This window comes from Streptomyces sp. NPDC032091 (genome assembly GCF_055580265.1).
Window position 1 is genome coordinate 87,905 of record NZ_JBVILR010000005.1, and the last position, 111,703, is coordinate 199,607.

The 111,703-nt window shown below is 72.1% G+C and carries 100 protein-coding genes and 1 tRNA gene (1 of these 101 only partly in view); 43 read left to right on the plus strand and 58 right to left on the minus strand.

Annotated elements, in window-relative coordinates; all coding sequences use genetic code 11:
* Positions 1–1,324 precede the first annotated feature (1,324 nt).
* Positions 1,325–2,305: a 2,3,4,5-tetrahydropyridine-2,6-dicarboxylate N-succinyltransferase gene (gene dapD / locus ACZ5NJ_RS10825; RefSeq protein ID WP_468764398.1), complete on the minus strand. Its 981-nt coding sequence runs from the start codon at positions 2,303–2,305 to the stop codon at positions 1,325–1,327.
* Between the two features lie 9 nt (positions 2,306–2,314).
* Positions 2,315–3,685, minus strand: coding sequence for an MFS transporter (locus ACZ5NJ_RS10830; protein WP_468764592.1), 1,371 nt, complete (start codon positions 3,683–3,685; stop codon positions 2,315–2,317).
* Positions 3,686–3,781: 96 nt separating this feature from the next.
* On the opposite strand from ACZ5NJ_RS10830, the gene ACZ5NJ_RS10835 reads away from it, so the two are divergent.
* Positions 3,782–4,657 carry a winged helix-turn-helix transcriptional regulator gene (locus tag ACZ5NJ_RS10835; RefSeq protein ID WP_468764399.1) on the plus strand — a complete coding sequence of 292 codons (876 nt, stop codon included), beginning with the start codon at positions 3,782–3,784 and terminating at the stop codon, positions 4,655–4,657.
* An 85-nt stretch (positions 4,658–4,742) separates the two neighbouring features.
* Here the strand turns inward: ACZ5NJ_RS10835 and ACZ5NJ_RS10840 are convergent, their stop codons facing one another.
* Both ACZ5NJ_RS10840 and ACZ5NJ_RS10845 read right to left on the minus strand, forming a co-directional pair.
* Positions 4,743–5,282 carry a TetR/AcrR family transcriptional regulator gene (locus ACZ5NJ_RS10840; protein ID WP_468764400.1) on the minus strand — a complete coding sequence of 180 codons (540 nt, stop codon included), beginning with the start codon at positions 5,280–5,282 and terminating at the stop codon, positions 4,743–4,745.
* A complete protein-coding gene (locus ACZ5NJ_RS10845) occupies positions 5,282–5,605 on the minus strand; it encodes a DMT family transporter (protein ID WP_468764401.1) in 324 nt (107 codons plus the stop codon). Before ACZ5NJ_RS10845 ends, ACZ5NJ_RS10840 begins: the two co-directional genes overlap by 1 nt.
* Before the next feature lie 107 nt (positions 5,606–5,712).
* Here ACZ5NJ_RS10845 and ACZ5NJ_RS10850 point away from each other — a divergent pair, with 107 nt between their 5' ends.
* Positions 5,713–6,540, plus strand: coding sequence for a hypothetical protein (locus ACZ5NJ_RS10850; protein WP_468764402.1), 828 nt, complete (start codon positions 5,713–5,715; stop codon positions 6,538–6,540).
* A 13-nt stretch (positions 6,541–6,553) separates the two neighbouring features.
* Here the strand turns inward: ACZ5NJ_RS10850 and ACZ5NJ_RS10855 are convergent, their stop codons facing one another.
* The 9 genes from ACZ5NJ_RS10855 to ACZ5NJ_RS10895 form a co-directional block, all read right to left on the minus strand.
* Positions 6,554–7,861, minus strand: coding sequence for a DUF3616 domain-containing protein (locus ACZ5NJ_RS10855; protein WP_468764593.1), 1,308 nt, complete (start codon positions 7,859–7,861; stop codon positions 6,554–6,556).
* Between the two features lie 231 nt (positions 7,862–8,092).
* Positions 8,093–8,437, minus strand: a complete 345-nt coding sequence (locus ACZ5NJ_RS10860) for a metal-sulfur cluster assembly factor (protein WP_007263433.1) — start codon at positions 8,435–8,437, stop codon at positions 8,093–8,095.
* Positions 8,434–8,895 carry a Fe-S cluster assembly sulfur transfer protein SufU gene (gene sufU / locus ACZ5NJ_RS10865; protein ID WP_468764403.1) on the minus strand — a complete coding sequence of 154 codons (462 nt, stop codon included), beginning with the start codon at positions 8,893–8,895 and terminating at the stop codon, positions 8,434–8,436. Before sufU ends, ACZ5NJ_RS10860 begins: the two co-directional genes overlap by 4 nt.
* Before the next feature lie 25 nt (positions 8,896–8,920).
* Positions 8,921–10,177 carry a cysteine desulfurase gene (locus ACZ5NJ_RS10870; protein WP_468764404.1) on the minus strand — a complete coding sequence of 419 codons (1,257 nt, stop codon included), beginning with the start codon at positions 10,175–10,177 and terminating at the stop codon, positions 8,921–8,923.
* Positions 10,174–10,938, minus strand: coding sequence for a Fe-S cluster assembly ATPase SufC (gene sufC / locus ACZ5NJ_RS10875; RefSeq protein WP_030846240.1), 765 nt, complete (start codon positions 10,936–10,938; stop codon positions 10,174–10,176). Before sufC ends, ACZ5NJ_RS10870 begins: the two co-directional genes overlap by 4 nt.
* Before the next feature lie 7 nt (positions 10,939–10,945).
* Complete coding sequence (locus tag ACZ5NJ_RS10880) at positions 10,946–11,263, minus strand: bifunctional 3-phenylpropionate/cinnamic acid dioxygenase ferredoxin subunit (RefSeq protein WP_042820167.1); 318 nt, start codon at positions 11,261–11,263, stop codon at positions 10,946–10,948.
* The gene (gene sufD / locus ACZ5NJ_RS10885; RefSeq protein WP_468764405.1) at positions 11,263–12,441 is read right to left on the minus strand and encodes a Fe-S cluster assembly protein SufD; all 1,179 of its coding nucleotides are present in this window, start codon (positions 12,439–12,441) and stop codon (positions 11,263–11,265) included. The genes ACZ5NJ_RS10880 and sufD overlap by 1 nt, the downstream gene beginning before the upstream one ends.
* Before the next feature lie 67 nt (positions 12,442–12,508).
* Complete coding sequence (gene sufB / locus ACZ5NJ_RS10890; RefSeq protein WP_468764406.1) at positions 12,509–13,924, minus strand: Fe-S cluster assembly protein SufB; 1,416 nt, start codon at positions 13,922–13,924, stop codon at positions 12,509–12,511.
* Entirely contained in the window at positions 13,921–14,658 is a 738-nt protein-coding gene (locus ACZ5NJ_RS10895) for a helix-turn-helix transcriptional regulator (RefSeq protein WP_468764407.1), read from the minus strand. Before ACZ5NJ_RS10895 ends, sufB begins: the two co-directional genes overlap by 4 nt.
* Positions 14,659–14,885: 227 nt before the next feature.
* Between ACZ5NJ_RS10895 and ACZ5NJ_RS10900 the strand changes: the two genes are divergently transcribed.
* The 4 genes from ACZ5NJ_RS10900 (at position 14,886) to ACZ5NJ_RS10915 (ending at position 18,871) form a co-directional block, all read left to right on the plus strand.
* Entirely contained in the window at positions 14,886–15,812 is a 927-nt protein-coding gene (locus tag ACZ5NJ_RS10900) for an ABC transporter ATP-binding protein (protein WP_468764408.1), read from the plus strand.
* The gene (locus tag ACZ5NJ_RS10905) at positions 15,809–16,576 is read left to right on the plus strand and encodes an ABC transporter permease (RefSeq protein ID WP_468764409.1); all 768 of its coding nucleotides are present in this window, start codon (positions 15,809–15,811) and stop codon (positions 16,574–16,576) included. The genes ACZ5NJ_RS10900 and ACZ5NJ_RS10905 overlap by 4 nt, the downstream gene beginning before the upstream one ends.
* 164 nt (positions 16,577–16,740) lie before the next feature.
* Positions 16,741–17,877: a hypothetical protein gene (locus ACZ5NJ_RS10910; protein WP_468764410.1), complete on the plus strand. Its 1,137-nt coding sequence runs from the start codon at positions 16,741–16,743 to the stop codon at positions 17,875–17,877.
* Between the two features lie 4 nt (positions 17,878–17,881).
* Positions 17,882–18,871, plus strand: coding sequence for a COX15/CtaA family protein (locus tag ACZ5NJ_RS10915; protein WP_468764411.1), 990 nt, complete (start codon positions 17,882–17,884; stop codon positions 18,869–18,871).
* A 10-nt stretch (positions 18,872–18,881) separates the two neighbouring features.
* Here ACZ5NJ_RS10915 and ACZ5NJ_RS10920 read toward each other — a convergent pair whose 3' ends face one another.
* The 3 genes from ACZ5NJ_RS10920 to ACZ5NJ_RS10930 all read right to left on the minus strand — a co-directional run bounded on the left by ACZ5NJ_RS10920 (position 18,882) and on the right by ACZ5NJ_RS10930 (position 21,439).
* Positions 18,882–20,018, minus strand: coding sequence for an amidohydrolase family protein (locus ACZ5NJ_RS10920; protein WP_468764412.1), 1,137 nt, complete (start codon positions 20,016–20,018; stop codon positions 18,882–18,884).
* 95 nt (positions 20,019–20,113) lie between these two features.
* The gene (locus tag ACZ5NJ_RS10925) at positions 20,114–20,473 is read right to left on the minus strand and encodes a hypothetical protein (RefSeq protein ID WP_468764413.1); all 360 of its coding nucleotides are present in this window, start codon (positions 20,471–20,473) and stop codon (positions 20,114–20,116) included.
* 24 nt (positions 20,474–20,497) lie between these two features.
* Positions 20,498–21,439 (minus strand): heme o synthase, encoded by a 942-nt coding sequence (locus ACZ5NJ_RS10930; protein ID WP_468764414.1) that lies wholly within the window; start codon positions 21,437–21,439, stop codon positions 20,498–20,500.
* Between the two features lie 319 nt (positions 21,440–21,758).
* Between ACZ5NJ_RS10930 and tkt the strand changes: the two genes are divergently transcribed.
* The 5 genes from tkt (at position 21,759) to pgl (ending at position 28,675) form a co-directional block, all read left to right on the plus strand.
* Entirely contained in the window at positions 21,759–23,861 is a 2,103-nt protein-coding gene (gene tkt, locus ACZ5NJ_RS10935; RefSeq protein ID WP_468764415.1) for a transketolase, read from the plus strand.
* Between the two features lie 33 nt (positions 23,862–23,894).
* Positions 23,895–25,013, plus strand: a complete 1,119-nt coding sequence (gene tal / locus ACZ5NJ_RS10940) for a transaldolase (RefSeq protein ID WP_468764416.1) — start codon at positions 23,895–23,897, stop codon at positions 25,011–25,013.
* A 2-nt stretch (positions 25,014–25,015) separates the two neighbouring features.
* Positions 25,016–26,545: a glucose-6-phosphate dehydrogenase gene (zwf, locus tag ACZ5NJ_RS10945; protein WP_468764594.1), complete on the plus strand. Its 1,530-nt coding sequence runs from the start codon at positions 25,016–25,018 to the stop codon at positions 26,543–26,545.
* Positions 26,542–27,597, plus strand: a complete 1,056-nt coding sequence (opcA, locus tag ACZ5NJ_RS10950) for a glucose-6-phosphate dehydrogenase assembly protein OpcA (RefSeq protein ID WP_468764417.1) — start codon at positions 26,542–26,544, stop codon at positions 27,595–27,597. Before zwf ends, opcA begins: the two co-directional genes overlap by 4 nt.
* A 295-nt stretch (positions 27,598–27,892) precedes the next feature.
* Positions 27,893–28,675: a 6-phosphogluconolactonase gene (gene pgl / locus ACZ5NJ_RS10955; protein WP_468764418.1), complete on the plus strand. Its 783-nt coding sequence runs from the start codon at positions 27,893–27,895 to the stop codon at positions 28,673–28,675.
* Positions 28,676–28,743: 68 nt separating this feature from the next.
* On the opposite strand, the gene pgi is transcribed toward pgl, so the two are convergent.
* The 13 genes from pgi to ACZ5NJ_RS11020 all read right to left on the minus strand — a co-directional run bounded on the left by pgi (position 28,744) and on the right by ACZ5NJ_RS11020 (position 44,458).
* Complete coding sequence (gene pgi, locus ACZ5NJ_RS10960; protein WP_468764595.1) at positions 28,744–30,399, minus strand: glucose-6-phosphate isomerase; 1,656 nt, start codon at positions 30,397–30,399, stop codon at positions 28,744–28,746.
* Between the two features lie 161 nt (positions 30,400–30,560).
* Positions 30,561–30,896, minus strand: coding sequence for an RNA polymerase-binding protein RbpA (locus tag ACZ5NJ_RS10965; protein ID WP_007263454.1), 336 nt, complete (start codon positions 30,894–30,896; stop codon positions 30,561–30,563).
* 107 nt (positions 30,897–31,003) lie between these two features.
* Complete coding sequence (secG, locus tag ACZ5NJ_RS10970) at positions 31,004–31,237, minus strand: preprotein translocase subunit SecG (RefSeq protein WP_358893201.1); 234 nt, start codon at positions 31,235–31,237, stop codon at positions 31,004–31,006.
* A 121-nt stretch (positions 31,238–31,358) separates the two neighbouring features.
* Positions 31,359–32,147 (minus strand): triose-phosphate isomerase, encoded by a 789-nt coding sequence (gene tpiA / locus ACZ5NJ_RS10975; protein WP_468764419.1) that lies wholly within the window; start codon positions 32,145–32,147, stop codon positions 31,359–31,361.
* A gap of 6 nt (positions 32,148–32,153) precedes the next feature.
* The gene (locus ACZ5NJ_RS10980) at positions 32,154–33,368 is read right to left on the minus strand and encodes a phosphoglycerate kinase (RefSeq protein WP_468764420.1); all 1,215 of its coding nucleotides are present in this window, start codon (positions 33,366–33,368) and stop codon (positions 32,154–32,156) included.
* Between the two features lie 137 nt (positions 33,369–33,505).
* The gene (gap, locus tag ACZ5NJ_RS10985) at positions 33,506–34,513 is read right to left on the minus strand and encodes a type I glyceraldehyde-3-phosphate dehydrogenase (protein WP_468764421.1); all 1,008 of its coding nucleotides are present in this window, start codon (positions 34,511–34,513) and stop codon (positions 33,506–33,508) included.
* 232 nt (positions 34,514–34,745) lie between these two features.
* Positions 34,746–37,712 (minus strand): M14 family metallopeptidase, encoded by a 2,967-nt coding sequence (locus ACZ5NJ_RS10990; protein WP_468764422.1) that lies wholly within the window; start codon positions 37,710–37,712, stop codon positions 34,746–34,748.
* 166 nt (positions 37,713–37,878) lie between these two features.
* Positions 37,879–38,874, minus strand: coding sequence for a DNA-binding protein WhiA (whiA, locus tag ACZ5NJ_RS10995; protein WP_030237199.1), 996 nt, complete (start codon positions 38,872–38,874; stop codon positions 37,879–37,881).
* Positions 38,865–39,929, minus strand: coding sequence for a gluconeogenesis factor YvcK family protein (locus ACZ5NJ_RS11000; RefSeq protein WP_468764423.1), 1,065 nt, complete (start codon positions 39,927–39,929; stop codon positions 38,865–38,867). Before ACZ5NJ_RS11000 ends, whiA begins: the two co-directional genes overlap by 10 nt.
* Positions 39,926–40,873: an RNase adapter RapZ gene (gene rapZ, locus ACZ5NJ_RS11005; RefSeq protein ID WP_365152497.1), complete on the minus strand. Its 948-nt coding sequence runs from the start codon at positions 40,871–40,873 to the stop codon at positions 39,926–39,928. The genes ACZ5NJ_RS11000 and rapZ overlap by 4 nt, the downstream gene beginning before the upstream one ends.
* The gene (gene uvrC / locus ACZ5NJ_RS11010) at positions 40,870–42,870 is read right to left on the minus strand and encodes an excinuclease ABC subunit UvrC (RefSeq protein ID WP_468764424.1); all 2,001 of its coding nucleotides are present in this window, start codon (positions 42,868–42,870) and stop codon (positions 40,870–40,872) included. The genes rapZ and uvrC overlap by 4 nt, the downstream gene beginning before the upstream one ends.
* A 147-nt stretch (positions 42,871–43,017) precedes the next feature.
* Positions 43,018–43,827 (minus strand): hypothetical protein, encoded by an 810-nt coding sequence (locus tag ACZ5NJ_RS11015; RefSeq protein WP_468764425.1) that lies wholly within the window; start codon positions 43,825–43,827, stop codon positions 43,018–43,020.
* A gap of 4 nt (positions 43,828–43,831) precedes the next feature.
* Complete coding sequence (locus ACZ5NJ_RS11020) at positions 43,832–44,458, minus strand: papain-like cysteine protease family protein (RefSeq protein ID WP_468764426.1); 627 nt, start codon at positions 44,456–44,458, stop codon at positions 43,832–43,834.
* Between the two features lie 240 nt (positions 44,459–44,698).
* Between ACZ5NJ_RS11020 and ACZ5NJ_RS11025 the strand changes: the two genes are divergently transcribed.
* Positions 44,699–45,658, plus strand: coding sequence for a hypothetical protein (locus ACZ5NJ_RS11025; protein WP_468764427.1), 960 nt, complete (start codon positions 44,699–44,701; stop codon positions 45,656–45,658).
* A gap of 25 nt (positions 45,659–45,683) precedes the next feature.
* Here ACZ5NJ_RS11025 and ACZ5NJ_RS11030 read toward each other — a convergent pair whose 3' ends face one another.
* Positions 45,684–46,115, minus strand: coding sequence for a Rieske (2Fe-2S) protein (locus ACZ5NJ_RS11030; protein ID WP_468764428.1), 432 nt, complete (start codon positions 46,113–46,115; stop codon positions 45,684–45,686).
* A gap of 82 nt (positions 46,116–46,197) precedes the next feature.
* On the opposite strand from ACZ5NJ_RS11030, the gene ACZ5NJ_RS11035 reads away from it, so the two are divergent.
* A complete protein-coding gene (locus ACZ5NJ_RS11035; RefSeq protein ID WP_468764430.1) occupies positions 46,198–47,085 on the plus strand; it encodes a carbohydrate kinase family protein in 888 nt (295 codons plus the stop codon).
* Here ACZ5NJ_RS11035 and ACZ5NJ_RS11040 read toward each other — a convergent pair.
* The gene (locus ACZ5NJ_RS11040) at positions 47,075–47,713 is read right to left on the minus strand and encodes a TetR/AcrR family transcriptional regulator (RefSeq protein WP_468764431.1); all 639 of its coding nucleotides are present in this window, start codon (positions 47,711–47,713) and stop codon (positions 47,075–47,077) included. The genes ACZ5NJ_RS11035 and ACZ5NJ_RS11040 overlap by 11 nt on opposite strands.
* Before the next feature lie 65 nt (positions 47,714–47,778).
* Here ACZ5NJ_RS11040 and ACZ5NJ_RS11045 point away from each other — a divergent pair, with 65 nt between their 5' ends.
* A complete protein-coding gene (locus ACZ5NJ_RS11045; RefSeq protein ID WP_468764432.1) occupies positions 47,779–48,432 on the plus strand; it encodes an NAD(P)-dependent oxidoreductase in 654 nt (217 codons plus the stop codon).
* An 88-nt stretch (positions 48,433–48,520) separates the two neighbouring features.
* Here ACZ5NJ_RS11045 and uvrA read toward each other — a convergent pair whose 3' ends face one another.
* A complete protein-coding gene (gene uvrA / locus ACZ5NJ_RS11050; protein ID WP_468764433.1) occupies positions 48,521–51,493 on the minus strand; it encodes an excinuclease ABC subunit UvrA in 2,973 nt (990 codons plus the stop codon).
* A 189-nt stretch (positions 51,494–51,682) separates the two neighbouring features.
* Here uvrA and ACZ5NJ_RS11055 point away from each other — a divergent pair, with 189 nt between their 5' ends.
* The 3 genes from ACZ5NJ_RS11055 (at position 51,683) to ACZ5NJ_RS11065 (ending at position 54,526) form a co-directional block, all read left to right on the plus strand.
* On the plus strand, positions 51,683–52,378 hold the full coding sequence (locus ACZ5NJ_RS11055) for a maleylpyruvate isomerase family mycothiol-dependent enzyme (RefSeq protein ID WP_468764434.1): 696 nt from the start codon (positions 51,683–51,685) through the stop codon (positions 52,376–52,378).
* 9 nt (positions 52,379–52,387) lie between these two features.
* Positions 52,388–53,044 (plus strand): MBL fold metallo-hydrolase, encoded by a 657-nt coding sequence (locus tag ACZ5NJ_RS11060; RefSeq protein WP_468764435.1) that lies wholly within the window; start codon positions 52,388–52,390, stop codon positions 53,042–53,044.
* A gap of 180 nt (positions 53,045–53,224) precedes the next feature.
* Positions 53,225–54,526: an MFS transporter gene (locus ACZ5NJ_RS11065; protein WP_468764596.1), complete on the plus strand. Its 1,302-nt coding sequence runs from the start codon at positions 53,225–53,227 to the stop codon at positions 54,524–54,526.
* A gap of 15 nt (positions 54,527–54,541) precedes the next feature.
* On the opposite strand, the gene ACZ5NJ_RS11070 is transcribed toward ACZ5NJ_RS11065, so the two are convergent.
* The 4 genes from ACZ5NJ_RS11070 to uvrB all read right to left on the minus strand — a co-directional run bounded on the left by ACZ5NJ_RS11070 (position 54,542) and on the right by uvrB (position 60,628).
* Positions 54,542–55,528 (minus strand): TerC family protein, encoded by a 987-nt coding sequence (locus ACZ5NJ_RS11070; RefSeq protein ID WP_468764436.1) that lies wholly within the window; start codon positions 55,526–55,528, stop codon positions 54,542–54,544.
* Positions 55,529–55,766: 238 nt separating this feature from the next.
* A complete protein-coding gene (locus ACZ5NJ_RS11075) occupies positions 55,767–57,731 on the minus strand; it encodes a TerD family protein (protein WP_468764437.1) in 1,965 nt (654 codons plus the stop codon).
* A 71-nt stretch (positions 57,732–57,802) separates the two neighbouring features.
* Entirely contained in the window at positions 57,803–58,381 is a 579-nt protein-coding gene (locus ACZ5NJ_RS11080; protein ID WP_362066295.1) for a TerD family protein, read from the minus strand.
* Between the two features lie 78 nt (positions 58,382–58,459).
* On the minus strand, positions 58,460–60,628 hold the full coding sequence (uvrB, locus tag ACZ5NJ_RS11085) for an excinuclease ABC subunit UvrB (protein WP_468764438.1): 2,169 nt from the start codon (positions 60,626–60,628) through the stop codon (positions 58,460–58,462).
* A gap of 268 nt (positions 60,629–60,896) precedes the next feature.
* On the opposite strand from uvrB, the gene ACZ5NJ_RS11090 reads away from it, so the two are divergent.
* From ACZ5NJ_RS11090 to ACZ5NJ_RS11100, 3 genes are all read left to right on the plus strand, one after another.
* Complete coding sequence (locus ACZ5NJ_RS11090) at positions 60,897–61,799, plus strand: glycerophosphodiester phosphodiesterase (protein ID WP_468764439.1); 903 nt, start codon at positions 60,897–60,899, stop codon at positions 61,797–61,799.
* Positions 61,800–62,016: 217 nt separating this feature from the next.
* A complete protein-coding gene (locus tag ACZ5NJ_RS11095) occupies positions 62,017–62,580 on the plus strand; it encodes a methylated-DNA--[protein]-cysteine S-methyltransferase (RefSeq protein WP_468764440.1) in 564 nt (187 codons plus the stop codon).
* 211 nt (positions 62,581–62,791) lie between these two features.
* Positions 62,792–64,099, plus strand: a complete 1,308-nt coding sequence (locus ACZ5NJ_RS11100; protein WP_468764441.1) for an MFS transporter — start codon at positions 62,792–62,794, stop codon at positions 64,097–64,099.
* Positions 64,100–64,113: 14 nt separating this feature from the next.
* On the opposite strand, the gene ACZ5NJ_RS11105 is transcribed toward ACZ5NJ_RS11100, so the two are convergent.
* Complete coding sequence (locus tag ACZ5NJ_RS11105; RefSeq protein ID WP_468764442.1) at positions 64,114–64,488, minus strand: cupin domain-containing protein; 375 nt, start codon at positions 64,486–64,488, stop codon at positions 64,114–64,116.
* A gap of 160 nt (positions 64,489–64,648) precedes the next feature.
* Here ACZ5NJ_RS11105 and ACZ5NJ_RS11110 point away from each other — a divergent pair, with 160 nt between their 5' ends.
* Together ACZ5NJ_RS11110 and ACZ5NJ_RS11115 are read left to right on the plus strand one after the other, a co-directional pair.
* Positions 64,649–65,581: a pseudouridine-5'-phosphate glycosidase gene (locus ACZ5NJ_RS11110; RefSeq protein ID WP_468764443.1), complete on the plus strand. Its 933-nt coding sequence runs from the start codon at positions 64,649–64,651 to the stop codon at positions 65,579–65,581.
* A complete protein-coding gene (locus ACZ5NJ_RS11115; protein WP_468764444.1) occupies positions 65,578–66,492 on the plus strand; it encodes a carbohydrate kinase family protein in 915 nt (304 codons plus the stop codon). Before ACZ5NJ_RS11110 ends, ACZ5NJ_RS11115 begins: the two co-directional genes overlap by 4 nt.
* Here ACZ5NJ_RS11115 and ACZ5NJ_RS11120 read toward each other — a convergent pair.
* Positions 66,489–67,130 carry a nucleoside/nucleotide kinase family protein gene (locus ACZ5NJ_RS11120; protein WP_468764445.1) on the minus strand — a complete coding sequence of 214 codons (642 nt, stop codon included), beginning with the start codon at positions 67,128–67,130 and terminating at the stop codon, positions 66,489–66,491. The two genes, ACZ5NJ_RS11115 and ACZ5NJ_RS11120, sit on opposite strands and share 4 nt — an antisense overlap.
* Before the next feature lie 92 nt (positions 67,131–67,222).
* On the opposite strand from ACZ5NJ_RS11120, the gene ACZ5NJ_RS11125 reads away from it, so the two are divergent.
* Entirely contained in the window at positions 67,223–68,668 is a 1,446-nt protein-coding gene (locus ACZ5NJ_RS11125) for a WGR domain-containing protein (RefSeq protein ID WP_468764446.1), read from the plus strand.
* A 73-nt stretch (positions 68,669–68,741) separates the two neighbouring features.
* Here the strand turns inward: ACZ5NJ_RS11125 and ACZ5NJ_RS11130 are convergent, their stop codons facing one another.
* Positions 68,742–69,113, minus strand: a complete 372-nt coding sequence (locus ACZ5NJ_RS11130; protein ID WP_468764447.1) for a cupin domain-containing protein — start codon at positions 69,111–69,113, stop codon at positions 68,742–68,744.
* Positions 69,114–69,254: 141 nt separating this feature from the next.
* On the opposite strand from ACZ5NJ_RS11130, the gene ACZ5NJ_RS11135 reads away from it, so the two are divergent.
* Positions 69,255–69,917 (plus strand): DUF2293 domain-containing protein, encoded by a 663-nt coding sequence (locus ACZ5NJ_RS11135; protein WP_468764448.1) that lies wholly within the window; start codon positions 69,255–69,257, stop codon positions 69,915–69,917.
* Here the strand turns inward: ACZ5NJ_RS11135 and ACZ5NJ_RS11140 are convergent.
* Positions 69,910–70,596: a chaplin family protein gene (locus ACZ5NJ_RS11140; RefSeq protein ID WP_468764449.1), complete on the minus strand. Its 687-nt coding sequence runs from the start codon at positions 70,594–70,596 to the stop codon at positions 69,910–69,912. The genes ACZ5NJ_RS11135 and ACZ5NJ_RS11140 overlap by 8 nt on opposite strands.
* Positions 70,597–70,723: 127 nt before the next feature.
* On the opposite strand from ACZ5NJ_RS11140, the gene ACZ5NJ_RS11145 reads away from it, so the two are divergent.
* Positions 70,724–71,272, plus strand: a complete 549-nt coding sequence (locus ACZ5NJ_RS11145) for a hypothetical protein (RefSeq protein ID WP_468764450.1) — start codon at positions 70,724–70,726, stop codon at positions 71,270–71,272.
* Here the strand turns inward: ACZ5NJ_RS11145 and ACZ5NJ_RS11150 are convergent.
* Both ACZ5NJ_RS11150 and ACZ5NJ_RS11155 read right to left on the minus strand, forming a co-directional pair.
* Positions 71,253–72,458, minus strand: a complete 1,206-nt coding sequence (locus tag ACZ5NJ_RS11150; RefSeq protein ID WP_468764451.1) for an SWIM zinc finger family protein — start codon at positions 72,456–72,458, stop codon at positions 71,253–71,255. The genes ACZ5NJ_RS11145 and ACZ5NJ_RS11150 overlap by 20 nt on opposite strands.
* Positions 72,455–75,283 carry a DEAD/DEAH box helicase gene (locus tag ACZ5NJ_RS11155; protein ID WP_468764597.1) on the minus strand — a complete coding sequence of 943 codons (2,829 nt, stop codon included), beginning with the start codon at positions 75,281–75,283 and terminating at the stop codon, positions 72,455–72,457. Before ACZ5NJ_RS11155 ends, ACZ5NJ_RS11150 begins: the two co-directional genes overlap by 4 nt.
* 193 nt (positions 75,284–75,476) lie before the next feature.
* Between ACZ5NJ_RS11155 and ACZ5NJ_RS11160 the strand changes: the two genes are divergently transcribed.
* Positions 75,477–75,737 (plus strand): DUF6343 family protein, encoded by a 261-nt coding sequence (locus tag ACZ5NJ_RS11160; RefSeq protein ID WP_468764598.1) that lies wholly within the window; start codon positions 75,477–75,479, stop codon positions 75,735–75,737.
* Between the two features lie 40 nt (positions 75,738–75,777).
* Here ACZ5NJ_RS11160 and ACZ5NJ_RS11165 read toward each other — a convergent pair whose 3' ends face one another.
* The 4 genes from ACZ5NJ_RS11165 to rpsA form a co-directional block, all read right to left on the minus strand.
* Positions 75,778–76,170 (minus strand): tetratricopeptide repeat protein, encoded by a 393-nt coding sequence (locus ACZ5NJ_RS11165; protein WP_468764599.1) that lies wholly within the window; start codon positions 76,168–76,170, stop codon positions 75,778–75,780.
* A gap of 94 nt (positions 76,171–76,264) precedes the next feature.
* Positions 76,265–76,867: a dephospho-CoA kinase gene (gene coaE / locus ACZ5NJ_RS11170; protein WP_468764453.1), complete on the minus strand. Its 603-nt coding sequence runs from the start codon at positions 76,865–76,867 to the stop codon at positions 76,265–76,267.
* 56 nt (positions 76,868–76,923) lie between these two features.
* Entirely contained in the window at positions 76,924–77,862 is a 939-nt protein-coding gene (locus ACZ5NJ_RS11175; protein WP_468764455.1) for a PAC2 family protein, read from the minus strand.
* A gap of 166 nt (positions 77,863–78,028) precedes the next feature.
* Positions 78,029–79,543, minus strand: a complete 1,515-nt coding sequence (gene rpsA / locus ACZ5NJ_RS11180; RefSeq protein ID WP_468764456.1) for a 30S ribosomal protein S1 — start codon at positions 79,541–79,543, stop codon at positions 78,029–78,031.
* 371 nt (positions 79,544–79,914) lie between these two features.
* Between rpsA and ACZ5NJ_RS11185 the strand changes: the two genes are divergently transcribed.
* Positions 79,915–80,763: a class I SAM-dependent methyltransferase gene (locus ACZ5NJ_RS11185; protein WP_468764457.1), complete on the plus strand. Its 849-nt coding sequence runs from the start codon at positions 79,915–79,917 to the stop codon at positions 80,761–80,763.
* A gap of 4 nt (positions 80,764–80,767) precedes the next feature.
* Complete coding sequence (hrpB, locus tag ACZ5NJ_RS11190) at positions 80,768–83,329, plus strand: ATP-dependent helicase HrpB (RefSeq protein WP_468764458.1); 2,562 nt, start codon at positions 80,768–80,770, stop codon at positions 83,327–83,329.
* On the opposite strand, the gene pgfA is transcribed toward hrpB, so the two are convergent.
* From pgfA to ACZ5NJ_RS11205, 3 genes are read right to left on the minus strand one after another with little or no spacing between them, the layout of a single operon-like run.
* Positions 83,316–84,293, minus strand: coding sequence for a cell envelope lipid trafficking protein PgfA (pgfA, locus tag ACZ5NJ_RS11195; protein ID WP_468764459.1), 978 nt, complete (start codon positions 84,291–84,293; stop codon positions 83,316–83,318). The two genes, hrpB and pgfA, sit on opposite strands and share 14 nt — an antisense overlap.
* Before the next feature lie 12 nt (positions 84,294–84,305).
* Positions 84,306–84,449: an SPW_0924 family protein gene (locus tag ACZ5NJ_RS11200; RefSeq protein WP_468764460.1), complete on the minus strand. Its 144-nt coding sequence runs from the start codon at positions 84,447–84,449 to the stop codon at positions 84,306–84,308.
* A gap of 59 nt (positions 84,450–84,508) precedes the next feature.
* The gene (locus ACZ5NJ_RS11205) at positions 84,509–85,741 is read right to left on the minus strand and encodes a lytic transglycosylase domain-containing protein (RefSeq protein ID WP_468764461.1); all 1,233 of its coding nucleotides are present in this window, start codon (positions 85,739–85,741) and stop codon (positions 84,509–84,511) included.
* 156 nt (positions 85,742–85,897) lie between these two features.
* Here ACZ5NJ_RS11205 and ACZ5NJ_RS11210 point away from each other — a divergent pair, with 156 nt between their 5' ends.
* Positions 85,898–86,755 carry a DUF4184 family protein gene (locus ACZ5NJ_RS11210; protein ID WP_468764462.1) on the plus strand — a complete coding sequence of 286 codons (858 nt, stop codon included), beginning with the start codon at positions 85,898–85,900 and terminating at the stop codon, positions 86,753–86,755.
* A gap of 32 nt (positions 86,756–86,787) precedes the next feature.
* On the opposite strand, the gene polA is transcribed toward ACZ5NJ_RS11210, so the two are convergent.
* Entirely contained in the window at positions 86,788–89,508 is a 2,721-nt protein-coding gene (polA, locus tag ACZ5NJ_RS11215) for a DNA polymerase I (protein ID WP_468764463.1), read from the minus strand.
* Positions 89,509–89,611: 103 nt separating this feature from the next.
* Between polA and ACZ5NJ_RS11220 the strand changes: the two genes are divergently transcribed.
* The 8 genes from ACZ5NJ_RS11220 to ACZ5NJ_RS11255 all read left to right on the plus strand — a co-directional run bounded on the left by ACZ5NJ_RS11220 (position 89,612) and on the right by ACZ5NJ_RS11255 (position 99,247).
* Positions 89,612–91,882 (plus strand): FdhF/YdeP family oxidoreductase, encoded by a 2,271-nt coding sequence (locus tag ACZ5NJ_RS11220; RefSeq protein ID WP_468764464.1) that lies wholly within the window; start codon positions 89,612–89,614, stop codon positions 91,880–91,882.
* 54 nt (positions 91,883–91,936) lie between these two features.
* Complete coding sequence (locus ACZ5NJ_RS11225) at positions 91,937–92,401, plus strand: PaaI family thioesterase (protein WP_468764465.1); 465 nt, start codon at positions 91,937–91,939, stop codon at positions 92,399–92,401.
* Between the two features lie 142 nt (positions 92,402–92,543).
* The gene (locus ACZ5NJ_RS11230; RefSeq protein ID WP_468764466.1) at positions 92,544–93,185 is read left to right on the plus strand and encodes a Tat pathway signal sequence domain protein; all 642 of its coding nucleotides are present in this window, start codon (positions 92,544–92,546) and stop codon (positions 93,183–93,185) included.
* A gap of 299 nt (positions 93,186–93,484) precedes the next feature.
* The gene (locus ACZ5NJ_RS11235) at positions 93,485–94,717 is read left to right on the plus strand and encodes a branched-chain amino acid ABC transporter substrate-binding protein (RefSeq protein ID WP_468764467.1); all 1,233 of its coding nucleotides are present in this window, start codon (positions 93,485–93,487) and stop codon (positions 94,715–94,717) included.
* A gap of 95 nt (positions 94,718–94,812) precedes the next feature.
* The gene (locus ACZ5NJ_RS11240) at positions 94,813–95,742 is read left to right on the plus strand and encodes a branched-chain amino acid ABC transporter permease (RefSeq protein WP_468764468.1); all 930 of its coding nucleotides are present in this window, start codon (positions 94,813–94,815) and stop codon (positions 95,740–95,742) included.
* A 5-nt stretch (positions 95,743–95,747) separates the two neighbouring features.
* Entirely contained in the window at positions 95,748–97,559 is a 1,812-nt protein-coding gene (locus ACZ5NJ_RS11245) for a branched-chain amino acid ABC transporter permease (protein ID WP_468764469.1), read from the plus strand.
* 3 nt (positions 97,560–97,562) lie between these two features.
* Complete coding sequence (locus ACZ5NJ_RS11250) at positions 97,563–98,534, plus strand: ABC transporter ATP-binding protein (protein ID WP_468764470.1); 972 nt, start codon at positions 97,563–97,565, stop codon at positions 98,532–98,534.
* Entirely contained in the window at positions 98,531–99,247 is a 717-nt protein-coding gene (locus ACZ5NJ_RS11255) for an ABC transporter ATP-binding protein (RefSeq protein WP_468764471.1), read from the plus strand. Before ACZ5NJ_RS11250 ends, ACZ5NJ_RS11255 begins: the two co-directional genes overlap by 4 nt.
* A 69-nt stretch (positions 99,248–99,316) precedes the next feature.
* Here the strand turns inward: ACZ5NJ_RS11255 and ACZ5NJ_RS11260 are convergent, their stop codons facing one another.
* Positions 99,317–99,973: an ANTAR domain-containing response regulator gene (locus tag ACZ5NJ_RS11260; RefSeq protein WP_079425828.1), complete on the minus strand. Its 657-nt coding sequence runs from the start codon at positions 99,971–99,973 to the stop codon at positions 99,317–99,319.
* Positions 99,974–100,071: 98 nt separating this feature from the next.
* Between ACZ5NJ_RS11260 and ACZ5NJ_RS11265 the strand changes: the two genes are divergently transcribed.
* Together ACZ5NJ_RS11265 and ACZ5NJ_RS11270 are read left to right on the plus strand one after the other, a co-directional pair.
* Positions 100,072–100,146 (plus strand) — tRNA-Leu (locus ACZ5NJ_RS11265).
* A gap of 109 nt (positions 100,147–100,255) precedes the next feature.
* The gene (locus ACZ5NJ_RS11270) at positions 100,256–101,002 is read left to right on the plus strand and encodes a transcriptional regulator (RefSeq protein WP_468764472.1); all 747 of its coding nucleotides are present in this window, start codon (positions 100,256–100,258) and stop codon (positions 101,000–101,002) included.
* On the opposite strand, the gene ACZ5NJ_RS11275 is transcribed toward ACZ5NJ_RS11270, so the two are convergent.
* The 3 genes from ACZ5NJ_RS11275 to ACZ5NJ_RS11285 form a co-directional block, all read right to left on the minus strand.
* Complete coding sequence (locus tag ACZ5NJ_RS11275) at positions 100,971–101,483, minus strand: GNAT family N-acetyltransferase (RefSeq protein ID WP_468764473.1); 513 nt, start codon at positions 101,481–101,483, stop codon at positions 100,971–100,973. The two genes, ACZ5NJ_RS11270 and ACZ5NJ_RS11275, sit on opposite strands and share 32 nt — an antisense overlap.
* On the minus strand, positions 101,480–102,646 hold the full coding sequence (locus tag ACZ5NJ_RS11280) for an MFS transporter (RefSeq protein ID WP_468764474.1): 1,167 nt from the start codon (positions 102,644–102,646) through the stop codon (positions 101,480–101,482). The genes ACZ5NJ_RS11275 and ACZ5NJ_RS11280 overlap by 4 nt, the downstream gene beginning before the upstream one ends.
* Before the next feature lie 90 nt (positions 102,647–102,736).
* Positions 102,737–103,174, minus strand: a complete 438-nt coding sequence (locus ACZ5NJ_RS11285) for an Rrf2 family transcriptional regulator (protein WP_468764475.1) — start codon at positions 103,172–103,174, stop codon at positions 102,737–102,739.
* 105 nt (positions 103,175–103,279) lie between these two features.
* On the opposite strand from ACZ5NJ_RS11285, the gene ACZ5NJ_RS11290 reads away from it, so the two are divergent.
* Together ACZ5NJ_RS11290 and ACZ5NJ_RS11295 are read left to right on the plus strand one after the other, a co-directional pair.
* The gene (locus tag ACZ5NJ_RS11290) at positions 103,280–103,945 is read left to right on the plus strand and encodes a MerR family transcriptional regulator (RefSeq protein ID WP_468764476.1); all 666 of its coding nucleotides are present in this window, start codon (positions 103,280–103,282) and stop codon (positions 103,943–103,945) included.
* Between the two features lie 210 nt (positions 103,946–104,155).
* Complete coding sequence (locus ACZ5NJ_RS11295; protein ID WP_468764477.1) at positions 104,156–104,407, plus strand: EF-hand domain-containing protein; 252 nt, start codon at positions 104,156–104,158, stop codon at positions 104,405–104,407.
* Positions 104,408–104,491: 84 nt separating this feature from the next.
* On the opposite strand, the gene pyk is transcribed toward ACZ5NJ_RS11295, so the two are convergent.
* Positions 104,492–105,919 carry a pyruvate kinase gene (gene pyk, locus ACZ5NJ_RS11300; protein WP_468764478.1) on the minus strand — a complete coding sequence of 476 codons (1,428 nt, stop codon included), beginning with the start codon at positions 105,917–105,919 and terminating at the stop codon, positions 104,492–104,494.
* A 156-nt stretch (positions 105,920–106,075) separates the two neighbouring features.
* A complete protein-coding gene (locus ACZ5NJ_RS11305) occupies positions 106,076–106,795 on the minus strand; it encodes an SIMPL domain-containing protein (RefSeq protein WP_468764479.1) in 720 nt (239 codons plus the stop codon).
* 153 nt (positions 106,796–106,948) lie between these two features.
* Here ACZ5NJ_RS11305 and ACZ5NJ_RS11310 point away from each other — a divergent pair, with 153 nt between their 5' ends.
* The gene (locus ACZ5NJ_RS11310) at positions 106,949–108,769 is read left to right on the plus strand and encodes a bifunctional metallophosphatase/5'-nucleotidase (protein WP_468764480.1); all 1,821 of its coding nucleotides are present in this window, start codon (positions 106,949–106,951) and stop codon (positions 108,767–108,769) included.
* 133 nt (positions 108,770–108,902) lie between these two features.
* Entirely contained in the window at positions 108,903–110,210 is a 1,308-nt protein-coding gene (locus ACZ5NJ_RS11315; RefSeq protein ID WP_468764481.1) for a hypothetical protein, read from the plus strand.
* An 8-nt stretch (positions 110,211–110,218) separates the two neighbouring features.
* Here the strand turns inward: ACZ5NJ_RS11315 and ACZ5NJ_RS11320 are convergent, their stop codons facing one another.
* Both ACZ5NJ_RS11320 and ACZ5NJ_RS11325 read right to left on the minus strand, forming a co-directional pair.
* Positions 110,219–111,628, minus strand: coding sequence for a lysine N(6)-hydroxylase/L-ornithine N(5)-oxygenase family protein (locus ACZ5NJ_RS11320; protein ID WP_468764482.1), 1,410 nt, complete (start codon positions 111,626–111,628; stop codon positions 110,219–110,221).
* On the minus strand, positions 111,625–111,703 hold the 3' end of the coding sequence (locus ACZ5NJ_RS11325; RefSeq protein ID WP_468764600.1) for a pyridoxal phosphate-dependent decarboxylase family protein. It continues 1,295 nt past the right edge of the window; only the last 79 of its 1,374 coding nucleotides appear in the window; its start codon lies beyond the right edge, outside the window; its stop codon occupies positions 111,625–111,627. Before ACZ5NJ_RS11325 ends, ACZ5NJ_RS11320 begins: the two co-directional genes overlap by 4 nt.

Sequence of the window (111,703 nt, forward strand, 5' to 3'; positions counted from 1 at the left end):
CCTCCCTCCACCCCAAGCAGACCGAGCAAACATTTCCTTTTCCCCCCCCCCCCCCCCCCCCCCTTCCCCCCCCCCCCCCCCCCCCCCCCCCGCCCCCGCTCCACATACGTGTGGGTCGACGGCAGACGGGATGGGAGCGGGGCGGGAGCGGGGGCGAAGCAGGGGTCTGCTAGGGCCTTCTCAACGGCCAGGACCATCGCCTTCGGACTCTGCCGAATCGGTCTGACGCAACAGGGGCGGGCCAGGCGTTTCTTTCCTCGCGCGAGAAGTTGGCATAAACCCTCACATCATTGGGGCGTCGCGTCCTCAGCCAAATCGGACGCCCAATGATGATGCGGTCAAACGACGACCCCCCGAACATCCAATACGCTGCCTGCTCGTCCAAAGACGTCGCCTCCTCTTCGGCGAGATCGTAGTAGACCTCAGCAAGCCACTCGCCAGAGCGACGCACATCTCCGTACGTATACCCTCGATTCCAGTCCACGTACGGCTCAGACCCCATCCCCTGCCCCGACGCGATCTGATACGCATAGAAAGCAAGCATGGGCCGAGTCTCAAGCTCCGACCCAAACCCTTGCACTGCATGTTGGCAGCGACCTTCGAGGAACTCACGGACGAAGGTCGCACCCGACGCGGTCCACCCATCGAAGGATGCCGGACCTGAATCGCTTACGTAGTCAGCAAAATTGTCGAGGCTACCGAAAAGGCAGACAACAACTTTAGTCCCGTCCGACGCCTGCACTCTTGTAAACATCAACGAGCCGACCGGGATTCCTGCCGGGGACACGAATTGCCCAAACACGACATTACCGGCTCCAGCAACATAGAGAGCGGAGGAACCCCTGATTGGGTCACCCAGAATGCCACGCCCTAGAGTCTTTTGCACACGTCGAGCAAGCTGCTGCCGGCCTAATGGCCTGGCCTTCGGACTCCACGCCACCTCAGGTGTCATATCGAGAACGGAAGGAACGGTTACTGAAACCTCGCCCCTCGTCTCAACCCTCCCGTCAAGGAGCTCCGCAACCGCACGATCGGACCAATAGAGGTAGTTGTACTCTCCGCGCCGACTGCCCATCCCGACCTCGCCCCTTAGCTAGCCCAACATGACCCTGGCCAGATATTTCCAGGCAGGCACGCGCCGCGTATCCGAAACGGCGGATAGAGGTGCAGCTCCCGGCGCATACTCCAAACCAAGCGCCCTCCCGGGCCGTCTTAGGGCCGTGGGAGGGCGCTCGTTGGTGACCAACGTTGACAACTGGTGGCGGCTTAGCCGCTGGTCAGGGCGTTGGTCGGGTGCTCAGTCGCAGATGAGGGCGGTCGGGCGTCAGTTGTGGCTGTGCAGGACCTCGTTGAGGCCGCCCCAGTTCGCCTTGTACGGGCGGGCCTCGACGGCGCCGGTGACCGAGTTGCGGCGGAAGAGGATGTTGTCGGCGCCGGAGAGCTCCAGGGCCTTGACGATCTGGCCGTCCGGCAGGGTCACGCGGGTGCCGGCGGTGACGTAGAGGCCGGCCTCGACGACGCACTCGTTGCCCAGCGCGATGCCGATGCCCGCCTCGGCGCCGATCAGGGTGCGCTCGCCGATCGAGATGATCTGCTTGCCGCCGCCCGAGAGGGTGCCCATGGTGGACGCGCCGCCGCCGATGTCGGAGCCGTCGCCGACGACGACGCCCGCCGAGATGCGGCCCTCGACCATGGACGTGCCCAGGGTGCCGGCGTTGAAGTTGACGAAGCCCTCGTGCATGACGGTGGTGCCCTCGGCGAGGTGCGCGCCGAGGCGGACGCGGTCCGCGTCGGCGATGCGCACGCCCTTGGGGGCGACGTAGTCGGTCATGCGGGGGAACTTGTCGATCGAGGTGACCTGGAGGTGCAGGCCCTCCGCGCGGGCGTTCAGCCGGACGGTCTCGACCTGGTCGACGGCGACGGGGCCCAGCGAGGTCCAGGCGACGTTGGCGAGGAGGCCGAAGAGGCCGTCCAGGTTCTGGCCGTGCGGCTTGACCAGGCGGTGGCTGAGCAGGTGCAGGCGCAGGTACGCGTCGTGCGCGTCGAGCGGCTTGTCCTCCAGGGAGGCGATCACGGTGCGGACGGCTACGACCTCGACCCCGCGGCGCGGGTCCGGGCCGACCGCCTTGAGCACGGTCTCGCCCAGGAGCTCCGCGGCGCGCTCGGCGGAGAGGCGCTCGGTGCCGGCCGGGCCGGGCTCGGCGGAGAGCTCGGGGGCGGGGAACCAGGTGTCGAGGACGGTGCCGTCGGCGGTGAGGGTGGCAAGTCCGGCGGCGACGGCGCCGGTGGTACGCGTAGCAGTCATGCCCGAAACCTAACCGGCGACGGGCCGCGGCCGCGAACCGGTCTCATGTGCCGGGCGCGGCCCGTGCCGCCCCTCCCCCTCCCCGGAATGCTCCCCTCCGCCCCCGGAAGCCCCGGCCGGCGCCCCGGACGACTCCCCGGCCGGCGCCCCTGACGCGTCCCCGCTGCCGCAGCCCGGGCGCTCCCCGGAGCCCGCCGCGGCGGCGCGGCCCTGGCGCAGGGACAGCCGGATCAGGACCGCACCGGCCCCGGCGGCCAGCGCCGCGCACAGCGGCCACAGCAGCCAGGGCGCCGCCGCGTAGAGGGCGCCGCCGGCCGGCGGGGCGAGGACGGTCCCGCTGACCGAGACGCCCGCGTACAGGCTCTGGAACCGCCCGACGGCGTGCGCGGGGGCCTGGTCGGCGACGTACGCGGTGGCGGTGGTCTTGTAGAGGATCTCGCCGAGGCTGACGAACACCATCATGGCGACGGCGGTGGCCGCGCCCGCGCCCGCGAGCAGCGTCGCGTACCCGGCGCCGACCAGCACCAGCCCGGTGCCGGTGACGGCCAGCGGGGGCCGCGCGCGCAGGGCGACGGCGGCGGGCAGCTCCAGCAGCAGGATGACGGCCCCGTTGACGGCGATGACCAGCCCGAAGGCGCGGACGTCGAGCCCGTGGTCGGCGAGGAAGACCGGGAAGGTGAAGTACTGCTGGCGGTAGACCGTGTCCGCGACGAGGATCGCGCCGAGCAGCACCAGGACGCCGGGCCGGGCCCGCAGTTCCGCCCACACCCCGCCGCGGTCCCGACCCCCGTCCGGGGCCGCGGCGGGGGTGCGGGAGGCGCCGCGCGCCGGGACGACGCGGGCGGTCCAGAGGGCGAAGAACAGGGTGCCGAGGCCGTCCGCGAGGAAGAGCCAGTCGTACGAGAGCCCGGCCGCGATCAGGGCCCCGAGCGGCGGGCCGAGGGTGAAGCCGCCGTTGGACACGCACCGTACGACGGCGAAGGCCTGCCGGCGGGCGCCCTCGGGGACGGTGACGGCGACCAGGGCGGAGTTGGCCGCCCGCACCACCCCGTTCGCGTACTGGGCCAGCGGCAGCGCGGCGTACAGCAGGGGCGTCGTCAGCAGCGGCAGGGTCGTCAGGGCCAGCCCGCCGAGCGCGGAGGCGACGAGCAGGACCCGGCGGTGGCCGAAGCGGTCGCCGTACCAGCCGCCGGTGAAGTTCCCGGCGACCAGGCCGATGCCCCCGATGCCGGTGACCACGCCCGCCTGGGCGGCGCCGAGGCCGCGCGGTCCGGTCAGGTAGAGGAAGACGAAGACGAAGGTGAAGCTGACGACGGCGTTGACGAACACCCCCGCAGCCAGCAGCCACACAACCCGCGGTACGTCCTTGAACCCCTGCAGCACACCCGTGTCCCCCTTGTCGCGTCCGAGTGAGTTCCTTTTGGGAACGGACTATGTCAGCATGACAGCCTTGGGTCAACGGACAAAGGAGTTCCCATGGCCCAGCGCACGCACCTCGGCGACGCGGACTGCTCCATCGCCCAGGCCCTCGACGTGGTGGGCGACTGGTGGACGCTGCTGATCGTGCGGGACACCGCGCGCGGGCTGTACCGCTTCGAGGAACTCCAGCGGGAGCTGGGGGTGTCCCGGAAGGTGCTCGCCGAGCGGCTGAAGCTGCTGGTCGAGGCCGGGGTGCTGACGCGCGAGCCGTACCAGGAGCGCCCGGTGCGGCACGAGTACCGGCTGACCCCGCGCGGGCGGGGGCTGCTGCCGGTCCTGGTGGCCCTCCAGGACTGGGGCGACACCTGGGTCCTGGGAGAGGGAGAGATGACCGCGACGACGGAGGAGTCCTCGAAGGAGGCCGCACGGGTCCACGCGCTGCGCGGCACCCGGCTGCCGGAGCTGCTGCTGCCGGACCGGTTCGGCGAGCTCCGGGACCCGGTGGCGGACACGCCCTTCACCGTCCTGTACTGCTTCCCCGGCGCCTACGCCCGCGCCGAGTCCTACCCGCCCGGCTGGGGCGGGATCCCGGGGGCGAGGGGCTGCACGCTGGAGTCCTGCACCTTCCGCGACCAGCTGGCGGAGTTCACCGCGGCCGGCGCGACCGTGCACGGGGTCTCGACGCAGCGGCCGGACGAGCAGCGGGAGTTCGCGGAGCACGAGCGGCTGCGGTTTCCGCTGCTGTCGGACGCGGAGCTGGGGTTGGTCACGGCCCTGCGACTGCCGACGTTCCGCGCGGCGGGGGTGAGCCGGATCAGGCGGTTGACGCTGGTGCTGGACCGGGAGCGGGTGGTGCGGGAGGTGTTCTACCCGGTCCGGGACATCGAGGCGAGCGTGGCCGCTGCGCTGGCTGCGGTCCGGGCGGCGGGGTAGCCGGGGGCTGCGGGGGTCCCCCGGACGGAGTCCGGGGGAAGGCTGGGGGGGGGAGGGCGGGGGGCCTCGCCCCGCGCAGCGGCGGCTACGCCGGACGCAGGACGCGGGTCAGGACGTCCCGGACGTACGCGGCGTCGTACGGCGCGCCCGTCAGCAGCACCTGGAGGGTGATGCCGTCCATCACCGCCACCAGCGCCCGCGCCGTCACCGGATCGGTGTGGTCCGCCAGGGCCCCCGCCACGGCCTCGCACCACTCGGCGGCGACCTCCCGCAGCGCGGGCCGGCGCAGGGCCGCCAGGTACAGCTCGCACTCCAGCTCCGCCCGGCCCCGGTCGGCCCCCAGCCGCTCCCCCAGGAGCCGGGCCAGCGCCTCCGCCAGGTCCTCGCCCGGGCGCAGCACGAGCGCCGGCGGGTACGCCGCGTTCGCCTGCCGCAGGGCCGCGACCAGCAGGTCGTCCAAGGTCTTGAAGTGGTACGTCGTCGAGCCCAGCGGGACGTCCGCCTCCGCCGCCACGCTGCGGTGGCTCAGCCCGGCGATCCCCTTGGCCCCGACCACCCGGATCGCGGCGTCGATGATCCGCTGCCTGCGCCCGGGGTCGTACCGGCGCACCGGGGCGGCGGCCATCAGTGGGTCGCCCCGCCCAGGTTGAGCAGGACCACCCCGCCGATGACCAGCGCGATCCCGGCGATCTTCGCCGCGCTGGCGGTCTCGCCCATGAACACCATGCCGATCGCGGCGATGGCGGCGGTGCCGACCCCGGCCCAGATCGCGTACGCGGTGCCCACCGACATCGACTTGAGGGTCTGGGCGAGCAGGGTGAAGGCGATGACGTAGCCCAGCAGGGTGCCCAGGGAGGGCCACAGCCGGGTGAAGCCCTCGCTGTACTTCATCGCGGTGGTCCCGGCGACCTCGGCGGCTATGGCCATGGCAAGCAGTACGTAGGGCATGCGTACGACTGTACGCATCGATGCGTACACATGTACACACGCAGACCCCGGGACACCGGCGCGCATCGGAGCTACGGTGTCCCCACGCAGGGGACAGGGGGCCGCTCATGGCGATGCATCATGGGACCCATCCGGGCGGCGGCTGGCTGCCCCCGGGACGCCCCGGGCCCGGGGTCGTACCCCTGCGGCCGCTGGGCACCTCGGACATCCTCGGCGGCGCCCTCGCCGCCCTGCGCCGTTACGGCGGCACGCTGTGCGGCGCGCTGCTGCTGGGGCAGCTGATGGCGGGGCTGCTGGTCACCGCGGCGGCCGGCGCGGCCACGCTGGCCTCGCTCAGCCCGAGGTCGGGCAGCCGGGTCTTCGTCTGGACCCTGTTCCCGGCGGCGGGCCTGTTCCTGCTGTTCACCTGCGCCCTGGCCACCGCCCTGATCGCGGCCCTGCTGCGCCCCGCGGTGCTCGGCCGGCCCGTGACCGCGCCGGGCCTGCTGCTCGCCGCGCTGCCCCGCACCCCGGCGGTGCTCGGCGCCCAGCTGCTGGCCCTGCTGGCCGCGGCGGGGCCGCTCGTCGTGCTGCTCGCGCTGGGGGTGCCACCCCTGGCGGCGCTGCCCCTGCTCCCCGTCGCGCTCTGGCTCGGGGTGCTGTCCTCCCTCGCCCCGACCGCCGCCGGGTACGAGCGGCTCGGGCCGGTGGCGGCGCTGCGGCGCTCGGCGCACCTGGTGCGCGGCGCGTGGTGGCGGGCCCTGGCCGTGACCGCCCCGGCGGTGGTGTTCACCGGGGCGGCGGCGTACGGGCTGCTGCTGTGGCTCGGGCTGCCGGGGGCCCTGTCGGCGCTGGTGCTGCTGCCGGCGTTCCCGCAGCTGCCGGCCGGACTGCTCTACGTGGACCGGCGGATCCGCCGCGAGCACCTCGCCGAGGCCTTCGCGGCCGACGCCTGACCGGAGGGACGGCCTAGGACAGGGTGAACCAGGCGGCGCGGGACTTCTTGAACTCCGGGTGCGTGAGGTCCTTGGCCTCGATGCCGTCCCCGTAGAGGTCGGCCGAGCCGCTGTCGGTGATCAGCTGGACGCGCGCACCCGGTACCGACAGGTCGGGGACCTCGACGATGGCCTCCCAGCCGCCCGGGTCGGTGGTCGGCAGGTCGGCCCGCTTGACCGGGGCGTGGCCGGCGATCCCGTCCCACTGGTAGAGGGCGTAGGGGTCGGAGTTGTCGTCCGCCGCCCAGGAACCGGCCAGGATCAGGTACTGGTCCTGCGCGTTCTTGCGGATGTCGCGGACCGACAGCCCGCCCAGGTCCAGCTCGATCGCCGAACCGAACGTCGCCGCCGACCCGTTGGACAGGACCTTGTCGAAGTTGGTGACGGGGACCAGCAGCGCCTTGCCGCCGGGCACCACCGGGGCGAGCGGGGCGCGGAAGCCCACGTAGGCGGTGGTGGTGGAGCCGGGGGCGAACTCCAGGCCCTCCACGTTGAACCCGTCGATCTGCTTGGGCGCCTGGCCCGCCGCCGTGCCCGCCGCGAAGCCGTACCGGTCGCCCTGCGCCCGGTCCCAGGCGACGAGGTCCTCGCGCAGGTGCTTGTACGAGCGCCCGTACGCGAGCTGCGTGGCCGAGCCGGAGCCGCTGACGGTGGTGGTGAACACCGTGTTGCGGGGCGCCTTGTACGCGCCGTCCTTGTTGTTGCCGAGCGAGCCGGTCCAGTAGATCGTGTCGCCGATCCGGGCGGCGCCCTCGATGTCCACCTCCTTGGTGACCCCGAGCTGGGAGCTGAAGTCCCAGGTGCGCACGGGGGCGTCGGAGCGGGAACGGTCGTACAGGCGCAGCACGTTGTTCTCGTCGTCCGCGACCACGGTGAAGCCGCCGCCGACATCCACGGCGGCCGAGGAGTCCGAGGCGCCGCTGAAGTAGCGGGCGTCGGCCGGGTTCTGGACAGCGGCGGAGGCGGCGTAGGAGAGGGTCCTGGTGGCGGTCTTGCCGCCGAGCCCGGTGACCTTGATCGTCAGGGTGGTGTAGCCGCGGCCGTGCGCGGTGACGGCCAGCCGGCGCACGGCCTGGGTGCCGGTGACCGTGACGTCGCCGGTGCCGGCGACGGAGGTCTTGCTGGAGGCGGAGGCGCTGACGGTCAGAGCGGAGACGTCGGCGCCGCTCTGGCCGACGGTGACGTCGACGGTCTGGTCGCCGACCCCGTTCACCGAGCCCGACAGGTAGCCGGCGGACAGCGAGATGGTGGGGGTCCCGTAGGTGACCGCGTGCGCGGGCATGACCGTCGCGGCGACGATCAGCGCGGCGATGCCCGCGGCGCCCGCGATACCGAGCTGCTTCTTCAAGGTGGCGTCCTCTCCCTCACGGCGGCGTCACACCGTGACGGCCGTCGAGAACGATCGGCCATCCTGGCCAACTTCCGGTGCACACCGTCCGTCGGCCGGAAGAACCCCGAAGAACAGGGAGGGCCCCCGGCACGACCGTGCCGGGGGCCCTCGCGACCGCGCGGGTCAGACGTTGAAGCCGAGCGCGCGCAGCTGTTCACGGCCGTCGTCCGTGATCTTGTCCGGACCCCACGGCGGCATCCAGACCCAGTTGATGCGCAGTTCGTTGACGATGCCCTCCGTCGCCGACTTCGCCTGGTCCTCGATGACGTCCGTCAGCGGGCAGGCCGCCGAGGTCAGGGTCATGTCGAGGGTGGCGATGTTCGCGTCGTCGATGTGGATGCCGTAGATCAGGCCCAGGTTGACGACGTCGATGCCCAGCTCGGGGTCGACCACGTCGTAGAGGGCCTCGCGGACCTCCTCCTCGGTGGCCGGCTTGATCGACGCCTCGGGCGTCGCGTTCTCGGTCATGCCGTCTTCCTCTCCGCGTCGCCCAGTACCTGGGCGGTCGCGTCCTTCCACGCCATCCAGCTCAGCAGAGCACACTTCACGCGCGCCGGATACTTGGAGACGCCGGCGAACGCGACCGCGTCCTCCAGCACCTCCTCCATCGCCTCGTCCGGCTCGATCTTGCCCTTGGACTGCATCAGCTCCAGGAACACGGCCTGGATCTTCTGCGCCTCGGCCAGCTGCTTGCCGACCAGCAGCTCGTTCAGCACGGACGCGCTGGCCTGGCTGATGGAGCAGCCCTGGCCCTCGTAGGAGACGTCGGTGAGCGTCTCGCCGTCGTACTTCACGCGCAGCGTGATCTCGTCGCCGCACGTCGGGTTGACGTGGTGCACCTCGGCGTCACCGTCGCGCAGGCCACGCCCGTGCGGGTGCTTGTAGTGGTCCAGGATCAGTTCCTGGTACATCGAATCCAGCTTCACAGCGTCCTCGTCCTCATCGCCTTCGTCAGCCGAAGAAGTTCCGTACGTGCTCCAGCCCGTCGATCAGCGCGTCGACGTCGGCGGGAGAGGAGTACAGGTAGAAAGACGCCCGCGTGGTCGCCGGAATTCCGTAGCGCAGGCAGACCGGGCGCGCGCAGTGGTGTCCCACGCGGACCGCGATGCCCTGCTCGTCCAGGACCTGGCCCACGTCGTGCGGGTGGATGTCGCCGAGTACGAAGGAGATCGCGGCGCCGCGGTCCTCGGCCGTGGTGGGGCCGATGATCCGCAGGTCGGGCACCTCCTGGAGGCGCTTGACCGCGTACTCGGTGATCGCGTGCTCGTGCGCGGCGATCTTGTCCATGCCGATCGAGGTCAGGTAGTCCACGGCCGCGCCGAGGCCGACGGCCTGGGCGATCGGGGGCGTGCCCGCCTCGAACTTGTGGGGGGCCGGGGCGTACGTCGAGGCGTGCATCGAGACGGTCTCGATCATCTCGCCGCCGCCGAGGAACGGAGGCAGGTCCTCCAGGAGCTCCTGGCGGCCCCACAGGACGCCGATGCCGGTCGGGCCGCACATCTTGTGGCCGGTGAAGGCCACGAAGTCGGCGCCGAGCGCCTGCACGTCCAGCGGCATGTGCGGAGCGGCCTGCGAGGCGTCGATCAGCACCAGGGCGCCGACGTCCTGGGCACGCCGGACGATCGCCTCGACCGGGTTGACCGTGCCCAGGATGTTGGAGACCAGCGTGAAGGAGACGATCTTCGTCTTCTCCGTGATGACCTCTTCGAGGTTCGACAGGTCGAGCCGGCCGTCGTCGGTGAGGCCGAACCACTTCAGCTTCGCGCCGGTGCGCTGCGCGAGCAGCTGCCACGGGACGATGTTGGAGTGGTGCTCCATCTCCGTGATGGCGATCTCGGTCTCGCGGTCGACCCGGTAGGGCTCGTCCGCCCAGCCGAGCATGTTCGCGACCAGGTTGAGCGACTCCGAGGCGTTCTTGGTGAAGATCACCTCGTCGCGGCTCGGCGCGTTGATGAAGGCGGCGACCTTGTCGCGGGCGCCCTCGTACAGCGCCGTGGCCTCCTCGGCGAGCACGTGCACGCCGCGGTGGACGTTGGCGTTGTGCTGCTCGTAGTACTCGTTCAGCGCGTCGAGCACCTGGCGCGGCTTCTGCGAGGTCGCCGCGTTGTCCAGGTAAACGATCTTCTTCCCGTCGTGGACCACACGATCCAGCAGGGGGAAGTCCTTGCGGATCGCCTCGATGTCGAGGAGGCCAGGCAGCTGTGTCACGCGGTCGCGCCACCCTTCACGTACTTGTCGTAGCCCTCGTTCTCCAGCTGGTCGGCGAGCTCGGCGCCGCCGGACTCGGCGATGCGGCCGTTCGCGAACACGTGCACGAAGTCGGGCTTGATGTAGCGCAGGATGCGCGTGTAGTGGGTGATCAGCAGGGTGCCGACCTCGCCGGTCTCGCGGACGCGGTTGACGCCCTCGGAGACGATGCGCAGGGCGTCGACGTCCAGGCCGGAGTCGGTCTCGTCGAGGATCGCGATCTTCGGCTTGAGGAGCTCCAGCTGGAGGATCTCGTGGCGCTTCTTCTCACCGCCGGAGAAGCCCTCGTTGACGTTGCGCTCGGCGAAGGCCGGGTCCATCTGGAGCTGCTCCATGGCGGACTTGACCTCCTTCACCCACGTGCGCAGCTTGGGGGCCTCGCCGCGGATGGCGGTGGCGGAGGTGCGCAGGAAGTTGGAGACCGAGACGCCGGGGACCTCGACCGGGTACTGCATGGCGAGGAAGACGCCGGCGCGGGCGCGCTCGTCGACGGACATCTCCAGGACGTCCTCACCGTCGAGGGTCACGGTGCCACCGGTGATGGTGTACTTCGGGTGACCGGCGAGGGAGTACGCCAGGGTGGACTTGCCGGAGCCGTTCGGGCCCATGATGGCGTGCGTCTCACCCTGCTTGACCGTCAGGTCGACGCCCTTGAGGATCTCGCGGGCGCCGTTCTCGGCCTCGACGGAGACGTGCAGGTCGTGGATTTCAAGCGTTGCCATGGGTACCTCAGGACTCCTGGGTGAGGGAGACGAGCACGTCGTCCCCTTCGATCTTGACGGGGTAAACGGGGACGGGGCGCGTCGCGGGCAGACCGGAGGGCTTGCCGGTGCGCAGGTCGAAGGCCGACCCGTGCAGCCAGCACTCGATCATGCAGTCCTCGACCTCACCCTCCGAGAGCGAGACGTTCGCGTGCGAGCAGATGTCGTTGATCGCGAACACCTCCCCCTCGGTGGAGACGATGGACACCGGCGTGCCGTCGAGTTCCACCCGCTTGGGGGTGTTCTCCTCCAGCTCGCTCAGCGCGCAGGCCTTGACGTACGTCATCAGACGGCCGCCGCCAGCTCGGCCTCGATCTTCGCGATCAGGCGCTCCTCGATGTCCGCGACACCGATCTGCTGGACGAGCTCGGCGAAGAAGCCGCGCACGACCAGGCGGCGGGCCTCGTCGGCCGGGATGCCGCGGGCCTGGAGGTAGAAGAGCTGCTCGTCGTCGAAGCGGCCGGTCGCCGAGGCGTGACCGGCGCCGACGATCTCGCCCGTCTCGATCTCCAGGTTCGGCACCGAGTCGACGCGCGCGCCGTCCGTCAGGACGAGGTTGCGGTTCATCTCGTAGGTGTCGGTGCCCTCGGCGGACTTCTCGATGAGGACGTCGCCGATCCAGACCGCGTGGGCGTCCTGGCCCTGGAGCGCACCCTTGTAGACCACGTTGGACTTGCAGTGCGGGGCGTCGTGCGTGACCAGGAGGCGGTGCTCCTGGTGCTGGCCGGCGTCCGTGAAGTACAGGCCGAGCATCTCGGCCTCGCCGCCGGGGCCCGCGTAGGTGACGCGCGGGTGCAGGCGGACGAGGTCGCCGCCGAAGGTCACGACGACGGACTTGAAGCTCGCGTCGCGGCCGATGAGGGCGTTGTGCTGCGAGGTGTGGACCGCGGTGTCGTCCCAGTCCTGGACGGACACGAAGGTCACCTTGGCGCCGTCGCCGACGAGGACGTCGACGTTGGCGGCGCGCACGCCGTCACCGGTGTGGTCGATCACGATGATCGCCTCGGCGAACGGCTTGATGTCGAAGACGGTGTGCCCGAAGGTCGTGCCGCCCTCACCGTGCAGCGCGACCCGGATGGGCTCGGCCAGCACGGTCTCCTTGGGCACGGTGACGACCGTGGCCTTGGCGAACGAGGAGAAGGCCTGGGCCGCGACGCGGTCGACCGGGGTGCCGGCCTTGCCGATGCGCTCGTCGTCGCGCTCGACGGACTCGACCGTCACGCCCTCGGGGGCGTCGATCTGGGCCTTCATGGTTCCGTTGGCGACCGCGGTGCCGTCGTGCAGGCCCTTGAGGCGGGCGAGCGGGGTGAACCGCCACTCCTCCTCGCGGCCGTGCGGGACCGGGAAGTCGGCCACGTCGAAGGACGGGGGCGCACTCATCCGGGTGGCGACGGTGGACTCGGCGGCCACCGCGATCGCGCCGGCGGTGGTGGAGCCCGCCGGAATATTCTGAGCCTCAGCCATGGCTGTCGTTCTGCTCTCTTCCTACGTCAAGAAATGTGCTGCGGGTGGGATGGGCCGGACGGCGGTACTAGCCGACCGAACCCTCCATCTGCAGCTCGATCAGCCGGTTGAGCTCCAGCGCGTACTCCATCGGCAGCTCCTTGGCGATCGGCTCGACGAAGCCGCGCACGATCATCGCCATGGCCTCGAACTCGGTGAGGCCGCGCTGCATGAGGTAGAAGAGCTGGTCGTCGGAGACCTTGGAGACGGTGGCCTCGTGGCCCATCGTCACGTCGTCCTCGCGGACGTCGACGTAGGGGTAGGTGTCCGAGCGGGAGATGGTGTCGACCAGGAGCGCGTCGCACAGCACGTTGGACTTGGAGCCCGAAGCGCCCTCGCCGATCTCAACCAGACCGCGGTAGGAGGTGCGGCCGCCGCCCCGCGCCACCGACTTGGAGACGATGTTCGAGGAGGTGTTCGGCGCCATGTGGACCATCTTGGAGCCGGCGTCCTGGTGCTGGCCCTCGCCCGCGAAGGCGATGGACAGGGTCTCGCCCTTGGCGTGCTCGCCCATCAGGTAGACGGCCGGGTACTTCATGGTGACCTTGGAACCGATGTTGCCGTCGATCCACTCCATGGTCGCGCCCTCGTACGCCACGGCGCGCTTGGTGACCAGGTTGTAGACGTTGTTCGACCAGTTCTGGATGGTCGTGTAGCGGCAGCGGCCGCCCTTCTTGACGATGATCTCGACCACGGCGCTGTGCAGCGAGTCCGAGGAGTAGATCGGGGCGGTGCAGCCCTCGACGTAGTGGACGTAGGCGTCCTCGTCGACGATGATCAGCGTCCGCTCGAACTGGCCCATGTTCTCCGTGTTGATGCGGAAGTAGGCCTGGAGCGGGATGTCCACGTGGACACCCTTGGGGACGTAGATGAAGGAGCCGCCCGACCACACGGCGGTGTTCAGCGAGGCGAACTTGTTGTCGCCCACGGGGATGACCGTGCCGAAGTACTCCTGGAAGAGCTCCGGGTGCTCCTTGAGCGCGGTGTCGGTGTCGAGGAAGATGACGCCCTGCTGCTCCAGGTCCTCGCGGATCTGGTGGTAGACGACCTCGGACTCGTACTGGGCCGCGACACCGGCGACGAGGCGCTGCTTCTCCGCCTCGGGGATGCCGAGCTTGTCGTACGTGTTCTTGATGTCCTCCGGCAGGTCCTCCCAGGACTCGGCCTGCTTCTCGGTGGACCGGACGAAGTACTTGATGTTGTCGAAGTCGATGCCCGAGAGGTCCGAGCCCCACTTCGGCATGGGCTTCTTGCCGAACAGCTTGAGGCCCTTGAGGCGGAGGTTCAGCATCCACTCCGGCTCGGACTTCTTCGCCGAGATGTCGCGGACGACGTCCTCGGACAGACCCCGCTTGGCAGCGGCGCCGGCCGCGTCGGAGTCGGCCCAGCCGTATTCGTAGGTGCCCAGGCCATCGAGCTCAGGGTGAGCAGTCTCCGTGGTCATGCGGGGTTCCTCCCGGCCGTACTTGCAGATGCTGGTGTGTCGTGCTGTGCCGCGCTTCGCGGGATGAACGTGGTGCACACCCCGTCGCCGTGGGCGATCGTGGCGAGGCGCTGCACATGCGTCCCGAGCAGGCGGGAGAAGACCTCGGTCTCCGCCTCGCAGAGCTGCGGGAACTGCTCGGCGACGTGCGCGACCGGGCAGTGGTGCTGACAGAGCTGTTCACCGCTGTGCGGACCGGGAGCGCTCTTCGCCGTAGCAGCGTACCCGTCCGCGGTCAACGCCTTCGCGAGGGCCCCGGTGCGGTCCCCGGGCGCGGCCGCCTCGACGGCTTCCCGGTAGGACTCCGCCTGTGAGGCCATCCTCGCCCGAGCGAAGTCGGCGACGGCCGCCTCGCCCTTCTCCCCGCCGCCCACGGACTGCGCGATCCAGCGCAGGGCGTCCGCGGCGAGCGTGTCGTAGGACTGGTCGAAGGCGTCGCGCCCGCAGTCGGTCAGCGCGAACACCTTGGCGGGCCGACCCCGGGTGCGTGCGCCGTACACACGCTGCTCACGGGGTGCGACCACGTCGTCGGCGACGAGCGTGTCGAGGTGGCGGCGGACGGCGGCCTGGGTGAGGCCGAGACGCTGCGCGAGGTCGGCGACGGTGGAGGGGCCGTGGTCCAGGATGGACCGCGCGACCCGGTTGCGGGTCGACCGCTCCCCGGTCGCGAGCTCCCCCTGGGGGGCCTCGCTCATCCGTTCGCCGTATTTCACAACGCCATTGTTGCGTAATTACCGGAGCCCCGACAAGCCGTGACGGACGCCACTCCTGGTGTCCTCCATCACTAAGGGTTACCTAATCTCTCGACGGAGAGTGAGCGAAAGGCCCCGGCTCCACCGCCCTGGCCAGCGGCGATGTGCGGGAAGGGGGAACCTTCCCCCGGCGCCCGTGGACGCCCTTACCGCTCCGTAGACTCACCCGCATGAGCAACGACCCCGCCGTGGAGATCCGCGGACTGGTGAAACGGTACGGATCGAAGACGGCCGTCGACGGCCTGGACCTCACCGTCCCCGGGAGCGCGGTCACCGCGGTGCTCGGCCCCAACGGCGCGGGCAAGACCACCACGATCGAGACCTGCGAGGGCTATCGCCGCCCCGACGCCGGCACCGTCCGCGTCCTGGGCCTGGACCCGGTCGCCCAGGCGGAGGCCCTGCGTCCGCGGGTCGGCGTGATGCTCCAGTCCGGCGGGGTCTACTCCGGCGCCCGCGCCGTCGAGATGCTGCGGCACATGGCGAAGCTGTACGCCGACCCGCTGGACGTCGGCTCCCTGGTCGAGCGCCTCGGCCTCGGCGGCTGCGGCCGCACCCCCTACCGCAGGCTCTCCGGCGGCCAGCAGCAGCGGCTCTCCCTGGCGATGGCCGTCGTCGGCCGCCCCGAGCTGGTCTTCCTGGACGAGCCCACCGCGGGCCTCGATCCGCAGGCCCGCCGCGCGACCTGGGACCTCGTACGGGAGCTGCGCGCCGACGGGGTCTGCGTGGTCCTCACCACCCACCACATGGACGAGGCCGAGCAGCTCGCCGACGAGGTGGCCATCGTGGACGCCGGCAGGGTCATCACCCACGGCAGCCCCGAGCAGCTGTGCCGCGGCGGCGCCGAGAACACCCTGCGCTTCTCCGGCCGGCCCTCCCTCGACCTCGCCGCCCTGCTCAAGGCCCTGCCCGACGGCACCCAGGCCGCCGAGCTCACCCCGGGGTCGTACCGGGTGACCGGCGACGTGGACCCCCAGCTGCTGGCCACCGTCACCTCCTGGTGCGCCCAGCACGGGGTGATGCCCAGCAGCCTCACGGTGGAACGGCACACCCTCGAAGACGTCTTCCTCGAACTGACCGGTAAGGAGCTGCGCGCATGAGCGCCGGTACGTTCACCCCCCGGCCCGGGGCCGCGCCCGTCTCCCGGATGATCGGTGCGCAGACCGCGCTGGAGACCCGGATGCTGCTGCGCAACGGGGAGCAGCTGCTGCTGACGGTGATCATCCCGGCGCTGCTGCTGACCCTGTTCTCGCTGGTCGACGTCGTCGACACGGGCGCCGGGAAGTCCGTGGACTTCCTCGCGCCGGGCGTGCTCGCGCTCGCCGTGATGTCCACCGCCTTCACCGGCCAGGCCATCGCCACCGGCTTCGACCGCCGCTACGGGGTGCTCAAGCGGCTCGGGGCCTCGCCGCTGCCGCGCTGGGCGCTGATGGCCGCCAAGACCCTGTCGGTGCTGGTCACCGAGGTGCTCCAGATCGCCCTGCTGACGGTGATCGCCCTCGCGCTCGGCTGGTCCCCGCACGGGAACCCGCTCGCGGTGGCGGCCCTGGTGCTGCTGGGCACCGCCGCCTTCTCCGGGCTCGGTCTGCTGATGGCGGGCACCCTCAAGGCCGAGGTGACGCTGGCCGCCGCCAACCTGGTGTTCCTGCTGCTGCTGGTCGGCGGCGGGGTGATCGTGCCGTTGGAGAAGTTCCCCGGCCCGGTGCGGGACGTCCTCGGGCTGCTGCCCGTCTCGGCCCTGTCCGACGGGCTGCGCGCGGTGCTCGGGCACGGCGCCGCGCTGCCGTGGGGCGACGCGGCCGTGCTGGCCGCCTGGGCGGTGCTGGGGCTCGGCGCGGCGGCGAAGTGGTTCCGCTGGGAGTAGACCGACGCCGCTTTCCCCGCCCCGGTTCCGCCCGGACGGGGTGACGCGTCTCTCCGCCCCGCTCCCGGCGCGGCGGGAGTGAATCCCCGCCCCCGGGCGTTGGTCCGGCGGGAGGGCGACCACCTCCACGGAATGCGGATCGGCGACGCCGGGGGACGACGGGCATGGGGCAGCGAGAGGCCGTACTGCGGCTGGACGGGCAGTGGGCGCGGATCCGGTCGGGGGCCGCGCAGGCGGATCCCGGCGAGGCCGACCGGCTGCTCGGCGAACTGATCGGGGCGCTGCGCGAGCCCGCCCGGACCGACCCCGAGTGCGCCGCCCGGCTGGGGCTGCGCCTCGGCGACCTCGCCGCCCGCCGGTTCGCCGCCGGGGACCGCGCGGGGGCACTGGCCGCCATCGAGGAGGGCCTGCGCCACGCGCAGCAGGCCGCCGGACACGCGCCGGAGTACGCCCGCTGGTACGCCCGGGGCCTGATCAACCAGGGGGTGTGGCTGGCCTGGCCGCTGAGCGACGCGGCCCGGCTGCCCCGGCACCCGCTCGGCGAGGGCGCCGAGGAGGGGCCGGGCGCCATGGAACGGGCGGCCGGCGAGCGGGCCCGTGACCTGACCCGGGCCGCCGTCGAGGTCTGGGCCGGCCTCGACCAGCACGACCCCGTCAACCGGCGCGGCCTCGCGCAGGCCAAGGTGTTCCTCGGGGACCGCCTCGCCGAGCTGGGCTTCGCCGCCGACGCCGTGGCCTGGGCGGTGGACGCCGAGGGCGGGTTCCGCCGGCTGCTGCTGGCCTCCCCCGCGCCCGAGGAGGCCCGGGAGGCGGAGGAGGCCCTGGACCACATCGGCCGCCAGCTGGAGCTGCGGCTGCGCTACCTGTCGTTCGACTCCCTGGCCGGGCTGCGGGCGGACGGGCTGCTGCCCGAGCGGCTGCTGCCGCAGGCGGTGGTGGCCGCGCGGATCCAGGGCGTGCCCGAGGAGGCGGTCGCCGCCCGGCTGGGGCTGGACGCCGAGCAGGTCGCCACCATGCTGGAGGTCACCCCGTGGCGCGCGGTGTGGCGCGTCGAGGTGCGGGGCGCCGACGGGCTGTGGGCCGTGCAGCCCGCCCCCTGGCGGGGCTCCGCGGAGGTGCGGCAGCGGACGGCCGAGGACGTGGGGGCGGAGGTGGTCTGGGGGTTCATGGCGTCCCCGCAGTACCCGGGGGACGCCGCCCTGTGGCGGGTCCGGGTGTGGTGGCACGAGGAGGGCGACCCGGCCGGAGCCAGGTTCCGGCTGGTCGTCGGGCCCGACGCACCCGTACCCACCCCCTCGTGAAAGTTTGCACAAAGCGGCGCATACGATAGGGGCCGTGTTGAAGCCATTCGCATCCCTCGCCGACCGCTGGACCCCGTCATCCCGGATCGTCCGGCGCGCCGCGTCCGTCGCGCTCCTGATGAGCGTGGTCATCGTCGTCACCGGCGGCGCGGTGCGGCTGACCGGTTCCGGCCTCGGCTGCGACACCTGGCCCAAGTGCACGGACGACAGCCTGATCGTCACCGAGGCGCAGGGCTTCCACGGCGCGATCGAGTTCGGCAACCGGATGCTCACGTACGTGCTCTGCGCGGCGGTCGGCGGCGTGATCCTCACGGCCCGCGCCGCCAAGCCGTGGCGGCACTCGCTGACGAGGCTCGGCTGGACCCAGTTCGCCCTCGTCATGGGCAACGCCGTCCTCGGCGGCATCACCGTCCTGACGGGCCTGAACCCGTACAGCGTCGCGGGACACTTCCTGCTGGCCACCAGCCTGCTCACGGTCACCACCGTCACCTGGCAGCGCACCCGCGAAGGTGACGGCGCCCCCCGGCCCCGGGTCCCCGGTCCGGTGCGCAAGCTGTCCTGGGCGCTGGTCGCCACCACGCTGGTGCTGATCGCGGCGGGCACCGTGGTGACCGGTTCCGGGCCGCACGCCGGCGACAAGAGCGAGATCAAGCGGATGCCGTTCGACTGGGCGGCCACCGCCCACGTGCACGCGATCGCCGCCTGGCTGGTGTGCGCGCTGGGTGTGGCGATGTGGCTGGTGCTGCGGGTGGTCGACGCCCCCGCCGACACCCGGGCGCGCGCCCGCGACCTGCTGCTCGTCCTGCTCGCCCAGGGTGCCATCGGCTACATGCAGTTCTTCACCTCGCTGCCCGAGGCGCTGGTCGCCGCCCACATGCTCGGCTCCTGCCTGGTGTGGATCTCCGTACTCCGCCTGGCCCTGAGCCTGCGCGAGCGCTCCGACACCGCCGCCGGAGCCCCGGAGCCCGAGGACGCGCAGCTCTCGGCGGTCTGACGGCCGGCCCTCAGCCCCGTTCGTCCAGCCGGTAGACGCGGCGGGCGTTGCCCGCCGCGAGCATCCCCGCGACCCGGTCCGCGTCCCGCCGGGACCAGGCCCCGTCCGCCACCCAGCCCCCCAGCACCCGGCCCAGCGCCTCGCGGAACGCCAGGGCGCCGACCGCGTGCAGCTCGGGCAGGCCGCGGCCGCCGCTGGAGAACAGCAGCTTCCCGAAGGGCGCGAGCTCCAGCAGCTCGGCCAGGACCCCGGCGGCCCGCGCCCCCGTGCGTGCCAGCGCCGGCCCGAGATCGGCGTGGACGTGCGGGTGCGCCGCCGCGAGCCGCGCCGTGTCCCGGTGGTGCGGGTAGCCCCCGAGCAGGACGAGGCGCACCCCCGGGCCCTCCGTGGCCCGTACGAACCCGGCCAGCGGCCCGGGCCCCGCCGCTGCGGTGTGCAGCTGGAGCGGCAGCCCGGACGCCACCGCGCTCCACAGCAGGTGCCGCAGGAGGACGGGGTCCCGCAGCGGCCCTCCCCCGGCCCGGACCGGTCCTGCCCCGGTCCGTGGCGCCCCTCCGGCCGCCCGTGCGGCCAGCCACCGCCCGGCCGCGCCGCGCACCTCGCCGGGGCCGGGCGGCGCCGGCGCGGCGGCCAGGGCGGCCGCGTACCCGGCGTGGGGCCCGCAGGCGAAGGCGACCGCTCCGGCGGCGGCGTCGTGGACGGCTCCGGCGAGGCCGGCGAGGAAGGCGGAGACGGTCCCGGCGGCGTCGGCGGCCCCTTCGGCGAGGGCTTCCAGCCGGACGACCCCGAAGGCCTCCGCGTCGGCGGCGACGGCCAGCTCCTTGGGCCCGGTGAGCTCCCCGGGGGCTCCCGTGTCGACGAGGTACGCGCCCACCCCGGAGCCCCGCAGCAGCCGCCGCGCGCTCTCGGCGGCCCCCAGCTCGCGCCGCCGGGCCAGGTAGCGGGCGGGCGGGCAGTGCGGCTCCAGGCCGAGCAGGGGCGGGCACCACCGGCGCACGGCGAAGCCGGCCTGGGTGTCGAAGAAGGTGGTGCCGGCCGCGGGCGGGCCGGCGCCGTGGACCAGCCGGGCCTCGAAGGTGGCGAGCCCCAGCTCGGTACGGAGCACCCCGTGGCAGTGCTGGTCCACCAGGGGCGGCGTTTCGATCATCCGGTCATCCCGTTGCGGACGTGGGGAAGCGGCTTCCACACGTCCTAACGGGTGAGCGGGGGATGAAGTATTGCCCCGGTCGTTGACCGGGTGGTTCAGGCGGCGGGGTTGGCCGGGCCGCCGATCTGGATCCCGGCCATGCGGGTCCACTCGTACGGGCCCGTCTTCACGCGCGCGGCGAGCTCTCCGTCGAAGTCCTCGTGGAGGGTCAGCCCCGCCTGCTCGGCGGCGAGCTGCGCCACGGCGTACGTGGGGGCGACCAGGTCGCCCCAGCCGCCGTCGGTGCCCACGAGGACGATCCGGGTGCCGGCCTGGCCGATGTGTGCGAGCTGGCCCTCGGCGCCGCCGTGCTGCTTGGCGAACGCGCCGATCTGCCGGGCCAGCTTCGCCGCCGTACGGCTGTGCTTCCTGTCCGCGGCCTCTGCGGTCTGTGCGGTGTCTGCGGTCTCTGCCATGGACGGCATGCTACCGGCGAGTAATCAACGGAGGAAGGGATCCACGGCCACGGCCACGAAGAGCAGCGACACATAGGTGATCGACCAGTGGAACAGCCGCATCTCCTTGAGCTTCGCGCCCGTGACCCCGGCCTTGGCCCGTGCGCTCAGCGCGTGCGCCTCCCACAGCCACCAGCCGCCCGCCAGCAGCGCGACGGAGGTGTAGAACCAGCCGGTGTACCCCAGCGGGGTGAGCAGCAGCGAGACGGCGACCATCACCCAGCTGTAGAGGACGATCTGGCGCGCCACGGCCTTGTTGCCCGCCACGACCGGCAGCATCGGCACGCCGACCCGCGCGTAGTCGTCCTTCACCTTCATGGACAGCGGCCAGTAGTGCGGCGGCGTCCAGAAGAAGATGACGAGGAAGAGGATGACGGCGGCCCAGGAGACCTCGTTGCGCACCGCCGACCAGCCGATGAGCACCGGCATGCAGCCGGCGATCCCGCCCCAGACGATGTTCTGCGCGGTCCGCCGCTTCAGCAGCATCGTGTAGACGACCACATAGAAGAGGAGCGCGCCGAGGGCGAGGGCGGCCGACAGCCAGTTGACGAGCAGGCCGAAGAAGAGGGTCGAGACGACCCCCAGCGTGATGCCGAAGACCAGGCACTCGCGCGGGCTCACCATGCCGGTCACCAGCGGCCGCTGCGACGTGCGGTCCATCAGGGCGTCGATGTCCCGGTCGATGTACATGTTCAGCGCGTTGGCGCCGCCCGCCGACAGGTAACCGCCGAAGCAGGTGGCGAGCACCAGCCACAACGACGGCACGCCCTGCTCGGCGAGGAACATCACCGGCACTGTGGTGATCAGCAGAAGTTCGATGATCCGCGGCTTGGTCAAAGCCACGAAAGCCATGGCCCGGGCCCCGAACGGCCGGTGACCGGGGCTCGTCCCGAGCACCCCCGCTGGACGGGATTCGACGGCCGTCACGCACACCCCTGAGAGAGAATCCAGCAAGCTTCCGAAGCGATGCCTCCAGTAAATGAAGGCTCGGTAAAGGCTTGCGCGTACCACGCCACTGTAGACGTAGCTCTTGCCCCGCCCTGCGCGGGGGTCGCCCCGTGTTGAGCCGATCGGACCGACGGCAAGATCATCGATGGTGGTTCCCAGGTGAACGGCGGACACCGGGAAGGCGACGCACTGCCTGCACTCGAATAGCCGCACGCGCTGGCGGGGGTAGGCTCGGAATCGCCCCGGTGTCACCGTTCGTCACCGGGAAACGACATGTGGAGAGGAGCCCTGACCAACGGTGAGCACCAAGCCGACCACCCCAGAGCTCGTGTGGACCGAACTGGACCAGCGGGCCGTCGACACCGCCCGCATCCTTGCCGCCGACGCGGTCCAGAAGGTCGGGAACGGCCACCCCGGTACGGCGATGAGCCTGGCCCCCGCCGCGTACACGCTTTTCCAGAAGGTCATGCGGCACGACCCGGCGGACCCCCTGTGGGTCGGCCGGGACCGTTTCGTGCTCTCCGCGGGGCACTCCTCCCTGACCCTTTACACCCAGCTCTACCTCGGCGGGTTCGGCCTGGAGCTGGACGACCTCAAGGCGTTCCGGACCTGGGGCTCCAAGACCCCGGGCCACCCGGAGTACGGCCACACCGCCGGCGTCGAGACCACCACGGGCCCGCTGGGCCAGGGCGTCGCGAACGCGGTGGGCATGGCCATGGCCGCCCGCTACGAGCGCGGCCTGTTCGACCCGGAGGCCGCCGCGGGCACCTCCCCGTTCGACCACATGGTCTACGCGATCGCGGGCGACGGCTGCCTCCAGGAGGGCATCTCCCACGAGGCGTCGGCGCTGGCCGGCCACCAGAAGCTCGGCAACCTGGTGCTCCTGTGGGACGACAACCACATCTCCATCGAGGGTGACACGGAGACGGCCGTCTCCGAGGACACCATGAAGCGCTACGAGGCCTACGGCTGGCACGTCCAGCGCGTCGAGCAGCAGCCCAACGGCGACCTCGACCCGAAGGCCCTGTTCGCCGCCCTCCAGGCCGCCAAGGCCGAGACCGGCCGCCCGTCCTTCATCGCGGCCCGCTCGATCATCGCCTGGCCGGCCCCGCACGCCCAGAACACCGAGGCCGCCCACGGCTCGGCCCTCGGCAACGACGAGGTCGCCGCGACCAAGCGCGTGCTCGGCTTCGACCCGGAGAAGACCTTCGAGGTCTCCGACGAGGTCCTGGCCCACACCCGCGGCCTGGTGGACCGCGGCCGCGAGGCCCGCGCCGCCTGGGAGAAGGAGTTCTCCGCCTGGCGCACCGCCAACCCGGAGCGCGCCGCCTCCTTCGACCGCATCGAGTCCAACGAGCTGCCCGAGGGCTGGGAGGACAAGCTCCCCGTCTTCGAGACCGGCAAGGGCGTCGCCACCCGCGCCGCCTCCGGCAAGGTCCTGGAGGCGCTCGGCGCGGTCATCCCGGAGCTGTGGGGCGGCTCGGCCGACCTGGCCGGCTCCAACAACACCACCATCGACAAGAACTCCTCGTTCCTGCCGGTGGGCAACCCGCTGCCGGAGGCCGACCCCTACGGCCGCACCGTCCACTTCGGCATCCGCGAGCACGCCATGGCCGCCACCATGAACGGCATCGCGCTGCACGGCCACACCCGCATCTACGGCGGCACCTTCCTGGTGTTCTCCGACTACATGCGCAACGCCGTCCGCCTGTCCTCCCTGATGCACCTGCCGGTGACGTACGTGTGGACGCACGACTCCATCGGCCTGGGCGAGGACGGCCCCACCCACCAGCCGGTCGAGCACGTCGCCTCGCTGCGCGCCATCCCGGGCCTGAACGTGATCCGCCCGGCCGACGCCAACGAGACCGCCATCGCCTGGCGCGAGATCCTGCGCCGCCACACCAAGGTGTTCGGCAAGGGCGCCCCGCACGGCCTGGCCCTCACCCGCCAGGGCGTGCCGACCTACGAGCGCAACGAGGACGCGGCCAAGGGCGGCTACGTGCTGTTCGAGGCCGAGGGCGGACCCGCCGAGGTCGTCCTCATCGGCACCGGCTCCGAGGTGCAGCTCGCCGTGGCCGCCCGCGAGGCGCTGCAGGCCGAGGGCGTGCCCGCGCGGGTCGTCTCGATGCCGTGCGTGGAGTGGTTCGAGGAGCAGTCCCAGGAGTACAAGGACTCCGTGCTTCCGCCGGCGGTCAAGGCCCGAGTCGCCGTCGAGGCGGGCATCGGCCTGACCTGGCACCGTTACGTCGGGGACGCGGGCCGGATCGTCTCGCTGGAGCACTTCGGTGCCTCGGCGGACGGCGCCGTGCTGTTCCGCGAGTTCGGCCTCACCGCCGAAGCCGTCACCGCCGCCGCCAAGGCCAGTATCGATGCGGCAGGCCTCGCCGCAGCCACGCGCTGACCCGGTACAAGACCAGTAGGAGATGCAATCCCGATGACAGACGCACTCAAGCGCCTCTCCGACGAGGGCGTGGCGATCTGGCTGGACGACCTGTCCCGCAAGCGCATCACGTCCGGCAACCTCGCCGAGCTCATCGACCAGAGCCACGTGGTCGGTGTCACCACCAACCCGTCGATCTTCCAGAAGGCCATCAGCCAGGGCGACGGTTACGACCAGCAGCTCTCGGACCTCGCGGCCCGCAAGGTGACCGTCGAGGAAGCCATCCGCATGATCACCACGGCGGACGTCCGCGACGCCGCCGACATCCTGCGGCCGGTCTTCGACGCCACCGACGGCCAGGACGGCCGGGTCTCGATCGAGGTCGACCCCCGCCTGGCCCACAACACCAAGGCCACGGTCGCCGAGGCCAAGCAGCTCGCCTGGCTGGTGGACCGCCCGAACACACTCATCAAGATCCCGGCGACCCGGGCCGGCCTGCCGGCGATCACCGAGGTCATCGGCCGGGGCATCAGCGTCAACGTCACGCTGATCTTCTCGCTGGAGCGCTACCGCGAGGTCATGGACGCCTACCTGGCGGGCCTGGAGAAGGCGAAGGCCGCCGGCCTGGACCTCTCCCTGATCCACTCGGTCGCCTCCTTCTTCGTGTCCCGCGTGGACACCGAGATCGACAAGCGCCTGGACTCCGTCGGCAGCGACGAGGCCAAGGCCCTGAAGGGCAAGGCGGCGCTCGCCAACGCCCGTCTGGCCTACGAGGCGTACGAGGAGGTCTTCTCCTCCGAGCGCTGGGCGGCCCTGGACAAGGCGCACGCCAACAAGCAGCGCCCGCTGTGGGCCTCCACCGGCGTCAAGGACCCGGCGTACAAGGACACCCTGTACGTGGTGGACCTGGTCGCCCCCGGCACCGTCAACACCATGCCCGAGGCGACCCTGGAGGCCACCGCCGACCACGGCGAGGTCACCGGCGACACCATCCGCGGCACGTACGAGCAGGCGCGCGCCGAGCTCGACGCGGTCGCGAAGCTGGGCATCTCGTACGACGATGTGGTGCAGCTGCTGGAGGACGAAGGCGTCGAGAAGTTCGAGGCGTCCTGGAACGACCTGCTGAAGTCGACCGAGGCGGAGCTCAAGCGCCTCGCCCCCGCGGAGGACTGAGTATTTTGTCGGTAAACGGAGCGAACCCGCTTCGTGACGCACAGGACCGGCGGCTCCCGCGCATCGCGGGGCCGTCCGGCCTGGTCATTTTCGGCGTTACGGGTGACCTGTCGCGCAAGAAGCTCATGCCCGCCGTCTACGACCTCGCGAACCGCGGCCTGCTGCCTCCGGGCTTCTCGCTGATCGGCTTCGCACGCCGTGAGTGGCAGGACGAGGACTTCGCCCAGGAGGTGTACGAGGCCGTCAAGGAGCACTCGCGCACCCCCTTCCGTGAGGAGGTCTGGCAGCAGCTCGTCCAGGGCTGCCGGTTCGTCCAGGGCGAGTTCGACGACGACGCGGCCTTCGAGACGCTCAAGGCGACGATCGACGAGCTCGACAAGGCGCAGGGCACGGGCGGCAACTTCGCCTTCTACCTCTCGGTGCCCCCGAAGTTCTTCCCCAAGGTGGTCCAGCAGCTCAAGAACCACGGGCTGGCCCAGAAGGAGGGCTCCTGGCGGCGCGCCGTCATCGAGAAGCCCTTCGGGCACAACCTGAAGAGCGCGGAAGAGCTCAACCAGGTCGTCCACGAGGTCTTCCCCCGGGACGAGGTCTTCCGGATCGACCACTACCTCGGCAAGGAGACCGTCCAGAACATCCTGGCGCTCCGCTTCGCCAACACCATGTTCGAGCCGATCTGGAACCGGTCGTACGTCGACCACGTGCAGATCACCATGGCGGAGGACATCGGCATCGGCGGCCGGGCCGGCTACTACGACGGCATCGGCGCCGCCCGTGACGTCATCCAGAACCACCTGCTCCAGCTGCTGGCGCTCACGGCGATGGAGGAGCCCGGCTCCTTCCACCCCAAGGCCCTGGTGGCGGAGAAGCTGAAGGTGCTCAGCGCCGTCGAGATCCCCGAGGACCTGGGCAAGCACACCGTGCGCGGCCAGTACTCGGCGGCCTGGCAGGGCGGCGAGAAGGTCAAGGGGTACCTGCAGGAGGACGGGATCAACCCGAACTCCAAGACCGACACCTACGCGGCCATCCGCCTGGAGATCAACAACCGCCGCTGGGCGGGCGTCCCGTTCTACCTGCGCACGGGCAAGCGCCTGGGCCGCCGGGTAACCGAGATCGCGGTGGTCTTCAAGCGGGCGCCGTACCTGCCGTTCGAATCGGGCGCGACCGAGGAACTGGGGCAGAACGCCCTGGTCATCCGGGTCCAGCCGGACGAGGGCGTGACGGTCCGCTTCGGCTCCAAGGTGCCCGGCACCTCCATGGAGGTCCGGGACGTCACGATGGACTTCGCCTACGGCGAGTCCTTCACGGAGTCCAGCCCCGAGGCCTACGAGCGGCTCATCCTCGACGTCCTCCTCGGCGACGCGAACCTCTTCCCGCGCCACCAGGAAGTCGAGCTGTCCTGGAACATCCTCGACCCGATCGAGGAGTACTGGGACAAGCACGGCAAGCCCGCGCAGTACCCGGCGGGCACGTGGGGGCCGGTCGAGGCGGACGAGATGCTCGCACGAGACGGACGGAGCTGGCGCCGGCCATGAAGATCGACCTCACGGAGACCACCTCCAGCAAGATCAACGCCGCGTTGGTGCAGGCGCGCCGGGACATCGGCACGCCGGCCATCGGCATGGTCCTCACGCTGGTGATCGTGACCGACGAGGAGAACGCGTACGACGCGCTCAAGTCGGCGAACGACGCCTCCCACGAACACCCTTCGCGGATCGTCGTGGTGGTCAAGCGGGTCAGCCGCTCCCCGCGCAGCCGCCGCGAAGCCCGGCTCGACGCGGAGATCCGTGTCGGGGCGGACTCCGGTACCGGCGAAACCGTCGTACTGCGCCTGCACGGCGAACTGGTCGACCACGCCCAGTCCGTCGTGCTGCCCCTGCTGCTGCCGGACGCCCCCGTGGTGGTCTGGTGGCCGGAGGGGGCTCCGGTGGACCTGGCGGGCGACCCGCTGGGCGCGCTGGGGCAGCGCCGGATCACGGACACCTACTCCTCCGAGCACCCGATCGAGGCACTCGCCTCCCGGGCGGAGGCGTACGCCCCGGGTGACACGGACCTGTCCTGGACCCGGATCACCCCGTGGCGCTCGATGCTGGCCGCCGCGCTGGACCAGGTGACGCTGTCGCCGGTCGTCTCGGCGACCGTCGAGGGCGAGGACGAGAACCCCAGCTGCGAGCTGCTGGCCATGTGGCTGGCGGACCGTCTCGGGGTCCCGGTCAACCGGACCCTGTCAGGGGGGCCGGGGCTGACCGCCGTGCGCATGGAGACCAAGGACGGCTCGATCGTCCTGGACCGCGCGGACGGCTCGCTGGCCACGCTGTGCATGCCGGGGCAGCCCGACCGCGCGGTGGCGCTGAAGCGCCGTGAGACGGCCGAGCTGCTGGCGGAGGAGCTGCGCCGGCTGGACCCCGACAACACGTACGAGGCGTCCCTGAAGTTCGGCGTCTCCCGCCTGTCGGCCGGGGCTCCGGCCGCGCCGGCCGAGGCCGCTCCGGCAGCCGAGGCGGAGTCTGACGCTCCGGCGGAGGCTCCGGCGGAGAAGCCGGCCGCCAAGCCGGCGCGCGCGTCGAAGCGGGCCTCGGCGAAGTAGCCGACCCGCCGGGGGGCGGGGCGGGGGGTCCATCTCCCCGCCCCGCCCTTCGCCCGTTCCCCGGGGGCCCCGCCCCCGGACCCCGCGCCTCAATCGCCGGCGGGGCTGGATTTCGCGCAGCGAAATTCCAGCCCGCGCGGCGATTGAGCGCACCGGGCGCGGAGCGCACGGCACGGGGTCCGGGGGCGGAGCCCCCGGTTTCGGGAAGGGGCGGGGTGGGGAAACGCTCCGCGCAGCGGGACCCGCACCCGTCCCGCCACCACCAGAACTACCAAGAAGGCGGCAGCACATGGGTATGACGACTCCTCAGGTGGTCGTCCACCGGGACAAGGAGCTGATGGCCCAGGCCGCAGCCGCCCGGCTGATCACGAAGGTCGTGGACGCGCAGGCCGCCCGCGGCAGCGCCTCCGTCGTCCTGACCGGCGGCCGCAACGGCAACGGCCTCCTCGCGGCCCTCGCCGCGGCCCCGGCCCGGGACGCGATCGACTGGTCCCGCATCGACCTGTGGTGGGGCGACGAGCGCTACGTCCCCGCCGACGACCCCGAGCGCAACCACGTACAGGCCCGTGAGGCCCTGCTGGACTCCGTCCCGGTGGACCCCGCGCGCGTGCACGCCATGCCCGCCTCCGACGGCCCGCACGGCGCCGACGTGGACGCCGCCGCGGCCGCGTACGCCGCCGAGCTGGCCCGGGCGGCGACCCCGGAGGACCACGGTCCGGTCCCCCGTTTCGACGTGCTGATGCTGGGCGTCGGCCCGGACACCCACGTGGCGTCCCTGTTCCCCGAGCACCCCGCGACCCGGGAGACCGAGCGCACCGTCGTCGGGGTCCACGGCGCCCCCAAGCCCCCGCCGACCCGCGTCTCCCTCACCCTCCCGGCGATCCGCGCGGCCCGCGAGGTGTGGCTGCTGGCGGCCGGCGAGGACAAGGCGGCAGCCGTCTCCATCGCCCTCGGCGGGGCGGGCGGGGTCCAGGCCCCGGCGGCCGAGGCCTACGGCCGCAGCCGCACGCTCTGGCTGCTGGACCGCGCCGCCGCGGCCAAGCTCCCCTCGGGGCTGTACCCGCCGGCCTCTTCCTGAGCCGGGAGAGGACGGAGCGCCCCGCACCGGTCGTGACCGGTGCGGGGCGCTCCGCCGTTCAAGGGTGCCTACCGCCGCCCGCGCAGCTCCCGGTACACGGCCACCAGGGCCCGCGTCGAAGGGTCCAGGCCCGGCACGTCCGCGCCCTCCGTCAGCGCCGGCTCCACCCGCTTCGCGAGGACCTTGCCGAGCTCGACGCCCCACTGGTCGAAGGAGTCGATGTTCCACACCGCGCCCTGGACGAACACCTTGTGCTCGTAGAGGGCGATGAGCTGGCCCAGCACCGACGGGGTCAGTTCGCCCGCGAGGATCGTCGTCGTCGGGTGGTTGCCCTGGAAGGTCTTGTGCGGGACGAGCGCCTCGGGGACGCCCTCCGCGCGGACCTCCTCGGCCGTCTTGCCGAAGGCCAGGGCCTGGGTCTGGGCGAAGAAGTTCGCCATCAGCAGGTCGTGCTGGGCCGCCAGCGCCGGCTCCAGTTCGGCGACCGGGCGGGCGAAGCCGATGAAGTCGGCGGGGATCATCTTGGTGCCCTGGTGGATCAACTGGTAGTAGGCGTGCTGCCCGTTGGTGCCGGGCGTGCCCCACACCACGGGGCCGGTCTGCCAGTCCACCGGATTGCCGTCGCGGTCCACAGACTTGCCGTTGGACTCCATGTCCAGCTGCTGCAAGTAGGCCGTGAAGCGGGAGAGGTAGTGGCTGTACGGGAGCACGGCGTGCGACTGCGCGTCGAAGAAGGCCCCGTACCAGACGCCCAACAGGCCCAGCAGCAGGGGGACGTTGTCCTCGGGCGCCGCGGTGCGGAAGTGCTCGTCCACGGTGTGGAAACCGGAGAGCAGCTCCCGGAAGGCGGCCGGGCCGATCGCGATCATCAGGGAGAGACCGATGGCCGAGTCGAAGGAGTAGCGGCCGCCGACCCAGTCCCAGAAGCCGAACATGTTGGCCGGGTCGATGCCGAACGCGGTGACCTTCTCGGCGTTGGTGGACAGGGCCACGAAGTGCCGTGCCACGGCGGCCTCGTCGCCGCCCAGGCCCGCGAGCAGCCACTGGCGCGCCGAGGTGGCGTTGGTGATGGTCTCGATGGTGGTGAAGGTCTTGGACGCGATGATGAACAGCGTCTCGGCCGGGTCCAGGTCGCGCACGGCCTCGTGCAGGTCCGCGCCGTCGACGTTGGAGACGAAACGCACCGTCAGCGAGCGGTCGGCGAAGGCGCGCAGCGCCTCGTACGCCATCGCCGGTCCGAGGTCGGAGCCGCCGATGCCGATGTTGACGACGTTCCTGATGCGCTTGCCGGTGAACCCGGTCCACTCGCCCGACCGGACCTGGCCGGAGAAGGCCGCCATCTTGTCGAGGACCTCGTGCACGGCGGGGACGACGTTCTCGCCGTCCACCTCGACGACCGCGTCCGCGGGGGCGCGCAGCGCGGTGTGCAGGACCGCGCGGTCCTCCGTGACGTTGATCTTCTCGCCGCGGAACATGGCGTCCCGCAGCTCCGCCACGCCCGTCGCCGCCGCCAGCTCGCGCAGCAGCGCGAGGGTCTCGTCGGTGACCAGGTGCTTCGAATAGTCGACGTGCAGGTCGCCGACCCGGAGGGTGTAGCCGGTGCCCCGGCCCGGATCCGTCGCGAACAGCTCCCGCAGATGCGTCTGCCCCAGCTCTTCCCGGTGCTTGCCGAGCGCGTTCCACTCGGGCAGCCGGTTCAGCCTCGTGCGGCTTTCTGCGTTCATCTCGGACATCAACCCACTTCTTCCGTCCTGTTGTGCCCCGCCACCCCCAACCTAAGGGATCCGAAGGGGGACAACGCACACAAAGGGGCCCGGCCCGCGGGATTCGTACTCCCACGGGCCGGGCCCCGGTCGTTCTCGAGTGGCCCCGGCTCCGGCCGGTCTCAGATCTCGCCGCGGAGCTTGGCGAGGGCCTCGGCGAGGATCGCCTCGCCGTCCGCGTCCGTGCGGCGCTCGCGGACGTACGCGAGGTGCGTCTTGTACGGCTCGGTGCGCGGCGGTGCGGGCGGGTTGTCCCGGTCCTGGCCGGCCGGGAACCCGCAGCGCGGGCAGTCCCAGGTGTCCGGGACCTGCGCGTCGCTGGCGAAGCTGGGCTGCGTCTCGTGCCCGTTCGAGCACCAGAAGGAGATGCGCAGACGGGGCGCGGACTCACCGCGCTCGGCCTCGCCCATCGGCCCGGCTCCGACCCGACTTCCACGAATCGCGTTGCCACTTGCCACGGTCGTAACTCCCTGCGTGATGGTGCCGCTCAGCGTGAGGGTATACCCGCTGTGGGCGCCTCAGTTTACGTAAAGACCAAGCGGGCCGGGCGATATGGCCGGAACCGTCAGCTGCCGTTCGACTTCATCAGCAGGCCGAGCGCCACGATGCAGGCGAACCACAGCAGGCCGATGACGACCGTGATGCGGTCGAGGTTGCGCTCCGCCACGGAGGAGCCGCCGACGGAGGACTGCATGCCGCCGCCGAACATGTCGGAAAGGCCGCCGCCCTTGCCCTTGTGCATCAGCACGAGCAGCATCAGCAGAGCGCTGAAGACGATCAGGGCGATCGAGAACCCCATAACCACGGCTGATTCCTACTTTCTGGGCTTACGTCTGCTGCTGGGAGGAAGCGGGGGCCGACGGCTGCACCAGCAGCCTCCGGCCCCCGCAAGAGTACGACGGATCGGCCCTACCGCATACTCACTGGTCGCGGAAGCGGACGATCTTGACGAACTCGTCGACGTCCAGCGCCGCGCCGCCGATCAGGGCGCCGTCGACGTCGGGCTGGGCCATGATCGCGGCGATGTTGCCGGCCTTGACCGAGCCGCCGTACTGGATGCGGACCTTGTCGGCCAGCTCCTGGGAGTACAGCTCGGCGAGGCGGCCGCGGATGGCTCCGCAGACCTCCTGGGCGTCCTCGGGGGTGGCGACCTCGCCGGTGCCGATCGCCCAGACGGGCTCGTAGGCGATCACGATGGACTCGACCTGCTCGGCCGGGAGGTCCTTGAGGCCGCCGTCGACCTGGGCGAGGGTGTGCGCGACCTGGTTGCCGGCCTTGCGGACGTCGAGGCCCTCGCCGACGCACAGGATCGGGGTGATCCCGTTGCGGTAGGCGGCCTTCACCTTGGCGTTGCAGAGCTCGTCGGTCTCGCCGTGGTACTGGCGGCGCTCGCTGTGGCCGACGGCCACGAACGTGCACTTCAGCTTGGAGAGCATCGGGCCGGAGATCTCGCCGGTGTAGGCGCCGGAGTCCTGGGCCGAGATGTCCTGGGCGCCGTACTTGATCTTCAGCTTGTCGCCGTCGACCAGGGTCTGGACCGAGCGCAGGTCGGTGAAGGGCGGGAGGACGGCGACGTCGACCGCGTCGTAGTCCTTGTCGGCGAGCGCGAAGGCGAGCTTCTGGACGTGGGCGATGGCCTCCAGGTGGTTGAGGTTCATCTTCCAGTTGCCCGCCATGAGCGGGGTGCGGCCGTTTGCGACAGACGTCATGGTGGTTCAGCCCTCCAGGGCGGCGAGGCCGGGGAGCGTCTTGCCTTCGAGGTATTCGAGGCTGGCGCCACCGCCGGTGGAAATGTGACCGAAGGCGTTCTCGTCGAAGCCCAGGATGCGGACGGCCGCGGCGCTGTCGCCGCCGCCGACCACGGTGAAGGCCCGGCTGTCGACGAGGGCCTGTGCGATCGCGCGGGTGCCGTTCGCGTAGTCGGGGTGCTCGAAGACGCCCACGGGCCCGTTCCAGAAGACGGTCTCCGCGTCGGCGATCTTCGAAGCGTACAGTTCGCGGGTCTTGGGGCCGATGTCCAGGCCCTCCTTGTCCGCGGGGATCTTGTCGGCGTCGACGGTCTCGAAGTCGGCCGGGGTCCCGCCCTTGATGTCGGGGAAGTCGGCGGAGGCGAGGATGTCGACGGGGAGGACGAGCTCGACGCCGTTCTTCTCGGCGCGCTCCATGTACTCGGTGACCTTCGGGACCTGGTCCTCCTGGAGGAGGGAGATGCCGACCTCGTAGCCCTTGGCCTTGAGGAAGGTGTAGGCCATGCCGCCGCCGATGAGGATGCGGTCGGCCTTGCCGAGCAGCTCGTCGATGACGGCGAGCTTGTCGGAGACCTTGGCGCCGCCGAGGACGACCACGTAGGGGCGCTTGACCTCGGCGGTCAGCTTCTTCAGGACGCCGACCTCGGTGGCGATCAGGTAGCCGGCCGCGTGCGGGAGCAGCGCGGGCAGGTCGAAGACCGAGGCGTGCTTGCGGTGGACGGCGCCGAAGCCGTCGCCGACGTAGACGTCGGCGAGCGAGGCGAGCTGCTTGGCGAAGGCCTCGCGCTCGGCCGCGTCCTTGGAGGTCTCGCCGGCGTTGAAGCGCAGGTTCTCGATGACGGCGACCTGGCCGTCCGCGAGGGCGGCGACGGTCTCCTTCGCGGAGGGGCCGACGGTGTCGGTGGCGAAGGCGACCTCGGCGCCGAGCAGCTCGCCGAGCCGCGTGGCGGCCGGGGCGAGCGAGAAGTCCGGCTCCGTGCCGGTGCCCTTGGGGCGGCCCAGGTGCGAGGCGACGACCACGCGGGCGCCCGCCTCGGCGAGCTTGGCGATGGTCGGCTGGACGGCGCGGATGCGGCCGTCGTCGGTGATCACGCCTTCCTTGAGCGGCACGTTGAGATCGGCGCGTACGAAGACCCGCTTGCCGGCGACGCCGTCCGCGAGGAGTTCGTCGATCGTCTTCATGTGTTTCTACTCCTTGTCCCCATACAGGGCTGTTACAGGTGCAGGGCGGATGGGACGGGCAAGCGACAGGGCCCGGACGGCGCCTCATCGCGCCGAGCGGACCCTGTGCTCACATGGTGGTGCCTTGCCCTACGTTCTCAGAGCTGACCGCCGACGAAGACGGTGAGGTCGACGAGGCGGTTGGAGTAGCCCCACTCGTTGTCGTACCAGCCGACGACCTTGACCTGCGTACCGTCCTGCACCATGGTCAGCGAGGAGTCGAAGGTGCACGAAGCCGGCCAGTTCACGATGTCGGAGGAGACGATCGCGTCCTCGGTGTAGTCGAGGATGCCCTTGAGCTGGCCCTCGGCGGCCTTCTGGAAGGCTGCGTTGATCTCTTCCTTGGTGGTCTCGCGGGAGAGCTCCAGGACGAGGTCGGTGACGGAGCCGGTGGGGACCGGGACGCGCATGGCGATGCCGTCGAGCTTGCCCTTGAGCTGCGGCAGGACCAGCGCGGTGGCCTTGGCGGCACCGGTGGAGGTCGGGATGATGTTCTCGGCGGCGGCGCGGGCGCGGCGCAGGTCCGAGTGCGGGAAGTCCAGGATGCGCTGGTCGTTCGTGTACGCGTGGACCGTCGTCATCATGCCCTTGACGATGCCGAAGTTCTCGTCGAGGACCTTGGCCATCGGCGCCACGCAGTTGGTGGTGCAGGAGGCGTTGGAGATGACGTGGTGCTGGGCCGCGTCGTACTTGTCCTGGTTGACGCCCATCACGATGGTGATGTCCTCGTCCTTGGCCGGGGCCGAGATGAGGACCTTCTTCGCGCCGGCCGCGATGTGCTTGGCGGCGTCGGCCTTCTTCGTGAAGATGCCGGTCGACTCGATGACGATGTCGGCGCCCAGCTCGCCCCAGGGGAGGTTCGCGGGGTCGCGCTCGGCGAAGGTCTTGAAGGTGTTGCCGTTCACCGTGATGGTGTCGTCGGTGTGGGAGACGTCGGCCTTGAGGCGGCCCAGGATGCTGTCGTACTTGAGCAGGTGCACGAGGGTGGCGTTGTCCGTCAGGTCATTGACACCGACGACCTCGATGTCCGCCCCCTGCTCGAGAAGCGCCCGGAAGTAGTTGCGGCCAATGCGGCCAAAACCATTGATGCCTACGCGGATCGTCACGAACCGATCTCCTCGTTGGTGCGCCGGCCTGTCCCGCCGGCGAGCTGTATGGGATGTCCCCGACCGCTTACGACCCTACCTCTCCGTGAGCTTCGGAGTGGAATCGGCCGGGGCCTGACACTCCCCCACTCCGTGGGGGTACTCCCGCCGGGACCGTGTACCACTGGCGTGGCGAGCGGCCCCGGCGGCTTTGGCGCCCGTCACTCCGTGTGAGCGACGGGAGGGTCGTGGATCAGCCGTCCAGGGAGCGGAGGGCCTTGCCGATCAGTAGGGCGCGGTCGGCGGCGGCCGGGAGGTGCTCCAGCCCGAAACCGAAGAGGACCGTGTCACGCGTAGTGACGGCCGCGAAGGACTTGAACAGCTCCCCGGTCCTGGACCAATCGCCCGGAACCTCGGGACTACCGGCAGGTGAGCCCTGTGCGGTCCAGGCCCCGAGGGAGGTCTCGAAGCCCTCGACGGCCTGGTCGGCGCCGCCCACGGAGAGCCGGGCCTCGTCCGCGAAGACGCCGCGGCCGCCCGAACCGGGGTCGGTGATGTACGACAGGGAGACCTCGACGGTCTTCCCGGCGTAGGCGCTCAGGTCGAAGGAGACCTGCTTCCAGCCGCCCGAGGAACCGGTGAAGCTGTTCCAGGCCCCGCTGGTACCGCTGGGTGAGCAGCCGCCGCCGGCGAGGGTGAGGTAGTGGCGCAGGAACGGGTGGCCGTTGACGAAGAACCCGGCCCCGCACTCCGCCGGGACGGTGGCGGAGCTCAAGCCGCTCGCTTCCGGAAGTGTGGTCCAGTCCTCCCCGCCGGCCGTGCGGGCCTCCAGGACGGCGTGGTCGTAGCCCTCCTCGGTGTTCCAGTTGAGGGCCGCCTTCAGCGTGGGCCGGTCGGCGGCGGTGACCTTGGTGAGGTCGACGGTGCGGGTGAGGCGCTGCCAGTCGTCGTCCTCGTGGAGGGCCGACGCCATGCCGGTGCCCGCGTACGGGGCGTACGGGTTCACGACCCCGGCGTACTGGCCCGCCTGCGCGCTCTTGAACTGGGGGAACCGCGAGGCCGGCAGGGAGTCGGAGGTGATGCTGAAGGCTCCCGGGGAGTCCAGCGGGTTGCCGGGGCTGCCCGCCGCGTCGCCGAGGGCGCCGCCGGCCCCGGTGAGGGTGCCCGCGCCGGTGAAGCCGGAGGGCGCCTTGACCGTGACCCGGCCGTAGGCGCCGAGGTAGTACTGGCTGAAGTCGTCGGTCAGGGCCGGGCCGACCTGGGCCCGGCCGCCCGCCCGTTCGCCGGCCTCGACGAGCTTGCCGCCCTCGTTGAGGAAGTCGCGGACCGCCAGCTGGGTGGGGCCGCCGGGGGCTCCGGCGCCGGTGTAGTGGACGGCCGTGCGGAAGTGGGACAGCACGCCGAGGTGGTGCGGGGCACCCTGGGTCGCCACGTCCCAGACGGCGGCGGACTTGCCGTTGGCCCGCAGCGCGTCGACGTAGCTCTGGGCGTACTGCGCCTTCGCGCCCTCCTCGGCGATCACCAGCACGTCCGCGCGCGGGCGCTCGGCCACGGTGTACGTGAAGTGCTCGCTGGAGACGGTCTTGCCGCGGTCGCGCCCGGTGAACCAGACCTCGACCTGGTCACCCGGCTTGGTGCCGTCCACCTTCGCCCGGTACTGGTCGAACCAGTTGTTGTCCTCGCCGCCGTAGACGTCGCCGCCCTTCCAGGCCCTGAGCTCGTCGTCGTGGGTACGGCCGCCGTTGACACGGAAGTTGAGGAGCTTGTCCTTCAGCGCCTTGCGGGCGGTGACGGAGACCGTCTGGTCCTCGCCGCGCGCCGCGTAGGAGGTGGTGAAGGGGTCGAGGGTGAAGTCGGCGGCGCTCAGACCGACGGAGGAGGAGGGCCGGTCCGGGTGCGCGGCGCTCTCCCCCACGGACAGCGCGAAGGGCACGTTCTTGGCGAACTCCTGCTGGATCAGCTTCTCGTCGTCGGGGAAGTTGAACCCGGAGGCGCAGTCCTCGGGCTTCCAGCGGTCGTTCGGGTCGATGGCCGAGGCCGTCTGGCAGGTGGTCATCTCCGGCGTGAACATCATGACGCCGTGGGTGTTGGCGGCGTGCCCGTCGGCCTCGCCGTTGGTCGTGTACAGCTCGGAGGAGAGCTGCGGATGATAACCGGGGACCGCCGGGTGCTCCGGGGTGCCGGCGAGCGCCTTGTAGGCGACGTCGTCCGGGGTCGGGGTGGCGACCTGCCAGCCCACTCCGTACAGCAGCAGCTCGGAGGCCGAGTGGTAGTTGATGGCGTACCGGAAGCCGATGCGCTTCTCGAAGGCGTCGAGCGCGACGGTCTCGGGCTCGGACTGCGCCCGGGGGCCGCGGTAGGTCTCGCTGGAGAGGTTCGGCGAGGAACCCTCGTCGTCCCAGCCCCACTTGTAGGCGAAGTTGCGGTTGAGGTCGACCCCGTCCACCGCGGTGATCCTGCCGTCGCCGTTGTTGTCGCGGAGGTTCTTGCGCCACAGCCGGGCGTTGTCGGAGGTGAAGGTGTAGTCGTACCCGTCGGGGTTGGCGGAGAGCAGGAACCACAGCTCGGTGGAGTCCACCAGCTTGGTGATCCGGGCGTCCTTGCCGTAGTTGTCGAGGGTGTGGTGCATCAGCCGGCGGGTCATCTCGGGGGTGATCCACTCGCGGGCGTGCTGGTTGGACATGTAGAGCACGGACGGCTTGTCGCCGTCGCGGGTCTTCCCGGCGTCCTTGGTGACCTTGAGGGCGAGGATGTCCTTGCCCTGGACGGTCTTGCCGATGGAGACGACCTTGGTCAGGGCGGGGTTCTCCCGCGCGGTCCGCAGGATCTCCTCCTGGAGGCCGCCCTTGCCGCTGTAGGGGCGGAAGACGCCGTCCCCGGCGGCCTTGGTGCGGGCCAGCCCCTGGGCGGAGACCTTGCGCTCGGTGAGCTTGACGCCCTGGTCGGCGAGCCCCCGGGCCTGGTCCCCGGTGAGGAAGAGCTCGACCTTCGCGGTGCCGGTCGCGGGCGCCCGCTCGGCGAGCTCGTGGGCGTCCTGGCCGGTGGCGAGGACGAGCGGGACCTGGTCGCGGGTGATGTCGGCGTCGTAGACGCGTACTTCGTCGGCGCCGGGGGCGGTGCCGGACGCGGGCTGTGCCTGGGCGGCCGCGGGCAGTGCGGCCAGTGTGGTTCCGATGACGAGTGCGCTTGCCGCGAGGATCGTTCTCGCGCGTTGCCTCATGTGCCCCCCTGGGCGTCGTCAGCCACGAAAGCGTTCGGGGGCCAGGCTCACGATCCGGCGATGCCCATGTCAATGGGACAAAGGGGACCGGGCCCGCACGGACGGCCGTGCGGGCCCGGTCCGCCCTGCCTGGCGGGGTGGGCGGAGCGGGCGGGGAACTCCCGGCTCAGCCGGCCATGTTGTCGGCCAGTTCCTCGCTGAGGTCGAGGTTGGACTCGGTGCCGGGGATGCCGAGGTCCTGCGCCCGCTTGTCGGCCATCGCCAGCAGGCGGCGGATCCGGCCCGCGACGGCGTCCTTGGTCAGCGGCGGGTCGGCGAGCGCGCCCAGTTCCTCCAGGGAGGCCTGCTTGTGCTCCATGCGCAGCCGGCCGGCCGCGGCGAGGTGCTCGGGGACCTCCTCGCCGAGGATCTCCAGGGCGCGCTGCACCCGGGCTCCGGCGGCCACCGCGGCCCGCGCCGAGCGGCGCAGGTTGGCGTCGTCGAAGTTGGCGAGGCGGTTGGCGGTGGCGCGCACCTCGCGCCGCATCCGCCGCTCCTCCCAGGCCAGCACCGACTCGTGCGCGCCGAGGCGGGTCAGCAGGGCGCCGATCGCGTCGCCGTCGCGGACGACGACCCGGTCCACGCCGCGCACCTCGCGCGCCTTGGCGGCGATGGAGAGCCGCCGGGCGGCGCCCACCAGGGCCAGGGCTGCCTCGGGGCCGGGGCAGGTGACCTCCAGGGAGGAGGACCGGCCCGGCTCGGTGAGGGAGCCGTGGGCCAGGAAGGCACCGCGCCAGGCCGCCTCGGCGTCACAGGTCGCCCCGGAGACCACCTGCGGGGGCAGCCCGCGGATGGGGCGGCCCCGGCCGTCGACGAGGCCCGTCTGGCGGGCCAGCTGGTCGCCGCCGGCGACGACGCGGACGACGAAGCGGCTGCCCCGGCGCAGGCCGCCGGGGGCCATGACGACGAGGTCGGAGGAGTGCCCGAAGATCTCCAGGATGTCCTTGCGGAGCCGTCTGGCGGCGATCCCCGTGTCCAGCTCCGCCTCGATGACGATCCGGCCGCTCACCAGGTGGAGTCCGCCCGCGAACCGAAGGATCGCCGAGACCTCCGCCTTCCTGCAGCAGGTCCGGGTGACGGGGAGGCGGGAGATCTCATCCTTCACCGCAGGCGTCATCGCCATGGGCCGATCCTTCCATGCATCCGAAAAATACGGTCGTACGCGGCGGCCAGCAGCTCCGGGTCGTGCTTCGGAGAGCCGTCCTGCCTGGCCACCGGCGCCAGCTCGACCGCCGCACCGAACCGCTTCGCGGCATCGGCGAGGGACTCGCGGTCGGGCACGGCGGCCTCGTCGGCCAGCACCACGTCCAGGGCGAGTTTAGGGGCGTGTCGGGCCAAAACCTCCAAATGACGCTGCGGAGAGAAGCCCTCTGTTTCGCCCGGCTGCGGGGCGAGGTTCAGCGAGAGGACCTTGCGGGCCTTCGTCGCCGCCAGCGCGTCGAGCAGCTCCGGCACCAGCAGGTGCGGGATGACGGAGGAGAACCAGGAGCCCGGCCCCAGCACCACCCAGTCGGCGTCGAGCACGGCGGCCACGGCCTCCGGCACGGCCGGCGGGTCGCCCGGCACGACCTGGACGGAGAGCACCTCGCCCGGGGTCAGGGCCACGGTGGCCTGCCCCCGGACGGTGTCCACCGCGTCCGGGCGCGCCGGATCGTGCCCCTTGACCAGGGCCTGGAGCTCCAGCGGCACGGCCGACATCGGCAGCACCCGGCCCTGCGCCCCGAGCAGCCTCCCGACCAGGTCGAGGGCCTGGACGGGGTCGCCGAGCTGCTCCCACAGGGCGACGATCAGCAGGTTGCCGACGGCGTGCCCGTGCAGGTCGCCCTGCGACTGGAAGCGGTGCTGGATGACGCGGGCCCAGGTCTGGCCCCAGTCGTCGTCCCCGCACAGCGCGGCCAGCGCCTTGCGCAGGTCGCCGGGCGGCAGCACGCTCAGCTCCTCGCGGAGCCGTCCGCTGGAGCCGCCGTCGTCGGCGACGGTGACCACCGCGGTGAGCTCCCCGGTGATCCGGCGCAGGGCGGCGAGGGAGGCCGAGAGGCCCATGCCGCCGCCCAGGGCGACGACCTTGGGCGCGACGACCTTGGCCGCCCCGCGGCGGCCCGCACGGCCCGCGCCGTCCTCGCCCCTGCCGGGGGTCAGACGGCGCAGGCGGCGCAGCCGCAGGGTCCGTCCGGTCACTCGCGCCCCATGTCCCGGTGGACGACGACGGTCTCGACTCCCTCGGAGGCGAGGCGGGCGGCCAGCTTCTCGGACATGGCGACGCTGCGGTGCTTGCCGCCGGTACAGCCGACCGCGATGGTCACGTACCGCTTGCCCTCGCGGCGGTAGCCGGCGGCGATCAGCTGGAGCAGCTCGGTGTAGCGGTCGAGGAACTCCTTGGCGCCGGGCTGGCTGAAGACGTAGCCCGACACCTCCTCGTTGAGCCCGGTGAAGGGGCGCAGCTCGGGGACCCAGTGCGGGTTGGGGATGAAGCGGCAGTCGACGACGAGGTCGGCGTCGACGGGCAGGCCGTACTTGAAGCCGAAGGACATCACGGTGGCCCGCAGCTCGGGCTCCTCGTCGCCCGCGAACTGGGCGTCCATCTTGGCGCGCAGCTCGTGCACGTTCAGGCTGGAGGTGTCGATGACCAGGTCGGCGTCGCCGCGCAGCTCGCGCAGCAGGTCGCGCTCGGCGGCGATGCCGTCGACGATGCGGCCGTCGCCCTGGAGGGGGTGCGGGCGGCGGACCGACTCGAAGCGGCGGACCAGCGCGTCGTCGGAGGACTCCAGGAAGACGATGCGCCGGGTGACCCCGCGGGCCTCCAGGTCGGCGAGGGACTCGCGCAGGGCGTCGAAGAACTGGCGGCCGCGGACGTCGACGACGACGGCGATCCGCGCCACGTTGCCCTGGGAGCGGGCGCCGAGCTCCACCATGGTGGGGATCAGCGCGGGCGGCAGGTTGTCGACGACGAACCAGCCGAGGTCCTCCAGGCACTTGGCCGCCGTGCTGCGGCCGGCTCCGGACATACCGGAGATGATCACCAACTCGGGGATGGCCGCCTCGGCGTTGTCGCCGGGCTCGGCTGTCGTGCCCGTACTCACCTGTGCTCCGTCTCGGTCGTGCTCGGTCTCGTGCTCGGTCATTGCTCGGTCCCCCGTTCGGACGCGGTCCCCGCGGGCGCGGGCGCCTCGTCCTCAATGATCTCTCCTGTCGCCGTGTTGACGGCAGGACCGGCGGGAACCGCCTGGGCGAGGGCCGCGGCCACGGTCTCGGCCGTCTTGCGGCCTATGCCCGGGACCTCGCAGATCTGGTCGATTGTCGCCTGTCTCAGCTTCTTCACCGAACCGAAGTGCTTCACGAGGGCCTGCCTGCGGCTCTCGCCGAGGCCGGGCACCTCGTCCAGGGGGCCCGCCTTCAGGCGCTTTCCGCGCTTGCTGCGCTGGTACTGGATGGCGAAGCGGTGGGCTTCGTCACGTACGCGCTGGAGCAGGTAGAGGCCCTCGCTGGTGCGGGGCAGGACGACGGGGTCGTCCTCGCCGGGCAGCCAGACCTCCTCCAGCCGCTTGGCGAGGCCGCACACGGCGACGTCGTCGACACCGAGCTCGTCCAGCGCCCGCCGGGCCGCCGCCACCTGGGGCTGCCCACCGTCGACCACGACGAGCTGCGGCGGGTACGCGAACCGCTTGGGGCGGCCGTCGTCCTCGGGCTCGCCGTCCTCGGGGGACCACTCCCCCGTCCTGAGCTTCTCCTGGAGGTAGCGCCGGAACCGGCGCGAGACGACCTCGTGCATGGACCGGACGTCGTCCTGTCCCTCGAAGCCCTTGATCTGGAACCTGCGGTACTCGCTCTTGCGGGCGAGGCCGTCCTCGAAGACGACCATGGAGGCGACGACGTCCTCCCCTTGCAGGTGGGAGATGTCGAAGCACTCGATGCGCAGGGGCGCGCCGTCCAGCTCCAGGGCCTCGGCGATCTCCTCCAGGGCCCGGGAGCGGGTGGTGAGGTCACTGGCGCGCTTGGTCTTGTGCAGGGCCAGGGACTGCTGGGCGTTGCGGTGGACGGTCTCCATCAGGGACTTCTTGTCCCCGCGCTGCGGGACGCGCAGGCTGACCTGCGAGCCGCGCCGCCCGGCGAGCCACTGCCCCAGCGCGGCGGCGTCCTCGGGCACCACCGGGACGAGGACCTCCTTGGGCACGCTCTCGCCGCGCTCCTCCCCGTAGAGCTGCTGGAGGGCGTGCTCGACGAGCCCGGCGGTGTCGACGGCCTCGACCTTGTCGGTGACCCAGCCGCGCTGACCGCGGACCCGGCCGCCGCGCACGTGGAAGATCTGCACGGCCGCTTCGAGCTCGTCCTCGGCGACGGCGATCAGGTCGGCGTCGGTGGCGTCGGCCAGCACGACGGCGTTCTTCTCCATGGCCCGGCGCAGGGCCCCTATGTCGTCGCGCAGCCGGGCGGCCTTCTCGTACTCCATCTCCTCGGCCGCGGCGTGCATCTCCTTCTCCAGCCGGGAGAGGTAGGCGCCGGTGCGGCCGGCCATGAAGTCGCAGAATTCCTCGGCGAGTTCGCGGTGGTCCTCGGGGCTGATCCGGCCGACGCAGGGCGCCGAGCACTTGCCGATGTAGCCGAGCAGGCAGGGCCGTCCGATCTGGGCGGACCGCTTGAACACCCCGGCGGAGCAGGTCCGCACGGGGAACACCCGCAGCATGAGGTCGACGGTCTCGCGGATCGCCCAGGCGTGCCCGTACGGCCCGAAGTACCGCACGCCCTTCTTCTTGGGCCCCCGCATGACCTGCACGCGCGGGTACTGCTCGTTCATGGTGACGGCGAGCGACGGGTAGCTCTTGTCGTCCCGGTACTTCACGTTGAAGCGGGGGTCGTACTCCTTGATCCAGGAGTACTCCAGCTGGAGCGCCTCGACCTCGGTGGAGACGACGGTCCACTCGACGGAGGCGGCGGTGGTGACCATCGTGGCGGTCCGGGGGTGCAGGCCGGCGAGGTCCTGGAAGTAGCTGGCCAGCCGTTGGCGCAGGCTCTTGGCCTTCCCGACGTAGATCACCCGGCGGTGCGCGTCCCGGAACTTGTAGACCCCGGGGGAGTCGGGAATCTCCCCGGGCTTGGGTCGGTAGCTGGAAGGGTCGGCCATGCCGCCCACCCTACTGGCGCACCACGACAACGAACCGTACCGCCGCCCGGCTTCCCCGCGGAGCGGGGCGGGTCGGGGACGGGCCCCGCGGGGCCCGGCACCGGCCGCACGCGGCCGGGCCGGACCCCGCGGGAGGGGGCGCGGGGGTCAGCCCCCGGCGGTGCGGCGCCGCCGCAGCAGGGCGACGGCCCCCGCCGCGCCCAGCGCCAGCGCCCCGGCGCCGCCGGCGAGCACCGCCCCCGGCCCGCCACCGGCGCCGGCACCGTCACCGGCGGCGGACGACGGCCCGGTCCCGGCGAAGCCCCCCGCCAGGCCCCGCCGCGCGTACGCGGACCCCGGCAGCTTGTCCCCGTACGCCTTCACGACCCGCGCCCGGTACGCCCCGAGCGGGACCCCGTCCGGGCCGACGGCCCGCACCGCGTCCTCGTCCAGCGGCAGCACCCGGCCGCCGTCGGCGACGTACCACGCGTCGATCTGCGGCTCCCGGAACACGGTCCCGCCGGGCAGCTTCGCGGCCCCGAGAGCCGCGTAGCGGAACTCGTCGTCGCCGGTGGCGATGTTCACGACCTCCCATCCGGTGCCGGTCTTCGCGGTCCACAGGGCCGCCTTCTGTCCGTCCGAGGACACGGCCTCGCTCGCCAGGAACTCCACCCGGGCCACCGCGGCGCCTGCCTTCCCGGCGACGAACTCCGGTGCCAGGTAGCTCACCGGTATCGCCTCCCCCTCGATCCGGGGCCGGGCGGCGGCCACCGACACCTTCCCCTCCCGGGCGAAGAACCTGGACAGGGTGGCCAGGGTGTCCGGCGCGGCGGCGGCCTCGTGCGCGGCGGCCCGGTTCTCGGCGGTGGCGGTCTGCGGCTGCGGGACGGGCGCGGCCGAGGCCTGTCCGCCCAGGGCGGCGGTCAGGGCGGCGGCCGCGAGGGCCACGGCGGCGGCGCGTGCGGTCTTGGCGGTCACGCGGTCACGCCCCGATCCGGTAGAGGGAGTGGGTCCAGGAGAAGGTGTCGTTGTCCACGTACCAGGCGTGGGAGGCCCAGTTGTAGCGGTCGTTCGAGGGCCACGGGTCGCCCCAGTAGACCCAGCTGCTCGCGGTGTCGTACCCGTAGAGGACGTGCATGTGGCCGCCGCCGCCCGACCACTGGATCCGGGTCTCGACGGGCCGGTTGGCGTTGATCTCGGTCTGGACGGTGGAGTACTGGAGCCAGCCGGTGACGTAGTTGCCGGGGTTGATGCCGGCCCAGCGCAGCGCGGTCTGGACGTTGCCCAGCGTGGCCTGGTTGTTGGGGCACTCGGTGCCCTGCTGGCGGTTGAAGGCGGCGTTGCAGAACTGGTTCTGGCTGTAGGTGCGGCCGAACCAGGTGGCGATGGTGTTGCCGCTCGCGGCCCAGCACCAGTTGTTCTTCTGCTGCGCCTGCATGGTGATGTCGAGCCGCTTGTACGCCAGGGCCGACGTCGGGGCGGCGCCCGGGTCGGCGGTCGGGGCGGCGGCGGTGGCGGTTCCGGCGCCGGACCCGAGGGTCAGCAGTACGAGCAGCAGGGCGGAGATCAGGGAGGCGGCCGGGGAGAGCCGCCCTCTTCTGTTGCGCATCGCGTTCCTCCCGAGGTGGGGACTCAGGTGTGTGGGGGTGGAGGAGCGCGTCCGGACGCTGTGGAGGAGCATCGGGGTGTTGTCGCGATCAGGTCAACACGTTTCAATACGCGGTGACATTGCAGTGTGAACGGTGGGACTGCGGTGTGAACGGTTGCTCTCGTTCCACCTGGTCTCCCCGCACCACGGCCCGCTCCCCCGCCTCCCGGCGCGTGTGAACGTTCACAGAGGAGAGTCGCCATGCCGCCGACCGGCGACACGACGGGCCCGCCGGCTCCGGCGGCCGCGGCGGACCTCGGACAGCTGCTGCGCGGCGGCCCCTTCCACCTCGCCCTGCGCGCCGCCCTCGCCGCACGCGGACTGCCCCTGCACCGGGTGCGGCACCGGCTCGCGGAACGCGGCATCAAGCTCGGGGTGACCAGCCTCAGCTACTGGCAGCAGGGCGCCCGGCGCCCCCGCCACCGGGAGTCGCTGCGGGCGGTCTCCGCCCTGGAGGAGATCCTGGAACTCCCCCGGGGCTCCCTGCTGCGCCTGCTGGCCGACCCGGGGCCCGCCGCCGGCCCGCCCCGCCCGGCCGCCCGGCCCTACCGGGCGCTGGTGAGCGTCGGCGCGGCGGTGGAACGGCTGCTGGCGGCGATGGAGCTCCCGGCGGACGGCGGCCTGCACTCGGTCGGCCACCACGAGCGGGTCCGCATCGGCCCGGACGGCGAGCTGCGCACGCGCGAGTCGCAGCAGATCGTGCGGGCCCACCGCGACGGCGTCGACCGCTACCTCGCCGTCCACCACGGCGACCCGGGCTGTGACGCGGCCCGGGTGGCGGTGACGGCGTACGAGAACTGCCGCACGGGCCGGGTGCGCTGCCACCCTGAGGCCGGCGTGGTGGTGGCGGAGCTGCTCTTCGACGCGCGGCTGCGGCGCGGGGACACGTACGTCTTCGGCTACGGCATCGAGGACGGCACGGGCGCGCGCAGCACCGAGTACGTGCGCGGCTTCAGCTACGCGGGCGGCCAGTACATGCTCCAGGTCCGCTTCGACGAGGCGGCGCTGCCCGTCCGCTGCCACCGCTTCGCGCGCGCCTCCCCGGCGGCCCCCCGCACCTCCCTGTCCGACCTCACCCCGAGCGGCCGCCACCGCGCGGTCCACCTGGTGGAGCAGGCGGTCCGCCCGGGGATCCTGGGCATCGCCTGGGAGTGGGAGTAGGGGCGGCCCCGCGCTCGGCCCGCGATCAGCCCGCGATCAGCTTGCCGTTCTCCGCCTTGACCGGGACGGCCGGGAGGGGATCGGCGGCGGGGCCGCGCAGGACCTTGCCGGTGGTGACGTCGAAGCGGCTGCCGTGGCAGGGGCAGTTGCCCTCACCCTTGTCGATCTTGTCGAGGACGCAGCCCGCGTGCGTGCACGTGGCGCTGAACGCCTTGTACTGGCCCTCCGCCGGGCAGCTGACGACGAGCTTGTGCTCCCGGAACAGCTTCGAGCCGCCGACCGGCACCTCCGTCGCGGCGCCCAGCTCGACCGGCTTCCCGGGGACGGCGGGGCCGCCCGCGCCGCTCCCGCCCTCGGTCGAGCAGGCGGTGAGCGCCGCCCCCGCGCCCACGGCCCCGGCGAGCGCGGCGGCGCCCTTGAGGACGGTACGGCGGGCGGCGGGCTGTGACGCGGACATGCGGTTCTCCTGGCGCGAGGGGGCGGGCCCCGGGCGGGGCCCACCCGACGATACCGGCGCCCGATGGGATACCTTCCCCCGCGTGATCGTCGTCGGTGGAGAAGCCCTGATCGACCTCGTGCCCCTGGCGGAGCCACCGGGCGCGCTGTTGCCCCGGCCCGGCGGCGGACCGTACAACACCGCCCTGGCGCTGGGCCGACTGGGAGCGCCGGTGGCCTTCTGCTCCCGGGTGTCCGCCGACGGCTTCGGCGAGGGACTGCTCGCCGGGCTGCGGGCCGCCGGGGTGGACCTCTCGCTGGTACAGCGCGGGCCCGAGCCGACCACGCTGGCCGTGCCCTCCCTCTCCCCGGACGGCTCGGCCGCGTACGGGTTCTACGTGGAGGGCACCGCCGACCGGCTGTTCACCCTGCCGCCCGCGCTGCCCCCGGGGGCGCGGGCCCTGGCGCTCGGCACCTGTTCGCTGGTGCTGGAGCCGGGCGCGCGTGCGTACGAGGCCCTGCTGCGGCGGGAGTCGGGGCGCGGGCTGCTGACCCTGCTCGACCCGAACGTCCGCCCGGCCCTGATCGCCGACCCGGCCGGCTACCGGGAGCGGTTCATGGACCGGCTGCCGTACGTGTCGGTGCTGAAGCTGTCCGAGGAGGACGCGGACTGGCTGGGCGGCCGGGTCCGGGACTGGCTGGCGGCGGGGCCCTCGGCCGTGGTGCTGACCCGCGGTGCGGCGGGGCTGACGGTGTGGACCTCCGACGGCGCGGAACACAGCGCGGCGGCCCGTCCGGTGACCGTCGCGGACACGATCGGCGCGGGCGACACCGTCAACGCGGCCCTGCTGTACCGGCTCGCGGGCACCGGGGACCCGCGTGGGGCGGACTGGCCGGACGTACTGGCCTTCGCCGCCCACGCGGCCGCGCTGACCTGCACCCGGGCGGGGTGCGAGCCCCCGTACGCGGCCGAACTCGGCCTCAGCCGATAGCGGCCCACAGGGTCCGGGCGAGGGCCGGGGCGAACTCCTCCACCGGCTGGACCACTCCGGCGCCGGAGAAGTGGAGGAAGAAGGCCCGCTGGAAGCAGGCGCCGAGCAGCAGCGCGGCGGCGGCGCGCGGGTCCGCGTCCGGCCGGAGCCGGCCGGCGTCGAGCTCGCGGCGCAGCCGCCCTTCGAGGGCGTCGAGCACCACGTGCGGACCCTGCCCGATCTCCTGGATCCCCTCGCGGTGGCGGCTGAGCAGGGCGGGCTCGGCGAACAGCGAGGCTGCCATCGGCATGGCCTCGGCGTAGAACAGCGCGGCGTGCCGGGCGATGTCGGCCAGCGCCTCCTGGAGGGCGCCCCCACCGGGGCCGGGGCCGGCGTCGTCGGCGTCGGCGTCGGCGTCGGCGTGGAGGGCGGCCATGAGCGGGCCGGCGTTGGGCGTGCGCTCCATCAGCACCCGGACGAACAGCTCTTCCTTGTTGGCGTAGTGCTTGTAGAGCGCCGCCTCCGAGCAGCCCGCCTCGCGGGCGATGGCCTTGGTGGTGGTGTTGGCCAGGCCGATGGTGCGCATGAGGGTCTCGGCGGCGTCCAGCAGCCGCTCGGAGGCGGGCCGGGTTGACTTCGGGGTGGGCATTCACTCACCCTAGTGGACACAGGGGTGAGTGAATACTCACCCACCACTGTCGACAGGGGACCACGATGAAGATCACGGTGTTCGGAGCGACGGGCGGAGTGGGCCGCGAGGTGGTGCGGCAGGCCCTCGCCGCGGGCCACGAGGTGACGGCGGTCGTCCGCGACCCCGCCCGGCTGGACGTACCCGCCGAGGACCGCCTGCGGGTGGCGGTGGTCGCCGACCTGACGGACGGATCGGCGCTGCTGCCGGTGCTGGCGGGGCAGGACGCGGTGGTCTCCGCGCTGGGCTCGGCGAGCAACAAGCAGGCCCGGCTGCACCCGGTCACCGGCCCCGCCCTGCGGTCGGTCGTCGCGGCGATGGAACGGGCGGGGGTCGAGCGGCTCACGGCGGTCAGCGCGGCTCCACTGGGACCGGACGCGGAGGGAGACGGGGTGCTCCTGCGGAAGGTGGGCTACCCGCTCCTGCGGTGGGCGCTGCGCGACCTGTACGCGGACCTGGCGGTCATGGAGGCGGCCATCGCGTCGGCGAGCGCGGTCCGGTGGACGGTGGTCCGGCCCCCGCGCCTCCTGAACCGGCCCGGCACCGGCCGCTACCGCCGGGCCCTGGACGCCAATGTGCCGGGCGGGCGGGTCATCGCCCGCGCCGACGTGGCGACGGCCCTCCTGGACGTCCTGTCCGACCCGTCGACGACGGGCCACGCGGTGGGCGTCGCCGCGTAGCCCGGGGTGGCGGGTACCGGGTACCGGGTACCGCCGCGCGGTACTTGCTCCGCGCGGCGGCACCCGCACTCCGGACCCGCCCCACCGGCTACGCCTTGCGCGCGGCCCTGGCCGTCTTCTTCGCCGGGGCCGCCTTCTTCGCCGGGGCCGCCTTCTTCGCCGGGGCCGCCTTCTTGCGGGCGCCCCGCGCCGCCGGCACCGTCGCCGCGTCGGAGATCCGCTCCGCCCCCAGGATGTCCCGCAGGAACTTCCCGGTGTGGCTCGCGCCCACCGACGCGACCTGCTCCGGCGTGCCCTCGGCGACGACGAGCCCGCCGCCGTAACCGCCCTCGGGGCCCATGTCGACGACCCAGTCGGCGGTCTTGATGACGTCCAGGTTGTGCTCGATGACGATCACCGAGTTCCCCTTGTCCACCAGCCCCGACAACACCTTGATCAGCTTCGAGATGTCCTCGAAGTGCAGACCGGTCGTCGGCTCGTCCAGCACGTACACCGTCCGCCCCGTCGACCGCTTCTGCAGCTCCGACGCCAGCTTCACGCGCTGCGCCTCGCCGCCCGACAGGGTCGGCGCAGACTGCCCGAGGCGGACGTAGCCCAGGCCGACCTCGGTCAGCGTCTTCAGGTGCCGGGCGATCGTCGGGACCGCCTCGAAGAACTCCAGCGCCTCCTCGATCGGCATGTTCAGGACTTCCGCGATGGACTTGCCCTTGTAGTGGACCTCCAGCGTCTCCCGGTTGTACCGGTCGCCGTGGCAGACCTCGCACGGGACGTACACGTCCGGCAGGAAGTTCATCTCGATCTTGATCGTGCCGTCACCGGAGCAGTTCTCGCACCGGCCGCCCTTGACGTTGAAGGAGAAGCGGCCCGGCAGGTAGCCGCGCACCTTCGCCTCCATGGTCTCCGCGAACAGCTTGCGCACGTGGTCGAAGACGCCCGTGTACGTCGCCGGGTTGGACCGCGGCGTCCGGCCGATCGGCGACTGGTCGACGTGCACCACCTTGTCGACGAGGTCGTCGCCGTCCACCCGGGTGTGCCGGCCCGGCACGGACCGGGCGCCGTTCAGCTCGCGCGCCAGGTGCGTGTAGAGGATGTCGTTGACCAGCGTGGACTTGCCGGAGCCCGACACGCCCGTGACCGCCGTGAGGACGCCCAGCGGGAAGGACACGTCGATGTCCCGCAGGTTGTTCTCCTTGGCGCCGTGGACGGTGAGCCTGCGCTCCTCGTCCACCGGCCGGCGGACGTCCGGCACGGGGATGGACCTCTTGCCGGACAGGTACTGCCCGGTCATCGACTCGCCGTTCTTCAGCAGCTCCTTGAGCGAGCCGCTGTGCACCACCTTGCCGCCGTGCTCGCCGGCGCCCGGGCCGATGTCCACGACCCAGTCGGCCACCTTGATGGTGTCCTCGTCGTGCTCGACGACGATGAGGGTGTTGCCCATGTCCCTCAGCCGCACCAGCGTCTCGATCAGCCGGTGGTTGTCGCGCTGGTGCAGGCCGATGGACGGCTCGTCCAGCACGTACAGCACGCCCACCAGGCCGGAGCCGATCTGCGTCGCGAGGCGGATGCGCTGGGCCTCGCCGCCCGACAGGGTGCCGGCGGCGCGGTTCAGCGAGAGGTAGTCCAGGCCGACGTCGACCAGGAAGCGGAGCCGCTCGTTGACCTCCTTGAGGACCCGCTCGGCGATCTTCTTGTCGCGGGCGTCCAGCTTCAGGCGCCCCAGGAAGTCGGCGCACTCGCTGATCGACATCGCGGCGACCTCGGCGATGGACCGCTCCATCACCGTGACGGCGAGCACGATCGGCTTGAGCCGGGTGCCCTCACAGGTCGGACAGGGCACCTCGCGCATGTAGCCCTCGAAGCGCTCGCGGCTGGCGTCGCTCTCGGACTCGGCGTGCCGCCGCTTGACGAACGGCACGGCGCCCTCGAAGGCCGTCGTGTACGCGCGCTCGCGCCCGTACCGGTTGCGGTAGCGGACCTCGATCTGGGTCTTGTGCCCGTACAGCAGGGCCTTCCTGGCCCGCTGCGGCAGCCCGGCCCACGGGATGTCGGTGCGGAAGCCCAGCTCGCCGGCGAGCGCGCCGACCAGCCGCTGGAAGTAGTCCTTGGTGTGGCCCAGCGACCAGGGCGAGACCGCGCCCTCGTCCAGCGACTTGTCCTCGTCCGGGACGATCAGCTCCGGGTCCACCTCCATGCGCGTACCGATGCCGGTGCACTCGGGGCAGGCGCCGAAGGGCGAGTTGAAGGAGAAGGAGCGCGGCTCCAGCTCCTCGAAGGACAGGTCGTCGTACGGGCAGTAGAGGTGCTCGGAGAACATCCGCTCACGCTCGGGGTCGTCCTCGGCGAGGTCGACGAAGTCCAGGATGACCATGCCGCCGGAGAGCCCGAGCGCGGTCTCGACGGAGTCGGTGAGCCGGCGCTTGGCGCTGTCCTTGACGGTGAGGCGGTCGATGACCACCTCGATGGTGTGCTTCTCCTGCTTCTTCAGCGTGGGCGGCTCGGCGAGCTGGATGGTCTGGCCGTCCACCCGGGCACGGCTGTAGCCCTTGGTCTGGAGGTCGGCGAAGAGGTCGACGAACTCGCCCTTGCGCTCGCGGACCAGCGGGGACAGCACCTGGAAGCGGCTGCCCTCGGGGAGCGCGAGGACCTTGTCGACGATGGCCTGCGGGGACTGCCGGGAGATCGGACGCCGGCACTCGGGGCAGTGCGGCTTGCCGATGCGGGCGAAGAGCAGGCGGAGGTAGTCGTAGACCTCGGTGATGGTGCCGACGGTGGAGCGGGGGTTGCGCGAGGTCGACTTCTGGTCGATCGAGACGGCCGGGGAGAGGCCCTCGATGAAGTCGACGTCGGGCTTGTCCATCTGACCCAGGAACTGGCGGGCGTACGACGAGAGCGACTCGACGTAGCGGCGCTGGCCCTCGGCGAAGATCGTGTCGAAGGCCAGGGAGGACTTGCCCGAGCCGGAGAGTCCGGTGAAGACGATGAGGGAATCGCGGGGCAGGTCGAGCGAGACGTTCTTCAGGTTGTGCTCGCGAGCGCCACGAACGATGAGACGGTCGGTCACGCCGGTCCGCACCTTTCTTGAGAGAGCGGGGGCACAGGCCCCCGGCTTGTCCAGGGTATGGGGGGCGCCTCTGCGATGGACTGTGTCTGGACTATCGAGCGTATAGCACGCACATTCGATTTACGGCACGCGCAAGAGGGCTTCACCCGATCGTGTGGCGGCGCCCTCCCGGCCACTAGGCTCGGACCCATGACTGATCATGTGCACGACCTGGCCTCTGTACGTGAAGCCACCGAACGGCTGCTGAACGCGGTCGCGAAACTGGACAACGCCTCCCTCTCCCAGGAGTCACACCTCCCGGGCTGGACCCGCGGCCACATCCTGGCCCACCTGGCGCGCAACGCCGACGCCCTCGTCAACGTCTTCGAGGGCCGCCCCATGTACGAGAGCGCCGCCGCCCGCGACGCGGACATCGAGCGCGACGCCGGCCGGTCCCTGGAAGAACACCTGGGGGACCTCCGTGATTCCGGGGCCCGCTTCCTCGCCACCACGGAAGGCGCCCAGGACTGGCACCGCACGGTCGAGCTCCGCAACGGGGTGACCGACCTCGCCGCGAACGTGCCGTTCCGCCGGCTCGTCGAGGTCGAGCTCCACCACGTCGACCTGAACATCGGCTACGAGCTCTCCGACCTCCCGGAGGGGTTCACCGACCGGGAGATCGCCTTCCTCGCCGACCGCTGGTCCGGCCGCCCCGACGTGCCCCCGGTCACCCTCAACGGGCCCGACGGCGCCCCCGTCGCGCGCACCGGCGGCACGGAGGGCACCCCGACGACCCTCCGGGGCCCCAAGGACGAGCTGCTCGGCTGGCTGGCCGGCCGCGGCCACAAGGGCGCCCGCCTCACCGTCGAAGCGGGCGACCGCCTGCCCGAACTCCCCGCGCTCTAGGATTCCGACATGACGTACAGCGGAGCGGTGAAGGTCGGCGGTCCCGCCGACGTGCACGAACTCGCGGACCTGATGATCTCCAAGGTCGCGGTGGGTTCCATGAACAACAACGCGTACCTGCTGCGCTGCCGGGCCACCGGCGAGCAGCTCCTGATCGACGCGGCCGCCGAGGCGGACACGCTGCTCAACCTGATCGGCGACGACGGCATCGCGTCCGTCGTCACCACGCACCGGCACGGCGACCACTGGGGCGCGCTCCAGGCCGTGGTCGACGCCACCGGGGCGCGGACCTACGCGGGCGTCCACGACGTGGAGGGCATCCCCGTCCCCACGGACGTCCCGGTCCGGGACGGGGACGTGATCACGGTCGGACGGGTCTCGCTGACCGCCCGCCACCTGGTCGGCCACACCCCCGGCTCCATCGCCCTGGTCTACGACGACCCGCACGGGCACCCGCACGTGTTCACCGGCGACTGCCTCTTCCCCGGCGGCGTCGGCAACACCCAGGGCGACGCGAAGAACTTCGCCAGTCTCATCGACGACGTCGAGACCAAGATCTTCGGCCAGCTGCCCGACGAGACATGGGTCTACCCGGGCCACGGGAACGACACCACGCTGGGCACCGAGCGCCCCCACCTCGCGGAATGGCGCGAGCGGGGCTGGTGACCCACGGGCGCATGCGCCGCCGTCAACACCGGGCGGCCATGCGCTCCTTCCGGTCGACCTCGGCCGAACGCATGTCCCGGGGAGGCGGGCCGGGGTAATTGCTGCACCATGCAACAGGACCTCTCCCCGCCTCCCGTCCCCTCCGCGGCCTCCGGGGCCTCCGGCACCTCCGGCCCCTCGATGCCGCGCCTCGCGCTGGCCTCCCTGGTCGGGACGGCCATCGAGTTCTACGACTTCTTCGTCTACGGCACGGCCGCCGCCCTGGTGCTCGGCCCGCTCTTCTTCCCCTCGTTCTCCCCGCTCGCGGGAACCCTCGCCGCGTTCGGCACGTTCGGCATCGGCTTCCTGGCCCGTCCGCTGGGCTCGGTCGTCTTCGGGCACGTCGGCGACCGCTACGGGCGCCGCCCGGTGCTGCTCGCCTCGCTGCTGCTGACGGGCCTGGCCACGGTGTTGGTCGGCTGCGTGCCCTCGTACGCCTCCATCGGGATCGCCGCGCCGGTCCTGCTGCTCCTGCTGCGCTTCCTCCAGGGACTGGGGCTCGGCGGGGAGTGGGGCGGGGCGGTGCTGCTGACCGCCGAGCACGCCCCCGAGGGGCGGCGCGGGCTGTGGTCGAGCTTCCCCCAGATGGGTCCGGCCACCGGCTTCCTGCTGGCCAACGGGCTGACCCTGGCCCTGTCGGGGCTCCTGAGCGACGCCGAGTTCGGCGCCTGGGGCTGGCGGGTGCCCTTCTGGTGCGCCGGACTGCTGGCGCTGGCCGGGCTGTGGCTGCGCCGGTCCGTGGAGGAGACCCCGCAGTTCCGGGCCCTCACCGAGACCGGCCGGCGGGCCGAGGCCCCGCTCCCGGAGGTGCTGCGCGGCCACTGGCGGCTGCTCCTGCTGACGGGCGGGGCGATGTCGGTCGGGTACGCCGTCTTCTACGCGGTCACCACCTGGTCGCTCGCCTACACGACCGGGCGCCTGGGCATGGACCGGACGCTGATGCTCGCCGTGGTGATGGCGGCCGTGCTGGTGATGGGGCTGGTGACGGCCCCGCTGGCGGCGCTCGGCGACCGCTGGGGGCGGCGGCCGCTGTGCCTGGCCGGCAGTGCGGCCTGCGCGGTGTGGATGTTCCCCCTCGTGGCGCTGCTGGGCAGCGCGGACCCGCTGCTGGTCACGGTGGGCTGCGTCGGCGCCCTGCTGGCGATGGTCCTGATGTACGCGGTGGTGGGCGCGTACCTGCCCGAGCTGTACGCCCCGCGGATCCGCTGCACCGGCGCGGCCGTCGGCTACAACCTGGGCGGGGTCCTGGGCGGCGCCCTGACCCCGCTCGTGGCGACGGCCCTCGCCGCGGGCTCGGGCCCGCCGTGGGGCGTGGCGGTGTACCTGACGGCGGTGGCCCTGCTCAGCCTCGGCTGCTTCGCCCTCCTCCCGGAGACCGCTCCGGCGCCGGTGCGCGCGGACGGTACGGGCGCGGGGGCGGCCGGAGCGGCCGCCCCCGCGTAGCGTCCCGGGACCGGATCAGGCGTCGACGCTCCGGGTCTCCTCGGCGGCGGCTCCGGCCGCCGCCTGCTTCCCGGAGGCGATCAGGCTGGTGATCGTGGTGACCACCAGGACACCGCAGATGACGCCCAGGGAGACCGGGATGGAGATCTGCGGGACGTGCACCCCGGACTCGTGCAGGGCGTGCAGCACCAGCTTGACGCCGATGAAGCCCAGGATCACGGACAGGCCGTAGCTGAGGTGGACCAGCTTCTTGAGCAGGCCGCCGATGAGGAAGTACAGCTGGCGCAGGCCCATGAGGGCGAAGGCGTTGGCGGTGAAGACGATGTACGGGTCCTGGGTGAGGCCGAAGATCGCGGGGATGGAGTCCAGGGCGAAGAGGACGTCGGTGGTGCCGATGGCGAGCATGACCACCATCAGCGGGGTCATGATCCGCTTGCCGTGGTCACGGATGAAGAGCTTGGTGCCGTGGTAGCGGTCGGCGACGCCGAACTTCTTCTCGACCGACTTGAGCAGGCGGTTCTCCTCGAACTCCGTCTCCTCGTCGTCCTTGCGGGCCTCCTGGATCAGCTTCCAGGCGGTGTAGATCAGGAACGCGCCGAAGAGGTAGAAGACCCACGAGAAGGTGGTGATGATCGCGGCGCCGGCGGCGATGAACACCGCGCGCAGGACCAGGGCGATCAGTACGCCGACCAGCAGGACGCGCTGCTGGAGGTGGGAGGGCACCGAGAACTTCGCCATGATCAGGACGAAGACGAAGAGGTTGTCCACGCTCAGGGACTTCTCGGTGATGAAGCCGGCGAAGAACTCCTGGGAGGCCTGGCCATTGCCGGAGAACAGCAGGCCGAGGCCGAAGAGGGCGGCGAGGACGATCCACACGACCGTCCAGATGCCCGCCTCCTTGAGGGAGACGTCATGGGGTTTGCGGCCGATGAAGAAGTCGGCGCCGATGAGGATGCCCAGACCGAGAATGGTCAGCACCCAGAGGGTCAACGAAACGTCCATTGGTAATCACGCCTCCGGCGGATGGCTCAGCACAGGGTCAGCGTCATCGCTGCCGGAGGTCTCTTCCACCCGGGCGGCCCCTCGGGCCGCGGGCCGGCGCCCCGGGACTGGTGACAATCCGTATTGACGGGCACGCCGCGCAGGAAACAGCAGGAATACTCCCCTCCGCAGGCTCCAGAGTAGCCGCGGAAGGGGCCGAAGGTAAAGGGATTACCAAAGAAGGGTCACCCGATGGTCATCAGCGGGCCCGTGCGACGCGCTCCAGGGCCTGCTCCAGGACCCGGCTGCCCTGCGGGGGCAGGTCCGGCTCGAAGGTCCAGGCGTGCTGGACCCAGGGGTCGGCCAGGTGGTGGTCCGGTACCGGAGACAGCCGCAGCAGCGAGCGCCACAGCGGGTCCAGCAGCGGGCCGTACGCGGAGGCCTCGTCGCGGTCCGCGACCATCAGCAGGTGCACGCCGACCGACGGGCCCTCGTCGGCCAGGTAGCGCAGCTGGGTGACGGCGCGGTCGTCGAAGCCGTGGGGGAAGTCGTGCACGATGAGCAGCTGCTCGGCCGGGTCCAGGTCCGGGGGCAGGTCCTCGGGGGCGCCGGCGCGCAGGGCCATCTGTACGAGGTCCACCCGGCGGGTCAGCCGCGCGAGGGTCTCGCCGACCCCGGCGGCGCCCGCGGCGGGCGGCGCGGCCAGCACCCCGGCGGCCACCAGCGGGACGAGCGCGGCGGAGGCCGCCCCGGCGGCGTCGATGACGTGGACGGAGAACCGGCCGGCGGGGTGGACGGCGAGCAACCGGGCGGCGTGGGCGACGGCCATGTCCATGGCGGCGCGGCGCAGCCGGTCGGTGTCCATGGTCATGGCGGCCTCGGAACCGGTACGGCCGTTGTCGATCCACAGGCCGCGATCCATCGGGAGCCGCATCAGCATGGGGATCTTCAGCCCGGGGCTCTCGGGCAGGCTGAGGTTGCCCAGGCGCAGGGCGAGCGGGCCCTCCTCCGGGGTGCCCCCGCCGTGCCAGACGGGGTTGTCCCAGCGGGCGTACGCGGCCGGCAGCGCGGGTTCGACCACCTCGGACTCGGCGGTCAGCTGGGCGAGGTCACGGTCGAGGACGGCGCGGGCCCGGGCGACCAGGTCGTCGCGGCGGGCCCGGGCGGCCTCGCGGGCTCCGCCGGCGGCGCCGCCCGTGAGGCGGTGGCGGGGGTCGGACAGGGCCTCGTCCAGCTCGCGGTCGAGGCGGGAGTCGGCGAAGTCGACGGCGCTGCGGTAGGCGGCGACGGTGCGGGCCAGGTCCTCGAACATGCCCCAGACCTGGTTGTAGAGGCGCTCGTCCATGGACCAGCCGGTGGCGTCCCCGGCGACGGGGGCCGGGGGGCCGTCGGGGCCGTCGGCGGGGGCGGCCGCGGGGCGGGGGGCCGGCTCGGGTGCCTCGGTGGTGGTGCGGCGTCGGCGCGGGTGGGCGTAGTCGATGGTGGGCCGGCCGTCGGCGGGCCGGTCCGGGGCGGGGCCGGGCGCTCCGGCGGAGGGGGCTGCGGGGACCGGGATCGGCTCCGGCGGCTCGGGGGCGGTCACGGGCGGGACGGGGTGTCCCGCCGCGTTCCGGCCCTGGGCGTGCGGCAGGGGGGCGAGGGGGCGGGCGGCGTCCCCGGTGCGGCCTGCGTCCCCGGTGCGGTCGGCCGTGCGCAGGGCCTCGTCCGCCAGGGCGGCCGCCTCGGCGGCCGGCAGTCCCCCGTCGGCGAGGAGGGCCGTGAGCCCGCCCGCGTACCCCTGGCCGACGGCCCGGACCTTCCATGCGCCCTGGCGCCGATAGAGCTCCAGGGTGACCAGGGCGGACTCGGTGTCCAGCCCGTCGACGGCGAAGGAGGCGAACGCGGCCCCGCCCTGTGCGGCGATGGCCACCCGGGGGGCCGGGACGGCGCCGAAGCGCTGGGGGCCGCCGGGCGGCAGGACGAGGAGCACGCCGATCCGGTGGACTTCCGCCGCGACGGCGTCCAGGTCGACGGCGAGGGTGTGGCGTTCGGCGGGTTCCCCCGGTACGCGGACCCCGGGCAGGGCCGGGGCGCCGGGGCGCGCCAGGGCGTCCGGGCCCGGGAGTCCGCCGTGTGCGTCGGCCAGGGAGGCCAGCGCGAGCACGGCGGTGGCCGCCGTGACCGTGACCTCCACCCGGCTGTGGGACACGGGGTGGTTCTGCCCCCGGACCAGTTCGGCCGTCATCGTGCAGCCCCTCCCCCGTGCCTTCTTCTCTTGTCCGCGGTGCTGTCCGCGGTGGTGTCCGCCGGTGCTGTCTACAGGTGCGGCAGGATCGCCGGCATCAGGTCCTGGAAGGTCCGGCCGTTGGCCGGGGTGCCGAGGGCCGTCATCTGCCAGCCGCCGCCGGCCCGGGACACCTTCGCCATGATCTGCGCGGTGTACTGGCCGCCGCCGTCGAGGGTGTAGCGGGCCAGTTCCTGGCCGTTGGTCTCGTCGACGATGCGGCAGAACGCGTTCTGCACTTCCTGGAAGGTCTGGCCGGTGAAGGAGTTCACCGTGAAGACGATCGTGTCGATGTGGACCGGCACGCGCTGGAGGTCGACGAGGATGGCCTCGTCGTCCCCGCCCTGGCCGACGCCGCCGACGAGGTTGTCACCGGTGTGCCGGACCGAGCCGTCGTCGCTCTGCAGGTGCCGGAAGAAGACCACGTCCACGGGCTGCTTGTCGGCGAAGAGCACCGCCGAGGCGTCCAGGTCGATCTCGCGGGTGCGCGAGCCGAACAGCCCCCGGCGCTTGGCGGCCTGCCAGCCGAGGCCCATCCGGACCGCGGTCAGCGTGCCGCCGCCCTTCTTCTCCAGACTGATGGCCTGACCCTTGGTCATGTTGACCGTCACGCGCGTCCCCTCTCCATGGCCCACCCCCAGGCAGCGTGTACCTGCGGCTGTTCCCACACCCTACTGACCGCCCCCGGGTCAGGCGAGGCCCGCTTCGCGCATCTGCCGGAGCTCCTTCTTCAGCTCGCCCACCTCGTCCCGGATGCGGGCCGCGACCTCGAACTGGAGCTCGGCTGCCGCGCCTCGCATGCGCTCGGTCATCTGCTCGATCAGGGCGGCCAGTTCGGCGGCGGGCCGGTCCGTGAGCACCTCGGCGGCCTGGGCGCCCTTCGCCCCCTTGGCCCCCTTGGCACCCTTGGCACCCTTGGCGGTCTTGGCCTGGGCGGCCGCGCCGAGGGCCGGGACCGGGGCCTTCGCGCCCTTGCCGTCCTTGGCCTGCCGGTAGCCGGTGCCGAGCAGCTGCTCGGTGTCGAGCTCCTCGCGGGCGATGGTGGCGACGATGTCGTTGATCTTCTTGCGGAGCGGCTGCGGGTCGATCCCGTGGGCCGTGTTGTACGCGATCTGCTTCTCGCGGCGCCGGTTCGTCTCCTCGATGGCCTTCTCCATCGCCGGGGTCATCTTGTCCGCGTACATGTGGACCTGGCCGGAGACGTTGCGCGCGGCGCGGCCGATGGTCTGGATGAGGGAGGTCCCGGAGCGCAGGAAGCCCTCCTTGTCGGCGTCGAGGATCGCCACGAGCGAGACCTCGGGCAGGTCGAGGCCCTCGCGCAGCAGGTTGATGCCGACCAGGACGTCGTATTCGCCGGCGCGCAGCTCGCGCAGCAGCTCGATGCGGCGCAGGGTGTCCACGTCGCTGTGCAGGTAGCGGACCTGGATGCCGAGCTCCAGGAAGTAGTCGGTGAGGTCCTCGGCCATCTTCTTGGTGAGGGTGGTGACCAGGACCCGCTCGTCCTTCTCCACCCGCTCGCGGATCTCGTGCACCAGGTCGTCGATCTGGCCCTCGGTGGGCTTGACGACGACCTCGGGGTCGACGAGGCCGGTGGGGCGGATGATCTGCTCGACGAAGCCGTCGGCGCGCGAGAGCTCGTAGTTCCCGGGGGTGGCCGACAGGTAGACGGTCTGGCCGATGCGCTCCTGGAACTCCTCCCACTTCAAGGGACGGTTGTCCAGGGCGGACGGCAGGCGGAAGCCGTGGTCGACGAGGGTCCGCTTGCGGGAGGCGTCGCCCTCGTACATGGCGCCGATCTGCGGCACGGTGACGTGTGACTCGTCGATGACGAGGAGGAAGTCCTCGGGGAAGTAGTCGATCAGCGTGTTGGGCGCCGAGCCGCGCTCGCGGTCGTCCATGTGCAGCGAGTAGTTCTCGATGCCGGAGCAGGAGCCGATCTGGCGCATCATCTCCAGGTCGTAGGTGGTGCGCATGCGCAGCCGCTGGGCCTCCAGCATCTTGCCCTGCTTCTCCAGCTCGGCGAGGCGCTCGGCCAGCTCGGCCTCGATGCCGCGGATCGCCTTCTCCATGCGCTCGGGGCCGGCGACGTAGTGGCTGGCGGGGAAGACGTACAGCTCGCGGTCCTCACTGATGACCTCGCCGGTCAGCGGGTGCAGGGTGGAGAGGGCCTCGATCTCGTCGCCGAACATCTCGATGCGGACGGCCAGTTCCTCGTACACCGGGAAGATCTCGATGGTGTCCCCGCGCACCCGGAAGGTCCCGCGGGTGAAGGCCACGTCGTTGCGGGTGTACTGGATGTCGACGAAGCGGCGCAGCAGCCGGTCCCGGTCGATCTCCTCGCCCACCTTGAGCGGGACCATGCGGTCCACGTACTCCTGGGGGGTGCCGAGGCCGTAGATGCAGGACACGGAGGCGACGACGATCACGTCACGCCGGGTAAGCAGCGAGTTGGTCGCGGAGTGGCGCAGCCGCTCGACCTCCTCGTTGATCGAGGAGTCCTTCTCGATGTAGGTGTCCGACTGCGGAACGTAGGCCTCGGGCTGATAGTAGTCGTAGTACGACACGAAGTACTCGACGGCGTTGTTCGGCAGGAGCTCGCGGAACTCGTTCGCCAGCTGGGCGGCGAGGGTCTTGTTCGGCGCCATCACCAGGGTCGGGCGCTGGAGCTTCTCGATCATCCAGGCGGTGGTCGCCGACTTGCCGGTGCCGGTGGCACCGAGCAGGACGACGTCCTTCTCACCTGCGCGGATGCGCTTCTCCAGCTCGGCGATGGCCGCCGGCTGGTCGCCGCTGGGCTGGTAGGGGCTGACGACCTCGAAAGGTGCCACCGTGCGTTCGATCTTCGATACGGGCCGCATGACTCCACCGTACGGCCCCCCACTGACACGCGGGCGCCCGCACGCGCCCCGCCCCCCGCCCGCCCGCCGGGCCGGCGCCCCCCGGGGGTCCGTCGGACGGAGCGGGCCTCCTCCTTTCTGGTCCGTTTGTCGTAGTTCGGTGGCGTCCGTGTGATCTTCGAGCCCATGATCGCGGTGAACGCTCCGCCGTGAAGTGCACAGCCACAACGACTGCCGCGCCGCACCCGTCTGACGCAGGAACAGGGCTCACGACCCGAGGAGAACGCACATGTACGTCCGAACCGCCGCCGCCGCGGCCGCCGCCTTCCTGGGCATCACCCTGACCCTGCTGGGCGGGACGGCGTCGGCCGGCGCCCCCGGGCCCGGGTCCGCCCCCGGCGCGGCGGGGCTGCTGGGGCCCACCGTGTACGCCCACCGAGGGGCCTCCGCGTACGCCCCGGAGAACACCCTCGAATCGATCGACCTGGCGATGCGGCTGGGCTTCGACTGGGTCGAGAACGACGTCCAGCGGACCAAGGACGGCGAGCTGGTGGTGATCCACGACGACACGCTGGCCCGCACCACCGACGTCGAACGGGTGTTCCCCGACCGGAAGCCCTGGCGGGTCAAGGACTTCACGGCGGCGGAGATCGCCCGACTGGACGCGGGCAGCTGGTTCTCGCCGCGGTTCGCCGGCGCCCGGGTGCCCACCCTGCGGGAGTACATGGAGCGGGTCCAGGACAACCGGCAGCGGCTGCTGCTGGAGATCAAGAAGCCGGAGCTCTACCCCGGCATCGAGGAGCAGACGCTGAAGGTGCTGGAGGAGACCGGCTGGCTGGACGCCTCGCACGTCTCGCGCCGCCTGGTGGTCCAGAGCTTCAGCGCCGAATCCGTGCGCATCGTGCACGGGCTGCGCCCCGACCTGGTCACAGCCTTCCTGGGCACCCCGACCGCGGCCGACCTGCCCCGGTACGCCGAGTTCACCGACCGGATCAACCCCTGGCACACGACGATCTCGGCCGACTGGGTGGCGGCGGTGCACCGGCTGCGGGGCGCCCACGGCAAGGCCATGGAGGTCGACACCTGGATCGTGGACGACGCGCCCACCGCCCGGAAGGTCCGGGAGATGGGGGTGGACGGGATCATCACGAACGCGCCGGACGTCGTACGGATGGCCGTGGGCGGCTACTAGGGGGTGTCCGCAAAGTAGCGTCGTCCGCCCGCAGGGCGGGCCCCGCGGCGTCCGGTGCGTGCTCTCGGTGCGCCGGGCGCGAGACCTCGTACTGGACGTACTCGGTCGTGCGCCCGGTGCGGCGAGAGTGCGTGCCGGGCGTCGCGGGGCAGGCGGGACTTTGCGGACACCCCCTAGGACCGGCGGCGCTGTCGGTGGGGCGCCGTACCGTGGGGGCGTGGACAGCACCGAGCGGCCCCGCGGGCCGCACCTCGAATGGACCGTCCTCCCGAGCGAGATCGGTCCCCTGCTCCTGGCCGCGACCCCCGAGGGTCTGGTCCGGGTGGAGTTCCATGCCGTGCCCGGCCGGGTCGACCGGATGATCGGCGCCCTGGTCTCCCGGCTCGGCGCCGACGCGTGGCGGCCGGACCCGGGCCGGGAGGTACTGCTGGCCGAGCCGATACGCCAGCTGGAGGCGTACTTCGCCGGGACGCTGCGCCGCTTCGACCTGCCCCTGGACTGGCGGCTCAGCTCCGGCTTCAACCGCCAGGTGCTGCTGGAGCTCGACCGCACCGTGCCGTACGGCTCGGTGGTCGGGTACGGGGAGCTGGCGGCCCGGGTGGGGCAGCCCGGGGCGGCCCAGGCCGTCGGCAACGCCATGGGGTCGAACCCGCTGCCGCTGGTGGTGGCCTGCCACCGGGTGGTGGAGAACGACGGCGGCATCGGGGGCTTCGGGGGCGGGGTCGAGACCAAGCGGACCCTGCTCGCCCTGGAGGGCGTCCTCCCGCAGCCCCTCTTCTAGGCCGGGCCGTTCCTCCCGGCCGTGGGAGCGGGCCGTCGGGACGGGCTGCGGGGCGGGCTGTGGGGGCGGTCCTGCTTCCGCGTTACCCGGTTCCCCCCGGCGGTAAGGGGTGGGACACTGCCGCGGTGACTACTGCTGCCGCCTGCGGCCCCACCGCGCACCGTCCCGCCCCGGACGCCCCGCCCGCACGTCCGCGACGGGGGTGTCCGGCGTGACCGCCTCCCCCGCGACCCCGCCCGCGGCCTCCCCCGCCGCCCGGGGAGCCGCGTCCGTCACCGCGGCGGAGCTGCCGCGCGTCCAGCGCCGGATCTCCGCGGTGCTGATCGCCGGCCAGATGCTGGGCGGCCTGGGCGTGCCCATCAGCATCGCCCTCGCCCCCGTCCTCGCCACCGAGATCAGCGGCACCGAGGCCCTCTCCGGCTTCGCCTCCACCGCCGCGGTGATCGGCACCGCCCTGGTCTCCCTGCCGCTCGCCGCCCTGACCACCGCCCGCGGGCGCCGGGCGGGGCTGCTGGCGGGGTACGCCATCGGCACGCTCGGGGCGGGCCTGGTCGTCCTGGCCGCCTCCGTGAAGAGCTTCCCGCTGCTCATGCTCGGCATGGCCGCGTTCGGCGCCGCCTCCTCCGCCAACCTCCAGGCCCGCTTCGCCGCCGCCGACCTCGCGGCCCCCGACCGGCGGGCCCGCGCGATCTCGGTGGTGGTGTGGGCCTCCACCATCGGCGCGGTGCTCGGCCCCAACCTCTCCGCCCCCGCCAGCGACAGCTTCGCCGGCACCTCCATACCCCAGACGGCGGGGCCCTTCGTCTGGGCCGCCGCCGTCTTCGTCCTCACCGGCACCCTGCTCGGCGTCCTCCTGCGCCCCGACCCGCTGCTGACCGCCCGCGCGCTGGCCGGGCCCGGGGAGGAGTCCCGCCAGGGCCGCTCGCTGCGCGCCGGTCTGGCCGCCGTCAAGGCCTCGCCCCGGGCCCGGCTCGCGCTGCTCACCGTCGCGGTGTCGCACACCACCATGGTCTCGATCATGGTGATGACCCCGATGGACCTCGGCCACCACGGCGCGGGGCTCAAGCTGGTCGGGCTCGTGATCAGCGGGCACATCGCCGGCATGTTCGCCTTCTCGCCCGTCATGGGCTGGCTCGCCGACCGGCTGGGCCGGTTCTCCGTGATCGGCCTCGCGGCCGGCCTGCTCTCGCTCGCCGCCCTGCTCGCCGGCACGGCCGCCGGGAACCACGCGCAGAGCGCGGCCGGACTCTTCCTGCTCGGCCTCGGCTGGTCCGCCGGCATGGTCTCCGGCTCGGCGCTGCTGACCGACTCGGTGCCGCAGGCCGCGCGGGCCGCCGTGCAGGGCCTGAGCGACCTGACGATGAACGCGGCGGCCGGCCTGGGCGGCGCGGCCGCCGGCCTGGTCATGTCCCGGGCCGGCTACGGCTGGCTCAACGCCATCGGCGCCGCGCTGCTGCTGCCGATGGCGGCCCTGGCCCTGTTCACCGCGCGCCGGCACCCGGCGGCCGCCTCCCGGTAGCGCGGAGGCGGGCGTCAGAGGTTGATGTGGTAGGCCTTGCGCAGCGTCTCGTGGACCGTCCACGTGGTCTTGTCGCCCTCGCGCAGCACGCAGGCGGAGCCGGGGCCCACCTCCAGCGTGGGGCCGCCCTCGACCTCGACGGTGGCGCGGCCGCTGACGACCACGAACAGCTCGTCGGCCTCGGTGTCGGTGACCACCCCGGGGGTGATCTGCCAGATGCCCCGGATCTGGGAGCCGTCGGCGGACTCCCAGAGCACCTTTCCCGTCACCACCGGGGTGCCGGAGACGATCTGGGCCGGGTCGAGGTCCTCGGCCTCCAGCTCGCCGTCGGGGACGTCCGCGACGGAAACGGCGAAGGAGGCAGGGGCGTTGTGGTCACTGGTGCTCATGGTGCGCCAGCCTAGGGTGGCCGCACCGGCCACGGGGTGATCAGAGCGTCCAGCGGGGACGCGGCGGACCCGTCACTCCGTCGAGCCGGAGGGGGCGGCTTCGCGCCGGAGTGGGGAGGGGCGCGTTTGGGGGCGCGCGTCCCGTGCCATGGATGGGGACATGCCACAGCACAGAGCATCCGAGGTCCCGGTCCTGTCGGAAGAGGTCCACGAGGCGCTGGCCGCGCGCAGGCCCGTCGTCGCCCTGGAGTCGACGATCATCGCGCACGGCCTGCCCCGCCCGCGCAATCTGGCGGTGGGCCTGGAGCTGGAGGAACTGGTCCGGGAGCAGGGCGCGGTCCCGGCGACGGTCGCGGTGGTCGACGGGGTGGCGTACGCCGGCCTGGACAAGGCCCGGCTGGAGCGGATCGCGGCGGGCGAGGGCGTGCGCAAGCTCGGTCACCGGGACCTGGCCCCGGCCCTGGCGACGGGTGCCACGGGGGCGACGACGGTCTCGGCGACGGCCTTCCTGGCGGCGCGGGCCGGCCTGCGGGTCTTCGCCACGGGCGGGCTGGGCGGCGTGCACCGGGAGTTCGCGCAGACCCAGGACGAGTCGGCGGACCTGTCCCTGCTGGCCCGGACCCGGATCACGGTGGTGTGCGCGGGCGTGAAGTCGATCCTGGACGTCCCGGCGACGCTCCAGCGGCTGGAGACCCTCGGCGTAGGGATCGTCGGCTACGGCACGCGCCGCTTCCCCGGGTTCTACCTGGCGGATTCCGGCGAGCCCGTCGACTGGACGGTGGAGCGGCCGGAGGCGGTGGCGGAGATGATGGCCGCCCAGGACGCGCTGGGAGGGCCGGAGTCCGCCCTGGTGGTGGCCAACCCGGTGCCCGCCACAGAGCAGTTGGACCCGGGGCTGCACGACCGCGTCCTGGCGGAGGCCCTGGACGAGTGCCGGCGGCGCGGGATCACGGGGCAGGCGGTGACGCCGTTCCTGCTGGGGTTCCTGGTGCGGGCGACCGGCGGGGCGTCGCTGGAGGCGAACCTGGCGGCGGTACGGGGCAACGTGCGGCTCGCGGCCCGGATCGCCGGGGCCTGGGCGGCCCTGGGATGACGGGGGCGCTGGTGGTCGTCGGGGACGTGGTCACGGACGTGGTGGCGGTGCACCGCGAGCCCCTCGCCCCGGCCACCGACACCGCGGCCCGGATCCGCACCCTGCCCGGCGGAGCCGGCGCGAACGCGGCCTGCTGGGCGGCCCGTACGGGCACCGCCGAGGTACGGCTCCTCGCGCGGGTGGGCTGCGAGTCGGCGCGCTGGCACGAGCGGGCGCTGGTCGACGCTGGGGTACGGCCCCGGCTGGTGGTGGACCCGGCGGAGCCGACCGGGACGGTGGTGGCGCTGGTCGGGGCGGACGCGGAGCGGACGTTCCTGACCGACAGCGGGGCCTCCCTGCGGCTGTGCCCGGCCGACTGGGCGCCCGCGCTGCTGGACGGGGCGGCCCACCTGCACCTGTCGGGCTACCTGTTCTTCGCCGAACCCAGCCGCGCGCTGGCCCTGGTCGCCCTGCGGGCCGCGCGGTCCCGGGGGGTGCCGGTCAGCGTGGACCCTGCGTCGGCGGGGTTCCTGGCCGGGCTGGGCCCCGAGGCCTTCCTGGCGGCGGTGGCGGGGGCCGCGGTCCTGCTGCCGAACGAGGACGAGGCCCGCCTGCTGGCCGGCGTCCCGGACACGGCCCGGGCCGCGGAATCCCTCAGCCGACGCATTCCGCTGGTGGTGGTGACACGGGGCACGGGCGGGGCCCTCGTCGCCGAGGCCGGCCGGATCACGGCCGAGGTGGAGGCGGAACCGGCGGACGCGGTGGACACCACGGGCGCGGGCGACGCCTTCACCGGCGCCTTCCTGGCCGCCCGCCTCACGGGCGCCGACCCGGCCGCCTCCGCCCGCGCGGGCTGCCACGCGGCGGCCCGGGCGATAACCCACCTCGGCGGCCGCCCCGACCGCACGGCGGGGGGCCGTTTCACCGGCTAGGGCGCGCGGAGGCCCGTCCAGGCGGGGTGGCGGGGGTCGTCCGCGCGGACGAGGGTGTCCGCCGTCGACGCCGGGTCGGTCTCGCGGGCGTAGCGGGCGAAGGCCGGGAGGGTCCAGTGGTCGGAGGGGGGCGTGCGGCGGGCCAGCGCCGACTCCGAGAGGCTGATGTGGACGCTCAGGTCGAAGGGGAACCAGTGCCCCAGCAGCAGGGGTCCGTGCACGATCAGGGCGCCGCCCGGGGGGAGTTCGGCGTACGGGCTGCGGGTGGCGCGGTCGGTCACCGGGTCCCACAGGTCCGGCAGGACGCGGCCGGTGCCGCCGGGGTCGGTCGGTGCGAAGACCTCCCGCCACAGCGCGCCCGTGTCGTACCAGCCGCCGAGGTACGCGTCCACGTCCTGCCGTCCGAACTCGAACCGCAGCGACGCCGGCCGCAGGAACCCCCCGGCCGCCACCACCAGCACGGAACGCCCGCGCAGGCGCAGCGCGTCGGCCAGTTCTCCGGCGAGAACCCCGGTGCCGGCGGCGGGCGCGCCGTCGATGCCCACGCGCTGCCATGCGCCGGGTTCCGGGGGCGCCGCGTCGAGGTGGCCGGCGAGCCGCTCGGCCATCCGCTGCCAGGTGATCGCTTCCAGCTTCACCAGCCCATTGTCAGTGGTCGCCCTTAGCGTTTTTCACGAGGGATCACCGGTGGACAGGAGCCGGCGGCCCGACTCTTGGGGAGGGGTCTGTCATGGCTCGGGAGACGACGTACCTGGAGCTGTCGCAGGAGGACGGCGCGGCGCACAAGTTCTACGAGGTGACCGTCGACGGCGTCCTCGTGTCGGTGCGGTACGGGCGCATCGGCGCGGCCGGGCAGCTGCAGAGCTCGTCGTTCCCGACGGTGGAGAAGGCCCGGGCGGCGGCCGCCAGGAAGGTCGGCGAGAAGGTGCGCAAGGGGTACGCCCCGGCGGTGCGGGGGGCGCGGGCCGCGCGGGCGGTGACCCGTCGGCAGGTGGCCTCGGCGCCGTCGACGGCCCGTGCGGTGGCGCCGGTCCTGTGGCGCTTCCGCACCGGCTCCGCGGCCTTCGGCATCCACGTGGACGAGGACCGCTGCTGGGTCGGCAACCAGGCGGGCGACGTCTACACGGTGAGCCACGGCGGTGAGGTGCTCGCCCGGTACTCCCTGCCGGACGGGGTGAAGTGCCTGGTCGCGGACGAGTTCTGGATCTATGCCGGCTGTGACGACGGCACGGTGTACGACCTGTCGTCCAAGGTGCCGTTCGGGGCGTACGGGATAGCCGCCGACGTGGACATCTACTGGCTCGACATCCACGAGGGCGTCCTCAACGTGTCGGACGCGAACGGCGGCCTGACGGTCATCGACCACGAGGACGAGCACCAGTGGTCCCGCAGGTCGGCCGGCGGCGGCGCCTGGATGGTCCGCGCGGACGAGCGGGCGGTGTACCACGGCCACAGCGGCGGCGTGACGGCCTACGCGGCGGACGGCACGGGCCAGTTGTGGCACACCAGGACTCCCGGCGGGGTGCTGTTCGGCTGGCAGGAGCAGCACGCGGTGTACGCGGGGACGACGCGCAACACCGTGCAGCGCCTGTCGAAGGCGACGGGCGCGGTCGAGGCGTCGTACCCGTGCGACGCGGCGGTGTACTCGTGCGCGACGTCCCCGGACGGCCGGCACGTGTTCGCCGGCGACTCCTCGTCCTCGGTGTACTGCTTCGACGCCGACGGCCGGCGGCTGTGGAAGCTGGGCACCGGCGGCGGGTCGGCGCTGTCGATGCAGTACCTGGACGGGCGGCTGTACCTGGTCACGACGGACGGCTCGCTGGTGTGCGTGGACGCGAGCGAGGCGGCGATCGCGGCGGCCCGGCAGGGTTCCGTGCCGACGGCCGTGGACGTGAAGTCGGCGGCGGCGCTGCCCGTCTTCACCCCGGCGGCCTCCGCCGCGGCGGTGGCGACGGTCTCGGTGGCCTCGGTCCCGTCGGGGGGCGTGGTGGTCGAGTGCGTGCAGGTCGGGGGGCGCGTACGGGTCCAGGTGGTGTCGGACGGCTTCGATCCCGAGTGGAACGTGCAGTTCCCGCGCGGGATACGGGAGGCCGGGGCCCGGTACGTGGTGGACGGGCTGCACGCGGCGACCGGGGGCTTCTACCGGGTGCGCGGGGAGATACGCCGGCTGGTCTGACCGGCTCCGGGACGGCCCGCCCGGGAGGGTGCCGTGGTGGACGGGGGTCTCCACGGCAGCGCTCACGGGCGGGTCAGGGGGTGTGTTCCGGACAGCCGCAGGGGGTGGCGCCGGGCGGGGTCTCCGCGGGGACGGCCCAGGGGTCGTCGTCGCGGAGCCCGCAGGTGATGTGGAGGACGACCGGCTCGGTGCCGAGGTTGCGGCCGAGGTGGACGTGGTCGTGGCCGTCGGGTTCGACGAACGTGGCCCCGGCGGGGTGGACCTCGACGCTGTCGTCGCAGAGGATCCGGGTGAGGGTACCGGACCTGACGACCGCCATCAGCGGTACGAGGTGGTAGTGCCAGCCGGTACAGCCGCCGGGTGCTATGACGACCTCCCGGCCGGTGAGGTCCGCGGGGACCCCGGTTCTCGGGCGCCGTTCCCTCGTCGCCTGCCGTCCGCCCATGTGTTCTCCTCCACGGACCCGCCTACGGCCCTTGGCGGCCCACGCTAGACGGAGCTCATGAGGTCCGGCCAGATTTTCCGAATAACCAATAACCCATCCCCATAAGGTGATAGAGAGACCGGTCGGCGGTATCACAACGGCATGAGTCTCGTCGTCTTCGAGTCCCAGAGGCCGATCCACTGTGCCGAGTGCCGACGGGGTCCCCTGCGGCACGTGGTCCGCGAGTCCGGCGTGCCGCGCTGCCTGGACTGCGCCGACCTCGGCCACCTCGTGTACCTGCCGCGCGGCGACGCGGCACTCACCCGCAGGGCGCGGGAGGCCAGTTCCCTCTCGGCCGTCGTGGTGCGCCGCCACCGGGGGCGCCGCCGCTACGAACGGCAGGGGCTCCTGGTCGAGGACGCCGCACTGGCCCGCGCCGAACGCGCCTGCCTCGCCGACGCCGACGCCCGGGCCCGGCGCCGGGAGCGCGACCGGCTGCGCCGCGCGGCCGAGGACGTACGGTTCACGGCGGCCTTCGCCGCCGAGATCCTGCGGCTGTTCCCCGGCTGCCCGCCCGAGCGGGCCCGGGCCATCGCCGCCCACGCCTCGGTCCGCGGCAGCGGCCGGGTCGGCCGCACGGCGGCCGGCCGGGCCCTGGACGAACAGGCGGTGTCGATGGCGGTCCGGGCGGCCGTGCGCCATACCGACACCGAGTACGACGCGCTGCTGATGGCGGGGGTGCACCGGTTCGAGGCCCGGGCCCGGCTGGCGGCCCGGATCGACGCGATCCTCGCCGGCTGGCGCGCGTCGGGGAACGTCAGCTGACGCGGAACCGGCGGTAGAGGAGCACCCCGCCGAAGAGCAGGGCGCCGCTTCCGGGCAGCAGGTACCCGAGCCCGTCGGCGCCGGTGTGGGCGAGGGCCGAGGTGTCACCGGGCGGCAGGGACGGAGCGGGGGCAGCGGGCGGGGTGACCGGCCGTTCGGTGACCGGCGGCAGCGGCTGCGGCGGCTTGCCGCCGGTGGGGGTCTCGCCGTTCACGGAGGTGTTCCCGTGCGAGCCGTTGCCGACGCCGACCACGCTCACCCCGTTCCCGCTGACGTTGAGCGGGAGGTCGACGGGGAGCTGGACGCCGTTGCCGGACAGCACCCCGGGAGAATCCTTTCCCCGCCCGTCCGCCACGGCCCCTCCCTCATGACCGGAGGCTCCCGGTTTCGCCGGATGCGAGGGCCTGGGATCGGGATGGCCGCCATCCTGTGCCGCGTTGGTACAGCGGTTGCCCGCCGCCGGGTTGAGCACGCCGACCACGTTCACGGTGTTGCCGCACACGTTCACCGGGACGTGCACCGGCAGCTGCACCAGGTTCCCCGAGAGCAGACCCGGCGACCGCTCGGCCGACCCGCCCGCGTCCGCGTCGGCGTGGGCGAGGCCCGCCACCCCCGCCACCGCGAGTCCGCCACCCGCGACCACCGCCGCGATCACACCGTTCCGACGACTATGACGCATCAGTCTTCCTGCCTTCCGGAGGGCTTCAGGGGCGTCGAGCCCGTACCGGAGACAACGCGGTGGACCCGTTCGGGTTATAGAGCCGGTAGGCATTTCACTCCATCGTGTACTGGGTAGTGCCTACTTCATGACTGAACGACCGCTGCTCCTGCTGGACGTGGATGGCCCGCTCAACCCCTTCCGGTCCCTCTCCGCCGGCCTGCGCGGCTACACCAGCCACCGCATGCGCCCCGACGTCTGGCTGTCCTACCGCGACCCCGAATCCCGCCGGGCCCGGCGCGGCGTCCGGGTACGCCTGCACCCCTCCCACGGCGCCCGCCTGCTGGCCCTGCCCTTCGACATCGCCTGGGCCACCGCCTGGACGCACCAGGCCAACACCCTGATCGCCCCGCACATCGGCCTGCCCGGCGACCTCCCCGTCGTCGACTGGCCGGAGCTCTTCGTCCGCGACCCGGACGGACTCTCCTGGAAGACCCGCCACCTCAGCGGCTGGGCGGCCGGCCGGCCCTTCGCCTGGGTCGACGACATGATCACCGCCCAGGACCGGGCCTGGATCCGCGACCATCACCCGGCCCCCGCCCTGCTGTTGCGCGTCCTGCCGCGCCACGGCCTGCGCGAACGCGACTTCGCCGAACTGTCCTCCTGGGCGGCCGGGATCAGCCCCGCAGGGCGCTGACCGGGTCCGGGGACGGCCTGCCCGTGGGCCACCAGTCGTCCGTCCCGGGACGGCACTCGTAGGCGTACCAGAGGCCCTCGCGGCCCAGCCGGAGCTGGCGGGTGCGGTCGGTGAGGCGGTTGCGGTCGGGGCGGAAGGAGCCCAGCCCGGCGGCGAGGAGCAGGGGACGGGCCCGGTCGAAGGGGCCGGCCGGCGGGTCCCACGGCTCGTCGAGGACGGTGAGCGCGGGCAGGCCGCCCTGCCGCCAGGCGGCGGCCGCCCGGGCCAGGTCGGTGGTGGTCCGCCCGGTGGCCCGGGCCAGGTCGCGGTAGAGGGTGCGGGCGGCGCCGGTGAGACCGGCCGTGGGATGCGCGGAGGCCAGCCGGACCGCGTCCTGCCACAGCCCCAGCCCACCGATCGGGTCCTCGCCGGTGGTGAGCAGGGCCAGGGCGCGGGCCGCGGCGTCGCCCGCGAGCTGCTCCAGGGCGAGCGGGTCGGGGGCGGCCGGGTCGGACGGGTAGGCGGGCGGCGGCCCCGCCGCGGCGGGCGGGGCGAGCGGCGCGGGCAGCGGGGGCCGGGCCGGGCCGGCCAGCGCCGCCCGGGCCGGGACGCCGGGGAAGTCCGGTACGGCGTCGGGCCGCTCCCGCGCGGCGTGAGCGGCGCTACGCCGGGCGAGGTCGTCGAGGAGCTCCCGCTCGCCCCGGCCGCGCAGGAGCAGCAGGACGAACGGGTCGGCGTCGAGGAGGCGGGCGGCCCGGTAGCAGAGGGCCGCCGCGTGCTTGCAGGGCGGCCGCGCCGGGTCCGGGCAGGAGCAGCGCGCCCCGAGCTCTCCCGCACGCGGCAGGATCCGCTCGGCCAGGGACCGCGGGACCTCCCGCTCCAGGAGCGCCGCCAGCGCGGCGGGATCCGCCGCCACCGCCTCCAGCACCTCGGCCCACTCGGCGTCCCCGAAAGCGGTCAGCGCCAGCTCGGTGCGGTAGGGCCGGGCCCGGCTGCCCCGGACGTAGGCCACGATCCGGCCGGGGGTGACCGTGACCGCGTCGACATGGCCCTCGTCGGCGTACGTACGGCCGCGGGCCAGGCGTGCCGGGTCCGGTGCGCGCTCTTCCAGGGCGCGTACCCAGGCCCGGCCCCACCAGGTCACGGTCTCCGCCCCGGCGGGCACGGTCTCGAAGGTGCGGCGGCGGTCGTCCCGCGCGGTGATCATGCGGGCCTCCGCAGGGAGACGAGGTCGGCCAGCTGCCGGTCGGTGAGTTCGGTCAGGGCGGTTTCGCCGGTGCCGAGAACGGCGTCGGCGAGGGCGCGTTTGGTTTCGAGGAGTTCGGCGATGCGGTCCTCGACGGTGCCTTCGGCGATGATGCGGTGGACCTGGACGGGCTGGGTCTGGCCGATGCGGTAGGCGCGGTCGGTGGCCTGCTCCTCGACGGCGGGGTTCCACCAGCGGTCGTAGTGGATGACGTGGCCGGCGCGGGTGAGGTTGAGGCCGGTTCCGGCGGCTTTGAGGGAGAGCAGGAAGACGGGGACCTCGCCGGACTGGAAGCGGTCGACGAGTTCCTCCCGGCGAGGCACGGGGGTGCCGCCGTGGAGGAGCTGGGTGGGGATGTTCCGGGCGGCGAGGTGGCGTTCGAGGATGCGGGCCATGGTCACGTACTGGGTGAAGACCAGCACCGAGCCGCCCTCGGCCAGGATGGTGTCCAGCAGTTCGTCGAGCAGGGCGAGCTTCCCCGAGCGGTGCGGGATGCGCGGCTCGGCTTCCCGCAGGTACTGGGCGGGGTGGTTGCAGATCTGCTTGAGCGAGGCCAGCAGCTTCATGATCATGCCGCGCCGTTCGATGCCCTCGCTCCCCTCGATCACCGCCATCGCCTCCTCCACCGCCGCCTGGTAGAGGGAGACCTGCTCCCGGGTCAGGGCCACCGGGTGGTCGGTCTCCGTCTTCGGCGGCAGCTCGGGCACGATCCCCGGGTCGGACTTCCTGCGCCGCAGCAGGAAGGGGCGTACGAGCGCGGCCAGCCGGGCGACGGCCGCCTCGTTGCCCCCGTCCTCCTCCTGCTGGTGCTCCACCGGGCGGGCGTGGCGGGCGCGGAAGGTGGTGAGCGGGCCGAGCAGTCCGGGTGTGGTCCAGTCGAGGAGGGCCCACAGCTCGGAGAGGTTGTTCTCCACCGGGGTGCCGGTCAGCGCCACCCGGGCCGGGGCCGGGATCGTGCGCAGCGCCTTCGCGGTCGCGGAGTGCGGGTTCTTGACGTGCTGGGCCTCGTCGGCGACGACCAGGCCCCAGCTCTGGGCGGCCAGCCGCGCGGCCGAGGCGCGCATGGTCCCGTAGGTGGTCAGGACGAAGCCGCCCTCCAGGGAGTCCAGACTGCGCTCGCCGCCGTGGAAGCGGCGCACCGGGGTGCCGGGCGCGAACCTCTCGATCTCCCGCTGCCAGTTCCCCAGCAGCGACGCCGGACACACCACCAGCGTCGGCTCCGGACGGGCCCGGTGCAGGTGCAGCGCGATCAGCGTGACCGTCTTGCCCAACCCCATGTCATCCGCCAGACAACCCCCCAGCCCCAGCGAGGTCATCAGGTCCAGCCAGGCCAGCCCCCGCGACTGGTAGTCCCGCAACGTCGCCTTCAGCCCCGCCGGAGCCGGCACCGGCGCCCACTCGCCCGTCAGCCGGTCCCGCAGTGCCGCGAGCGCCCCCACGGGAACGGCCTCCACCGGTTCTCCGTCGACCTCCGCCGTCCCCGTCAGGACGGTGGCCAGCGCGTCGACCGGGTCCAGCAGCCCCAACTCCCGCTTGCGGGCCTTGCGCACGAGCTCCGGATCGACCCGCACCCACTGGTCGCGCAGCCGCACCACCGGCCGGTGGGCCTGGGCGAGGGCGTCCATCTCGGAGGGGGTGAGCCGGTCGCCGCCCAGCGCGAGCTCCCAGGAGAACGCGAACAGCCCGGCGGCGTCGAAGAACGCGGTGCCGTCGGTGGCGGAACCGGGCGCGGCCTGCCGCACCACGGCGGTCGCGGTGAGGGTACGGGCGAGCTCGCGCGGCCAGCGCACCACGACCCCGGCCCGCTCCAGCCGGGTCGCGGCGGTGCCGAGGAGGTCTTCGAGCTCCGGGTCGGACAGCGCGAGGGCGTCGGGCACGGGCTGGTCGAGCAGGCGCAGCAGCGGCGGCCAGACCCGGCCGGCCCGGCGCAGCGCCAGTACTGCGTCGATCCGGGCGCGCGGCCCGAACCCGGCCGCGGCGGCCCCGGCCCACAGCTGTGCGGCGTCCGTCACCAGGGTCGGGTCGGCGAGGCTGTGCACCTGGACCACGGCGGCCCCGGCGCGGCGGACGTCCTCCGGCTCGGCCTCGTCGAAGAGCCGGGACGCGGTCAGGTCGAGCCGCAGGGAGATCCCCACCCCGGCATCGGCGCCGGCGGCGACCTGCGCGGCCCACTCCTGTATCCCGGGCACCCGCTGCGGTTCCGCCGCGGCGAACGGCGGCCCGGCGGCGAACGGCGCGGCCGGGGTGCGGGGCAGGGTGTCGGCGACGGCGTCGAGGAAGGCCCGCACCAGGGCCTGGGGCTCGGGGAGCGTCAGGGGGCGGCGCCCGGCGAGCGGGGTGGCATGGCCCTCGCAGGGGAGGGCGGCGGCGACGGCGCGCAGGTGGCCGACGTCATCGGCGTCGAGGGGGCCGGCCCGCCACGCGTCGACGCCCTCGGGGGTGAGCCCGGGCAACAGGCGGCCGCGCGCGGCGAGGGACAGCGCCTGCACGGCGGCGGTGCCCCAGGCACGGGTGGCGGGATGGGAGGCGGGGCTGCGGGCGGCCCGGACCAGCAGGGGCAGGGCCTCGGACACGGACAGGGTCACGGCGGGCACGGTGCGGGTACGGACCCCGGAGCCGTGCGGCCGCACCACCTGGAACGGCTGCGGGGTGCCGGCGCCTTCGGGCAGCGGCTCCCCCTCGGGGCACCAGAAGGCGACCCGCCCCTCCCGGGGGACGGCCGCGGGCAGGAAGACGGCGGCCCGGCGCAGCAACCACTGCTGCGGCGACTGCGGCGACTGCGGCAACTGCGACGCCTGCGACGGCTGCGTGGTCACGGGAATCCCCCTCCCTGGTGCTCGGCCCCGCCCGGTCCTGGCGGTTCCCCTGCTGCCGAGTCTAGGCGCGGCCACTGACAACAGCCTCTGACCTGCGCATACGGCGGTCGCCGCGACAGGTGCGACGATGGAGGGGAGGCTCCGTCAGGGCGAGGCGATGACGATGCGTACCGGGAACGAACCGCTGACCGCCCGCAGCCCGCTGCGGCTGCGGTTCTGGCTCAGCCTGTGGGGGCTGCTCTGGGCCGCCGCCGGGGCGGCCGCGTTCTGCCTGGCCGGGCGGCCCGGCTGGGCCGCGGCCTGCGCGGCGCTGGCGGTGCTGGCCGCCGTGGACCTGGCCGTCGTGGTGCGCCACATCCACCAGGGCCCGCACTACCAGCCGGGCCGGGACGTCCCCCCGTACGAACCGCCGCGCAGCCGCTGACGCCCCGGACCGCCGCCCCCCCCCGGAGCGGGCGGACCCGTCAGCCCTCGAAGCGGGCCGCCGCCAGGTACTCGGGCTGCGGGTCGAGGGCGGCGGCGAGCCGGAAGTGGCGTCGGGCCTGCTCGGGCCGGCCGGCGCGCTGGTGGGTGCGGGCCAGGGCGAAGTGGGCGAAGGCGTTGTCCGGCTCCCGCTCCAGCACCAGCTCGAACTCCAGCTGCGCGGGCCGCAGCTGGGCCGCGGCGAAGAACGCCCGGGCCCGCAGCAGCCGGGCCGCGGTGTTCTCGGGATGGGCGGCTATGACGGAGTCGAGCAACCGGACGGCGCCGCGCGGGTCCCGGGCCGCGAGGAGCTGCTCGGCGGCCCGGTAGTCGATGACGTGCGTCTCCGGGCTCGGGGGGCCGGAGGGCTCCCGCGGGGACGGCGGTGTGGGCATGGTGTCGGGCACAGTGTGTCTCCTTCCCTCTGCGCACGCCCTCAACGCGCGTCCGCGCCACGGTTGTTCCCCGTCACGGCACGGCCGCGTTCCGCTACCGGGCGGCGGCCCGGGCGGTGAGTTCCCGCCAGACCCCGCGCACCTGGGGCTCCAGCGCCTCCAGCGGGCCGTCGTTGTCGATCACCAGCGTGGCCACCGCCAGCCGCTGTTCCCGGGTGGCCTGCGCGGCCATGCGGGAGCGGGCCTCCTGCTCGGTCATCCCGCGCAGTGCGGTGAGCCGGGCGAGCTGGGTCCCGGGCGCCGCGTCCACGACGACGACCAGGTCGTACAGCGGCGCGAGCCCGTTCTCCGTGAGGAGCGGGACGTCGTGGACCACGATCGCGTCGGGCCCCGCGGCCCCTTCCAGCTCGGCGGACCGGGCCCCGACCAGCGGGTGCACGATCGCGTTCAGGGTGGCGAGCTTCTCGGGGTCGGCGAAGACGATCGCCCCCAGCTTCGGCCGGTCCAGCGACCCGTCGGCGCTCAGCACGGACTCCCCGAAGGCCTCCACCACGGCCGCGAGGCCCGGCGTACCGGGTTCCACGACCTCCCGCGCGATCCGGTCGGCGTCCACGACGACCGCCCCGTACCCCGCCAGCAGCCGCGAGACCTCGCTCTTGCCGGCACCGATTCCGCCTGTCAGGCCCACCTTCAGCATGTCCAGCACCCTAGCGTCCCGCCCCCGGACGGCCATGGCCGCGTCCCCCGGCTCCGCTACGCCTCGCCCTCGCGCTCCGCGAGGAACCGCTCGAACTCGCGGCCGATCTCGTCGGCCGTCGGGATCTCGGCCGGCTCGGCGATCATGTTGCCGCGGGTCTCGGCGCCGGCGGCCGCGTCGTACTGGTGCTCCAGCCCCTGGACCAGGCTGACGAGTTCCTCGTCGCCCTCGCGGATCTGGCGGTCGATCTCCGTCTGGGTGCGGTGCGCCTCGGTGCGCAGGGCGTGCGCGACGGCCGGCAGGACCAGGCCGGTCGCGGCCGTGATCGCCTCCAGCGCGGTGAGCGCCGCGTCCGGGTAGGGGGAGCGGGCGACGTAGTGGGGGACGTGCGCCGCGACGCCGAGCACGTCGTGCCCGGCCTGGCCGAGGCGGAACTCGACCAGCGATTCCGCGCTGCCGGGGACCTGCGCCTCGTCGAAGGGGCTGCGGTGTCCGGGCATGAGGTCGGTGCGGTTGCCGTGCGGGGTGATGCCGACGGGCCGGGTGTGCGGGACGCCCATGGGGATGCCGTGGAAGTTGACCGAGAGCCGGACGCCGAGCCGCTCGACGATCTGGCGGACGGCGACGGCGAAGCGCTCCCACTCCACGTCCGGCTCGGGGCCGGACAGGAGCAGGAAGGGCGCGCCGGTGGCGTCCTGCACGAGGCGGACCTCCAGCCGGGGCTCCTCGAACTCGCTCCAGTGGTCGCGCTGGAAGGTCAGCAGGGGCCGGCGGGCCCGGTAGTCGACGAGCCGGTCCGCGTCGAAGCGGGCGACCACCTGGTGGGGCAGGGTGTCGAGGAGCCGCTCGACGATCTGCTCCCCGGTCTCGCCGGCGTCGATGTACCCCTCGAAGTGGTAGAGCATGACCAGTCCGGCCGAGTCCTGGGCGAGTGCCAGGTCGGCCACCGCCAGACCCTTGGCGTCCCATTCGTACAGACCCTGTGGATCAAGCACCCTCACCACTCCTCCCTCTCGCCGTGTTCTCTCCACAGAACGTCCAAGGACGCCCGGCCATTCCCCAGTTGGGAGGGAAACGCGACGAGGCCCGTCCCCCGAAGGGGACGGGCCTCGCCGTTCAGCTCACCTCACGCCGGAGCGTGGAGCACTCGCTGCGCTGCGATCAGCTCTGGCCGCCGGCCAGCTTCTCGCGGAGCGCGGCCAGGGCCTCGTCGGACGCCAGGGCGCCGGAGGTCTCGTCCGCACCCTCGGAGGAGTAGGAGCCACCGGAGATGCCCGCACCGGCGTTGCCACCGGCGACCGGGGCGGTCTCGCCCGCGGCGGCAGCGGCCTCGTCGGCCTCGCGGCTCTTGATGACCTGCGCCTGGTGCTGCTCGAAGCGGACCTGCGCCTCGGCGTACTGGCGCTCCCACGTCTCGCGCTGGGTCTCGTAACCCTCGAGCCAGTCGTTGGTCTCGGGGTCGAAGCCCTCGGGGTAGATGTAGTTGCCCTGGTCGTCGTAGGACGCGGCCATGCCGTACAGGGTCGGGTCGAACTCGACCGACGCCGGGTCGGCACCGAAGGACTCGTTGGCCTGCTTGAGGGACAGCGAGATCCGGCGACGCTCCAGGTCGATGTCGATGACCTTGACGAAGATCTCGTCGTTGACCTGGACGACCTGCTCCGGGATCTCCACGTGGCGCTCGGCCAGCTCGGAGATGTGGACCAGACCCTCGATGCCCTCGTCCACGCGGACGAACGCACCGAACGGAACCAGCTTGGTGACCTTACCCGGGACGACCTGGCCGATCTGGTGGGTCCGGGCGAACTGCTGCCACGGGTCCTCCTGCGTCGCCTTCAGCGACAGGGAGACGCGCTCGCGGTCCATGTCCACGTCGAGGACCTCGACGGTGACTTCCTGACCGACCTCGACGACCTCGGACGGGTGGTCGATGTGCTTCCAGGACAGCTCGGAGACGTGCACGAGGCCGTCGACGCCGCCCAGGTCCACGAACGCACCGAAGTTGACGATCGAGGAGACGACGCCGGAGCGGACCTGACCCTTCTGCAGGGTGGTGAGGAACGTCTGGCGGACCTCGGACTGGGTCTGCTCCAGCCAGGCACGGCGGGACAGGACCACGTTGTTGCGGTTCTTGTCCAGCTCGATGATCTTGGCTTCGAGCTCCTTGCCCACGTAGGGCTGGAGGTCGCGGACGCGACGCATCTCGACCAGGGAGGCCGGGAGGAAGCCGCGGAGGCCGATGTCGAGGATGAGACCACCCTTGACGACCTCGATGACGGTACCGGTGACGATGCCGTCTTCTTCCTTGATCTTCTCGATCGTGCCCCAGGCACGCTCGTACTGAGCGCGCTTCTTGGACAGGATCAGGCGGCCTTCCTTGTCCTCCTTCTGGAGAACCAGGGCCTCGATCTCGTCACCGACCTTGACGACCTCGTTCGGGTCGACGTCGTGCTTGATCGAGAGCTCGCGGCTCGGGATCACGCCTTCCGTCTTGTAACCGATGTCGAGCAGGACCTCGTCCCGGTCGACCTTCACGATGACGCCGTCGACGATGTCGCCGTCGTTGAAGTACTTGATCGTCTCGTCGATCGCGGCCAGGAAGGCTTCCGCGTTACCGATGTCGTTGACCGCTACCTGCGGAGTGGTGGTGGCGGTGGTCTCGGTGCTGCTCGTCATGTGGGAAAGGGCTCCGGTTACGGACAGAAAGTCGTAGGTACTGCTACGCCGGGAGCCCTTATCGGCATCTGCCGATGAAGCCGGACAGCCAAGGAAGCCCATCCCCCGCAAGGGGTAGGGGCCTCGAAAACCGAGGGGACATTCAACAGATGCAAGCGCAGCCTGCTATGTCTGAGGAGCACAGGCTCGCAGCGCAACTTGTAGCATACGGGGGCAGCCGGACAGGGTCAATGCGCGAAGGCGCACACCGCGGGCGGATCACCGCATAACCGGCACAATTCATGGGCGGGAACGCCCTGATGAGCGATCCGCACGAACTTTCAGCCGTCCGGGTGCATACCAGCCATCCGCAGACTACGACGACGGGCCCCATGAACCAAGAGGACTACGCCCCCGAAGACGCGCCCGGGGACGAGGACGCGTACGAGGACGACGCCGAGGCCACCCGGCGCGAGGCCGGGGAGGCGGAGAGCAGCCGCGCCAGCCGGGGCTGGTGGGACCGCAACGCCGACGAGTACCAGAGCGAGCACGGCGCGTTCCTCGGCGACGACCGCTTCGTCTGGGGGCCCGAGGGCCTGGACGAGGAGGACGCCGCGCTCCTGGGCCCGGCCGCCTCCCTCAAGGGCAAGGACGTCCTGGAGATCGGCGCCGGCGCCGCCCAGTGCTCGCGCTGGCTGGCCGCGCGGGGCGCCCGCCCGGTGGCCCTGGACCTCTCGCACCGCCAGCTCCAGCACGCCCTGCGCATCGGCGGGGAGGTCCCCCTCGTCGAGGCCGACGCCGGTCGGCTGCCCTTCCGCGACGCCGCCTTCGACCTGGCCTGCTCCGCCTACGGGGCCGTCCCCTTCGTCGCCGACCCCGTAGGCGTCATGCGCGAGGTGCACCGGGTGCTGCGTCCGGGCGGGCGCTGGGTCTTCTCCGTCACCCATCCGCTGCGCTGGGCCTTCCCCGACGAGCCGGGCCCCGAGGGGCTCTCGGTGTCCGCCTCCTACTTCGACCGGACCCCGTACGTCGAGCAGGACGAGCAGGGCCGCGCGGTCTACGTCGAGCACCACCGCACCCTCGGCGACCGGGTCCGGGACGTGGTCGCGGGCGGCTTCCGGCTGCTGGACCTGGTGGAGCCGGAGTGGCCGGAGTGGAACACCCAGGAGTGGGGCGGCTGGTCCCCGCTGCGCGGCAACCTGATCCCGGGCACGGCGATCTTCGTCTGCGAGAGGGACTGATCCCTTGACCTCCGCGCTCCGCCGGTCCGCCCTCGACGCCCTTCCCGTACGCGAGGCCGTGCCCGCCCTGCTGGCGGCGCTCGACGGCCACGGCACGGCCGTGCTGTGCGCCCCGCCGGGCACCGGCAAGACCACCCTGGTCCCCCTGGTGCTCGCCGGGCTGGCGGGCGGGGGCCCGCGGCGGCGGGTGATCGTCGCCGAGCCCCGCCGGATCGCCGCCCGGGCGGCGGCGCGGCGGATGGCCTGGCTGCTGGGCGAGGCGGTCGGGGAGTCGGTGGGCTTCACGGTGCGCGGGGAGCGGCTCGCGGGCCCTTCCACCGTGGTGGAGGTGGTGACCACCGGGGTGCTGCTCCAGCGGCTCCAGCGCGACCAGGAGCTGGCCGGGGTGGACGTGGTGGTCCTGGACGAGTGCCACGAGCGGCACCTGGACGCCGACACCGTCGCCGCCTTCCTGCTGGACGTGCGCGAGACCCTGCGGCCGGAGCTGCGCCTGGTCGCGGCCTCGGCGACGACGGACGCGGCGGGCTGGTCGCGGCTGCTGGGCGACGCGCCGGTGGTGGAGGCCGCGGGGGTCTCGTACCCGGTGGAGACGGTGTGGGCGCCGCCGGCCCGGCCGGTGCGGCCGCCGCACGGCATGAGGGTGGATCCGGCGCAGCTGGCGCACGTGGCCTCGGTGGTGCGGCGGGCGCTGGCGGAACGTTCCGGCGATGTGCTGTGCTTCCTGCCCGGCGTGGGCGAGATCGCCCGGGTGGCCGGGCAGCTGGCCGGGGTGGACGCGGCGGTGCTCCAGGTCCACGGCCGGGCGCCGGCGGCGGTGCAGGACGCGGCGCTGACGGCCGCACCGCACCGACGGGTGATCCTTTCGACGGCGGTCGCGGAGTCGAGCCTGACGGTGCCGGGCGTACGGGTGGTCGTGGACTCGGGGCTGGCCCGTGAGCCGCGCGTGGACCACGCGCGGGGGCTGGGCGCGCTGGCGACCGTACGGGCCTCGCGCGCGGCGGGCCGCCAGCGGGCGGGGCGGGCCGGGCGCGAGGCGCCGGGCACGGTGTACCGGTGCTGGGCGGAGGCGGAGGACGGGCGGCTGCCGGCCTTCCCCTCCCCCGAGATCCGGATCGCGGACCTGGCGCGGTTCGCGCTCCAGGCCGCCTGCTGGGGCGACCCCGCCGCGTCGGGGCTCGCGCTGCTGGACCCGCCGCCGGCCGGGGCGATGGCCGCGGCCCGGGAGGTGCTGTCGGTGGTCGGCGCGGTGGACGCGGCCGGGCGGCCGACGCCCCGGGGGCTGCGGATGGCCCGGCTGGGCCTGCACCCGAGGCTGGCGCGGGCGCTGCTGGACGGGGCGGGGGCGCTGGGCGCGCGGCGGGCGGCGGAGGTCGTGGCGCTGCTGAGCGAGGAGGCCCCGCGGGAGTACGGCGACGACCTCGCGGCCGCCTGGCGGTCGGCCCGCCGTGGCGGCGACGCGTACGCGTCCCGCTGGCGTGCGGAGACGGCCCGCCTGGAGCGCGCCCTGGGCCCCGCCGGCGGCGGGGCCGCACCTCCGGCCTCGCCGGCGTTCGAGGCGCGGGGGTCCGGGGCGCAGCGCCGGGGAACGGCCGACGACGACGCCGCGCTGGTCGCGGCCCTGGCGTTTCCCGAGCGGGTGGCGAAGGCCAAGGGCTCGGGGAGCTTCCTCATGGTCTCCGGGACGGGGGCCGAGGTCGCGGAGGGGTCCGGGCTGCGGCACGCGGGCTGGCTCGCGGTGGCCGTCGCCGACCGGCCCCCGCACGCCGCGTCGGCGCGCGTCCGGCTGGCCGCGGTGCTCGACGAGGACACCGCCCGGGCCGCCGCCGCGCACCTGCTGGCCTCCGGTGAGGAGGTCCGCTGGGAGGGCGGGGACGTGGTGGCCCGGGCCGTCGAGCGGCTCGGGGCGGTCCAGCTGGTGGAGCGCCCGCTGCGTGACCCCGACCCGGCGCTCGTGCGGGCCGCCCTGCTGGACGGGCTGCGCGACGAGGGGGTCGGCCTGCTGCGCTGGTCCCCCGACGCGGTCTCCCTGCGCGCCCGCCTCGGCTTCCTGCACCGTACGCTCGGCGGCGCCTGGCCGGACGTGGCGGACGACGCGGCGCTCGTGGCGCGGGCGGACGACTGGCTGGAGCCGGAGCTGTCGCGGGCCCGCCGCCGCGCCGACCTGGGCCGGATCGACGCCGGTCAGGCCCTGAACCGGCTGCTGCCCTGGGCCACCGGGGAGGCGGTCCGGCTGGACGAGCTGGCCCCGGAGCGGATCGAGGTGCCGAGCGGGTCCCGGATCCGGGTGGACTACTCCGCCGAGCAGCCGGTGCTGGCGGTCAAGCTCCAGGAGCTGTTCGGGCTGGCCGAGACGCCCCGGGTGGCGGGTGTCCCCGTACTCGTGCACCTGCTGTCGCCGGCCGGGCGGCCCGCCGCCGTCACCGCCGACCTCGCCTCCTTCTGGCAGGGCGGCTACCGGGCGGTGCGGGCCGAGCTGCGCGGGCGCTACCCGAAGCATCCGTGGCCCGAGGACCCGGCGACGGCCGAGCCGACCCGGCACACGAACGCCCGGCTCAGGGGCCGCTGACCGGGGCGCCCGGGGCCCGGCGGCCCCGGGCCTCCAGCCAGAGGGCGGCCGCGAGGAGCGCGAGGCCGGCGAGGGCGAGGCCGGCCGGGGCGTAGGTGTGGAGCGCGAGGACCTTCGTACGGTTGGCGGCGACGAGGTCGCGGGTGTACTTCGCGTAGTCCTCGCGCATCGTGACGTGCCCGGCGAAGGCGGTGAGCCGGCCTTCGGGGGCGCTCGCCGCGATGCCGCCGCGCATCTCCTGCCGGATGTCCTGCTCGGCGTTGACGGGCGCGCCGGTCACCGGGTCGACCCAGAAGCGGGCCGTGACCGTGTACCAGAGGGTGGTTCCGGTGGTCTGCTCGATGGTCGCCGGGTCGATGCCCTCGATCGGCATCTTCTTCGGCATGGGGACCTTGGTCCAGGGGACGGTCTGCTCGAAGTAGTAGACGTCCATGCCCCGGTAGGTGCGGGGGCCGGCGTAGTGGATCGGCGAGGAGGTCCGGGTCTGGGCGTCGAAGTAGAGGTAGTCGCGCGGCTCGGTGAAGAAGGGCCACTTGAATTCGATGCCCTCGCGCCGGACGGGGTCCCCGTCGACCATCTCGCCGGTGGCGTGCACCGGGTCCTGGGTGTGCGCGTCGAAGATGTAGCGCTCCGGGATCCGGGAGACCATCCTGCCGTCCGGGCCCATGATGTAGGTGAGGGTGTCCCAGACGACGACGTCCTTGCCCGCGTCGGCCTCGATCTCCCGGGATGCCTCGACGTTGCCCTTGAGGGTCTGGACGATGGTGACCTTGTCGACCTTCTTGGGCTGCATCCCGCCGGTGTAGTCGAGGAGGGTGGCGTCCTTGGCCTCCAGGACCACCGCCTGGTACTGGTTCGGCGGGATCTTGGCCAGGCGGGGGTACGCGTACCAGCGCAGCAGTGGTGCGAGGGCTGCGCAGAAGACGGCGAAGGCAAGCAGGACGAGGCTCGCTCTGCGTCGCACGGCCGGACCTCCTTACTCCTGTCCGGGCGCGGGGGGCGCGGTGGTGAGCAGGGGCCGGGGCGAGGTCCTGCCTTCGGGCGCCCCGAACGCCGTGACGGCGAGGACGAGGGCCAGCGCGGCGGCCAGCCCGACGGCGGCGGCGACGAGTGCGCGCACGGCGGGGCCTCCCTGGATCTGATGGGTCGTCAGGGAGGCGTACCGTAGCAACGCGGGGGTCAGATGAGAACCGTCGGGCGCTCCCGTGCGCTAGGGAGTGGCGGTGACGGGCTTCGGGAGGCGGACGGCGCGGGGGGCGCGGCCGTCTTCGTCGGCTTCGGGGAGGCCGAGGGGCTCGGGGTGGCGCTCGGCTTCGGGGTCGGCGTGGGGGTGGGCGTGGGCTTGGGCGTGGGGGTGGAGCTCGGCTTCGGGGTCGGCGTGGGGGTGGGCGTGGGCGTGGGGGTCTGAGAGGGGCTGGGCGTGGGGGTCGGCGTCGGCGTGGGGGTCGGCTTCGGCGTCGGCGTCGGCTTGGGAGTGGGGCTCGGGGTGGGCGTCGGGGTCGGCTTCGGGGCCGGGGTGCCCGGCACGGGGAGCGGGGCCGGGCCGGTGCCGTCCGGGACCTCGTGCGCGCCCTGGAGGTAGTACGCGTACCAGGACCGCACCGTCCGCAGGTACTCCGCCGACTGGTTGTACGAGAGCACGGCCCGGTCCAGGCCGTCGCCGGTCCTCAGGTCCCGGTGGCCCGCGCACAGGTAGCGTCCGGCCGCCAGGGCCGCGTCGTGGACGTTGTTGGGGTCGCGCCGGCCGTCGCCGTTGCCGTCCTGGCCCCACGCCGCCCACGTGGACGGGATGAACTGCATCGGGCCGACGGCCCGGTCGTGGCGGGCGTCGCCGTCGTAGGCGCCGCCGTCGGTGTCGGCGATGTCCGCGAAGCCGTTGCCGTCGAGCACGGGTCCCAGGATCGGCCGCAGGGTCGTCCCGTTCGCGTCCACCCGGCCGCCCCCGGCCTGCCCGGACTCCACCTTTCCGATCGCCGCGAGGAGTTGCCAGCGCAGCCCGCACCCGGGGTCGTCCGCGCCCACCCGCTGCTCGGCCCGCCGGTACGCGGCGAGCACGCTCGCCGGTATGCCCTGCGCGCCCTCCCCCACCGGCTGCGCCAGTGCCGCCGCGGCCGCCGGCGCCGACGCGGCCTCCGGCTGGGCCGCGGGGGCCGCCGCCTCGCCGTCCGGCAGGAGCGCGGCCGGCGGTGCGGGGCTGTCCAGCGGCGGGAGTTCGGTGAAGTACGACGAGTCCCCGCCCGCGCCCGACGCGGCGGCGGGCGGCTGCGCGGCGCCCTCCCCGGCCGCCGCGATCCGCTCCGGGCCGGCGACCGCCGGGCCCTGGGAGGCCGTCATCGCGGCGGCGACCAGCGCCGATACCAGTGCCGCGGCCGCGCCCCGGCGCAGACCGCGTCCGAATATTCGTGCCGACATGAGCGGGAACCCTCCACTGGATGTCCGAACGTCCGCGTGACCCTACGTCAACTCCCTGCACACGGCACGCACTCCGGGCCCGACATTCACCACATCCCCACGAGCCTGCGCAGGTCACGCATACTGTCCGGACATCGGCTACTTCCGGGAGGCTCCGTGCCGTTCACTCTCAGCCACGCGGCCGCCGTGCTTCCGGCCATCCGCCGTTCGGGCCGCGCGCGGGGGCCGCTGGTCGCCTCGGCGCTGGTGCTGGGATCGTTCGCACCGGACTCCTTCTTCTTCGCGGACGCCGTCGTCGGGGGCCTCATGGGCTACGGCGACTTCGCCCACTCGCTCCTCGGCGTGCTCACCGCGGACGCCGCGCTCACCGCCGCCCTCACCGCGTGCTGGCTGCTGCTGCGCGAACCGCTGCTCGCGCTGCTGCCGTCCGCCGGGCGCGGCCGCGTCCACGCCTTCGTCCGCGGCGAAAGCTGGCGCGGCCACCCGCTCCCCGCGCTCGCGCTCCGCTTCTACCTCTCGGCGGTCGCCGGCTCCCTGACCCACGTGGTCTGGGACAGCTTCACGCACGGCGGGCGCTGGGGCACCGAGGCCCTGCCGTGGCTCGCCCGGCCCCTCGCCCTCGGACTGCCCGCCTACACCCTCCTCCAGTACGGCACCTCCGCCGTCGCCGCCTGCGCCCTGCTCTGGTTCACGGTGAGCGCCCTGCGCGGGCTGCCGGCCCGGCCCGCGCCGCCGTCGGTGCCGGTGCTCGGCCGGGCGGAGCGGTGGGGGGCGCTGCTCCTGATCGCCGCCTGCACGGCGGCCGGGATCACCCTGCGGGTGCTGCGCTTCTTCACCTTCCACGACCGGATCCGAAGCCCCCTCGACATCATCCCGACCGTCTGCTTCGGGGCGGGCGGCGGACTCGTGGTGGGCCTCCTGCTGTACGGGGCCCTGGTGCGGCTGCGCCACCGCCCCGACCGGGACGACGCCCGCCCGGACCGCGAAACGCGGACGCCCGTCCCCGCCGCATAGGCGGGGACGGGCGCCGGGGCACGCCGTCGGGGTCAGTGCGCGGCGGACTCCCAGTCGCCGCCCACGCCCACGGACACGTCCAGCGGGGCCCGCAGCTCGACGGCCGCGCCCATCTCGCGGCGCACCAGCTCCTCGACCCGCTCCCGCTCGCCGGGGGCGATCTCCAGGACGATCTCGTCATGGACCTGGAGCAGCATCCGCGAGGCCAGACCCTCTTCGGCCAGGGCCCGGTCCACCCGCAGCATCGCCACCTTGACGATGTCGGCGGCGGTGCCCTGGATCGGGGCGTTCAGCGCCATCCGCTCGGCGGCCTCGCGGCGCTGGCGGTTGTCGCTGTTGAGGTCGGGCAGGTAGCGGCGGCGCCCGAAGACGGTGGCCGTGTATCCGGTGGCCCGCGCCTCGTCGACCACCCGCTGGAGGTAGTCGCGGACCCCGCCGAACCGCTCGAAGTACGTCTCCATCAGACCGCGCGCCTCGGCCGGCTCGATGTTCAGCTGCTGGGAGAGGCCGAAGGCGGACAGCCCGTACGCCAGACCGTAGGACATGGCCTTGATCTTGCGGCGCATCTCGGCGTCGACCTGGTCGCGCTCGACGGAGAACACCTGGGAGGCGACGGTGGTGTGCAGGTCCTCACCGGAGGTGAACGCCTCCAGCAGGCCCTCGTCCTCGGAGAGGTGCGCCATGACGCGCAGCTCGATCTGGCTGTAGTCGGCGGTCATGAGGGATTCGAAGCCCTCGCCGACGACGAACCCCCGGCGGATGGCCCGGCCTTCGTCGGTGCGCACCGGCACGTTCTGCAGGTTGGGGTCGGTGGAGGACAGGCGGCCGGTCGCGGCGACGGTCTGGCTGAAGCTGGTGTGCACCCGGCCGTCGGCGCCGATCGTCTTGACGAGGCCCTCGACGGTGACGCGCAGCTTGGCCTGCTCCCGGTGGCGGAGCATGATCACCGGCAGTTCGTGGTCGGTCTGCGTGGCCAGCCAGGCCAGCGCGTCCGCGTCCGTGGTGTAGCCGGTCTTGGTCTTCTTCGTCTTCGGCAGGTCCAGCTCGCCGAAGAACACCTCCTGGAGCTGCTTGGGCGAGCCGAGGTTGAACTCATGCCCGACCGCCGCGTGCGCCTCCTTCACCGCCTGCTGCACGGCTCCGGCGAACTGCTGCTCCATCGCCTCCAGGTGGTCGCGGTCGGCGGCGATGCCCGCCCGCTCCATCCGGGCCAGCAGCTCCGAGGTGGGCAGCTCCATGTCGTGGAGCAGCTCCGTGGCGCCGACCTCCTCCAGCTTGCCGGTGAAGGCCTCGCCGAGGTCCAGGACGGCGCGGGCCTGCGCCATCAGGGCCTCCGCCTCGGCGGTCTCGTCGGCCCCGAAGGCCAGCTGGCCGTCGGCGGCGGCGGGCTGGAGCTCACGGTGCAGGTACTCGTTGGACAGCACGTCCAGCGCGAAGGAGCGACGGCCCGGCTTGACCAGGTAGGCGGCGAGCGCGGTGTCCATGGTGACGCCGGCCAGGCTCCAGCCGTGCTCGGGGAAGACCCGCATCAGGCCCTTGGCGTTGTGCACCACCTTGGGGCGCGCCGGGTCGGCGGCCCAGGCCGCGAAGGCCTGCTCATCGGCCTCGTCCAGCACGGACGGCTCGAACCAGGCGGCGGCCCCGCCGGCCGCGGCCAGCGCGACCTCGCTGACGTTCCCCTGGCCCAGCGCCCAGCTGTCCACGGTGGAGATGCCCAGCGGCCCGCCCGCGTGGGCGGCCAGCCACGGCGCCAGCTCGCCCGCGCCGATCACGGTCGCGTCCAGCTCCACGCCGGGGGCCGGAGCCGGGGCCTCCTCCTGCGCGGCGCCCGGGTCCACGGCGAGCAGCCGCTCGCGCAGCGAGGCGTTGCGGATCTCCAGTACGTCCAGCACGCCGGTGACGGCGGAGCGGTCGTACGGCAGGCGCACCAGGTCGCCCGCGGCCTTGGGCAGCTCGACGTCCTTGACCATCTCGGTCAGGACCCGGTTGAGCTTCACGGCCTCCAGGTGGTCGCGGAGGTTCTGCCCGGCCTTGCCCTTGACCTCCTCGGCCCGCTCCACCAGCTCCGCGAACGAACCGAACTGGTTGATCCACTTCGCCGCCGTCTTCTCGCCGACGCCCGGGATCCCCGGCAGGTTGTCGGACGGGTCACCGCGCAGCGCCGCGAAGTCCGGGTACTGCTGCGGGGTGAGCCCGTACTTCTCCACGACCTTCTCCGGCGTGAACCGGGTCAGCTCCGAGACACCCTTCGTCGGGTAGAGGACGGTCGTGTGCTCGGAGACCAGCTGGAAGGAGTCCCGGTCGCCGGTGACGATCAGGACGTCGAACCCGAGGGCCTCCGCCTGCGTCGCCAGCGTCGCGATCACGTCGTCGGCCTCGAACCCGTCGACCGCGAACCGCGGCACCTTCATCGCGTCCAGGAGCTCGCCGATCAGCTCGACCTGCCCCTTGAACTCGTCGGGGGTCTTCGAGCGGTTCGCCTTGTACTCGGGGAACTCCGTCGACCGCCACGTCTTGCGGGACACGTCGAACGCCACCGCGAAGTGCGTGGGCGCCTCGTCACGCAGGGTGTTCGCCAGCATCGACGCGAAGCCGTAGATGGCATTGGTCGGCTGGCCCGTCGCCGTCGTGAAGTTCTCCGCGGGCAGCGCGAAGAACGCCCGGTACGCCAGGGAGTGCCCGTCCATGAGCATCAGGCGCGGGCGGCCCGCTGCGGTCGTCTGGTCGGTCTTCTTCGATGCTGTCTCTGCCACGCCCCCGATCCTAGGCGCCCCCACCGACAAATCCGCCGTCGGCGATGTCGGCGGAGCGTGACAGGATCGGGGTGTACGAGAAAACTGCTCGAAGGGGAGCGACATGGCCACCAAGCCGCCCGCAGGTGATCCGGTACAGGACGCGCCGCACGTCGGACCCCCTGCGCACGCCGCGGCCGGCCTGCCCGCCATCGGCCACACCCTCAAGATCGCGAACGAGCAGATGGGCCCGGTCCGCACCGCGCGGACCCTCCTCAAGGTCAACCAGAAGAACGGCTTCGACTGCCCCGGCTGCGCCTGGCCCGAGGGCGACAAGCGGCACACCGCCGAATTCTGCGAGAACGGCGCCAAGGCCGTCGCCGAAGAGGCCACCCTGCGCCGCGTCACCCCCGCCTTCTTCGCCGAGCACCCCCTCGCCGAACTCGCCGGCCGCTCCGGCTACTGGCTCGGCCAGCAGGGCCGCATCACCCACCCCATGTACCTCCCCGAGGGCGGCGACCGCTACGAGGCCGTCAGCTGGCAGCGGGCCTTCGAGATCATCGCCGAGGAGCTGAACGCCCTCGCCTCCCCCGACGAGGCCGTCTTCTACACCTCGGGCCGCACCAGCAACGAGGCCGCGTTCCTCTTCCAGCTCTTCGCCCGCGAGTACGGCACCAACAACCTGCCGGACTGCTCCAACATGTGCCACGAGTCCTCCGGCTCCGCGCTCAGCGAGACCATCGGCATCGGCAAGGGCAGCGTCTCCCTCGAAGACCTCCACCAGGCCGAACTGATCATCGTCGCCGGCCAGAACCCGGGCACCAACCACCCCCGCATGCTCTCCGCCCTGGAGAAGGCCAAGCACGCCGGCGCGAAGATCATCTCGGTGAACCCGCTGCCCGAGGCCGGCATGGAGCGGTTCAAGAACCCCCAGACCCCTCTCGGCATGGTCAAGGGCACCCCCCTCAACGACCTGTTCCTCCAGATCCGCATCGGCGGCGACCAGGCCCTCTTCCGCCTCCTCAACAAGCTCGTCATCGAGACCGACGGCGCCCTCGACGAGGCCTTCATCCGCGAGCACACCCACGGCTACGACGACCTCGCCGCCGCCGCCAAGGAAGCCGACTGGGACGAGACCCTCAAGGCCACCGGCCTGACCCGCCCCGAGATCGAACGCGCCCTCGCGATGATCCTCGCCTCCCGGCGCACCATCGTCTGCTGGGCGATGGGCCTCACCCAGCACAAGCACGCCGTCGCCACCATCCGCGAGGTCGTCAACCTCCTCCTGCTCCGCGGCGACATCGGCCGCCCCGGCGCCGGCGTCTGCCCCGTCCGCGGCCACTCCAACGTGCAGGGCGACCGCACCATGGGCATCTTCGAACGCCCCGCCCCCGCCTTCCTCGACGCCCTCGACCGCGAGTTCTCCATCACCTCGCCCCGCGCCCACGGCTACGACGTCGTCCGCGCCATCGAAGCCCTGCGCGACGGCAAGGCCAAGGTCTTCTTCGCCATGGGCGGCAACTTCATCGGCGCCACCCCCGACACCGACGTCACCGAGGCCGCCATGCGGCGCGCCTCCCTGACCGTCCACGTCTCCACCAAGCTCAACCGCTCCCACGTGGTGACCGGCCGGCGCGCCCTGATCCTGCCCACCCTCGGCCGCACCGACAAGGACGTCCAGGCGACGGGCAAGCAGTTCGTCACCGTCGAGGACTCCATGGGCATGGTCCACGCCTCCCGCGGCAACCTCGCCCCCGCCTCCCCGCACCTGCTCTCCGAGCCCGCCATCGTCGCCCGCATGGCCCGCGCCGTCCTCGGCACCGCCTCCCGGACCCCCTGGGAGGACTTCGAAGCCGACTACGCCGCCATCCGCGACCGCATCGCCCGCGTCGTCCCCGGCTTCGAGGACTTCAGCGCCCGCGTCGCCCGCCCCGGCGGCTTCCGGCTCCCCCACGCCCCCCGCGACGAGCGCCGCTTCCCCACGAAGACCGGCAAGGCCAACTTCACCGCCGCCCCCGTCGAATACCCCGAGGTCCCGGCCGGCCGGCTGCTCCTGCAGACCCTGCGCAGCCACGACCAGTACAACACCACCATCTACGGCCTCGACGACCGCTACCGCGGCATCACCGGCGGCCGCCGCGTGGTCATGGTCCACCCCGAGGACGCCGCCGAGCTCGGCCTCGCCGACGGCTCCTACACCGACCTCGTCAGCGAGTGGAAGGACGGGGTCGAGCGCCGCGCCCCCGGCTTCCGCGTCGTCCACTACCCCACCGCCCGCGGCTGCGCCGCCGCCTACTACCCCGAGACCAACGTCCTGGTCCCCCTGGACTCCACCGCCGACACCAGCAACACCCCCGCCAGCAAGTCCGTCGTCGTGCGCTTCGAACCGGCCTGATAGAACGACCCCAGGACCAGATGGTTAACGATCGTTGACGAACGGAGCAGGCCCATGGCCGACGAGCAGCAGCACGCCGTGAAGTTCCCCCAGGAAGTCCTCGACGAGTACGCGGCCCTGGGCATAGACCTGCCCGCCCTGTTCTCCGCCGGCGCCCTGGGCGAGCGAATGGAGATCAGGATCCTGGAGGCCTCCGCCGACCGCGTCGTCGCCACGATGCCGGTCAAGGGCAACACCCAGCCCTACGGGCTGCTGCACGGCGGGGCCTCCGCCGTCCTCGCCGAGACCCTCGGCTCGGTCGGCGCCATGCTGCACGGCGGCAGCGGGAAGATCGCCGTCGGCGTCGACCTCAACTGCACCCACCACCGGGGCGCGCGCGACGGGATCGTCACCGGCACCGCCACCCCCGTCCACCGCGGCCGCTCCACCGCCACGTACGAGATCGTCATCACCGACGAGCAGGACCGCCGCGTGTGCACCGCCCGCCTCACCTGTCTCCTGCGCGAGACGGAGTCCTGACCTCCGGCTCCGCGGACGACATGGAGCCTTAACGACAGGGCCGAGACGGCCCGTTGTGCGTCCCACGGCGCCGGTCTAGCGTTCCCCGCATGGGAACCGGACCGGCGCCGCGGCGCATCACACCCACCCCCGGCGGCCCGCCGTGAGCGGCGGGGGGATAGGCCCCCTGGAGCCCGGTGAGGGCACCTGGGACCGGGAGGACGCGCGCACGGGATCCCGTACGCCCGCCCCCGCCCGCTGGAGCGACCGCCCGCGCGGCTTCTACGCCCGCCACCGCCGCGCCGTCCTCACGGCCGCCTCGGCCGCCGTCCTGGCCGTCGCGGCCTTCCGGATCTACACCACCCGCCCCGAGCCGCCGGTGGTGCTGCCGCCGGCCGCGCCCTCCCAGACCCTCTCGCTGGCCTACGGGGAGCCGGTGGAGCCGGCGCCCGACGGCGCCGCGTTCGCGTTCACTGTCCGTGTGCGGACCTCGGGTGGGCCGCCGGTCACGGTGGAGCGCGTCGGGCAGCCCTCGCCGGCTCTGGGCGTCACGATCCGGCCAGCGCTCCCGGCCGGGGTGGCGGCCGGGGAAGCCCGCGAGCTGCTCGTGCTGATTCACGTAAAAGACTGCGTGCATGTAGCACGGAATTCCGGACTCCCTTTCCTGGAAGTAACCCTGAGTAATGGATTCCAGAAAGAGGATCACAGTTACATCCCCGGTGACCGATATGCCAGAGATCTCTCCGTCGCACTGACCAGGGCATGTCCCGAAGATCGAGACAAGCCCTCCGCAACGCCGTCATGACCAAAAACCCCTAGAGTCCTGGCGCGTCAGGACCCAAACCGCCGCATGCTCCTGCCCCATCTCAGCATCCGGACAAGACGAACCGGCCTGAATTCCCCCGTTCCACCCGCACACATCCGCTATGTATTACGCCGTGGCATAACAAGAGAGTCACATCATTGGCCTCAGCCCTCCATATCCCCCGAAGAGCCGCCTAGAGTCACCGCCAGTTACCGCGACCGCCGGATTTACTCAGTTCGGTTCCCCGCGTTCGACTCGACGCGTCCCACGGGGGACGCGGCGACAGGAAAGGACTGAACGTGCGCTCTCGTCAGCTCATCGCCGTGACCGCCGCCCTCGCCGCGGGCGCTCTCACCCTCACCGCCTGCGGTTCGCGCAACGACAGCGGCGGCTCCGCCAACGGTGACGGCGGCACCACCGTCACCATCGCCGTCGACGCCCCGCTGACGGGCGACCTCTCCGCCCTCGGCCTCGGCATCAAGAACTCCGCCGAACTCGCCGTCAAGCAGGCCAACGAGAAGAAGTACGTCAAGGGCGTCACCTTCAAGTTCCAGGCCCTCGACGACCAGGCCCAGGCCACCTCCGGCCAGCAGAACGCCACCAAGCTCGTCGCCGACAAGGACGTCCTCGGAGTCGTCGGCCCGCTGAACTCCTCGGTCTCGGAGTCCATGCAGAAGGTCTTCGACGACGCCAAGCTCACCCAGATCTCCCCCGCCAACACCAGCCCCTCCCTGACCCAGGGCCCCAAGTGGGCCGAGGGCCAGAAGACCCGCACCTACAAGAGCTACTTCCGCACCGCGACCACGGACGCCATCCAGGGCCCCTTCGCCGCGCAGTACCTCTTCAACAAGGCGGGCAAGAAGAAGGTCTTCATCATCGACGACAAGAAGACCTACGGCGCCGGCCTCGCCGGAACCTTCAAGGGCGAGTTCACCAAGCTCGGCGGCCAGATCGCCGGCGAGGGCCACATCGACCCCGACTCCAAGGACTTCTCCGCCGTCGTCACCCAGGTCAAGTCCTCCGGCGCCGACGTCGTCTACTACGGCGGCGAGTACCCCGCGGCCGGCCCGCTGAGCAAGCAGATCAAGGCCGCCGGCGCCAACATCCCGCTCGTCGGCGGCGACGGCATCAAGGACAAGAAGTACGTCGAGCTCGCCGGCCCCGGCGGCCAGGGCGACCTGTGCACCTCCGTCGGTGCCCCCGTCGAGACCCTGCCCTCCGCCAAGGAGTTCGTCGACAACTACAAGAAGGCCGGCTACAAGGACGACTACTCCGCCTACGGCGGCTACTCGTACGACTCCGCCTGGGCCATCATCGAGGGCGTCAAGAAGGTCGTCGACGCCAACAACGGCAAGCTCCCCTCCGACGCCCGCGCCAAGGTCCTCGAAGCCGTCCAGGGCGTCTCCTTCGACGGCGTGACCGGCAAGGTCTCCTTCGACGAGTTCGGCGACGCCACCAACAAGCAGCTGACCGTCTACAAGGTCGACGGCGACGACTTCAAGACCGTCGAGTCCGGCACCCTCGCCGGCTGACCCGCTCACCCCTCACCCCTCATTTGCCGCGCGGGGCGCCGCACCACAGCGCCCCGCGCGGTGTCACATCCGTCGAAAGACTCGGAGGACCTGCGGTGCACGAACTGCCGCAACAGCTGGTCAACGGCCTGCTACTGGGATCCATGTACGGGCTCGTCGCCATCGGCTACACGATGGTCTATGGCATCGTCCAGCTCATCAACTTCGCCCACGGCGAGATCTTCATGACCGGCGGGTTCGGAGCCCTCACGGTCTGGCTGATGCTCCCCGGCGGCACCACCATGTGGATCGCGCTGCCGCTGATGCTCATAGGCGCCGTCATCGTCGCCACCCTCATCGCCGTCGGAGCCGAACGCTTCGCCTACCGGCCCCTGCGCAGCGCACCCCGCCTCGCGCCGCTCATCACCGCCATCGGCCTCTCCATCGTCCTCCAGCAGGCCGTATGGGCCTGGTACCCCGGCGCGACGTCCTCCGTCAAGTTCCCCGAGATCCCCGGCGGCCCCTTCCACATCGGCAGCATCACCATCCAGACCGGTGACGTCTTCCTCGTGCTCGCCGCCCCCATCTCCATGGCCATCCTCGGCTTCTTCGTCAAGAAGACCCGCACCGGTCGCGGCATGCAGGCCACCGCCCAGGACCCCGACACCGCCAAGCTCATGGGCATCAACACCGACCGCATCATCACGGTCGCCTTCGCCCTCGGCGCCACCTTCGCCGCCGTCGGCGCCGTCGCCTACGGCCTCAAGTACGGCGAAGTCCAGTACCGCATGGGCTTCATCCTCGGCCTCAAGGCCTTCACCGCCGCCGTCCTCGGCGGCATCGGGAACATCTACGGCGCCATGGTCGGCGGCCTGGTCCTCGGCCTCGCCGAGACCCTCACCACCGCCTACATCGCCGACGTACCCGGCATGCATCAACTCGGCGGACAGTCCTGGGGCAACACCTGGGCGTTCGTCCTCCTCATCCTCGTACTGCTCTTCCGGCCCCAGGGCCTGCTGGGCGAGCGCGTTGCGGACAGGGCGTGAGAACCATGACGACCACCATCACCGAAACCACGCCCCAGGCGCCCACCCGCCGGGGAGGCCCCATCCCCGAGCAGATCGCCCGCGCCCTCGCCACCGGCGGCGGTGTCCTCACGGTCATCTCCTGCTTCCTGGCCTGGACCTGGACCTCCGCCTTCCCCGGAGACCTCACCGTCTACGGCTACCCCGGCGGCCTCCAATGGCTCGTCCTCGTCTGCGGCGCCCTCACCACCCTCTTCGGCCTCTCCTCCTACGGCATCAAGGGCCTCCAGTGGCTCACCCCCGCAGGAGCCGACGCCGCCATCAAGCTCTCCGCCCTCGGCGCCCTCTACACCAGCCTCTACACCACCAAGGCGATCTCCAGCACCCTCGGCGGCCTCGTCAACCTCGAGCCCGGCGGATTCATCGCCCTCATCGCGGCGGCGGCCGCCTACCTCGGCGCCCGCTCCCTCCCCTTCGAGCGCCCCGTACTCGAACCGGCGGACCCCGAAGACAGCTGGTGGGAGCGCTACAAGCACAACCAGCGCAACGCCGCGGCCGTCACCAAGGCCGCATACGCCAGCGGCACCCCCAAGCCGGCCCGCGCCCTCCCCGCCTACGCCGAGATCCTGATCATCGCCGGCGTGCTCGCAGTGGCCCTCGGCGTCTTCACCTACGGCATCACCACCCCCTACCAGGAACTCTTCATCGGCTTCCTGATCGCCGCCGGCTTCGGCTTCGGCGCCCTCAACAAGAGCGGCCTCATCGCCCGCTTCACCGCACTCACCGCCAAGCACCGCAACGTCGCCCTTGTCGGCGCCTTCGTCGCGGCCATGGCCTTCCCGCTCACCCAGACCGACGACCAGTACGCGACCCTCGGCGTCAACATCCTCATCTTCGCCACCGTCGCCCTCGGCCTGAACATCGTCGTCGGCCTCACCGGCCTCCTCGACCTCGGCTACGTCGCCTTCCTCGGCGTCGGCGCCTACACCGCAGCCCTCGTATCCGGCGCGCCCAACTCCCCCTTCGGCGTCCAGTTCCCCTTCTGGGCCGCCATCCTGGCCGGCGCCGCCGCGTCCATGATCTTCGGCGTCCTCATCGGCGCCCCCACCCTGCGCCTGCGCGGCGACTACCTCGCCATCGTGACGCTCGGCTTCGGTGAGATCTTCCGCATCACCATGACCAACTTCGACGGCGTCTCCGGCCCCAACGTCACCAACGGCTCCAAGGGCATCTCCAACATCCCCAACGTCGACCTCTTCGGCTTCGACTTCGGCGCCGCCCACACCATCGCCGGCTTCACCATCGGCCGCTTCGCCAACTACTTCCTGCTGATGCTCCTGGTCACCCTCATCGTGGTCATGGTCTTCCGCCGCAGCGCCGAATCCCGCATCGGCCGCGCCTGGGTCGCCATCCGCGAGGACGAGACCGCCGCCGAAGCCATGGGCATCAACGGCTTCCGCGTCAAGCTCATCGCCTTCGCCCTCGGCGCCACCCTCGCCGGACTCGCCGGCGCCGTACAGGCCCACGTCCAGTACACCGTCACCCCCGACCAGTACCAGTTCGCCAACTCCGTCCCCCCGAACTCCGCGTTCCTCCTCGCCGCCGTCGTCCTCGGCGGCATGGGAACCATCTCCGGACCCCTCGTCGGCGGATCCCTGCTCTTCCTGATCCCCAACAAGCTCCAGTTCCTGGGCGACTACCAGCTCCTCGTCTTCGGCGTCGCACTCGTCATCCTCATGCGCCTGCGCCCCGAAGGCCTCATCCCCAACCGCCGCAACCAGCTAGAGCTCCACCAGGACCTCGAAGCGCCGACAGTCCTCAGCAAGGCAGGGGCCTGACCCATGACGACGACCACCACCGAAACGGTCACCGAAACGGTCCTCGACGCCCGAGGCGTCACCATGCGCTTCGGCGGCCTCACCGCCGTCAAGAACGTCGACCTCACCGTCAACAGCGGCGAAATCGTCGGCCTCATCGGCCCCAACGGCGCCGGCAAGACCACCTTCTTCAACTGCCTCACCGGCCTCTACATCCCCACCGAGGGCGAAGTCCGGTACAAGGGCACGGTCCTGCCCCCCAAGTCCTTCAAGGTCACCGCGGCCGGCATCGCCCGCACCTTCCAGAACATCCGTCTCTTCAACAACATGACGGTCCTGGAAAACGTCCTCGTCGGACGCCACACCCGCACCAAGCAGGGCCTCTGGTCCGCCCTCCTGCGCCTCCCCAGCTTCGGCCGCGAAGAACAGGCCAGCCGGGACAAGGCCATGGAACTCCTCACCTTCATCGGCCTCGACCACAAGGCCGAACACCTCGCCCGCAACCTCCCCTACGGCGAACAGCGCAAGCTCGAAATCGCCCGCGCCCTCGCCAGCGACCCCGGCCTCATCCTCCTCGACGAGCCCACCGCCGGCATGAACCCCCAGGAGACCCGGGCCGCCGAAGAACTCATCTTCGCCATCCGGGACAAGGGCATCGCCGTCCTCGTCATCGAGCACGACATGCGCTTCATCTTCAACCTCTGCGACCGCGTCGCCTGCCTCGTCCAGGGCGAAAAGCTCATCGAAGGCACCGCCTCCGAAGTCCAGAGCGACGAACGCGTCGTCGCCGCCTACCTCGGCGAGCCCTTCGAAGGCGCCCCCGGCGCCGAAGAAGTCGCCGAAGTCGAGGCCGCCGAAGCCCACGCCGAAGAGGCCCACGCCGAAGAGGCCCACGCCGAAGAGGCCCACGCCGAGGAAGCCCCCGAGGCACAGGCAGAGGCCCCCGCCGGGGACAGCACCACCAGCACCACCAGCACGGACGGAGAAGCCAAGTGACCGCACTCCTGGAGGTCGAAGACCTCCGCGTCGCCTACGGCAAGATCGAAGCCGTCAAGGGCATCTCCTTCACCGTCGAAGAAGGCCAGATCGTCACCCTCATCGGGACGAACGGCGCCGGCAAGACGACCACCCTGCGCACCCTCTCCGGACTGATCAAGCCCAAGGGCGGCCAGATCAAGTTCCAGGGCAAGTCCCTCAAGAAGGTCCCCGCACACAACATCGTCTCGCTCGGCCTCGCCCACTCCCCCGAGGGCCGGCACATCTTCCCCCGCATGAGCATCGAGGACAACCTCCTCCTCGGCGCCTTCCTCCGCAGCGACAAAGAAGGCATCCAGAAGGACGTCCAGCGCGCCTACGACCTCTTCCCCATCCTGGGAGAACGCCGCAAGCAGGCCGCCGGCACCCTCTCGGGCGGCGAACAGCAGATGCTCGCCATGGGCCGCGCGCTCATGTCCCAGCCCAAGCTGCTCATGCTCGACGAGCCCTCCATGGGCCTCTCCCCGCTCATGATGCAGAAGATCATGGCGACCATCGCCGAGCTCAAGGCGTCGGGCACCACCATCCTGCTCGTCGAGCAGAACGCCCAGGCCGCGCTGTCGCTCGCCGACGCGGGCCACGTCATGGAGATCGGCAAGATCGTCCTGACAGGCCCCGGCCGCGAGCTCCTCGTCAACGAGGACGTCCGCAAGGCGTACCTCGGCGAGGACTGACGGCCCGCCCCGAAACCCGTGAGGCCCGTCTCCCCTCGGGGGGAGACGGGCCTCACGCATGCTCCGGGACTACTTCCCGGCGGCGTTCTGCTTCTTCTCCTCGGCGTCCTCGATGACCGCCTCGGCGACCTGCTGCATCGACATGCGGCGGTCCATCGACGTCTTCTGGATCCACCGGAACGCGGCCGGCTCCGTCAGCCCGTACTGGGTCTGCAGGATGCTCTTCGCCCGGTCGACCAGCTTGCGGGTCTCCAGGCGCGCGGAAAGGTCCGCGACCTCCTTCTCCAGCGCCTTCAGCTCCGCGAACCGCGACACCGCCATCTCGATGGCCGGCACCACGTCGCTCTTGCTGAACGGCTTCACCAGGTACGCCATGGCCCCGGCGTCCCGCGCCCGCTCGACGAGCTCGCGCTGCGAGAACGCGGTGAGCATCAGGACCGGGGCGATGGACTCCCCGGCGATCTTCTCGGCGGCGGAGATCCCGTCGAGGACGGGCATCTTCACGTCGAGGATCACGAGGTCGGGGCGGTGCTCCCGGGCGAGCTCGATGGCCGTCTGCCCGTCGCCGGCCTCGCCGACCACGGAGTAGCCCTCCTCTTCGAGCATCTCTTTGAGGTCGAGACGGATGAGCGCCTCGTCCTCGGCGATGACGACGCGGGTCGTCAGCGGCGGAACGTGCGACTGGTCGGCGTCGGGCGTGGGCGTCGACTCGTGCTCGGCGGTCACGGAGGCTCCTCTTTGCGGGGCATAACAAGCTCCCCCGAGCCTACCTAGCTCCTGTAAGGTGGTGCCACGCAGGGATCCCCAATCCCTTCGTTTCTTAGGCCCCAGTACTCCAACTGGTCAGAGAGGCCGCTCTCAAACAGCGGACAGTGTGGGTTCGAATCCCACCTGGGGCACTCTTCCTTGAATTCCAAGGTCACCGGGAATTCGACAGCCTTCCTCCCTTTAGGGGAATCCGCCAGGAAACGCACACACAGGCGGAAAATTTTCCCCACTGTCGCCCATATGTACGATCTCGCGACCCGCCGACATGCACTGGCCCTCCTGGACGACGGACGCAGCCTGAACTCCGTCAGCAAAGAAACCGGGATATCCCGGGCGGCCATCCGCTCCTGGCTCACCCGCATCGAGCCGCTCCCCCGCCTCAACCAGTCAGCACCCTGTTCCGGCCCGGCCGACGAGACTGCCTACGCCTACCTGCTCGGCTTCTACCTGGGTGACGGCTGCATCAGCGACCACCCGCGCGGCGGGCACTACCTCCGCATCGTCTGCGACAACAGTTGGCCCGGCCTCATCGAGCAGTGCCGGGCCGCCACCCTGGCCGTGCGCCCGACGGACAGGGTCTACGTGTTGCAACGCCAGGGCTGCGTTGCCGTCACCAGCTACGGGCGGCACTGGACGTGCCTGTTCCCGCAGCACGCGCCCGGGAAGAAGCACGAACGCCGCATCGCCCTCGAACCCTGGCAGCAAGAGATCGTGGACGCTCACCCGTGGGAGTTCATCCGGGGCCTGATCCATTCCGACGGGTGCCGGATCACCAATTGGACCGTGCGGAACGGGAAGCGGTACGAGTACCCCCGCTACTTCTTCACCAACAAGTCCGACGACATTCGGCGGCTCTGCACGGACACCCTCGCCAAGGTCGGCGTCCAGTGGACGGTCCTCGCGCGGGGCAGTGACCCCTTCAACGTCTCCATCGCCCGGAAGGAATCCGTCGCCCTCATGGACGCGCACGTCGGGCCGAAGTACTGACGTCCAGGGCGTAGACGGTGCAGGGGCGGTCCAGGACCGTGTCCTCGCGGAGCCGGGTGAAGCCCAGGCGGTGGGCCACGGCCGTGGAGGCCGTGTTGCCGTGGTGGATCATGGCGGTGATGCGGTCGAGGCCGAGGGGGCCGAAGCCCCAGTCCAGTACCGCGCGGGCCGCCTCCGTCGCGTAGCCGTGGCCCCAGTGGGGGCGGGCGAAGGTCCAGCCGATTTCGGTTTCGTCGAACTGTTCCCACCAGTTGAGGCCGCAGCGCCCGATCGTTTCGCCGGTGTGGCGGAGTTCGACGGCGCAGAGGCCGTGGCCGCGTTCGGTCCATTGCCGCTGTATGGCGTGGAGGCGGGCCGCGGCCTGGGCGTGGGTGTAGCCGCCGACGTAGCGGGCGACTTCGTCGTCGGCGTGGAGGTGGACCCACCAGCCGGTGTCGTCGGTGGTGAGGGGGCGCAGGCGGAGGCGGGGGGTGGTGATCATCGGGGTTGGGCTTCCTTGCGGCGGATGGTGGTGTGGGCGGCTTCTGCGGTGCCGAGGGCAAGTATGAGGAAGGCCGCGCCGAGGGGGCCGAGCCAGTGGGGGCCGTGCCGGGTGAGGCCGGCTTGTCCTACGAGGGGTGCGGTGGCGACGCCCACGTAGACCGTCGCGGAGGCGAGGCCGGTGAGGAGGGGTGCGGCGGTGGGTCGGGTGGTGATGAGGCGGTGGGTTTGGGGGGCGAGGAGTGCCCATCCGCTGAGACCCCAGAGGGCGGTCGCCGCGATGGTGGTGGGGAGGTGGGCGCTGGTCCAGGGGAGGAGGGCGAAGTTGAGGGCGGCGAGGGTGAGGGCGGTGTTGATGATGCGGCGGCTGCCGTAGCGGTCGGTGAGGGGGCCGGAGGTGAGGGTGCCGGCGGTGGCGGCGAGGCCCCAGGTGAAGAGGAGGGCGGCGAGGGTGGTGCCTTTGTCGTTTGTGGCGCGGTCGAGGGCGGGGCCGATGAAGGAGTAGACGGTGTAGAGGCCGGTGTAGGCGAGGAGGGTGGTGAGGAGGGTGAGGGTGGTGCGGTGGTCGGTGAGGGGGGTGAGGCGGGTGCGGAGGGGGATGGCGGGTGGGGTGGGCAGGGTGGGGAGGTAGAGGGCGGTGCCTGCGGCGGCGAGGAGGCCGAGGGTGGTGACGAAGAGCATGGTGGTGCGCCAGTTGTCGGTGAGGCTGGCGAGGGCGGTGCCGAGGGGTGAGCCGAGGGCGGTGGCGGCGCTGAGGCCGGTCATGACGGTGGCGATGGCGCGGCCTCGGCGTTCGGGTGGGGCGAGGGTGGTGGCTGCGGCGACGGCGGCGGGGGTGATCATGGCGCCGCCGAGTCCGGCGAGGGCGCGTGCGGCGAGGGCTGTGGGGAAGTGGGGGATGTAGGCGGTAAGGAGGTTGCCGGTGGTGAAGAGGGTGAAGCCGGTGAGGAAGAGGGTGCGGCGTGGCCAGTGGGTGGTGAGGGTGGCCATGACGGGGCCGAGGAGGGCGTAGGTGAGGGCGTAGGCGGTGAGGAGCCAGCTTGCGGTGGTGAGGGGAACGTGGAGGGAGTGGGCTGCGTCGGGGAGGATGCCGGCGATGACGAAGCTGTCGGTGCCGATGGCGAACATGGCGGTGGCGAGGACGAGGAGGGGGCGGTGGTGCACGGGTGGGGTTTCTCCGGGGTCGTTGATGTAACTGGTTTGGTTACGACTGCGGTCTGAAAGGAGGCCGACCCGTGGGGGTCGGCCGGTGTGTCAGGACGGGGAGGCGAGTGTGTCCCGTAGTACGTCGGCGATGGTGACGGAGGCCAGTTCGCGTTTCATCGACTCCTCCGCGCGGGCGTACGTGTCGCGGAGGACGGGTGGGATGCCGATGCCGACGGGGCATTTCCGGTTGGGGGTGGCGGCGTGGAGGGCGAGGAGGGGGTCGGGTTCCACGGCGAGGTAGACGTCCCTGAGGGTGATCTCGTGCGGGGGGCGGGTCAGTAGCCAGCCGGCGCCGGCGCCGCGTCGGGATTCGACGAGGCCGGCGTCGCGGAGCTGGCCGAGGGTGCGGCGGATGACGACGGGGTTGGTGTTGACGCTGTCGGCGATCTGGTCGGAGGTGACGATGCCGTCGGGGCGTTGGGGGCAGACGAGGGCCATCCAGGTGAGGGTGTGGGTGGCCACGGTCATGCGGCTGTTCGCGCTCATCGGCCTCTCCTTCTCCCGCCATCTCTGTTGCAACTGATTCTGTTACGACATGGTCCGTGTGTCTAGCCTTGAGTCTCCAGTGGGTGGAGACCTCAGGGTGGGGGCATGGACGGCGCGGCGGAGTTGATGTCGATCGGGGAGCTGGCCCGGAGGTCAGGGCTGGCGGTGCGGACCATTCGGTTCTACTCCGACGAGGGGTTCGTCGTGCCGGCCGGTCGTAGTCGTGCCGGGTACCGGCTGTACGACGTCGGGGCGCTGGTGCGTCTGGAGTTGGTGCGGACGCTGCGGGAGCTGGGTGTGGATCTGCCGGCCGTGCGGCGGGTGCTGGATCGGGAGTTGTCGGTGGCCGAGGTGGCTGCCGTGCACGCCGATGCGGTGGAGGTGCAGCTCCGGGTGTTGCGGTGGCGTCGGGCGGTGTTGCGGTTGGTGGCCGAGCGCGGGTCGAGTCCGGAGGAGGTTCGGTTGATGCACAAGGTGACGCGGTTGTCGGCGCGGGAGCGGCGGCGGTTGGTGGAGGAGCTGGTGGAGGGGGCGGATGAGTCGGTGGCGGCGATGGTGCGGGTGGCTGCGCCGGATCTGCCGGAGGATCCGTCGACGGAGCAGGTGGCGGCGTGGGTGGAGTTGGTGGAGTTGATGGGTGGGGAGGGGTTCGGTGAGGTGTTCCGGGCCGGGCCTGGGGTGGAGGGGCCGGTGGATCCGCGGGTGGAGCGGTATTGGCGGTTGGTGTGGGCGGTGAACGGCTGGGAGGTGGTGCCGGGGTGGGTGGCCTAGGGCCTGTCGTCACACTCCCGTCGTCGCCCGGAGGGCGGCCTCGCGGCGTCTGGTGCGTGCTCTCGGTGCGCCGGGCGGAAGCCCGCGTACTGGACGTACTTGGCTTTCGCCCGGTGCGGCGAGAGCGCGTGCCAGGCGTCGCGGGGCAGACGGGAGTTTGACGACAGGCCCTAGGTTGGAGTGGTCGTTGGCCGGATGAGAGGTGCCGCTGTGAGTGCGAAGGCTCGGAAGCTGTTCGAGGCGTTGGATCTGAACCATGACGGTGAGCTGACGCGGCTGGAGGTGATTTCGGCCCTGCGGTCGAAGGGTCCGACGTTGGCGGCACGGGGTGATCTGCCGTTCTGGGGTGTGGGGGACGCGGACGCGTCGTCGGCGTTGTTCGACGCGGCGGACAAGAACGGTGATCAGGTGTTGACGTTCGAGGAGTTCGAGGCGGAGGTGGACCGGCGGTTCGGCTGGTGAGGTGGGTCCGTGCCGTTGAGGTGGGGTACGGGAACACCGCCGGGCCCCCCGGGGGGGTGCGGCGGTGTTCCCGTGGGGGTGGTGTCAGTGGACGGGGTCGCCGATGTGGTGGATGCGGACGAGGTTGGTCTTGCCGCTGACGCCGGGGGGTGAGCCGGCGGTGATGACGACGATGTCGCCCCTCTGGCAGCGTCCGATGCGCAGGAGTTGTTCTTCGACCTGGGCGACCATGGCGTCGGTGGAGTCGACGTGGGGGCCGAGGAAGGATTCGACGCCCCAGGTGAGGTTGAGCTGGGAGCGGGTGGCGGGGTCGGGGGTGAAGGCGAGGAGGGGGATGGGCGAGCGGTAGCGGGAGAGGCGGCGGACGGTGTCTCCGCTCTGGGTGAAGGCGACGAGGTATTTGGCGTCGAGGAAGTCGCCCATTTCGGCGGCGGCGCGGGCGACGGCTCCGCCCTGGGTGCGGGGCTTGTTGCGGTCGGTCAGCGGCGGGAGGCCCTTGGCGAGGATGTCCTCTTCGGCGGCTTCGACGATGCGGGCCATGGTCCGGACGGTTTCGACGGGGTGTTTGCCGACGCTGGTTTCGCCGGAGAGCATGACGGCGTCGGTGCCGTCGATGACGGCGTTGGCGACGTCGGATGCTTCGGCGCGGGTGGGCCGGGAGTTGTCGATCATCGAGTCGAGCATCTGGGTGGCGACGATGACCGGCTTGGCGTTGCGCTTGGCGAGTTTGATGGCGCGCTTTTGGACGATGGGGACTTGTTCCAGGGGCATTTCGACGCCGAGGTCGCCGCGGGCGACCATGATGCCGTCGAAGGCGGCGACGATGTCGTCGATGTTGTCGACGGCCTGGGGCTTTTCGATCTTCGCGATGACGGGGAGGCGGCGGCCTTCCTCGTCCATGATGCGGTGGACGTCTTCGATGTCGCGGCCGGTGCGAACGAAGGAGAGGGCGATGACGTCGGCGCCGGTGCGCAGGGCCCAGCGGAGGTCTTCGATGTCCTTGTCGGAGAGGGCGGGGACGGAGACGGCGACGCCGGGGAGGTTGAGTCCCTTGTGGTCGGAGACCATGCCGCCTTCGATGACGCGGGTGTGGACGCGGGGGCCGTCGACGGCGGTGACTTCGAGGGTGACGCGGCCGTCGTCGACGAGGATGCGTTCGCCGGTGGTGACGTCGTGGGCGAGGCCCTTGTAGGTGGTGCCGCAGGTGTGGCGGTCGCCTTCGTGGTCTTCGACGGTGATGGTGAACTCGTCTCCGCGTTCAAGGAGTACGGGTCCTTCGTGGAAGCGGCCGAGGCGGATCTTCGGGCCTTGAAGGTCGGCGAGGACGCCGACGCTGCGGCCGGTTTCGTCGGCGGCCTTGCGTACGCGGTGGTAGCGCTCCTCGTGTTCGGCGTAGGTGCCGTGGCTGAGGTTGAGGCGGGCGATGTCCATTCCGGCTTCGACCAGGGCTTTGATCTGGTCGTAGGAGTCGGTGGCGGGGCCCAGGGTACATACGATTTTCGCTCGGCGCATGGGGCGAGCGTATGCCCTACCGGAGGGTAGGAAATGAGGTGGGCGTGTCGGCTCAACAACCGTTGGGCAAAGGCTTGTTGACATTTGTTGAATGTGCGTGGGGGTGCTCCGATGAGCACCCCCACGGGGTCACCGTTTCGGTGTTTCGTACGGGGTTCAGAGCTGCGGCGGGGTCATCGTGAAGCGTGCGTTGACCTGGGCCTGGACGGTCTGCCGCTGGGGTTCGAGGTCGAGGGGCGGGGCGGTGTTCTCCTCGGCGGTGGCGAAGGCCATGGAGCGGTAGGCGCCGGCGGGGGCGGCCATGGCGAAGGGGGTGGCGTCCTCGGCGCCGAGGTCGGAGAGCTCGACGAGGGCGGCCAGGTCGGCGCCGAGGGCGTGGGCGTATGCGCGGGCGCGCTGGACGGCTTCGAGGACGGCCTGGCGGCGGGCTTCGCCGTGGGCGGGTGAGGTGGGGCGCAGGGCCCACCAGGGGCCGTCGACGCGGGTGAGTTCGAGGTCGGCGAGGCGGGTGGTGAGTTCGCCGAGGGCGGTGAAGTCGCTGAGTTCGGCGGTGATGTGGACGGTGCCGTGGTAGGCGCGGACGCGTTCGCCGCGGCCGTGGCGGGCGGGTTCGGGGGTGATGGAGAAGGCGCCGGTCTCCAGCTTCTCGACGGGGTCGCCGTAGCTCTTGACGAGGTCGAGGACGGCGTTGTTGCGGCGGGTGAGGTCGTCGAGGGCGCTGCGGCGGTCGGTGCCGCGTGCGGTGACGGTGATGCCGATGCGGGCGATCTCGGGGTCGACTTCGAGGCGGGCTTCGCCGCGGACGGCGACGCGGGGCACTTCGGGGGTGCCGTAGGGCTGGTGGGTGGCGGGGGTGTGCGGGGCGTCCTGGGTCATGGTTTCACTGTCGCACCGTCGCCCGTTCGGGTCTGGTCATCGGATCGAAACCTGGGTGGGGTGTTGCGTCTTGTTACCCATCGGTCAGAATCTACGCGCGTTGTCCACGCGCTTTGACGCTGTACTGACATACGCCTGACAAGGGGAGATGGCATGGGGTTCGACCGTAGGACGTTCATGGGGGCTTCGGCCGCGACGGGTGCCGCGGTGGCGCTGGCGGGGGCGACGGCCGCTCCGGCGGCCGCCGCGCCGGCCGCCGCCGCGCCGGCCGCCGCCGCGCCGTCGGCGAAGCAGCGGACGTACGCGTTCACCGTGATGGGGACGACCGACCTGCACGGGAACGTCTTCAACTGGGACTACTTCACGGACAAGGAGTTCGACGACAAGGCCCACAACGACATCGGCCTGGCGAAGATCTCGACGCTGGTGAACCAGGTGCGGGCGGAGAAGGGGCGGTGCAACACCCTCCTGATCGACGCCGGTGACACCATCCAGGGCACGCAGCTGGCGTACTACTACGCGAAGGTGGACCCGATCACGGCGCGCCGGGGTCCGGTGCACCCGATGGCGCAGGCGATGAACGCGATCGGCTACGACGCGGCGGCGATCGGCAACCACGAGTTCAACTACGGCATCCCGGTGCTGAAGAAGTTCGAGGAGCAGTGTCACTTCCCGCTGCTGGGGGCGAACGCGCTGGACGCGAAGACGCTGAAGCCGGCGTTCGCGCCGTACAGCATGCACCGGCTGCGGACTCCGCACGGGCGGGACGTGAAGGTGGCGGTGCTGGGTCTGACGAACCCGGGCATCGCGATCTGGGACAAGGCGAACGTGCAGGGCAAGATGACGTTCCCGGGTCTGGAGGAGCAGGCGGCGAAGTACGTGCCGCGGCTGCGGTCGATGGGCGCGGACGTGGTGATCGTCTCGGCGCACTCGGGGTCGAGCGGTACGTCCTCCTACGGTGACCAGCTGCCGTACATCGAGAACGCGGCCGGTCTGGTGGCCGAGCAGGTGCCGGGGATCGACGCGATCCTGGTGGGTCACGCGCACACGGAGATCCCGGAGTACCGGGTGAAGAACAAGGCGACCGGCAAGGACGTGGTGCTGTCGGAGCCGCTGAAGTGGGGGCAGCGGCTGACGCTGTTCGACTTCGAGCTGACGTGGGACCGGGGCCGATGGTCGGTGGCGAAGGTGTCGGCGAAGGTGCTGAACTCGAACACGGCCGCCGAGGACCCGAAGATCACGAACCTGCTGTCGGACGAGCACCGCAAGGTGGTGGCGTACGTCAACCAGGTCATCGGCACCTCGAAGGCGGCGATGAGCTCGGCGGACGGTCCGGTGAAGGACGTGCCGATCATCGACCTGATCAGCCATGTGCAGGCGGAGACGGTCAAGGGCGCCCTGGCGGGTACGGAGTGGGCGGCGCTGCCGGTGCTGTCGCAGGCCTCGTGCTTCTCGCGGACGGCGTCGATCCCGGCCGGGCAGGTGACGATCAAGGACGCGGCGGGTCTGTACCCCTTCGAGAACACCCTGGAGGCGCGTCTGCTGACGGGTGCGCAGCTCAAGGACTACCTGGAGTACTCGGCGAAGTACTACGTGCGGACGGCACCGGGTGATGTGGTGGACCCGGCGAAGCTGACGAACGCGGAGTCGACCCCGGACTACAACTACGACGCGCTGTACGGGCTGTCGTACGACATCGACATCGCGCAGCCGACGGGTTCGCGGATCTCGAACCTGTCGTTCCAGGGCAAGCCGGTGGAGGCGGCGGCGCGGTTCGTGCTGGCGGTGAACAACTACCGGGCGTCGGGTGGCGGCAACTTCCCGCACGTGCCGCAGGCGAAGCAGCTGTGGTCGAACTCGGAGGAGATCCGCACGACGATCATCCAGTGGGTGAAGGCGAAGGGGACGATCGACCCGGCGCAGTTCGCGTCGGTGGACTGGAAGCTGACGCGGGCCGGGGTACCGGTCTTCTAGTTCCGCTCTCGTCTCGTTCCGGGGCCGGGTCCGCCGTGGGGCGGATCCCGGCCCCGGGTGCGTTCGGGGGCGGGGTTCACCCGGATGCGCGTGCCGGCTGCGGCGTGCGGGCGGAGCGTCGATGCTGGGGGGCATGAGGACCGGTGGGCCCCGGGACGACGTGGGCGTTCACGGCCGTCGGGGGCGGGCGTGGCGGCTGGCCACGGGCTGCTTCATGGCGCTGGGACTGCTGGCTTCGGCCTCGGTGCTGCTGCAGGTCGGCCTGTCGGACGCGCTGCGAGCGCTGACCTTCGGCGGCCGGGTCATGGGGGTGGTCTTCCTCCTGGGCGCCGCCGTGGAGGTGGTGGCGGCCGTGGCGTGCCTCGACGTCTGGGGCAGGCAGGTGACGCGGTATGCCGGGGCGGCGGTGGTGCTCGGTGTGAGCACCGTGGCCGTGACCGGTGTGGTGCTGCTGGTGCTCCAGTGCGAGGGGGGCTATCTGGCGGGGTGGTTCTGGCTGTGGATCTGTCTGGTGGCGTGGTCGGTCGGGGCCGTGTGGGCGGTGGCCCGGGAGCGGGTGTGGCGGAGGATGCCTCATCCGCGGAGTTTCGCGACGGGTGTCGCGCTGTCGGCGCTGATCGGCTCGGCGAGCGTGACGTACTCGGCGATGTACGTGCCGTACATGGCGCCGCCGAAGGTGCCGTTCATGGTGGCGTTCGGGAAGCCGGTGCTGCATCCCGATGGGAAGCGGCTGTTCGTACCGGCGCATTTCACGTTCCGCAATGAGGGGTCCGTCAGCATCTTCGTGATCGGAACGCTGTGGAAGGCAACGCTGTGGCCCAGCTCGTTCCGGGCGGAGGGGACGGGGAGGGGCCGGTGGCGGGAGGAGCTGGGCGCCGGCTACGACACGTATGTGCAGGAGGACTTCAACGCCGGCGAGCGGCTGCTGGCGGCGGGGCAGATCTCTTCTGCGGGCTCTCGTCTCGACCCGGGGGACGACTTCTCCAGGGACGCGGTCGTGGAGGTGCCGCTGGGAGCCGGGCAGGGGCGGGTGGAGCTGTCGGCGACGATTTCGTTCATCCGGGCGGACCGGTGCAAGCTCGCCAACAGCTACCGGGAGTCGCTCGCGCGGTCGTGGAACGCGGACTCCCCGGGGCAGGAGCACGTGCAGGACCCTCCCCGGTGGCTCGCCTCGCCGGGTGACGACTTCTTTCGCTACCGGTCCAGGATCTACCGGAGCAGTGCGGTCATGGGAATGACGCAGCCGCCGGACTGGGCCGCCATGTGGTGGGTGATCCCGAAGGGCGACGGGATCCCGTTCATGCAGGTGCACATCTCCAGGGATCCCGACGGGCGGGAGCGCCTCAGTGAGGACGAGCAGGAGCCCTACGGGATGAAGACGCTGGACCACGCCGTCGACCAGCCGGTCGCGGTGCTCCGGCGGGCCGCCGGCGGGTCCTGACTGCCGGGTCAGGGGTGGTCGGCGAGCGGGAGGAGGTCGACGGTGGGGCGGGGGCGGGTGTGTTCGCGCTGTTCGAGGCCGAAGGTGGTGAAGGCGGTGCGGTCGGGCTGGGGGTAGGGGTCCTTGCCGGTGAGGGTGTTGAGGATGGCTGCGCTGCGCCAGGCGGCGAGGCCGAGGTCGGGGGCGCCGACGCCATGGGTGTGGCGTTCGCCGTTCTGGACGAAGACGGTTCCGCCGACGGAGGGGTCGAGGACCATGCGGTAGCGGTCGTCGATGCGGGGGCGGCCGGAGGAGTCCTTGCGCATGTAGGGGTCGAGGCCGGCGAAGAGGCTGGTCAGGGGGCGTTCCCGGTAGCCGGTGGCGAGGACGACGGCGTCGGTGGTGAGGCGGGAGCGGCTGCCCTGCTGGGTGTGTTCGAGGTGGAGTTCGACCTTGGTGGTGGCGACGCGGCCGGCGGTGCGGACGGTGACTCCGGGGGTGAGGACGGTGTCGGGCCAGCCGCCGTGGAGGGTGCGGCGGTAGAGCTCCTCGTGGATGGCGGCGATGGTGGTGGCGTCGATGCCCTTGTGGAGCTGCCACTGGGCGGGGACGAGGCGGTCGCGGACGGGTTCGGGGAGGGAGTGGAAGTAGCGGGTGTAGTCGGGGGTGAAGTGTTCGAGGCCGAGCTTGGAGTACTCCATGGGGGCGAAGGAGGGGGTGCGGGCGAGCCAGGTGAGGCGTTCGCGGCCGGCGGGGCGGGCGCGCAGCAGGTCGAGGAAGACCTCGGCGCCCGACTGTCCGGAGCCGATGACGGTGACGTGTTCGGCGCCGAGGATGCGGGCGCGGTTGTCGAGGTAGTCGGCGGAGTGGATGACGGGGACGGTGGGGGCTTCGGCGAGGGGGCGCAGGGGTTCGGGGACGTAGGGGGCGGTGCCGATGCCGAGGGCGAGGTTGCGGGTGTAGGTGCGGCCGAGGGCTTCGGCTTCTCCGTCGGCGTCGAGCTGGGTGTAGTCGACTTCGAAGAGGTCGCGTTCGGGGTTCCAGCGGACGGCGTCGACCTGGTGGCCGAAGTGGAGTCCGGGGAGGCGGCCGGCGACCCAGCGGCAGTAGGCGTCGTATTCGGCGCGCTGGATGTGGAACTGCTCGGCGAAGTAGAAGGGGAAGAGGCGTTCCTTGTGCTTGAGGTAGTTCAGGAACGTCCAGGGGCTGGCGGGGTCGGCGAGGGTGACGAGGTCGGCGAGGAAGGGGACCTGGAGGGTGGCGCCGTCGATGAGGAGGCCGGGGTGCCAGCGGAAGTCGCGGCGCTGGTCGTAGAAGGCGGTGGCGAGGCGGTCGGCGCCTTGGGCGGGGAGGCCGTGGCTGAGGGCGGCGAGGGAGAGGTTGAAGGGGCCGATGCCGATTCCGACGAGGTCGTGGGGTGCATCGTGCTGGGCGGTCATCGGTGGGTTCTGCCTTCCAGGTGGGCGATGAGGGTGTCCAGGTCCCCGGGGGTGGTGTGGGGGTTGAGGAGGGTG

What these genes read in the sequence shown, in the direction of transcription:
- dapD (WP_468764398.1), bottom strand. Translation starts at nt 2,305, where the DNA reads ATGACTGCTACGCGTACCACCGGCGCCGTCGCCGCCGGACTTGCCACC.
- ACZ5NJ_RS10835 (WP_468764399.1), top strand. Translation starts at nt 3,782, where the DNA reads ATGGCCCAGCGCACGCACCTCGGCGACGCGGACTGCTCCATCGCCCAG.
- ACZ5NJ_RS10840 (WP_468764400.1), bottom strand. Translation starts at nt 5,282, where the DNA reads ATGGCCGCCGCCCCGGTGCGCCGGTACGACCCCGGGCGCAGGCAGCGG.
- ACZ5NJ_RS10845 (WP_468764401.1), bottom strand. Translation starts at nt 5,605, where the DNA reads ATGCCCTACGTACTGCTTGCCATGGCCATAGCCGCCGAGGTCGCCGGG.
- ACZ5NJ_RS10850 (WP_468764402.1), top strand. Translation starts at nt 5,713, where the DNA reads ATGGCGATGCATCATGGGACCCATCCGGGCGGCGGCTGGCTGCCCCCG.
- ACZ5NJ_RS10855 (WP_468764593.1), bottom strand. Translation starts at nt 7,861, where the DNA reads ATGCCCGCGCACGCGGTCACCTACGGGACCCCCACCATCTCGCTGTCC.
- ACZ5NJ_RS10860 (WP_007263433.1), bottom strand. Translation starts at nt 8,437, where the DNA reads ATGACCGAGAACGCGACGCCCGAGGCGTCGATCAAGCCGGCCACCGAG.
- sufC (WP_030846240.1), bottom strand. Translation starts at nt 10,938, where the DNA reads ATGGCAACGCTTGAAATCCACGACCTGCACGTCTCCGTCGAGGCCGAG.
- ACZ5NJ_RS10880 (WP_042820167.1), bottom strand. Translation starts at nt 11,263, where the DNA reads ATGACGTACGTCAAGGCCTGCGCGCTGAGCGAGCTGGAGGAGAACACC.
- sufD (WP_468764405.1), bottom strand. Translation starts at nt 12,441, where the DNA reads ATGGCTGAGGCTCAGAATATTCCGGCGGGCTCCACCACCGCCGGCGCG.
- sufB (WP_468764406.1), bottom strand. Translation starts at nt 13,924, where the DNA reads ATGACCACGGAGACTGCTCACCCTGAGCTCGATGGCCTGGGCACCTAC.
- ACZ5NJ_RS10895 (WP_468764407.1), bottom strand. Translation starts at nt 14,658, where the DNA reads ATGAGCGAGGCCCCCCAGGGGGAGCTCGCGACCGGGGAGCGGTCGACC.
- ACZ5NJ_RS10900 (WP_468764408.1), top strand. Translation starts at nt 14,886, where the DNA reads ATGAGCAACGACCCCGCCGTGGAGATCCGCGGACTGGTGAAACGGTAC.
- ACZ5NJ_RS10905 (WP_468764409.1), top strand. Translation starts at nt 15,809, where the DNA reads ATGAGCGCCGGTACGTTCACCCCCCGGCCCGGGGCCGCGCCCGTCTCC.
- ACZ5NJ_RS10910 (WP_468764410.1), top strand. Translation starts at nt 16,741, where the DNA reads ATGGGGCAGCGAGAGGCCGTACTGCGGCTGGACGGGCAGTGGGCGCGG.
- ACZ5NJ_RS10920 (WP_468764412.1), bottom strand. Translation starts at nt 20,018, where the DNA reads ATGATCGAAACGCCGCCCCTGGTGGACCAGCACTGCCACGGGGTGCTC.
- ACZ5NJ_RS10925 (WP_468764413.1), bottom strand. Translation starts at nt 20,473, where the DNA reads ATGGCAGAGACCGCAGACACCGCACAGACCGCAGAGGCCGCGGACAGG.
- tal (WP_468764416.1), top strand. Translation starts at nt 23,895, where the DNA reads ATGACAGACGCACTCAAGCGCCTCTCCGACGAGGGCGTGGCGATCTGG.
- opcA (WP_468764417.1), top strand. Translation starts at nt 26,542, where the DNA reads ATGAAGATCGACCTCACGGAGACCACCTCCAGCAAGATCAACGCCGCG.
- pgl (WP_468764418.1), top strand. Translation starts at nt 27,893, where the DNA reads ATGACGACTCCTCAGGTGGTCGTCCACCGGGACAAGGAGCTGATGGCC.
- pgi (WP_468764595.1), bottom strand. Translation starts at nt 30,399, where the DNA reads ATGAACGCAGAAAGCCGCACGAGGCTGAACCGGCTGCCCGAGTGGAAC.
- secG (WP_358893201.1), bottom strand. Translation starts at nt 31,237, where the DNA reads ATGGGGTTCTCGATCGCCCTGATCGTCTTCAGCGCTCTGCTGATGCTG.
- tpiA (WP_468764419.1), bottom strand. Translation starts at nt 32,147, where the DNA reads ATGACGTCTGTCGCAAACGGCCGCACCCCGCTCATGGCGGGCAACTGG.
- ACZ5NJ_RS10980 (WP_468764420.1), bottom strand. Translation starts at nt 33,368, where the DNA reads ATGAAGACGATCGACGAACTCCTCGCGGACGGCGTCGCCGGCAAGCGG.
- ACZ5NJ_RS10990 (WP_468764422.1), bottom strand. Translation starts at nt 37,712, where the DNA reads ATGAGGCAACGCGCGAGAACGATCCTCGCGGCAAGCGCACTCGTCATC.
- whiA (WP_030237199.1), bottom strand. Translation starts at nt 38,874, where the DNA reads ATGGCGATGACGCCTGCGGTGAAGGATGAGATCTCCCGCCTCCCCGTC.
- rapZ (WP_365152497.1), bottom strand. Translation starts at nt 40,873, where the DNA reads ATGACCGAGCACGAGACCGAGCACGACCGAGACGGAGCACAGGTGAGT.
- uvrC (WP_468764424.1), bottom strand. Translation starts at nt 42,870, where the DNA reads ATGGCCGACCCTTCCAGCTACCGACCCAAGCCCGGGGAGATTCCCGAC.
- ACZ5NJ_RS11020 (WP_468764426.1), bottom strand. Translation starts at nt 44,458, where the DNA reads ATGCGCAACAGAAGAGGGCGGCTCTCCCCGGCCGCCTCCCTGATCTCC.
- ACZ5NJ_RS11025 (WP_468764427.1), top strand. Translation starts at nt 44,699, where the DNA reads ATGCCGCCGACCGGCGACACGACGGGCCCGCCGGCTCCGGCGGCCGCG.
- ACZ5NJ_RS11030 (WP_468764428.1), bottom strand. Translation starts at nt 46,115, where the DNA reads ATGTCCGCGTCACAGCCCGCCGCCCGCCGTACCGTCCTCAAGGGCGCC.
- ACZ5NJ_RS11040 (WP_468764431.1), bottom strand. Translation starts at nt 47,713, where the DNA reads ATGCCCACCCCGAAGTCAACCCGGCCCGCCTCCGAGCGGCTGCTGGAC.
- ACZ5NJ_RS11045 (WP_468764432.1), top strand. Translation starts at nt 47,779, where the DNA reads ATGAAGATCACGGTGTTCGGAGCGACGGGCGGAGTGGGCCGCGAGGTG.
- ACZ5NJ_RS11055 (WP_468764434.1), top strand. Translation starts at nt 51,683, where the DNA reads ATGACTGATCATGTGCACGACCTGGCCTCTGTACGTGAAGCCACCGAA.
- ACZ5NJ_RS11060 (WP_468764435.1), top strand. Translation starts at nt 52,388, where the DNA reads ATGACGTACAGCGGAGCGGTGAAGGTCGGCGGTCCCGCCGACGTGCAC.
- ACZ5NJ_RS11065 (WP_468764596.1), top strand. Translation starts at nt 53,225, where the DNA reads ATGCCGCGCCTCGCGCTGGCCTCCCTGGTCGGGACGGCCATCGAGTTC.
- ACZ5NJ_RS11070 (WP_468764436.1), bottom strand. Translation starts at nt 55,528, where the DNA reads ATGGACGTTTCGTTGACCCTCTGGGTGCTGACCATTCTCGGTCTGGGC.
- ACZ5NJ_RS11075 (WP_468764437.1), bottom strand. Translation starts at nt 57,731, where the DNA reads ATGACGGCCGAACTGGTCCGGGGGCAGAACCACCCCGTGTCCCACAGC.
- uvrB (WP_468764438.1), bottom strand. Translation starts at nt 60,628, where the DNA reads ATGCGGCCCGTATCGAAGATCGAACGCACGGTGGCACCTTTCGAGGTC.
- ACZ5NJ_RS11090 (WP_468764439.1), top strand. Translation starts at nt 60,897, where the DNA reads ATGTACGTCCGAACCGCCGCCGCCGCGGCCGCCGCCTTCCTGGGCATC.
- ACZ5NJ_RS11105 (WP_468764442.1), bottom strand. Translation starts at nt 64,488, where the DNA reads ATGAGCACCAGTGACCACAACGCCCCTGCCTCCTTCGCCGTTTCCGTC.
- ACZ5NJ_RS11110 (WP_468764443.1), top strand. Translation starts at nt 64,649, where the DNA reads ATGCCACAGCACAGAGCATCCGAGGTCCCGGTCCTGTCGGAAGAGGTC.
- ACZ5NJ_RS11115 (WP_468764444.1), top strand. Translation starts at nt 65,578, where the DNA reads ATGACGGGGGCGCTGGTGGTCGTCGGGGACGTGGTCACGGACGTGGTG.
- ACZ5NJ_RS11125 (WP_468764446.1), top strand. Translation starts at nt 67,223, where the DNA reads ATGGCTCGGGAGACGACGTACCTGGAGCTGTCGCAGGAGGACGGCGCG.
- ACZ5NJ_RS11130 (WP_468764447.1), bottom strand. Translation starts at nt 69,113, where the DNA reads ATGGGCGGACGGCAGGCGACGAGGGAACGGCGCCCGAGAACCGGGGTC.
- ACZ5NJ_RS11135 (WP_468764448.1), top strand. Translation starts at nt 69,255, where the DNA reads ATGAGTCTCGTCGTCTTCGAGTCCCAGAGGCCGATCCACTGTGCCGAG.
- ACZ5NJ_RS11140 (WP_468764449.1), bottom strand. Translation starts at nt 70,596, where the DNA reads ATGCGTCATAGTCGTCGGAACGGTGTGATCGCGGCGGTGGTCGCGGGT.
- ACZ5NJ_RS11145 (WP_468764450.1), top strand. Translation starts at nt 70,724, where the DNA reads ATGACTGAACGACCGCTGCTCCTGCTGGACGTGGATGGCCCGCTCAAC.
- ACZ5NJ_RS11150 (WP_468764451.1), bottom strand. Translation starts at nt 72,458, where the DNA reads ATGATCACCGCGCGGGACGACCGCCGCCGCACCTTCGAGACCGTGCCC.
- ACZ5NJ_RS11160 (WP_468764598.1), top strand. Translation starts at nt 75,477, where the DNA reads ATGCGTACCGGGAACGAACCGCTGACCGCCCGCAGCCCGCTGCGGCTG.
- ACZ5NJ_RS11165 (WP_468764599.1), bottom strand. Translation starts at nt 76,170, where the DNA reads ATGCCCACACCGCCGTCCCCGCGGGAGCCCTCCGGCCCCCCGAGCCCG.
- coaE (WP_468764453.1), bottom strand. Translation starts at nt 76,867, where the DNA reads ATGCTGAAGGTGGGCCTGACAGGCGGAATCGGTGCCGGCAAGAGCGAG.
- rpsA (WP_468764456.1), bottom strand. Translation starts at nt 79,543, where the DNA reads ATGACGAGCAGCACCGAGACCACCGCCACCACCACTCCGCAGGTAGCG.
- ACZ5NJ_RS11185 (WP_468764457.1), top strand. Translation starts at nt 79,915, where the DNA reads ATGAACCAAGAGGACTACGCCCCCGAAGACGCGCCCGGGGACGAGGAC.
- ACZ5NJ_RS11205 (WP_468764461.1), bottom strand. Translation starts at nt 85,741, where the DNA reads ATGTCGGCACGAATATTCGGACGCGGTCTGCGCCGGGGCGCGGCCGCG.
- ACZ5NJ_RS11220 (WP_468764464.1), top strand. Translation starts at nt 89,612, where the DNA reads ATGGCCACCAAGCCGCCCGCAGGTGATCCGGTACAGGACGCGCCGCAC.
- ACZ5NJ_RS11225 (WP_468764465.1), top strand. Translation starts at nt 91,937, where the DNA reads ATGGCCGACGAGCAGCAGCACGCCGTGAAGTTCCCCCAGGAAGTCCTC.
- ACZ5NJ_RS11245 (WP_468764469.1), top strand. Translation starts at nt 95,748, where the DNA reads ATGACGACCACCATCACCGAAACCACGCCCCAGGCGCCCACCCGCCGG.
- ACZ5NJ_RS11250 (WP_468764470.1), top strand. Translation starts at nt 97,563, where the DNA reads ATGACGACGACCACCACCGAAACGGTCACCGAAACGGTCCTCGACGCC.
- ACZ5NJ_RS11270 (WP_468764472.1), top strand. Translation starts at nt 100,256, where the DNA reads ATGTACGATCTCGCGACCCGCCGACATGCACTGGCCCTCCTGGACGAC.
- ACZ5NJ_RS11275 (WP_468764473.1), bottom strand. Translation starts at nt 101,483, where the DNA reads ATGATCACCACCCCCCGCCTCCGCCTGCGCCCCCTCACCACCGACGAC.
- ACZ5NJ_RS11285 (WP_468764475.1), bottom strand. Translation starts at nt 103,174, where the DNA reads ATGAGCGCGAACAGCCGCATGACCGTGGCCACCCACACCCTCACCTGG.
- ACZ5NJ_RS11290 (WP_468764476.1), top strand. Translation starts at nt 103,280, where the DNA reads ATGGACGGCGCGGCGGAGTTGATGTCGATCGGGGAGCTGGCCCGGAGG.
- pyk (WP_468764478.1), bottom strand. Translation starts at nt 105,919, where the DNA reads ATGCGCCGAGCGAAAATCGTATGTACCCTGGGCCCCGCCACCGACTCC.
- ACZ5NJ_RS11305 (WP_468764479.1), bottom strand. Translation starts at nt 106,795, where the DNA reads ATGACCCAGGACGCCCCGCACACCCCCGCCACCCACCAGCCCTACGGC.
- ACZ5NJ_RS11310 (WP_468764480.1), top strand. Translation starts at nt 106,949, where the DNA reads ATGGGGTTCGACCGTAGGACGTTCATGGGGGCTTCGGCCGCGACGGGT.
- ACZ5NJ_RS11315 (WP_468764481.1), top strand. Translation starts at nt 108,903, where the DNA reads ATGAGGACCGGTGGGCCCCGGGACGACGTGGGCGTTCACGGCCGTCGG.
- ACZ5NJ_RS11320 (WP_468764482.1), bottom strand. Translation starts at nt 111,628, where the DNA reads ATGACCGCCCAGCACGATGCACCCCACGACCTCGTCGGAATCGGCATC.